The organism is Paramicrobacterium fandaimingii (assembly GCF_011751745.2).
GTDB lineage: Bacteria > Actinomycetota > Actinomycetes > Actinomycetales > Microbacteriaceae > Paramicrobacterium > Paramicrobacterium fandaimingii.
The window spans coordinates 223177-335521 of sequence record NZ_CP061170.1 but is presented as its reverse complement, the minus strand read 5'-3'; the positions used below and the strand labels follow the sequence as shown (position 1 = coordinate 335521).

The following is a 112345-nucleotide window of genomic DNA, read 5'->3' as shown; positions in this document are numbered from 1 at the left end:
CACGTGCGCGACTGGGTGTTGGGAATGGTGCCCGGAGCATGGACATCGGCAGGCATCGTCTCAGACGGGTCGTACGGTGTTCCCGAGGGACTCGTTTCGTCGTTCCCCGTCATCTCGCGCGGCGGCGAGTGGGAGATCGTGCCGAACATCGACGTCGATGCATTCTCGCGGGAGCGCATCGACGCCTCGGTCGCAGAGCTCGCCTCGGAGCGCGACGCTGTGCGTGCGCTGGGCCTCCTCCGCGACTGAGTATCGGGCTCCCGCCTCGCTCATTCTGACATGTGCGGTCGTACTGTCATGCCGCGGCGGCTCACGGCCACCCCTGTGCAGAAACGCTGTGCTACATATCGTAGAGATCGAAGCGCACGTGCCGCTCGACAGCATCCGGCCCGCCCGTGACGCCGAGAACCTGGCGGGTCGCTTGATCGAGAATCGGATCGTCGCTGAGCGCCGCAAGGTACTGCTTGTGCTCGGCGAGCGACGCGATCGCGGCATCCACTCCGTCGGCCACCTCGACCATGTGAGTGCCGGTTGGACTGTTTACGGCGACGTGACGAACGCCGGCCCACGGTGCGAACCCGTCGTCTGCGAGATCGGGGAAGATCCATTCGTTGGCAGCATCCGAGACGGCATCCATGACAGCGAGACCGAATGCACGGTGATCGGCGCTGTTCCACGCGCCGGGAAACCACGTCTCATGAAAATTCATGGTGACGACGAGCTCCGGCTGGTGCTGCCGGATTGCGGCGGCGATATCGCGGCGCAGAATCGGCCCATACTCGACGGTGCCGTCACGATGTTCGAGAAACTCGAGCTGACTGACGCCCACGTGGGCGATGGCGCGGCGCTGTTCTTCTTCGCGGACGCGCGCGGATTCGCCCGGCGGCATGCCTGCGATGCCCGCTTCGCCGCGCGTGCCGAGAACGTAGCGCACGTCTTTTCCCGCGGAAGTCCAGGTTGCGACGGCCGCCCCGACACCGTATTCGGGGTCGTCGGGGTGGGCCATGACCACGAGCGCGCACTGCCAGTCGTCGGGCAGTGGAGTGAGATCGGAATCGCCATCCATGTCTTCACGGTAGACGGCGAAGACGGCGATTGTCGAGGCCAAAACGAGAGCTTTCCCGCGGCCTACGACGGATGCGCGATGTCGGTGGGCTGACGCATACTTGTGACGTGCCCGAGTTGCCCGAGGTTCACGCGCTTGCCGGCGATCTGAAGCGGAGGATCGGCGGCCACACGATCGAGCGGCTTGATGTGTCCGCCATCTCAGCCTTGAAGACCGTCAGCATTCCGCTGTCCACGTTTGACGGCCACACAGTCGACGACGTCACGCGGCACGGCAAATTTCTCGATCTGCAGATCGGCGGCGATCACCTGGTCATCCACCTCGCACGCGCAGGATGGATCAAGTGGCGCGAGAAGCCGCCGACGCCGAGGAGGCCCGGCAAAGGTCCACTTGCCGCGCGGCTCATTCTCTCGGGAGGCGAGGGTGTGCCGTCTGGATCGGGGCTCGACATCACTGAGGCGGGAACAAAGAAGAGCCTCGCGATCTACGCCGTATCTGATCCAGCCGATGTTCCCGGCATCGCGCGGCTCGGCCCCGATCCGCTCGACGATGCGTTCACGCTCGACGTGTTCCAGGAGATTCTTGCGGGAGCCGGGCGGTCGCAGATCAAAGGCGTGCTTCGGAATCAATCGCTGATCGCAGGAATCGGAAACGCGTACTCCGATGAGATTCTGCACGCTGCGCGCATGTCGCCGTTCAAACCAGCAGACATGGATGCCGACGACGCAGCGCGGCTCTACGGCGCGCTTCGGCTGACGCTCGACGAGGCCGTTGCCCGAGCCGATGGCCTCGCGGCCGCAGACCTCAAACGCGAGAAGAAGGCGCACTTGCGGGTGCATGGCCGGTTCGGCGAGACCTGCCCTGTCTGCGGAGACACCGTGCGGCAGGTGATCTTCTCTGACTCCACATTCCAGTACTGCCCCACGTGTCAGACCGGCGGAAAAATCCTCGCGGACCGTGTACTCTCACGACTCCTGAGATAACCAGAGCGAGTGGCTACTACGGTGGGCCCCGCCTGCCGCCCGCGGAACGCGGCGGGCGGCAGGCGGGGTGCGTTCAGCCGAGAACGTTGACGGCGAAAGCGATGTTGAAGTTCCCCACGCCGTGACGGGCGAGGCCCATCAGCAGCGGTCCGGCTCCTTCGAGCCAGCGGGCCATCTCCAGGCCGCCCACATTGAGCGGACGCAGTCCGAGGCTCTCTATGAACGCCGACACACTCGCCACGGCGTGTGCATCGTCTCCGGCGAAGAACACGTCCAACGGGATCCCTTGCGCCAGCACATGGCCGAAGACGGTATTGAACGCCTTCACCACGTGCGCGCTCGCCGGGGCCGCCGCCGCGATCTCTTGTGCACCCGACGTGCCATCAGGGATCACGAGCCCAGTGGCGTCCGCGTTGAAAGTGTTGGTGATATCAATGATGACCTTGTCGGCCAACGCATCCCCGTACTGGGCGACAACCTGCACCGCGCTCGTGTACGGCACGGCGAGGACGACGATATCGCCAGCTGGGACACCACCAAAGGTTCCAGCCGTTGCCCCTCCGCCGAGCTCGGCGGCCAGACCTTCAGCGTTGGCCGCGTTGCGGCCGATGAGTTCGACGGTGTTGCCGCCCGTGACGGCGCGAGTGGCTATGGCTCGGGCCATGCCCCCCAGGCCGATAACACTGATGCTGCTCATGATTGCGTTCTCTCTTTCTCTCGTGTGAATCGCGTATTCCTCCGTCGAAGCACAGTTGTAGAGCGGAATCGCCGGCAGAATCGCCAGCAGAAGGGCATCCGCATCGATCAGTTCGTCTGCGAGTTCCGCGGCGTGTGCATGAGCATCACGCTGAGCCGGAGTGCGGTCAGCCTCAGCAACAAAGTCGCTGGACACGACGTCACGCCAGGGCGCGGCTCAGGGATGTGGCGGGGACGATGCTTGCATCGAGGCGGAACAATGACATTGCCTACTCCAAACGGATATTCACTACGTAAACCTTAGTGACTTGGAAAACAGTAGCACAGATGCGATTGGTGTTATGCGGAACTGGAAACCGAGACGCGCAGACGTGATGCCGCAATCACTCTTGCCCTCTCGGTGCTGGGAACGCGAGGAGACGGCATGATTCTCGCACTCCTCGGTTCGGGGGATGCATCGTTTGTAGGGATGGCGTGCTCGGTGATCACGCGATCATCTGCTCGACCTCGGCCAGGTCAACCTCCGCAATCGTCGCCGGGTTCCAGCGCGGAGCGTTGTCTTTGTCGACGACGCGCGCACGAATGCCCTCCACGAGGTCTGGGCGGTCAAGCAGCCACGACGACGTGCGGTACTCCTGGTCGAGCACGTCGCGCAGGTGGTCGCGCTGTCGAGATCGCCGCACCCCGGCGAGCGTCGCAACGAGACTCGTCGGGCACAGCTCGGCGAGCTCCGCTGACGCTGCGCGAGCAGCATCCGTGCCAAGAGCATCAAGCCGATCGATGACCTCCGGCACCGTCGCGGCGCTGTAGCAGGAGTCAACCCAGTCGCGGTTGGCCTCGAGCGGTGCCGGGCCGGGGTCGGCCTCGAAGCGCGCCACTGCCGCCGCCGGGTCATCACCTGCAAGCAGAGCATCGCGCAGCTCGGGCAGGTTGGTGCTCGGCACAAGGTGATCCGCAAAACCGCACCACACAGCATCCGCCCCGGTCATGGTCGCGGCGTTGAGACCGAGATACGTGCCAATCTCGCCCGGTGCGCGCGACAGAAGCCACGTGCCGCCGATATCCGGCGCGAGCCCGATGCGCGTCTCGGGCATCGCCACCGTCGACCGCTCGGTGACGACACGGATGCTGCCGTGCGATGCCACGCCGACTCCACCGCCCATCGTCACGCCGTCCATCAGCGCAACGTACGGCTTGGGGTAGTTTGCGATCACCGCGCAGAGCGTGTACTCGTCGCGCCAGAAGTCGCGCGTGTCATTCGGGCGACTGGCGAGCACGTTCTCGCGCAGCCCGCGGATGTCGCCGCCCGCGCACAGCCCACGGTCGCCCGCACCATCGAGCAGCACCGAATGCACGCGTGCGTCGCTGCGCCACTGGCCGAGTGCATCCCGGATGCTGATGATCATGCGATGCGTCAGCGCATTGATCGCGCGCGGTCGATTGAGAGTGAGATGCCCGACGCCGTTCTCGACACGGGCGAGCACCTGCGGTTCGTCGCTCATGTTCTCACGCTACCGCGCACACGATGTGCTGGTTTGGGTTCATGTGTCAATGGTGGCGGTTATTCGGCAGCTGACGTGCCAACTTTGACATCTGAACGGCGTGTGCACACTTACTCACGGCGCCTGATGCGAAACGCATCGAACACGACGCGCAGAGTCAGCAACCCGGCAAGCACAACGAGCAGATAGCCGAAGATCTGAAACAGGGTGAGCGTCTCGGTGATGCGCGGTCCCGCTTCGGTGACGAGCAGAATGACCGCCATCAAGCCGAGCGCTCCCGCGAGGAAGGTGACGGCGGCGAGATTGACGAGGTTGGTGACGAGACGGCGTTCGCGCTTGTCGGCGAAGAGCCGGATGTTGACGGTGAGCCGCCCGTCGGCGAGGTCGCCACTCACCTTGTCCACACGCGCTGGCAGCCGTCGCAGCATCGGGAGGATCGACTCGAGTTCGCTCTTGATGTTTGTGAACGCTGCCTGCGGAGTGAAGCCCTCGTCGATGCGTTCGCGCGCATAGTCACTCGCCTCAGTGAGCAGATCGAACGATGGTGTGAGCACACGAAGCGTTCCCTCGAGGGTGGCGACAGCGCGAAATGCCGACGCCAACTCCAAGGGAACGGCGATGCGGCTCGCCGTCAGCAGTTGAACCATCTCGTTAAACACGCCCACGTCGAGCGTCGCGCCCGGGCCCAAGCGCGTCGCGACGAAGGCGCCGATCTTGCGGCGAAGCGCGGGCTCGTCGATGTCGTCTGGCATATCGACGAAGCCGAGAAGCGCGTCGGTGAATGCCTGCGAATCGCCGCGGTAGAACGCGAAGAGCACGGCGCCGATCTGCGAGCGCATGTACGAGTCGAGCCGCCCGACAAGCCCATAGTCGAGCAACACGATGTCGTCGCTCGGAGTGAGCACGATGTTGCCGGGGTGAAGATCGGAGTGGAACACGCCGTCGTCGATGATCTGCACGAGCGTCGACCGCAGCAGTCGGCTGGCGAGTCGCTGACGCCGAACGTCAGACCGGGCGTCGCGTGCCTGCGGAGTGCTGAGGGTGTCACCGTTGATCAGCTCCATCACGATCACTTTGCCCGTGCAGAGTTCGAGCATGTGCTCGGGCACGCCAACCCGTTCGCCGAGGGGATGCTTCTGCTGGGTGATGTGCATCGCCGACATGTTGCTCGCCTCGATGCGGTAGTCCAGCTCGCTCTGCAGGCTGGCCGAGAAGTCCTGCGCAACAGACAGCATCCCCATGTCGCGCGCCCAGACCGCCGTGCGCTCGAGCCTGGTGGCCAGCCTGATGGCAATGTCGATGTCGCGCTCGATGAGCGGCATGACGCCGGGCCGCTGCACCTTCACAGCCACGTCACGCCCGTCTCTCAGCCGAGCACGATGAACCTGACCAATGGATGCCGAGGCAAGCGGCTCCACCTCGAACGACTCGACGACCTGCTCCAGAGGTGCGCCCCACTCTGCCTCGAGAAGCTGCCGAATCTCGCCCCACTCTGCGGGCGGAACCGCCTGCTGCAGGGCGCTGAGCTCATCGAGAAACTCGGGCGGAAGCAGGTCGCCACGTGTGGAGAGCATCTGGCCGAACTTCACAAAGGCACCGCCCGCGCTCTCGAGGGCGACGCGCAGGGCGGCGGCCTGCCGCATCCGCTCGGTGTGTCCTGTCAGTGACGTTTCGAGGTTGGGCTTGAACGGCAGAAGTCCGCTGCGCAGAGCTATGCGCGAGATTTCGGTGTAGCGCCTGCTTCGTTGAGCGCCCCCGACGATGGCGGGCCACCATTGGTCGGGGCGCGGAACCGTGCCGGCGGGGACGATCAGCTCGGCGATCACCAGAAAGGCGATCGCGACGAAGAACACGATGCCGATCTGCAGCGGGATGAGCGCTGGCGTGTAATTCGCGTTGCCCCAGACGAACTGCGACTCGAACCCGATCTGCGCGCCGAGCCCAAGAACGCCGGCGATGACCAGCCTGATGATGCCGATGCGCACGTCGAGAATGCGGGTGGCGAATGCCGAGAGCACGAACATGAAAACGACGGTGATCGCGCCGAGAACGACGACATCTACAACAACAGTGCCCATGTGCTGCCTCCAGGCACCACGCTATCTCAGCGGTGCCGAGTGGATCAGATTATGCAGGGGTTTCGGTGTGGGTCGCGCCAGTCCTCCGCGTACCATTCGATGAAGCCATCGAGAACTCGCGAGCGCTGCGAGCGCGGCATCCGCAATTCTGCACCTGCATGACGCGCGCCGTTCGGCACACGTGCTCCCACGTCATGTGCCAGAAGTTGCGGCTATCCGACGAAACATAGCCGCACTAAGTGGCACACGCTGCGAGAAGAGGTGAGGAGAAGAACTCAGAGGAAGATGTCGGGGAACAGCTCTGATTCGTCGACGCCGGGAGAATACTGCGACAGGTCGGTGACGCCGGCTTCGGCCAGCACGTCTTCGACGATCAGTGACTGCGCCGTGTACTCGCGCGCCGGCTTCAGCAGCACCTCGTGTGCGGCATCCGCGTAGATCTCAGGAGTGCGGCTGCGGGCGAGCATCTTCTCGCCGCCGAGAATGTTGCCAACGGCTGCCGTCTTGATTGTGGTGCGCGGCCAAAGCGTGTTGGCGGCGACGCCGTCGCGCGCGAACTCGGCAGCCATGCCGAGCGTCGCCATGCTCATGCCGTACTTCGCCATGGTGTAGCCGGTGTGCCCTCCGAGCCACTTCGGGTCGAGGTTGATGGGCGGGCTGAGCGAGAGAATGTGCGGATTCGCGGCCTCCTTCAAGTGCGGCAGCGCAGCGCGCGAGAGCATGAACGTACCGCGCACGTTGACGTCTTGCATGAGGTCGTAGTGCTTGGGCTGCAGGTCGAGAGTGCGCGAGAGGTTGAGCACGCTCGCGTTGTTGACGACGATGTCGACGCCACCAAACTCGCCCACCGTCTCGGTGACCGCGCGCACGATGTCGTCGTCATCGCGCACATCACCGACAACCGCGATCGCTTGCCCTCCGGCATCCCGAATCTGCTCGGCGGCCGTATGCACCGTACCCTCGAGCTTCGGGTGCGGCGTGTCGGTCTTCGCGAGCAGCGCGATGTTCGCACCGTCGCGGGCAGCTCGCAGGGCGATGGCGAGGCCGATGCCGCGGCTTCCGCCCGACATCAGGATGGTCTTTCCGGCAAGGGTGTCTGTCATCGTGCCTCCTGGGCAGCAGAGTTCTCGTGAGATTCAGGGGAAGTGGATGCGGTCGCTCGACGCGACGAGCGGGCGGCGAACGCCGCGATGCACGCTGCTGCGTCCGGTGTGTCGAACGCGGCGCCGATGGTGCGAGCCTCGTCGTCGAGCGCCGTCGCATAGTCGGACTCTGCACGCACAAGCCGCTTCGCCTGCCCGAACGCTGCAGCCGCACCCGCTGCCCACGACTCGGCGACCTCGCGGGAGCGCTTTGCGAGCGCGGCATCCGGAATCACCTCGTTCACGAGGCCCCAGTCGAGCGCTTCATCTGCCGAGAGTCGGCGAGACGTGAGCGTCAGCTCGAGGGCACGGCGCGTGCCGATGGCCTCCGGCAGCAACGTGCTCACTCCGCAGTCGGGAGTGAGGCCGATGTCTGCGTACTTCGAGGCGAAGCTCGCTGCCTCACCGGCGACAATGTAGTCGGCTGTGAGCATGAATCCGAGACCGCCACCTGCGACAGCGCCCTGCACGGCGGCGACGATCGGCTTCGGCATTGCGGCGAACGTCTGATGCCCGGCGTGAATCGCATGGGCAAGTGTCTCGATCATGCTGCCGCCCTCGGCGAAGCCGGCCATCTCGGCGACGTCTCCACCCGCGCAGAACGCTGGGCCCGAGGCGTCGAACAGCACGGCGACGATGTCATCGCGCTCGGCGATCTCGGCTGCCAGGTCACGCCAGCGATACGCCGCTTCATCATTGATCGCGTTGAGGCGCGTCGGTCGGTTGAGGGTCACGTGGGCGATGCCACCCTCGACCTCGAACAGGATGCTGTCAGACATCGGTCTCCTTTACTTGGGGGCCATGCGAATGGCGCCGTCGAGGCGGATGGTCTCGCCGTTGAGGTAGCCGTTGTCGACGATGTGCTCGACGAGCCGGGCGTACTCAATGGGCCGGCCGAGCCGCGAGGGGAACGGCACCTGCTCGCCAAGCGAGTCCTGCGCGGGCTGCGGCAGACCGGCGAGCATCGGCGTCTCCATGATTCCGGGGGCGATGGTCATGACCCGGATGCCGTAACGGGCGAGCTCCCGGGCAATCGGCAGCGTCATCGAATGCACGCCGCCCTTCGATGCTGCGTACGCCGGCTGGCCGATCTGGCCGTCGAACGCGGCAACGGATGCTGTGCTCACGATCACGCCGCGCGAGCCGTCGTCGTCGGCATCCGTCTCGGCCATCGCGGCAGCCGCCAGCCGGATCACGTTAAACGTTCCGATCAGGTTGACGTTCACGACCTTCGCGAAGGCGTCGAGTTCGAGCGGCCCGTTCTTGCCGAGCACCTTGGCTGGCGGGGCGATGCCTGCGCAGTTGACGACGGTGCGCAGCGGGCCGTGAGCCATCGCGGCATCCACTGCCTTCTGAATCTGCTCGGGGTTCGTGACGTCGGCAGCGACGAATTCGCCGCCGATCGCTTCTGCCGCCTCAGCGCCCGTCGACGATTCGAGGTCGACGATCACCACGTGAATGCCCCGCGCGGACAGTCGCCGCGCCGTCGCATTACCCAGGCCGGATGCTCCTCCCGTTACGAGTGCCGAAGTACCGTCAAGCGTCATTGCCATGCTCCCAAGCGTCGCGGTCGGTTACGGTGCGAGCCTATGCCGCACGGCTGTGCGGTTCCACCTCTTGTGGCCGGGGCGACGGATGCCGCCGCTGCCGAGTCGCTCCCGTTGTCGACGCCCTACAAGTCGCCCCGCGTAGGCTGGGCATTGTGGCCGAGTCACCGTCGAAGCCCCGTCGAGGGCGCCCGCGCAAAACGCAGCGCGGCGACACCCGTGCGAAGATCGCGGATGCTGCCGCCACAGAGTTCGCCGAGAATGGCTACGAGGCGACGTCCATCCGCGCGATTGCCCGTCGTGCCGAGGTTGATTCCGCGCTTGTGCACCACTACTTCGACACGAAGGCTGCGCTCTTCGCCGATATTGTGAAGCTGCCTGTTCGCCCGGATCGCATCGTGCAGCAGGCACTTGACGCTCCGCTCGAACGCCTGGGCGAGTCTCTGGTGAGCACAGTGCTCTCAGCGTGGGAGGATCCGAAGGTGAAGCCAATTGGCATCACCGTGCTGCGCTCGGCGATCGGCGGTTCTGCGGCGGGAGGCCTGATCAGGCAGTTTCTGCTGCGCGAACTGATGAGCGCCATTGCGTCGAAACTCGAGGGCTCCGGAGTCCCCGCGCCCGAAGCCACTGTGCGTGCCGAACTGGTGCTCACACAGATCGCCGGGGTCCTCATCCTGCGACATGTCGTTGGCGCCGATCCTCTCGCGTCGCTGCCCGTCGACGACGTTATCGCGCGCGTGGCCCCCGCCGTGCAGCTGCACATTGACGGCATCGCGTAAACCGCCCCGGCCCAGACCACCACACGTGGGCTCCAGAGCGTCCGGAGGACGCCGCAACCGGTCATCCATTCGGAGTTACCCCGCCCGTAACGGCGTGTCCCGGCCCGACACGCGAAACAGATTCACCATCTCCGAATGTTTGAACGGTGTCTGCTTGACCTGAGCCGCCATCAGGCGTTTAATTCATCATGTGATGAATAATGCGTTCGAGATACGCGGACTGACCGTCCGCCGCGGCCGCACCACCGTCATCGACGGGCTCGACCTCACGGTGCCGAGCGGCGCGATCGTCGGGCTGCTCGGTCCGAGCGGCAGCGGCAAGACGACGCTCATGCGCGTGATCGTCGGCGTGCAGATCGTTGGCAGCGGCACCGTCACCGTGCTCGGCGAAGCCGCGGGCACCGCGCCTCTGAGGCATCGCGTCGGCTACATGACGCAGCAGCCAAGCATTTACGATGACCTCACCGTTCGTCAGAACCTGAGGTATTTCGCGCGGGTACAGGGCGCACCAGCATCCGATATCGATCGCGTCATCGACCGCACAGACCTCGGTGACCAGAGAGACCAACTCGCCCGCACCCTCTCCGGCGGCCAGGCCAATCGGGTCTCGCTCGCCGTCGCGATGCTCGGTTCGCCCGACCTGCTCGTGCTCGACGAGCCGACAGTCGGCCTCGACCCCGTGTTGCGCGCCGACCTCTGGGAAATCTTCCGCCGCATCGCCGACGACGGCGCGACGCTGCTCGTGTCGAGCCACGTCATGGACGAGGCGACCCGCTGCGACCGTCTGCTGCTCATGCGGGAAGGCGCCATCATCGGCGACACGACGCCACACGAGCTGCTCGAGAGCACAGGGGCTGACACGGCAGAAGACGCGTTTCTGCGCATCATCGAGGCGAGCCAGATGGGGGCGGATGCTGCGGCGCAGCGTGCCCCGGCATCCGATCAGTCGCCTCGCCAGCACGGCCGCCACGCGGGAGGTGCACAATGAACCCGATGCGCACCCTTGCCACAACCGGCCGCGTGCTGACGCAGATTCGCCACGACCCGCGCACGATCGGGTTGCTGCTGATCGTACCGAGCCTGCTCATCGGCCTTGTCGCGTGGATCTTCGACGAGACTCCCGTCTTCGCCGACATCGGGCCGGCCATACTGGCGCTGTTCCCGTTCATCGTGATGTTCCTCGTCACGAGCATCGGCACACTCCGCGAACGGCGAAGCGGAACTCTCGAGCGTCTGCTGTCGATGCCGCTTGGCCGCGGCGACTTCATCCTCGGGTACACGCTCGCGTTCGGCCTTCTCGCGGTGCTGCAGACCGCCGTCGCCGTCGCGTATGCCACGTGGGTGTGCGGGCTCGAGATCGATGGGTCGATCGGGATGCTGTTCGCCGTGGCCATCGCCGACGCACTGCTCGGCACGGCGCTGGGTCTGCTCGCGAGCGCCTTCGCCCGCACGGAATTTCAGGTCGTGCAGTTCATGCCGGTATTCGTCTTTCCGCAGATCCTGCTCGGCGGCATCTTCCTCCCCCGCAACCAGCTGCCCGACGTTCTCGAGGTGATCGGCGACTGGTTGCCGCTTTCGCACGCGATCGACGCGCTCACGGCGGTGTCAACGGGCAACGAAGACGCGCAGTTCGTCTGGTTGCGCGTGCTATTCATCGGATGCTGGATCGTCGCGTCGATCGTCATCGGCTCGCTGACGCTGCGGCGCCGCACCCCATAGCGTGCACGTTTTCGGAGATCCCACAGCGACCCTGCTGCAATCGGGGCAAAACCCCTGGTCACGGCTACCGTGACGCACGCGGCCCCAGCAATTCTCCGAATGAAGCGCACGCGAAGCGAACGCCCACACGCGAGTGGTACTCTGACCGAGTTCATCAGTGAGAGGTCACAGTGCTGCAGTACATCGAATTCATCGCGAGGTTCTTCGCCACGGCATTCGAGCTGTCTGCAACGGACCACACGCTGTGGGAGCTCGCACTCATCGCCGCCATCGGTCTTGCGGGCACGGCCGTCGTCGTCACCGCACGCACGAGCTTCGCCGTCGCGGTCACCGCGGGAACGCCGGTCGCAGGCCGCATCCTTCCCCCACGCGATACGTCTCGCATGCTCTCGCAGAGCGCTCCGGATGCCGCGGGAAAACCGCGACCGCGAGCACCGGGTCTGGTCACCGCGACCGTCGCCTGACACGCGTCGCTGCTCCGCCACCCCGCGCATTCTCGCGCTCGCCCTGGCTGCTCGACAGCATCCGCGGACGGTCACACGACACCCACCAGACTCGTCGAAAGTGACCCCATGAATATCTACGAATTCGCGCCCATCGCGTGGCTCATCAACATTGCCCACACCGTTCTCACGTTCTTGAGCGACATGCTCGCACCCATTGCCGGCGGCGCCAGCGCTGCCCTCGCCGTCATGCTGCTCACCGTGATCGTGCGCGCCTGCCTCATTCCGGTCGGCCGTTCGCAGGTCAAGGCGCAGATCGACAGGCAGCGCATCGCCCCGCAGCTGCAGGAGCTGCAGAAGAAGTACAAGAAGAAGCCAGAGGTGCTGCAGCGCAAGACCATGGAGCTGTACCAGAAAGAGAAGGTCTCGCCCATGGCGGGCTGCCTGCCGATGCTCGCGCAGATGCCCGTGCTGATGGCGGTGTACGGGTTGTTTCTCGTGCCGACGATCGGCGGGGAGCCCAACAATCTGCTGACGAATTCCTTCTTCGGCACCGAGCTCGGCGACAGCCTCGTGCTGCAGATTCAGTCGGGCTCCGTGACCGTGACCTCGGGAATTATGTACGCCATCATCGTCGTGATCATCGCGGTCGTCGCCCAGGCGTCGCGCAAGATTCTCATGCCGCCGACGCCGGCTCCGACTCCGCGCCCCGAGCCCGCACCCGGAATGCCGCAGATGCCCGACATGACCAACATCACGAAGGTGCTGAGCTTCATGCCGTTCATGACGGCGATCATCGCCACATTCGTTCCGCTCGCGGCGGCCCTTTACCTGCTCGTCACTGTGTCGTGGACGCTCGGCGAGCGCGTCGTGCTGCGCAAGCTCATGGGTGCAGACAAGCCGGCAGACGGAACGGATGCCGCGGGGGCGACGCCGAAGACCGCGTAGCCGCCCGCCGAGGTGCACGCCTGCGGACATTGTGCAGCCGCACACGCAGGCACAATGTCCGCAGATCTGCACCTGGCATCTCTCAAGCGCGGCGATGGCGCTCAACGCCGATGACCCACCGACGGAGCATCGCGGTGAAGGCGTCGGGCTGACACAGATTCGACGGGTCGAACGAGTCCGCGATGACGTGAAACTCAGAGCCGGCGATGGCGTCGTGAACGCGGTGCATCATGGCGATCGCCTGCGGCGCGTGGTCGCCCACCATGCACAGGGCCGGACACGACGCCTCTCGCAGCTCATCTTCGTAGCGGATTGCGTTAATGGCCCGGCGCTGCGCGATGAGGTCGTCTCGACGCGCCGTGCTGACGGCATCCGCCATCGCCTTTCCGGCGGCAGGCCATCGCCGATAGCTGCGGCGAACAAGGGCGGCAAGCCAGCCGCGGGGCATCCTGTACAGAAACGGCTGCGTCTTGGCGCCCCACATCAGCAGCCGCTCCGGCATCGTGCGGGGTCGCGTGTCGCACAGACTGTCGCAGATAGCCACGGAGCGAACGCGATCCGGATGCCGCAGAAGAAGCTCCTGGGCTACAGCGCCGCCATACGAGACACCGACGATATGTGCGCTCTCAATGCTGCGCTCATCAAGCGCTTCGACAACCTCTGCGGCCTGCCGCGTAATGATGTCAACGATCGCGATACCCTCGAGCGTTCCCGACCTTCCGGTGCCGCGAAGGTCGACAGCGAGGCAGCGAAACGCGTCGAGCTCGGCGTATTGCGGCTGGTACATCGTGTGGTCGCAGCCGAGGCCGGGAATCAGAACGAGGGGTGCTCCCCCACCGTCACCGCTTTCGCGAACGAACATCGCGCCTCCTCACTACAACTGTAGTTTATACTACGATTGTAGTGTGTATTCTCGGCGCCAGAAAGTCCTCGAGGCAGCGACCCGATTGCTCGCTGCCTCAGGCATGCGCGGGCTGACACATCGCTCCGTCGACCGTGAGGCCGCACTGCCCCAGGGGTCGACGAGCAATCTCTACCGGACGCGCACCTCCCTCGTCGAAGCACTCGCCGCCCACATCGCCGATCACCGCTTGACACACGGCGCCGACACCGCACCCGATACCTCCGCTGCCTGGTTCGAGCTTCTCCTCGAGGCTCAGCGAAACACCGAGGTCGCCGAAGCGCTGCGCCCGCTGCGCACCGCCATGATCACTCGGCTCGGAAGCGCGCGCTCGGACTCACTCCCGCTGACTGACGGGCAGCTGGCCGCCGTGCTCACGGGTCTCGAGTTCGCCGAATCGGTGACCGGTCAGCACGTGGCAGAGCAGGTCGTCGAACTGCTCCGCACGACGTGCGCCACCTCGTCGCTGCCGACACAGGGCGATTGAGCACGACGCCGCTCGCTGACCGATGGGCGTGAGCGCGACGCGACAGCGGTCAGGTCGCCAGCACCTGCCGGATCTCGTCCCAGAAGCCCGTCACGTGGGCGCGCGCAGTCTGCTCCGCCGCGTCCGCGTTTCCCTCCAGAACGGTAATGAGAAGCTCCCGATGCTCGTCGACGGCGTCGTCGAGCCGCTGCACCTGCTCCAGTCCCAGGAACCAGAGCCGAAGGCTCAGGGTGAGATACTCGGCCAGCGTCGATTGAAGGTAGCGGTTGTGGGTGGCACGATACACCTGCTGATGTACGCGCTGGTCAAGCCGGATCAGGTCACGCTGACTCGTGGCGCCCGTCTCGAGGCTCGAGAGCAGCGAGACCATGGCGTCACGGTCGGAGGCATCGGCTCGGTCTACGGCCAGCCGCGCCGCCAACGCTTCGAGCGGGACGCGCACTTCTGAAACGCGAGCCAGGTCGCGCACCTGCACCGGAGCGACGACGGTTCCGCGCCTCGCGAAGATCTCAACAAGCCCTTCGCCGGCGAGGCGCCTGACGGCCTCTCGCACAGGGGTGCGTCCGAGCGCCAGCTGTACCATCAATTCCCGTTCGTCCAGCGCTGCGCCCGGCTCCAGCTGCAGCGTGACGATCAAGTCGCGGACGCGGTAGTAGGCGATGTCAGAGAGCGATGGTGTACGCGTGTCAGGCGGCGGCAGCACTGTCAGGTCGGCAAGGGGTGCGTCCGCCATCCGTTGCCCGGCGGTCTCACCCCTCGATCGCGTACGCACCATGGCCAATTCCTCCACACTGATATATCTTGAGAGTATCAGGCGCAGGTCAGGAGGACGCCATGGCACAGCTGCCAGATCGAGCGGACGTCGTCGTCATCGGAGCAGGCGTGGTTGGCAGCTTCGTCGTCCACCACCTCGCCGATCTGGGCTGGCGCAATATCGTCCAGGTCGATAAGGGGCCGTTGCCTGATCCGGGTGGGTCCACGGGACACGCCTCGAACTTCGTGTTCCCTGTGGATCATTCAAAGGAGATCACGGATCTCACGGTGGACTCCATGCGTCAGTACTCCGAGCTCGGTGTGCTCACGCGCTGCGGGGGCATCGAGGTCGCTCGCACCGAGGAACGAGCCCAGGAACTGCGCCGCCGGATGACGTCGGCCCGCTCCTGGGGCATCGAAGCCGAGCTGCTCACTCCAGAACAAATCGGTGATCTGGTGCCCCACTGCAATACCGACCTGCTGATCTCCGGATTCCACACTCCCACGGGAGCGATCGTGGACCCGGTGCGGGCCGGGGCACTGGTGCGCCACGATGCCGAGCAGCGTGGAGCGCTCACCGTCTGCTCTGAAACCGAAGTGCTCGATATCGACGTTTCCGACGGGCACGTGAACGGCGTTGTCACGGATCACGGGCGCATTGAAGCCGAGATCGTTGTCGTGGCATGCGGGGTGTGGAGCCCGAAGGTTGCCGCGCTCGCCGGTGCGCGCATTCCGCTCAGCCCAGCTGTGCACCAGATGATCGACGTCGGCCCGATCCCAGAGCTGGCGCAGAGCGGGGATTGGATCGGCTTTCCCCTTGTCAGGGACATGGACTGCATGATGTACGAACGTCAGCGCGGGTCGAGCTTGGAGATCGGCTCCTACGCTCACCGCCCGATACTCCACAGCCCGGCGGAGATCCCTCCGATCGGGGCGCCCGGTCAGGAAAGCCCCACCAGCTTCCCGTTCACATCGGACGACTTCGCTCTGCAGCTGCAACAGGCGCAGGAGCTCTTCCCCGGGCTGCTGGGCGGGCCAACGCCGAAGCCGCGCAAGGCGCTGAACGGCCTGCTCTCCCTTACCCCCGATGGCGGGCCGCTCCTCGGAGAGACTCCCGAGGTTGCCGGGCTGTGGTCGGCGGCAGCCGTCTGGATCAAGGAGGCGCCGAGCGTGGGTCGCATGATTGCGCAATGGCTCACAGACGGCACGACCGAGATCGACCTGCACAGTGCAGACATCTCCCGGTTCTCCCCGTACGCCCGCACAGAGACCCACGTGAAAGCACGCACCGCGGAGGGATTCCCGAAGATTTACGGCATTACCCACCCGCGGGAGCAATGGCTGAGCAACCGGCCCGCGCGCACGAGCCCGTTTTATCCCCGCACCACCCGTCTCGACGCCGTCTACTTCGAGGCCGCGGGATGGGAGCGCCCACAGTGGTACGAGTCGAACGCCAGCCTGGTCGACGAATATTCGGAACGAATCCCGCCGCGCAGCGCAGAGTGGGACGCACGGTGGTGGTCACCGATCATCGAGGCGGAGCACCTGGCCATGCGAGACCGCGTGGCCATGATCGACGTGAGCGCCTTCGCCGTCTTCGACGTGACCGGGCCCAGTGCGCTCGACTACCTTCAAGGGATGGCGATGGCGCAGCTGGATCGCCCCGTCGGCCGCACCATTTACACCCCTCTGCTCGACCCGAACGGCGGCTTTCGCGCGGACCTGACGATCGTGCGCCGCGGCGAGGATGACTTCCGGGTGATCACAGGCGGATCGGACGGCGGCCGCGACTGGGCATGGCTCCGGGCACATCTGCCGTCCGACGGCTCAGTGCACCTCGCCGATATGACCTCGGCGCTCTGCACAGTAGGGGTCTGGGGGCCGCGGGCGCGCGACCTGATCGCGGCACTCGCAGACGACGATGTCAGCGATGCTGCCTTCCCATTCGGCACAGCACGAGAGATGAACCTGGGGGGCCTGCCGGTCGAGATGCTCCGCATCTCGTATGTCGGCGACCTGGGCTGGGAGATCCATGCCCCGGCCGAGCACGGATTGCCGCTGTGGGATCTGCTCTGGGAAGCGGGTGAGCCGTTGGGGGTGATTGCAGCCGGAATCGGCGTTTACGGAACCACAGGACGGCTCGAGAAAGCGCATCGCCTCATGGGCGCAGAGTTGACCGGTGAATACGACCCGGTGGAAGCCGGCCTGGCGCTGCCGCGCGTGAAGAGCCCTGATTTCATTGGCAAGGCGGCCTACCTCGCGGCTCGTGAGGGTGAGCCGGCGGCGACGCTGTGCACGCTGGCGGTCGCGGACGGCGCTGACCGTTTCATGGCCGGGAACGAGCCCATCCTCACCCGAAGCGGAGAACCGATCGTCGATGCCAGAGGCCGCCGTTCGTTCGTCACCTCTGCCGGCCCGGCTCCCTCGCTTGGCAGGTATCTTCTGCTCGCATACCTGCCGCCCGAGCGAGCAATCGAGGGCGAGGAGCTTCTGGTGGAATACCTCCGTGACAGGTATCCGGTGACGGTGCTGGCCGTGGGGCGCACAGCACCGTTCGATCCCGAGATGACCCGGGTGAAGGCCTAGCGTGAGAGACATGGACGATTCAATTCGGATGCTGCTGACGCAGATGGCCTCCGGAGACCCTGGTCCCTCCGGCGGGTCCGCCGCGGCCCTCGCCGCCGCGCTGGGTGCGGCACTGGCCGCGAAGTGCGCCCGGCTCTCCGGTCGGCAGCTCGATGACGCCGGAGAACACGCGGACACGGCGGACGCCCTGAGGGAGCGGGCGCTGGCGCTGGCCGACGAAGACGCCCGCGGGGTTCGCGCGATGCTCAGCTCGGCCGCGGATGCCCCCGCGGACCCGAGCGCGACGCCGCGGAAGATCGCCGCGGTGGCCAGCGCCCTCGGGAGCCTGGCCGGCACGCTCGCTGCACACGGCAACCCGCGACTTCACGCCGACGCTGCTGCGGCCGAGAGCCTGGCTTCCGCCGCCGGAGCGATGATCGACGGCATCCTTCGGAGCAATGCTGGCGAGACCGGTTCACGCGAGAACGCATGAAAAGCCCCGGCCAGCACCACGGCGGAGCTGTGCTCACAGTTCGTCGGCAGGTCCTCGGTACCCCATCCGACGAGAGATGGACTCCGCCGCGCGCACCACGGCGACGGCGACGTCGGGCAGGCGGTCTGGGCTGAGCCGATACGTCGGACCGGCAACGCTGATCGCGGCGATCACAGAACCGTCGTGGCTTCTGATCGGAGCAGCGACGGCATTCAGCCCGGTTTCCAACTCCTCGATGGCGCACGCCCACCCGTTCTCCCGCACCGTCACCAATTCCCCGAGCAAATCGGTCACCGAGGTGAGGGTGCGTTCCGTGAAGCGATCCAGCGGAAACGCGAGTCGGGTCTCACGCTCGTCATCGTCGAGGTACGCGAGCAGGACCTTCCCGCTGGATGTCGCGTGCAGCACGGTGCGCTGGCCCACCCAGTTTTGTGTAGCCACTGCGCTCGTCCCCTGCGCCTGGCAGACATTGATGGCTTCGTCCCCTGTGAGCACGGCGACGTTCACGGTCTCGCCAAGTTCGTCAGAGAGGGTGTCGCATACCGGCTGCGCCTGCGTGGTGACATCGAGGCGGAACGCCGTCGCCCCGGCAAGACGGAGCAAGCCGACGCCGAGCCGGACGCGCCGGGTGTCGGCCAGCCTCTCGACGAGCTCGTGTCCCGACAACGCGGTGATCAGCCGGGACGCCGTGGAATTATGCACACCGAGCTCGCGCGCGACCTCGGCAACTCCAGCCTCACCATCGCGCGCCAGCATCTCCAAGATCTGAATCGCACGGTCAACCGACTGCACCGAGCCCGTATCTCGCATCCCTCGGGCCTCGCTCTCTCTGCCAGCCGTGACGATCTGTCTGTTGCGCTATACGCAAGTATTGCGTAATGCGATGACCAGGGGCGACACTGGAGTACGCAGGCCACTTGGTGGCCGTGGCTTAATTCGGAGGCAAAGATGTCTGTGAACACCAACCCACAAATGCTCCTTTACCCGCGCATTCGGAAATCTCCGTTCTTTTACGCCTCACGGCGTCACGGGGTCGCGATGTACAGCGTTTACAATCGCACCTACCATCCGCGTCATTACGGCGACCCGGTCGCTGAATACTGGGCGCTCCTGAACGGCGTCACCCTGTGGGACGTCGGTGTCGAGCGGCAGGTGGAAATCACCGGCCCGGATGCTTTTGAGTTCACGAATCTGCTGATCACAAGGGACCTCTCAACCTGCAAGGTTGGCCAGTGCAAGTATGTATTCCTCACCGACGAATCCGGCGGCATCCTGAATGACCCGGTTCTTCTGCGATTGGGCGAGAATCACTTCTGGCTCTCTCTGGCCGACAGCGACATCGTGCTCTGGGCCCGCGGCGTGGCCTATCGTTCCGGATACGACGTGCAGATCCGCGAAGCGGACGTCGCGCCGGTTCAGGTGCAGGGGCCGCGTTCAGCCGACGTGATGCGAGAGCTCTTCGGCGACGCCGTGCTCGACATCGGGTACTACTACCTGCACGAGTTCTCCCTCGATGGCATCGACGTGATCGTCTCCCGCACCGGCTACACGGCCGAGGTCGGGTATGAGATATATGTTCGCGACGCGAGCCTCAACGCAGAACGGGCATGGGACCTGATCTGGCAGGCGGGACAGCCGCATGGACTCCAGGTCATCGGGCCGTGTCACATCCGCCGGATCGAAGGCGGCATCCTCGCCCATGGCGCCGACATCACCTTCGATACGAATCCATTCGAGGTCGGCATGGGGTACGACTGGATGGTCAGCTTGGACAAGGAAGGCGATTTCATCGGCAAGGAGGCACTGACTCGGATCCGCGCTGAGGGCCCCACGCGCAAGCTGGCTGGCGTCGAGATCGGCGGCGCGCCGCTCGGCAGCTTCAACGATGGTTCGATGATCGACGTATTCAGCGTCCGCCACGACGGCCAGCAAGTCGGGGAGGTCACCTCCGCCTGCTACTCGCCGCGGCTCGAGAAGAACATCGGTTATGCAATGCTCCCGATTGAACTTACCGAACTCGGTACACACGTCCAGGTCGACACGGGGAACGAGGTGGCGGATGCCGTCGTCGTGCCCAAGCCATTCATCGATCCGACAAAGGAGCGTCCGAAGCAGAACGTCTATACACTCGCCGAGGCAGGCGCGCCGACCGAGGCATCCGCGCACGGATTAGTCTGACATGACACCGGGAAACCTGCAGATCGCACGCGAGGCAGAACTGAAGCCGATTGAAGACATCGCCGCCGGAATGGGTCTTGGCCCTCATCTGATCGAACATTACGGTCGCGGTGTCGCAAAGATCGACCTCGCAGCGATCGAGGAGCTGTCGCGCCGCCCCGCGGCGAAGTACGTCGTCGTCAGTGCGGTTACGCCGACACCATTGGGCGAGGGAAAGACGACAACCACGGTCGGACTCGGGCAGGGGCTTACCCGCATCGGCCGCCCTGCCACGATCTCGGTCCGCCAGGCCTCGATGGGACCCACGTTGGGAATCAAGGGCGGTGCAGCAGGTGGGGGTTACAGTCAGGTGGTCCCGATGGAACGGCTGAATGTTCACCTCACCGGGGATCTGCATGCGGTAACAGCCGCGCACAATCAGCTCGCCGCGATGATCGACAACGAGCTGTTCCGTGAGAACCCGCTCGACATCGACCCGGATGCGGTGACCTGGCGGCGCGTTGTGGACATCAACGATCGCGCCCTGCGCGACATCGTCACCGGACTCGGACCGCGCACGAACGGCCAGCCCCGGCAGACAGGTTTCGACATCACCGCGGCGTCTGAGCTGATGGCGACGCTGGCCATGGCCACCTCGTTGCGCGACTTGCGCGAGCGTCTCGGCAGGATCGTGATCGGCTATACGCGGGGCTCCGGCGAACCGGTGACCGCTGAGCACATTCACGGCGCCGGAGCGATGACCGTGCTTCTGCGTGACGCCCTGAAACCAAACCTTCTGCAGACGATCGAGAACACCCCCGCACTCGTCCACACGGGTCCGTTCGGCAACATCGCAACCGGCAATTCCTCCGTTGTCGCCGATCTGATCGGAATCCATTCCGGCGACTACCTCGTCACCGAGGCCGGGTTCGGTGCGGACATGGGCGCCGAACGCTTCTTCAACATCAAGTGCCGGGTCTCCGGACTCACCCCTGACGTCGCGGTCGTTGTTGCCACAGTCCGAGCGCTGAAGCTCCACTCCGGTCGGCACACCGTTGTCGCCGGGAGGCCGCTGCCCCGCGAGATGCTGGCCGAGAACCCGGAGGATGTTCTCGCCGGCGCCGACAACCTGCGCAAGCAGATCTCCAATATTCGCCGGCACGGAGTCACTCCGGTTGTCGCGATCAATGCCTTCAGCGACGACTACCCGTCTGAGCATGAGGCGATCAAGCAGGTGGCGGCCGAAGCCGGTGTGCGATGCGCCGTGTCTACGCACTTCTTCACCGGCGGCGCCGGTGCCGTCGAGCTCGCCGAAGCGGTCGCCGAAGCGGCAGAGGAGCCGAACGAGTTCCGGTATCTCTACCCGATCGACGCGGGTCTGCGAGAGAAGATCGAGACCATCGCCACGCAGATCTACGGCGCCGACGGCGTTGAGTACTCACCCGCAGCGTCTCGATCCCTGGATCAGTACGAGCGCAATGGGTGGGGCAACCTGCCGATCTGCATGGCGAAGACTCACCTGTCGCTGTCCGCCGACCCGACTCTGCGTGGCGCGCCCGGCGGATGGACGCTGCCGGTCCGGGAGGTACGCGCCTCGGTCGGCGCCGGCTTCATCTATCCCATCTGCGGGCAGATGCAGACGATGCCCGGACTCGGGTCGGACCCGGCAGCCGCGCACATCGACATCAACGACGACGGCGAGACCGTCGGCCTGTTCTAATCCGGGGCGATGGGCGTCGCCGTCGTCCCCCGAGAGATCGGCCTCTGGGCGCAGCGGCAGCGTCTCGATGCCCGGCGTCTGCACGAGTTTCGCGAAACCCGCCGAGCTCGCGAGGCCACCCCAGCTGCCCTCCGCTCAAACTGGTTGCCCCTGTCGACAGTCTGCCCGACACGGGGCAGGCGCACCGACGTGCATACCTGCGGACATTGTGCTGCCGCACACGGATGCACAATGTCCGCAGCTCTGCACAAAGCCGGCGTCAGGGTTACGCAGCGCCTCCGAACTCGCCCACGCCCTTGAGGATGCCGCGTGCAAGCGTATGGAAGTGCAGGTTGAAGCCGAGCACCGCCGGGGTTGACTGCGCGTCGATGTCGAGCGACGGCACGTCGACAGCGTGCACGACGAAGTAATAGCGGTGCACGTCAGTGCCCTCGGGTGGTGCCGCCCCCGTGAACGACGGTTCACGCAGTTCGTTCGGCAGCGTGACGGCGCCCGCGGGCAGCATCCTCGAATCAGGCGAACCTGCCCCAGAAGGCAGGGACGTCACATCGGCCGGAATGTTGAACACCGCCCAGTGCCAGAAGCCGGAGCCTGTCGGGGCATCCGGGTCGAATGCCGTGACCGCGAAGCTCTTCGTCTCGGGCGGAAACTCAGACCACGAGAGGTGCGGCGACGTGTCGGAGCCACCGGCATCCGAGGCGTATTGGGGCGCCTTCAGCGGAAGATCGGGGTCGAGATCGTCGCTTTCGACGGTGAACTCGGGCACCTCGTCTAGCTGCGCGTAGGGATCGTAATCAAACATGAACCTCTCCGTTCTGTCGGACACCCCCAGCCTAACGACGTGCCTCAGCGAAAGAGTTTCGCCAACTCGGCAATTCGTTCCTCACGCTGCCCGACCGGCAGGCGGCCGTCGCGCTCGAGCGTCGCGATGCCGTGCAGCGCACTCCAGAACAACTCGGTGCGCACGCGGGCGTCGCTGCTGTCGCGCAGAAGCTCCGCGAGCGCGTTGAAGGCGAACTGGAGCTCGTGCGGAGTCTCGTCACTCGCGAATGTCGTGTGCGAACGCATCTCGAACATTGCCTCGTACAGCGCCGGATGCTCGCAGGCGAACTCGACGTAGGTGCGAGCCGCGGTGACCAGCGCTTCCAGCCCCGAGCGCCCAGACTGCGCACCGAGTGCATCGCGGAGGTCGGCGAACCCGGTGCGGGACACCGCCGCGACGATCGCGCTGCGCCCCTCGGGAAAGTGCTGGTAGAGAACGGGTTGGCTGTAGCCGATCGCGGCGGCAAGCCGCCGCACCGTGACAGCGCTCCAACCTTCGTCTTCGGCGATGGTTCGGGCGCGGTCGACAATCACACGCTCGCGTTCGCCCGGCGCCGGGCGCGCTGCGCGGTCTGTGCTCTTCACACGAGAATTCTAGCAGTGCTAGAGTGTGGCGTATTGATTTCTAGCAGTGCTAGATGATTGGAGTTCTCATGTCGGATTACGCTCTCGGCGCCGCGATCGTTCTGTCAGGAAGTCTCGTCGGCATCGAATTCTGCGTCGCCGTCTTCATCAACCCCATCCTCGACAGGCTTCCGGGAGTTGGCGGCCTGTCGGCACGCGCCGACGCGGCGAGGGTGCTCGGCAGAATCATGCCGTTCTGGTACATCGCCACCGTGCTCACCGGCGGTGTCTCCACCGCGCTGCTGTGGGCGAGCGCATCCGGAACCCTCGCCGCGATCGCAACCGTTCTCTTCGCGTCGACGATCGTTCTCGCCGTCACGGTGCTCGTGCCGATCAACAACCGCGTCGGCCGCTGGTCACACGGCGATCACCCCGAGGATTGGCGCGAGCAGGTAGGCAAATGGGACCGCTGGCATTACCTGCGCGTCGTGATCGTGATTGCCGGCTTCGTGTTGCTGATTGCGGCGGCTCTCATACCCACGGCCTAGTCGAATCATCCTTTGGCGTGATGTGCGGATGCTGCCGACACGATGGACTGAGATCGTGAACGAAAACACGAAGGCATCAAGGCCCCTGGTCATCATCGCAACGCTGACGGGGGTGATCGCGCTCACGTGCGGTGCGGCCGCTGTGTGGCTCGTGACTGTGGGGATCTGACCACACACCGTAAAATCAAGCAGTGGCCATTCCGAAGATCCTGCTCTATTACGTCTTCACCCCACTCGCCGATCCCGACGCGATCCGGCTGTGGCAACGAGACCTCTGCGAGTCGCTGAACCTGCGCGGGCGCATCCTCGTTTCGAAAGACGGCATCAACGGAACCGTCGGCGGCGAGCTGAACAACGTCAAGCGGTACCTGCGCAAGACACGTGAGTACCCAGCATTCGCGACAATGGACGCCAAGTGGTCGGAGGGCACCTCTCTCGACGACACGGGCGCAAGCCTCGACTTCCCCAAGCTCAGCGTCAGAGTGCGCGACGAGATCGTCTCGTTCGGTGCGCCAGACGAACTCGAGGTGAACGAATCGGGCGTTGTCGGCGGCGGCTCGCATCTGAGCCCCGAGCAGGTGAACAAACTCGTCGCCGAGCGCGGCGACGACGTTGTGTTCTTTGACGGACGCAATGCATTCGAGGCGGAGATCGGGCGGTTCAAGGACGCTGTGATTCCCAACGTCGACAACACGCGTGAGTTCGTCGACGTTCTCGACTCCGGGGCGTACGACCATCTCAAGGGCAAGCCCGTCGTCACGTATTGCACGGGCGGCATTCGCTGCGAAGTGCTCTCAAGCCTCATGCGCTCCCGCGGGTTCGACGAGGTCTACCAGCTCGACGGCGGCATCGTTCGCTACGGCGAGCAGTTCGGCGACGACGGGCTGTGGGAGGGCTCCCTCTACGTCTTTGACAAGCGCATGAAGCTCGAGTTCTCAGACCATGCTGCCGTCATCGGCACGTGCGCCGTGTGCGGAACGTCAACGAGCAGCATGCAGAATTGCGCGGATGCTTCGTGCAGAACGCAGCTTGTCGTGTGCCGCGATCACGCGGCATCAAACCCCCTGTGCGAGGTGCACGCGCTTCACTCGTCGTCGTCGCTCTCGGTCAGGTCTTCGCCATCATTCGGGGCGAAATCTGCGTCGCTCCCCGACTCATAGTCGTTCGCGTCGTCGAACTCCGTGGCTGCATCGTCGCCGTAGCCGCGCTGCGTTCCGCCGTCGTCGACATCTTCGGGCGTCTGACTGAGATCGACTCGATTTTGTTCGATGACATCTGCCTCATTCGCGTCGACGTCAGTGAGCGCGGGCTCATCGTCAAAGTTGGGGGTGAAGTCTGGGTCGCTCATCATCCACTCCTCTCGTGTGGTTCGACCGTACGACTGCGACATCGAGACAGCAAGGTTTCACAGCGAGGGATCAGGGAATTCGGATGCCGGTTCGCGCCGACATCGCGCGATAATCTCCGCCCTTCGGAGGATGCGCGCTCGTACAGCATCCGCCACACTGAAGGCAGTCCAGCGAAAAGGAGAACGCGTGAGCGATGCCGAAGTGACCATCGAGTTTGCCGGCCTCACAAAGACCTTCGGCGGGTTCACTGCCGTGGGCGACGTGTCATTCGCCGTAAAGCCGGGGCGCGTGACGGGGTTTCTCGGCCCAAACGGCGCAGGAAAGACCACGAGTCTTCGCACGCTGCTCGGTCTTGTTAATCCGACGAGCGGATCGGCAACATTTGGTGGCAGACGGTACCGCGAACTGTCATCTCCCCTCACCACCGTCGGCGCCGCTCTTGAAGCGGCGAGCTTTCACCCGGGGCGCTCCGCGCGCCACCATCTTGAGATCTACGCGCGGGCGGCAGGGCTGCCTCTGAAGCGCGCCCGCGAAGTGCTCACCCTCGTTGGCCTCGACTCCTTCGTCGACAAGCGCGTTGGCGGCTATTCGCTGGGAATGCGGCAGCGCCTCGGCCTGGCGTACGCGATGCTCGGTGACCCCCGCGTTCTCGTGCTCGACGAACCTGTCAACGGCCTCGACCCCGAGGGTATCAAGTGGATGCGCGAGCTGCTGCGCAATCTCGCGTCGGAGGGGCGCACCGTGCTCATCTCGTCACACCTCCTGAGCGAGGTTCAGCAGACGGTCGACGACGTCGTGATCATCTCCAAGGGACAGATCGTGCACGAGGGAACCCTCGCCGACCTCGACACGGGCGACCAACTTCGCGTTCACGTCGACTCCCCCGACCGCGCCGCGCTCGGAGCGGCTCTCGAATCGGCGGGTTTCGCCTTCGAGACGAGCCGCTCCGGTTTCATCGTGAGCGATGTCGAGCCGGGTGCCGTCGGGCACGCGGCGTTCGTCTCCGGAGTCGAGCTCGACACTCTGCAGCGCAAGGCATCGGGCCTCGAAGACAGATTCCTGTCGATCGTCGGAGGGGGTGATGTGTCATGAGCACGCTCATCGCCGCAACGCGTGCCGAATTCGCGAAGGTGTTCACAACGCGCATCTGGTGGATTCTGCTCATCATTCTCGCCGCATACGTCGCCCTGCTCTCGGGCGGCCTCGGACTGATCTTCGGCGCAACCTCCGAGGGGCTGCTCGGAGCCTCAGCCGGCGCCGAGCAGATGCCGACAGACGGGCTCGCGCCAACGATCTACAGCACGGCGACGAGCATCGGGTATGTTTTCCCATTCCTGCTCGGCGCTCTTGCAACGACGGGCGAATTTCGCCATCAGACGCTGACACCGACCTTTCTCGCCACGCCGAAACGCGGCATCGTGCTGTCTGCGAAAGCCATCGCTCTCTTCTTCCTCGGCGCTGGGTTCGGCGTCGTCGCCATCGCCTGCGCCGTCGGTGCCGGGTCGGCGGCTCTTGCCGGATTCGACATCGACACCGCACTCGACTCGTCAGACACCTGGGCGATGATCGCTCGGTCTGTTCTCGCAATGGCCCTCTGGGCCGCTCTCGGTGTCGGACTCGGATCGATCATTCCAAACCAGGTTGCAACGATCGTCATCGTGCTCGCGTTCACGCAGTTCGTCGAGCCGATCCTTCGATCGATCGGCGCTCTCGCCGATTGGATCGGCCAGGTCACCAAGTGGCTGCCCGGCGCCGCGAGCGACGCACTCGTGGGCTCGAGCTTCTATGCGGTCATGGGAACGGACGGCACGGCGCTGGAGTGGTGGGCTGGCGGTGCGGTTCTTCTCGGAATCGCCCTCGTCGTCACCGTTCTCGGGTGGCTCATCACCTGGCGACACGATGTCACCTGATCTCGTGTGATCGCCGCACACAGCAGCGACGTGGCGCAACCCCGGTGCCGCTCTCAGGCGATGCCTGTCCACCACTCATAGAATTCACTCATGGAAATCGTCGTCATACTCGCTGTGCTGCTGATTGGCGGCGCTGTCGCGTACGTCATACTCTCGACCCGTCGCAAGAGGCGCGAGGTTGCTTCGCAGCAGCAGGCCTTTGCCGAAGTCGACGCGCTCGAGGTGAACGCAGGGCAGGCGCTCGTGCGTGCCGATGAGCGCATTCGGCTCGCCGCAGACGAGCTCAGCTTCATCACTGCAGAGTTCGGCGACGAGGTGATCTCTCGGTTCAGAGCGGCCATCGCCGATGCTCGGGGGTCGCTCACGGAGGCGTTCCGGCTCAATCAGCTGCTGCACGATGAAAAGCCAGACACCCCAGACGAGCGCCGAAGCATGTCGCAGGGCATCATTCAGCACTGCTCCGACATCGAGTCGACTCTGGGCGAACAGGCCGATTCGGTGTCGACACTGCGCGACACAATGCGAGGGCTCCCGGATGCTGTCGCTGCAGCGCGCGCCGACATTGCGACGGTGCGCGAGCACGTCGAGCCCGCGCGCCGCGCTCTCGCCTCGGCATCCGACCGCTATGCGGAATCGGCGCTGCGATCCGTCGCTCCCAACGTGGATCAGGCGGAGCGACTTCTCGAGTTCTGCGAGCGCAGTCTGCAGATCGCCGAGCAGAAGCATGAAGAGCATCTCGCGATCCCGGCGGGCAAGGCGCTCACCGTGGCGCGAGAGAGCGTGTCGCGCGCTGGCGGTCTGCTGCGGGCCGTCACCGATTTCGAGATGGAGGCGCTGTCTGCCGAGTCGACGCTTGCCGCGGTGATCGAGGACTCTCGCGGCGACATCATCGTCGCTCGCGACGTCGCCGACCCCCCGAGCGACCTCCGTCCCGCAATCGAGCGGCTGCGAAGCGAGACCGAGTCCGTCGCGCAGCAGACGGTCAGGCGCGACCCGTTCGAGACGCTGTCACGACTGCGCGAGGCGAACACCGCTCTCGACGTGATCATGGACCGCATCACACAGCGCACACGCGACGCCGAGAAGCTGAAGGCACAGCTTCCCCACGCCATAGACGACGCCGAGCGACAGATTGCCGCGGCGACGAACATCGTCGACAATTACCAGGCGCCCGTCGGCCCCGATGCGCGCACCCGTCTTGCCGAGGCTCGGCGCGTGCTCGATTCGGCTCGCACCGACCACGACAATGCCACAGCAGTGGCGAGTGCCCGCCGTGCGGCAGACCTCGCTTCGGAGGCCGCACGCATTGCCCACAGCGAGATTCAGCAGGGCGGCATGTATGGCATGCCCGGCGGTGGTTACGGCCCCCAGCAGGGGTATGCGCGCGGCGGTTACCGGCGCGGCGGCATGATGGGCGGCGGCATGGGAGGCATGGGCGGGGGCAGAATGCTCACCGGCATCCTTGGTGGAATGGTCGTCGGCGGCCTGCTCGACGACATGGGCGACATGTTCGACTGAGCAGCATTGGGCAGAAGCGCTGTGCCGCCGATGCGCCCGCGCACCCTATGCCCGCGCGACAAACGCCCGTAGGCTGACGCCATGACATTTCGCGGATGGTGGATTGAGAAGTCCGAGGATTCCGAGGGAAACGCTCGGCAGAGCGCTCGGCTGACCGACCTCGAGCTCGACATGCTGGGTGAGGGAGACACGGTGGTGAACGTCGCGGCCTCGAGCATCAACTACAAAGACGCGCTCGCTCTGACCGGCGGTTCGGGCATCGTGCACACCTGGCCGCTCGTGCCCGGCATTGACGTCGTGGGAACGGTTCGCTCATCAGACTCGGGCAGGTGGATGCCGGGAGATCACGTGCTGCAGAACGGAGCGGGCCTCGGCGAGAACAAACACGGCGGGCTCGCCGAAGTCGCCCGGGTCGACGGCGATCAGCTTGTCGGCGTTCCTCAACGCTTCACTCCAACACAGGCCGCGGCAATCGGAACCGCTGGTTTCACCGCGATGCTCGCCGTTCTCGCGATCGAGAAGCATGGCGTCACTCCAAGCGATGGTCCGGTTCTGGTCACCGGCGCGGCGGGCGGCGTTGGGTCTGTGACGATCGCACTGCTGGGGCATCTCGGGTACGAGGTTGTCGCATCGACCAGTCGAGGTGACACCGAGGGAGAGTACCTGCGTCACCTCGGCGCCTCGCGCATTCTCGACCGCCACGAGCTCAGCGAACAGGCTGGCAAACCGCTGCAGTCGCAGAGCTGGTCGGCCGTTGCGGATGCCGTCGGCAGCACCACTCTCGCGAATGCGTTGGCTCAGACCCGCTACGGCGGCATCGTCACGGCGTGCGGCCTCGCGCAGGGAGCCGATCTGCCCGCCACCGTCGTGCCGTTCATACTGCGTGGCATCACCCTCGCCGGGATCAACTCGGTGGATGCCCCGCATGAGCTGCGAGAAGAGGCCTGGACGCGACTGGCGCAGAACCTCGATACGGACCTGCTTGACGAGATGACCGAGGTCTATGCGCTCGCTGATGCGCGTTCGGTTGCCGACCAGGTGCTCGCCAGCACCATTCGCGGCCGTGCCGTCATTGACGTGACCCAATAGCCTATCGGCTGAGCGATCAACGGTCAGGAGTCGACGTCTGGCTTCTTCGGCGCTGGTTTTTTCTGTGCTGGCTTCTTCTGAGCGGGTTTCTTCGGCGACGGCTTCTTCGGTGCTGGCTTCTTCTGGGCCGGCTTCTTCTGGGCCTTGCCCTGCTCGACCTCTGCGCTCGTCATGCTGGCAACGGCCTTCGTGCGCGGCTTGGCGTGATGCACGCGGATCTTATGCGGCTTGCGCTCCTCGAGACGCAGCGCGGCGATCAGCTCGATGCCCTTGCGCGTTGTCACAAGCACTCGGCGAAACTCTTCGTCGACAAGGTCGATTACGACGGCGGGCCGCGACCCTTTGAGCACGAGAAAGTCTTTGCCCCCATGAAACTTCCACTGCCCGACGGCGAGTGTCAGCGGAACCGCCGAGCCTGGCGCGCGCACGCCGCGAACCCAGATCCACGGGTCGTCTGTCAGGGCAACTGACCGAATACTGTCACGCGGGATCACCAGGGAGTCCTTGCGGCGAGCAAGCATCTTCTCTGCGGCGGTCAGCTTGATCTCAAGTCGATCGGTATGCAGAAGAATTGACGCCATGCTTCTAGTCTGCCGCTTATATTCCAGTAACGGGATGGTGAAACCTCACAAAGAGGTAACACCCAGTTTGGTCTCAGGATGACGAGGTGGTGCTGGCAAGCAGCCGCACGGCGACGGGTTCTTCGACGGCGTCGTCGCCGACGCGCATCACGCGGTAGACGGGGTGCTCGGTTTTCTCGCTGATCGCCTCGACGACCTCGCCATCGCGAAACACCACTGCTGCGTAATCATCGACGGCGTACCCGCCCGGCAGCTCCCCTGAAGCTACCCAGCGCTGATACTTCTCACGCCGTCCCAGTTCACCGAGGTAGTGCGGGCACGCGCTGCCCGTGACGAAGCCGAGTCCGTCGCGCAGCGGGGCGAGCGGACCATAGGAATCCGTCGACGAGGCATCGAACCAGCAGTTCATTCCGGCGCTGATGCCTGCAAGCACCGTGCCGTTCGCCGCCGCTTCACCGAGCAGGTCATCAAGACCGTGCAGACGCCAGACGGCGAGCAGGTTAACGGTTGATCCGCCTCCGACATAGACCACGTCCTGCTCGAGAAGCATGCTGGGGTCGGTGTAGCCCCACGGGTCGTGGCAGAACAGCGACAGCACGCTCGTCTCGGCTCGGCCGGCAAACGCCGACTCGAAGCGCTGGCTGTAGCCGTCGGCATCGCCGCTCGCGGTCGGAACAAAGCACACACGCGGCTTCGTCGTGCCGGTGAGATCGAGAATGTGATCGTCGATCAACGACGACCCGTCGCTCTCTGACATCGAGAACCCGCCGCCGCCCACAGCGACAACTGTGCCTTTCATCAGGAAGCCGAAGCGGATGCTGCCGCTCGCGCTGCCGCGGGGAGGGCGTCGACGATGCGGTTCACCGCTGCATCGTCGTGTGCCGCGGTGACGAACCACGCCTCGAAAACGCTCGGCGGCAGTGCCACTCCGGCGGCGAGCATCGCGTGGAAGAACGGCGGGTACCGCCAGGCATCCTGTGCCTGAACGTCCGCATAGTCGACCGGTGCCTCGTCGGTGAACGCGAAGCTGAACAGGTTGCCCGCCCGCTGCACGGTGTGCGCAACGCCCTCGTGCTCGAGCGAGCTCGACACTTCAGCGGCGAGCACGTCTGCCGTGCGGTCGAGGTGCGCATACACGGCGGGTGTCGCGCCCTGAAGTGTCGCGATTCCCGCGGCCATGGCGACGGGGTTTCCCGAGAGGGTTCCTGCCTGGTAGACCGGACCGGTTGGCGCCAGATGCTCCATCACGTCTGCGCGCCCGCCGAGCGCGGCGACGGGCATGCCTCCGCCGATCACCTTTCCGAATGTGAAGAGGTCGGGCTGATACGCCGGGCCCTGCTTGTTCGAGAGCGTCCAATAGCCGCCGGACGAGACGCGGAACCCTGTGAGCACCTCGTCGAGAATGAGCAGCGCCCCGTGCTCATGAGCGATGCTCGCGAGCGCGGCGTTGTAGCCCGGCTTCGGCGCGAGCACACCCATGTTCGCCGCCGCTGCCTCGACGATGATGCCGGCAATGCGATTGCCATGCTCGGCGAAGGCGGCGCGCACGGCGTCGATGTCGTTGTAGGGAAGCACGAGCGTCTGCGCCGCGATCGGCGACGGCACCCCGGCGGAGCCAGGAAGCGCCATCGTCGCGACGCCGGAGCCCGCCGCGGCGAGGAGCCCATCTGAGTGACCGTGGTAGTGCCCAGCGAACTTGATCAGAAGGTCTCGGCCGGTAAATCCGCGCGCGAGGCGGATCGCGGTCATCGTTGCCTCGGTTCCCGTCGAGACGAGTCGCAGCTTTTCGACGGCCGAGACACGCTGTTCGACAAGCTCGGCGAGGTCGGTTTCGCCAGGAGTCGAGGCGCCGAATGACAGGCCGAGTGCCGCGGCATCCTGAACCGCTTTCACGACGGTGGGCTCGGCATGGCCGAGAATCGCCGGACCCCAGGATGCCACGAGGTCGACGTACTCGGTGCCGTCGGCGTCGTACACGTACGCACCCTCGGCGCGCACGAGAAAGCGCGGGGTTCCGCCAACGGACCCGTACGCGCGCACGGGAGAGTTCACGCCGCCGGGGATCGCCTGCTTCGCCTTCGCGAAGAGCTCGTCGTTCACATGCTGCGTTGCTGTCACTTGATCCACCCCGCGATCTCGGTTGCCCAATAGGTGAGCACTGAATCTGCGCCGGCGCGTCGGATGCCGAGCACCGACTCGAGCACTGCCGCTTTTCTGTCGATCCAGCCCTGCGCCGCTGCCGCCTCGATCATCGCGTACTCACCGGAGATCTGGTATGCCCACACGGGAATGTCCGAGATCTCCGCGACATCGCTCAGCACGTCGAGGTAACTCATCGCCGGCTTCACCATGACGATGTCGGCTCCCTCGGCGATGTCGAGCGTCGCCTCACGCAGCCCCTCGCGGCGGTTTGCCGGGTCTTGCTGATAGGTGCGCCTGTCGCCCGTCAGCTGGGAGTCGACGGCCTCGCGGAAGGGGCCGTAGAACGCAGACGAGTACTTTGCGGCGTACGCGAGCACGGCGGTGTCGATGTACCCCGCAGCGTCGAGAGCGTCGCGCACCACAGCCACCTGGCCATCCATCATGCCGCTCAGTCCAAGGATGCTCGAGCCGGCGTTAGCCTGTGCAAGCGCCATCTCGGCATACCGCTCGAGAGTGGCGTCGTTGTCAACGTGGCCAGACGCGTCGAGAACGCCGCAGTGCCCGTGGTCGGTGAACTCGTCGAGGCACAGATCTGTCTGCACGACGAGGGCATCGCCGACCTCCCGAGCGAGAAGCTCGGTCGCCCGGTTCAGGATGCCGTCTGGCGCCGTCGCCTGAGTTCCCGTCGCATCGCGCACTGTGGGGATTCCGAAGAGCATGACGCCCCCGATGCCGGCTTCGGCCGCGGTTTCAGCCGCGCGAGCAAGGGAGTCCATCGAGTGCTGCGAGACGCCGGGCATCGAGCTGATGGGCACGGGCTGTGCGGCGTCTTCGCGCACGAACATGGGCAGAACGAGGTCGGCGGGGTGAAGCCGGGTCTCGGCAACAAGCCGCCGCATCGCCGACGTCGTGCGCAATCGACGCGGACGAATGCTGGGAGGTGTCATTCTTCTTCAGTGTCCAACCGTTGTGGGCAAGTCCGCAGGCTATTCTACGTCGAAGGTTCGGACACGGGCTGTGTGTGAAAAATCTTGACCGGTCGGTCAATCAACCGTGTATGATGAAAATTGCCCCCGTCAGGGAGCGAACCAAACAGAGGGAAGAAGGCGAGTTCAATGACACGCTGGACACGCTGGCAGGACTGGGTAGCAGTCGCTGCTGGGCTATACGCAGCACTGGCAAGCATCTGGACGACACCGCGTACGGGTGCATCCATGTCGCTGATGATCATCTTCGGCGTACTGATGATCGCCGCGGGAATCTGGAGCTTGGCCGCTCCGGGGTCACGCACGATGGAATGGCTCGTCGCCATCTTCGGTGCGCTGATGTTCATTTCGCCGTGGGCTGGCATGTTCGCGAGCACGGCAGGCCCCGCCTGGACGTCGTGGATCTGCGGCGGTATCGGTGTCATCACCGGTCTCTGGGCACTGGCACCCGCGCAGCGAGCGCACCATATGACGCACAGTGGGCTGAATGCTGCACACGCATAATGAATAACCGTGACGACGGGCAGGCTCGGGCACGCATCGTCGATGCCGCCGTCTCCCTGTTCGCCGCTCACGGGTTCGACGGCACTTCTACTGCACGCATCGCGCGAACAGCAGATGTGCCGAAGGGTCTGTTGTTCTATTATTTCCCGGCAAAGGCCGATGTTCTTTCGGCAGTGCTGGCAGAACGGCTCGGGACAGCGAACATCGATCCCATCCCGCTCGCGGTGCCGGGCAACCCCGCGCGCGCCTTGATGAATGTCGGCGATCGCATTCTGCGCAATCACGAGGCATCCGACGTGCTGCGCGAAATTCTCTGGCACGAATCACACACACGACCAGACGTGCATGCAGCACTCACACGGTATCGGCGCACTCTTCACGCAACGATCGAGAGCGTGCTTGTCGCGAGTCTCCCTCATGGAGCTGAATCGTCGGCCTTGCACGCGGCAGCCGATGCCTGGGGAGCCATCGTCACAGCGCGCCCACTCGAGGGTCTCGAATCAGGGGCATTGCACGAGGCTCGGACGCTGCGATCGATCGCCGCGCTCCTGTGCGCTGGACTCACCGCGTCGCCGACGAGCACTGCGTCAGTGTGACCCGCTCGCCTGAGACTCGTTGCGCTCGTCGACGATGCGAATCGCCGACGTAATCACTTCGCTCTGCTTCGAGGAGCGGACAGCCTCGTCGAGCCCGCCCGAGACGACGACGCGCACAACAGTGTCGAGAAGCGCCTCGACCGTCTGCCGCGGCGAGACGATGTGCACAGTCAGGCCTGCCTTCTCGGCATCCTTCGCTGTTCTCGGCCCGATCGCGGCGATGAGCGTCGTCGGCGGCAGCGTCGTGAACTGCTCGACGACCTGCTCGGCAACGGAGCCGCTCGTCACGAGGATCGCATTTGTGCGGCCCGTGGCGACGTCGTCGAGCACCTTCGGCGTCACGGGCTCGCCGACGGTGCGATACGCGATGACGGATCGCACATCGTGCCCTGCCTCGGTGAGGCCTTTCGAGAGCACGGGCTTAGCGATCTCGGAGCGCAGGGAGAGAAACTTCTTTGGGTCTGGTTCGAGAGCGGTGAGCTGCGCCACCATTCCCTTTGCCGAGTTGTCTTTCTCTGGCAGAAGATCAACCTGGTAGCCGACGGCCTGCAGCGCCGCGGCCGTGGTCTCGCCGACTGCGGCGATCTTTGTGGAGGACGGCACCTTGACGTGTTGGCTGTAGAGCACGTCGACAGCCGTCGCGCTCGTCACTGTGAGCCAATCGAACGCCCCGGCGGCAAGATCCTCCAGCGCTGTGCTCAGCGTTTCGGGGTCGGACGTTGCCGCGAAGTTGATCATCGGGGCGATGACCGGCGTCGCCCCGCGTTCCCGGAGTTCCGCTGCGACGTCGTCTCCCCAGGGGCCGCCACGCGGCACCAGGACACGCCAGCCCTTCAGTGGTTTGTTCGGTGGAGTCATCATGATTCCCTCAACGGTGCAATATCAGCGGCTCCTGCGGAGAGGAGCGCGTCAGCCAGGTCTGCTCCCGCACTCATCGCACGCTCGGTGAGCGCACGATCATCGTGAGAGGAAGCGGCTGTGCCAGGGGTGTGCGCACTCGGTCGGACATCACCGATTGCGATGTTCACAGTGTGCGTGCGCATTTCGGATCCGTCAAGCGCGTATACGCGCGCAGTGACGGTGAGTGTGTCGCCCGAGATCTCGGCGTGCGCACCGATGGGTGCCGCGCAGCCGGCCTCGAGACGAGCGAGAATTCCGCGCTCCGCGCTGGCGACGGCAGACGCCTCGACGTCGTGAACGGCGGCCAAGGCTCGGCGAAGCGGTGCGTCGGCACCGAGAGCATCGAGATCGGCTGAACGCACTTCGACGGCAAGCACGCCTTGGGCCGGCGCCGTCGGCCAGTCAGCCAGATCGAAGTACTCCGTGACCCGGTCGCTGAGCTCCAGCCTGGCAAGCCCAGCGGCAGCGAGCACAACGGCGTCGAGCTCTCCTGAGTCGACGAAGCCGAGCCGTGTTCCCACGTTCCCGCGAATATCGACGACGTCGAGGTCGGGGCGGCGATGCTTCAGCTGCGCCATTCGGCGCGGCGAGCCCGTTCCGACGCGCGCGCCCTCCGGGAGCTGCGCCAGGGTGAGCCCGTCACGAGCGTACAACGCGTCGCGTGCGTCTTCACGTTCGGGAACCGCGCCGACCGCGAGTCCGGGGAACGATGGCGTCGGGAGGTCTTTCATCGAGTGCACGACGACGTCGCATTCGCCCGCGAGAAGCGATTCACGCAGCGCGGCGGCGAACACACCCGTGCCGCCGAGACTCGAGAGCGACGCACGTGACACGTCGCCGTGCGTCGTCACGCGCACGAGCTCCGCTTCGCCGTCGATCGCCGCGGCGAGGCGCCGCGCGACGCCGCCGGCCTGAGCCGTCGCCAGCGCGCTTCCGCGAGTGCCGACAAGCAGTGCCGTCATTGTGTCTTCGTCATTGCCGACTCGAGCGCGGCCCCCTGCGATGGGTGGTCGGGCCACGGGCCGAGCGGCGACTCGTGCGGGCGCTCGGAAGCGGGAACATCGTTGATGCGCTCGAGAAGCAGATCGACGAGCCCAGAGACATAGGCCGGATGGATGCCGGGGGTCGGCACGCGCACGGCACGCATTCCGTTCGTCGTCGCTGACTCCATCGCCTCGTTGTCGAGATCCCAGAGAACTTCCATATGGTCGCTCACGAAGCCGATCGGCACGATCACGAGACTGTCAACGCCGGTGAGCTCGGAGATCGCATCGTTGATGTCGGGCTCGAGCCACGGTGTTGCCGGGCTGCCCGAGCGAGACTGGTAGACGAGGCTGTGCGGCACGTCTGTGCCGACGGCATCGAGGATCGCTCCGGCGACGGCACGGTGCTGCGCCTCGTAGGCGCCGCCCTCGCCGAATTCCGGCCCCGATTCGGTTGCGGCCGCCGTCGGGATCGAGTGCGTCACGAACATGACGTGCGTGTTTGCGGCATCCGCCACCTCGTCAAGCGCCGAGCGCACACCCTCGACGAACGGCGTGACGAAACCCGGATGATCAAAGTATTCACGGATGCGGCTGATGCGCACCTCGTCACGCAACCCGGTGTCGTCAAGCGCGCGCTCAAAATCTTCGCGATACTGCCCGACGCCCGAGTACGAGGTGTACGCACTCGTCACGATGGCGAGCACGTCACGCTTGCCTTCGGCGTGCAGCTCGCGCAGCGCGTCGGTGAAGTACGGGTTCCAGTTGCGGTTTCCCCAGTACACCGGCAGGTCGATGCCCTGCCGCGCAAGCTCCGCCTCGAGTGCGACCTTGAGCTCACGGTTCTGCTCGTTGATAGGAGAGACTCCACCGTGATGGCGATAATGCACGGCAACCTCTTCGAGACGCTCCTCGGGGATGCCTTTGCCGCGCGTGACGTTCTTGAGAAAAGGAATGACGTCGTCTTGGCCTTCGGGCCCGCCGAAGCTGGCGAGCAGAATGGCGTCGTAGCTCACGAAAGAACCTCCGCGATCTCGGATGTCTGAATGCGGCGCCCCGTGTAGAAAGGCACCTCTTCGCGCACGTGAAGCCGTGCGTCGGTGTACCGCAGGTCGCGCATCATGTCGACGAGCTCGTAGAGGTCGTCTGATTCGATGGGCAGCACCCACTCGTAATCGCCCAGCGCGAACGCCGCGACTGTATTGGCGATGGCACCGCGGAACGAGGCTCCCTTACGCCCATGATCGGCGAGCATCCGCGAGCGCTCGTCGTCTGGCAGCAGGTACCAGTCGTAGCTGCGCACGAACGGATACACGACGATCCAGTCCTTGGGGGCGAGGCCCTTCAAGAATCCGGGAACGTGCCGTTTATTGAACTCTGCGTCGCGGTGGCAGGCCATCGCGTTCCACGTGGGCAGCAGCGGGGAGATGAGCCCGGTGCGCCGCAGAATGCGCAGCGCCGCCTGAATGTCGTGGGCGCGATCGCCGTGGAGCCAGACCATGAGGTCGGCGTCGGCCTTGAACCCCGAGACATCGTAGAAGCCACGGATGGTGACCCCGAGTTCGGCCGCCGCGAGAACGGCGTCATCGAGTTCGGAACCCGATCGTTCGGTGGCGACCACCGGCGATTCGGGGTTTCGGCGGAAGACGGCCCAGAGGGTGAAACCGCTGAGAGGGAGGTCTTCCTGCGCTGAAGGGGAGGCGTCGTTGGGGTTCGACAGAGCCTCAGCAGAGGCAGGTGCAGTCATGCTCTCCATAATCTCTCACGACACAGCGGAGAGCAAAACGACGGTGTGCGATCATGCGCCAGGCGCAATGGCACGGGTGAACGTCGTGGGCGCGATGATCGCGCCGAACGACGACACCATACGACCCTTACTTGACGACCGCGCGAACGGCCGCCCAGACGCCCAGCCCGAGGGCTGCTGCGATTCCGGCCGCGCCCGCGACGAGCGCTGTGGGGTTCTGTGCGCGCAGCCGTGTGAAGGCCGCTTTGGCCTGTTTAGGCACATTGAGCTTGTCTTCGAGCGCGTCGAGGGTCGACGCGAGCTCTGCACGAGCTTCGGCCGCCGTTGGCAGCTTCTCATCGGTCATAGGAGCCGACCCCCTTCAGCGCGTCGATGTCTTGCTTGACGCTCTCGACAGGGTCTGGATCTTGACCGATCTTCTTGAAGAACGACACCCCGATGAGCGCAAGGATGATGGCGATCAGCAGAAACGCCGCGAAGACGATCAGCGCAGAGAGCCAGGCAGGGAGCACGAGCGCGAGCGCGAGGATTCCCACGGCGACGAGAACGCCGATCGCAAAGTAGAGGAAGATGAGTGCACCCACGAAGAGGCCAGCGCCGATTCCGGCGTACTTGCCCATGTGAATTGCCTTGGTCTTCGCCTGGTCAATCTCGGCCTTGATGAGGTCGGTGATGAGCCCGGGCAGAGAGCGCACAAGGGAAATGAGAGATTCATTGCTGCGATCAGGCATCGTCGACCCCCGTCTACTTGCTTTGCTTCTTCGACCCAGACGACCGAGACGAACCCGCCGCACCGCGCTCGCTCACCTCGTCGAGATCGTCAGCCGTCTTCTTCGCCGTTGAGATCGTCGAATCGAGCTTCTCGCCAGGAGTCCCATCGGACACGAGAGTTGAGACGACCTTCTTGGCCCCGGAAGCGAGAACCTGCGGAACTTCAGAGATGCGCGCTTTGGCGAACCCCTCGACCTTTGCCACCTGCTTCTGCACCGGCTCGGTGTTCCAGATCGCCTCCCACCCAGATTTGATCTGCTCATAACGCTTGCGTCCGGCTCGGGTTCCCAGCACATAACCGGTAGCCAAACCGGCTACAAACAGCACTTTCCCCTTCATGTCGCCTCCCTGTCGTCGCGTCAGAATGTTTCCAGCGTAACGCGCTCGGAGCAGTTGCACGAAGTGCACCGTCAATTCTTATTCCGAAAACGGCATAGACGGATGCCGTCACTCGCCGCCGAGCACCTCGGAGACAATGCGCTTTCGCACTCGCCCTGCCGCTGCCACGGCATCCGGAATCACCGAGGCAAGGCCGGTTCCGCTGAGCCAGGCGCCCGTGACGTCGAGGCCGGGGTGGCTCGTCATGGTGTCGCGGATGCTGCTGGCGCGCTCGGTCTGCCCGACGAACGCGCGCGGGAGCGTCGACGTCCAGCGTGTGCGCAGGGTCTCGACGACGTCGCCCGGGGCAATGTCGACACCGAGAAGCGCCGAGCCTTCAGTGCGCGCGAGATCCGCGATCTGCGCGTCGTCGAGTCCATCGAGCGGGTTCTTCTCTCCAGCACGCCCGAACGACACCCGCACGATGTGCCGGTGAGGCGTGTCGAGCGCCGCTTCCACCCACGGCCACTTGGCGCTGCTGTGCGTGAGGGCTTTCGCCGTGCGCCGCGCGGATGCAGCGGTGAGCACTCCCGTGCCGCGGGGGTGCTCGTCGAGCAGCGCATTGTCGACGGCGAGCGTGACGATGTCGACGGTGGGAGGCTCGACATCTGCCTCAACGAATGCTGTCGGCACGAGGTCGCCGAGCAGCCGCGCGGCCGCCTTCTCGGGCGTCGCGACGATCACCGCGTCGGACTCGAACGTCAGCGTCTCGGGCACGTCGCTCTCGCCCTGTGAAGACGTCTCGGCATGCACACGCCACTGTTCGTCGCCCACATTCTCGATTGCCGTCACGGGTGTCGAGGTGAGCACTCTCACCTCGTAGTTGGCGAGGGTGTCGAGCAGGGCGTCGACGAGCACCCGCATCCCTCCCGCGAAGCCGCCGACGGCGGCCCCCGCAGGAGAGGTGTCTCGCAGAGAGGCGACGGCGCCCGAGAGGGAACCGGCGATGGTGAGCGCATTGTTGAGCCCTGGCGATGCGCGCGACACGTCGAGCTGAGAGGGGTCGGCAGAGTAGACGCCATTCGTCACGGGGGCGACAAGGTTCTCGAGCACGGCGACGCCCATGCGCTTCTCGACGAGCTCACCGAGATTGCGCTCGGTTCCGATGGTGAGCACCGGTTTGACGCGATCGGCATAGGCACGGATCGCACCCTTCCAACCGATGATGCGCCGCACGTCGTCGGCGAGAGGGTTCGAGGGAATGCCGAGTATGCCGGCCTTCGGCAGAGGCGCCGCCGTGTCGTCGAACGCCAGCCACGCGCCGGCGGTCGAGGGCTCCACCACGCTCTCCGTGAGGCCGAGTTCGTCGATGAGCCCGCGCACGGCGCCGCCGCGCGTTGCAAAGCTCTCGGCTCCCGTGTCGACGTCGACGCCGGCGATGCGCTCGGTGCGCACGCAGCCTCCGACGCGGTCGTCTGCCTCGAGCACCGTCACGCGCACGCCGATGCGAGCGCACTCGTATGCCGCGACGAGACCCGCGATGCCGCCACCGACCACAATGACGTGGCGCTCGCTCGGCACGCCGCCTTTCATCGGGCGTGCACCAGCTCGACGACCCGGGTGAGAACCTCTGGGTCGGCATCCGGTGGCACGCCGTGGCCAAGGTTGAGCACGTGCGACGGTGCCGATTCACCGCGGCGAAGCACCTCGCGCACGTGTTCTTCGAGCACGTTCCACGGGGCGAAGAGCATGGCCGGGTCGACGTTGCCCTGCAGAGGAACCACGCCTCCGAGCCGCCGAGACGCGACATCGAGCGGAGTGCGGTAGTCGACGCCGACGGTGTCTGCGCCCACCTCGTGCATCACCGTCAGCAGCTCCCCCGTTCCGACGCCGAAATGAACGATCGGCACGCTGTGCGTGACGCCGTCGCGCGCGTATTCGAGGTCGTGCACGTACTCGAGGGTTCGAGCGGATGCCGGCGCGACGCTCTCGCTGTAGTCGGTGAGCGAGAGGCTGCCCGCCCACGAGTCGAACAGCTGCGCAGCGGATGCCCCGGCAAGAACCTGCGCCCGAAGAAAACGTCCGGTGACATCGGCGCACCACGCCATGAGACGCGACCAGGCGAGGGGGTCGCTGTGCATCAGGGCACGAGCCCGCATGTGGTCTTTCGACGGGCCGCCCTCGATCAGGTAGGCGGCAAGAGTGAAGGGCGCCCCGGCGAAGCCGACAAGCGGCGTCGGGCCCGGCGTTCCGGCAATGTTCTCAAGCTCGGCGACGGTGCGGCGCACAGCCTCGATCACCGGGGCGAGAGCGTCGTCGAGCACCGCGGGGTCGAGCGAGACGAGCGCATCGAGCTCGTCATTCGTTCGCACGGGCGACCCCATGACGGGTCCCTTGCCCGGCACGATCTCCACATCGACGCCGACGAGCTTCAGCGGAACGACGATGTCAGAGAAGAACACGGCGGCATCGACGCCGTGCCTGCGCACGGGCTGCAGAGTGATCTCGCTCGCCATCGCGGGAGTGAGGCACGCGTCGAGCATCGCCGTGCCCACGCGCAGCTCACGGTACTCGGGAAGCGATCGCCCGGCCTGGCGCATAAACCAGACGGGCGTCGTCTGCGGTCGATCGCCGCGGTAGGCGCGAATCAGTCGGGAATCGTGGGTGAGGCCCGCCGCGAGGGGGTGGCCGGAATCAAGGTGCACGCCCCCATTGTCTCAAAGGCGCGCAGAGTTGCCTGAGGAACTCATGCTCTTCTACACGGCATAGAACAATTGCACAGCTTTCGCGGGCTACCATGGAACACGTGCTCATGAGTCTGACGGCGAGTCACAAAAACGCGTCCTTCGATCTGCTGGAGCAGCTCTCTTCGCAGGTCGACGCGACGTCGGTGCTCGCACGCGTCACCGAGGCGACTCCTGCCGTCAAGGGCAGCATTCTCGTCTCTACCTGCAACCGCTTCGAGCTGTATGTCGACGTCGACGACCAGCATCCGGATGCTCTCGCGCGCGCCCTCGGCTCGGCGACCGACGCGATCGCCGAGCACTGCGACGTTTCAGCCGAGTCGCTCTCGTCAACGTGGCACGTGACGACGGAGCAAGACACCGCAGAGCATCTCTTCTCTGTCGCATCCGGCCTTGAGTCGGTCGTCGTCGGAGAAGGCGAGATCGCGGGGCAGGTGCGCCGTTCGCTTGAGCGCGCCCGGGGAGCGGGAACGACGACGTCAGATCTCGAGCGCCTTTTTCAGCATGCCTCGAAGACGTCGCGCGGAGTGAAGAATCGCACGCCGCTCGGGCAAGCGGGGCGCTCAATCGTTCGCCTCGCGCTCGAACTTGCCGCGAGTCGCATCACCACCTGGTCGACGGCGCGGGTTCTGCTCGTCGGCACGGGAGCGTATGCGGGTGCGAGCCTTGCCGCGCTTCGCGATCGCGGCGTCACCGATGTGAGCGTCTACTCGGCATCGGGCAGAGGCGCCAAGTTCGCGGCGAGCCACGGCATCCCCCATATCGAACCCGACGGGCTTCACACCGCCATCGCCTCGAGCGATGTGATCATCACCTGCACCGTCTCAGAAGATTACGTTCTCGACGCCGAGCTGCTGCAGCGCGCCCGCATCGAGTTTGCGCTCGCTCACTCGAAGGCTCACGTTCACGAGGCGCTCCACCGCGACGAGACGCCCGGCTGCCCTGTCAACCACGATGCGTACCAGCTCGTCATCGACCTCGGGCTTCCGCGCAACGTCGACCCCGACGTCGGCGGCGTCTACGGCGTCGAGCTGCTTGACCTCGAGACCATCCGCATCCACGCGCCTCTCGACGAGCTGCAGGCGACAGACACCGCGCGTGCCATTGTGCGAACCGCCGCCCGCAACTTCACACGCGCCGGGGCTGAAGAGTCACTCGCGCCCGCTGTCGTCGCGTTACGGCGCCGGGCTCACGCGCTCCTCGACGAGGAGATCGCCCGCGTTCAGCCGGGCGATCCCGACGGAACTGCCGCCGCGGCGTTGCGTCACATGATGGGACGGCTGCTGCATAAGCCCACCTCCCGTGCACGCGCGTTCGCGAGCACGGGCGAGCACGACCGCTATCTCGATGCGCTCAGCGTTCTCTTCGATCTCGACGTCGCCATCGATGTGGATGCCGCGGGCGACGACCCCGCAGCGCAGACCTCTGCCTAAGAACTTCCGTCCTTAACACGTTCGGGCCCCGCCGAAGCGGAGCCCGAACTGCAGGTATTGAGTATCAGTACGTCGAGTACTCGATCGTGCTGGCTGCACCGATCGCCGTGATGGCCACGATGATGACGATGATCTGAATCACGACAGCGATGAGGCCGATGATCACTGCGGCGAGCGCCAGACCGCGACCCTTCTCGCCCGTCTTCTTGATCTGCGACAGCGAGACGAAGCCGAGTACCGCGGCGATGATCGAGAAGCCGATCAGCGAACCGACGAACGACACGATCGAGAGCACGTTCCACTTGTCTTGTGGCGCGGGCGCTCCCTGGTACGGATTCGGTGCAGGAGGCGGAGGAGTCTGAGACATTCGTGAGTTCCTTTCTCGCGCGCATGCTGCTGCACCGCCGACGGCGTTGCGCACGCATGCACGTTTTGTAGTTCAAGCGTGGCGTAAAGGCCGCGTGTGCGTCAACAGGGAGAACTACCCATGTCGAACTGTGACTACGCGCCTTTCAGCCGTTCTGCGAGGTACCCATACAGACGATCAAGCGAAACACGCTCCTGCTGCATCGTGTCGCGGTCTCGCACCGTCACTGCTTTGTCATCGAGCGAGTCGAAGTCGACGGTGATGCAGAACGGCGTTCCGATCTCGTCTTGCCTGCGGTACCGGCGACCGATCGCGCCCGCGTCATCGAAGTCGACGTTCCACTGCTGACGCAGCGAATCGCCCACCTCACGGGCCAGCGGAGAGAGCTTCTCGTTGCGGCTGAGCGGCAGAACAGCAGCCTTCACAGGCGCGAGGCGCGGGTCGAGCTTAAGCACCGTGCGCTTGTCGACGCCGCCCTTCGTGTTGGGAGCCTCGTCTTCGGTGTAAGCATCGACGAGAAACGCCATCATCGACCGGGTGAGGCCGAACGACGGCTCGATCACGTAGGGGATGAACCGCTCACCTGATGCCTGGTTGAAGTAGCTGAGCTCTGTGCCCGACGCTTCGGAATGCGCCTTCAGGTCGAAGTCAGTGCGGTTGGCAACACCCATGAGCTCGCCCCACTCGTTGCCCGTGAAGCCAAAGCGGTATTCGAAGTCGATCGTGCCCGCCGAGTAGTGGGCGCGCTCGTCTTCGGGCACGTCGAACTGGCGCATGTTCTCTGGGTCGATTCCGAGGTCGATGAACCAGTTCCAGCACGTATCGATCCACGTCTGGTACCAGTCACCCGCGTCTTCCGGTGCCGTGAAGAACTCGATCTCCATCTGCTCAAATTCGCGCGTGCGAAAAATGAAGTTGCCCGGGGTGATCTCGTTGCGGAACGCCTTGCCGATCTGCCCGATTCCGAATGGCGGCTTCTTGCGCGCCGCCGTGATCACGTTGTTGAAGTTGACGAAGATGCCCTGCGCCGTCTCCGGACGCAGGTAGGTGAGGCCGGCTTCAGAATCGACGGGCCCGAGAAAGGTCTTGACGAGCCCAGAGAACATCTGCGGCTCGGTCCAGCGACCCTTTGTGCCGCAGTCGGGGCAGGGAATCTCGCTCATCCCGTCTTTGGGAGCACGGCCCTTCTTCTCTTCGAACGTCTCGATGAGGTGGTCTTGGCGGTGGCGCTTGTGGCACTGCTGACATTCGACGAGCGGATCGGTGAACGTCTCAACGTGACCGGAGGCCTCCCACACCGCCTTCGGCAGAATCACCGATGAGTCGAGGCCGACCATGTCTTGGCGGCCGCGAACGAAGTACTGCCACCACTGGCGCTTGATGTTCTCTTTCAGTTCAACGCCGAGGGGCCCATAGTCCCAGGCAGATCGTGATCCGCCGTAGATCTCACCCGCTTGAAAAACAAACCCGCGATGGCGGGCGAGGGCGATGACGGCGTCGAGTCTGCTGGAAGCGGCCACGATGGCTCCTGAATGGGTTGTAAATCGAGAACTGCCGGATTGCGCGGCAGATGCCAGTCTATCGATTGGCACGTGGGTGTTCACATCAGGGCCTGGTGCAGACTGGACGAGTGAGTCTCGACGCCGCATCCCCTCAAACACATCCAGACATCGTCGTTGCCGCCGTCGCGATCATTCGCGACCGCCACGTGCTCATGGTGACGGCGCGTGGACGCGACGTCGTGTTCATGCCGGGAGGAAAGGTCGACGACGGCGAATCGCTTGTCGAGGCTGCCCAGCGCGAGTCCCGTGAAGAGATCTCCGTCGGCCTTCTGCCGCACACCGTTCGCGAAGCGTTCACAGTCGTGACACAGGCTCACGGTGAGCCCGAGGGCCGGATGGTTCGCATGACGATGTTCACGGGGATTCCGGATGCTGAGCCTCAGCCAGCCGCGGAGGTCAGCGCCCTGCACTGGATCAGCTCCGCGGAGCTGCACCGCTGCCCACCGGCCGGCGCGGAGGTGGTGCGTCGCCTCGCGGCATCCGGGCTCATCGACTGAGAGAGTCCAGGTGAGTTTCGAGCACTCGACGACTCACGTCGCCGGTGTCCGGCACCAGAACGCCATGGAGAACCAGTCCGTCAACGAGCGCGTGCAGCCGGGCAACCTCGACATCGGCGTCGATCCCCGCGCGAAGGCGCCCCGACTGCACACCGGCAGTGATGATGCGCGTGACGAGCGCGCGAAGGCCGTCGTGAAGCATGCCGATCGGATGCGCGAACTCGGTGGAGAGGCGAGCGGCCACCGCGAATTCCAGCCACACCGCGGCTTCGACCTCGCGCACTCCATCGAGCGGCAGAACTTCGCAGAGCATGTCGACGGCAGACAGACGGCGTGCGGCTGCCGACCCCGCTGCGGTGAGTACGACGAGATGCGACTCGAGTCGCGCCGTCGTTCGATCGACGAGAGCCTCCGCGGCAAACGTCAGAAGCTCGCTGTGCCCGACGAAGTAGTGGCGCACCGAGCCCACGGCGAGACCCGACTCCGCGGCGATCGTGGAGAGCGTCGCTGCGCGGAGGCCTTCGCGGGCAATGACCGCGAGCACAGCATCGGCGATGGCTTCACGCCGGGCCTCGGCATCCACGATCTTGGGCATGTATCTTTTTTAGCACACCCATGCTATTTTATTTAGCATGATGCTGCCAGCAAACGATCACCACACGATCGAGACGATCATGAACATTCTGCTTATCCGCTTCGGAATCATCGCCGCTGTCGTTGTTGTGATCGCGATCGCGCTGTTTGCGCTCGCCCTGTGGCTGCGCAGACGTGGCATGCTGAGCAATGCTTCCCGCCGTGTCGCCCCGCTGGCACGCAAGGCCGCCGAGTATCGCTCGCGCAGCAGAAGCGGCCGCAGCGACCTCGTGTCGTCGGGGCTCGCGACGCTGGCGACCGCACTTGAGAGCACGAACACGCGGCACACCGACGACAAGAACGGCTCCCGATGATCGTTCACGCCGACCTGCTCGAGCATTTTTTCATCGACATGCTGATCAAGTCGACGATCATCGGCGTCGGAGTCATCGTCGTCGCCATCGCCATTGTCGTTCTCTGGCGCATACTGGGCCGACCTAGGCCCCCGCAGCAGCATCACCCAGACGACGAGCGACGCACCCTCCACGCTCCGCGCCACACTTCGAGCGCTGCGCCACGAAAAACCTGTGGCGGTGACCCGAACACATAGCGCGGGAGCGGGGGCCGCGAGAAGCCTCGACGGCGTCAGTCGTGCAGGGTGTTCAGGATGCTGTTGAGTGTCGCAGACGGGCGCATCACGGCATCCGCTTTGGCCTCATCTGGCCGGTAATAGCCTCCGAGCTCGACGGGTGAGCCCTGCACCTCGAGAAGCTCCTTCTCGATCTGGTCGGACTGCACCTCGAACTTCTCGGCGATCGGCTTCAGCGCGGCCGCGAGCGGGGCGTCGTCACTCTGCTCCGCGAGCTCCTCGGCCCAGTAGCGCGCGAGCCAGTAGTGGCTTCCACGGTTGTCACGCTCGCCTGCCTTGCGCGAGGGCGACTTGTTCTCGTCAAGGAACGTTGCTGTCGCGGCATCCAGAGTCTCGCCAAGCACCGCGGCACGCTTGTTGTCTTCGACGCGCGCCAGGTGCCGGAACGACTCGGCGAGCGCCATGAACTCGCCGAGGGAGTCCCACCGCAGGTGATTCTGCTCGACAAGCTGCTGCACGTGCTTCGGGGCAGAGCCGCCTGCGCCAGTTTCAAACAGCCCGCCGCCCGCGAGAAGCGGAACGACAGAGAGCATCTTGGCGCTCGTGCCGAGCTCGAGAATCGGAAACAGGTCGGTGTTGTAGTCGCGCAGCACGTTGCCCGTCACCGAGATGGTGTCGAGGCCTTCGCGGATGCGGTCGATGGAGACCTTCGTCGCATCGACGGGGCTCAGAATGCGAATGTCGAGCCCGTCGGTGTCGTGCTTCGGCAGCTCGTCGTTCACCGTGGCGATGAGCTCAGCGTCGTGCGCGCGGGCCTCGTCGAGCCAGAAGACGGCAGGAGTGTTCGACAGGCGGGCCCGCTCGACGGCGAGGCGCACCCAGTCGCGCACCGGAATGTCTTTCGTCTGGCAAGCGCGCCAGATGTCGCCCGGCTCGACGTCGTGCTGAATGAGCACGTCGCCTGCCTTGTTGACAACCTCAACGGAGCCGGCGGCGGCAATCACGAACGTCTTGTCGTGGCTGCCGTACTCCTCGGCCTTCTGCGCCATCAGCCCGACGTTCGGCACGGAGCCCATCGTCGTGGGGTCGAAGGCGCCGTTCACCTTGCAGTCGTCAACGACTGCCTTGTACACACCGGCGTATGAGCTGTCGGGGATCACGGCGAGCGTCTCAGCCGCATTGCCCTCGGCATCCCACATGATGCCACCGCCGCGAATCATCGCCGGCATCGAGGCATCAACGATCACGTCAGAGGGTACGTGCAGGTTGGTGATTCCCTTGTCGGAGTCGACCATGGCGATCTGAGGCGCGGCCTCGAAGCCCGCGATGACTGCCGCGCGAACGCCGTCGGCAACATCTGCCGGCAGAGTGTCGAGGCCCGAGAGGATGCTGCCGAGTCCGTTGTCTGGCGTCAGTCCGGCCGCAGCGAGCTGCTCACCGTAGGTCGAGAAGACCTCGGGAAGAACGGCGCGCACGACGTGGCCGAAGATGATCGGGTCAGAGACCTTCATCATCGTCGCCTTCAGATGCGCGGAGAACAGCACGCCCTCGTGCTTTGCCCGAGCCACCTGATCGGCGAGGAAAGCATCAAGGGCCTTCGCGCTCATGAACGTTCCATCGACGATCTCGCCCGCCAGCACGGGCAGGCTGTCTTTCAGCACGGTGACGCCCTCGTTCGTGACGAGGCGAATCTGCAGAACGTCGTCTGCGGGCAGCGTGACGGACTTCTCGTTGTGAAAGAAATCGCCTGCGCTCATCGTGGCGACGTCTGTCTTGCTGTCTGACTTCCATGCACCCATGGAGTGCGGGTGCTTGCGTGCGTACTCTTTGACCGAGCGGGGTGCACGGCGGTCGGAGTTGCCCTCGCGCAGCACAGGGTTGACGGCGCTGCCCTTCACTGTGTCGTAGCGTGCGCGCGCGTCGCGCTCGTCGTCGGTTGACGGTTCGTCTGGAAAGTCCGGAAGCGCAAAGCCCTGCGCCTGAAGCTCGGCGACGACCGCCTTCAGCTGTGGAACGGATGCCGAGATGTTCGGCAGCTTGATGATGTTCGCTTCGGGGGTCTGCGCGAGCGCACCGAGCTCGGCGAGGGCATCTGCCTCGCGCTGCTCCTCGGGCAGAAGGTCGGAGAACGCAGCGATGATGCGCCCCGCGAGCGAGATGTCGCGGGTCTCAACCTCAACGCCTGCCTTGCTCGCGAACGCCTGCACGACGGGCAGGAAGGAATGTGTCGCGAGCATGGGAGCTTCGTCGGTGTGCGTGTAGATGATGGTCGCCATAGATGTACGCTTCCTCAATCTCTGGGATGACAGTTCCGCTGCGGGGTCTGCGCGGGCACCACTACAAAGTTACCTGACGTTCACGGCTCGTGATGCGTCGGCGTCAGGCGGCCGTTCCGAGGCTGCTCAACGCGACCGGGTGCGCGAGATACTCCCCCGCGGCGAAACGCCTCAGCTCGGCAAGCTGCACGTCGATCATCCTGTCGACCTCGCTTCCGACCGAGCCCGCGATGTGCGGAGTCAAGACGACGTTGGGATGCTCGTAGAACGGATGCTCCGAGGCGAGAACCCACGGGGTCGTCACGTCAAGCACGACGTGCAGATCGCCGCGCAAAACGCGGTCGACGAGAGCATCCTGATCGATGACCGACCCACGAGCCGTGTTGATAAGCGTTGCGCCTGGCGCCATCGCGTCGATGAGAGGGCGCGAGATCATTCCCTCGGTCGATGGAAGCGCCGGGGCATGCACGGAGACGACGTCGCACGTTGCGCAGAGCGCCTCGAGGCTCGAGGGCGCCGCACCGAGCGCGCGGATCTGGGCATCCGTCAGCGTCGGATCGTAGAGCACGACATCGAGGTCGAAGGGGGCGAGAAGCGCAACGACGCGACGGCCGATGCGCGACGCCCCGACGATGCCGACGCGTCGGCGGTAGTTGCCGATGGTGCCCAGCTCCGCTTGATCGATGAATGTGCGTTCGGTCCGGTATCGACGGGCGATGGGCAGAATGCGCTTGTTCGCCATCAGAATCATGGCGAGCGTGTATTCGGCGACGGGCAGCGCATTGGCATCAACGGCGGACGACACAGCGATTCCCCGTCTCCACACTTCCGGTGCCAAGAGATCTTTCACAGTGCCGCCCACGTGCAGAATGCAGCTCAGCTCGGGCGCACGATCGAGCACCGCCGCGTCAATGCGCTGCGTGCCCCACCCCGTGACCATGACCTGCGCCTCGGCGACATCGGTCACGACGTTGCCGACCTCGGCGAGCGAGCGAGCGAGGTACTGTTCAGAAGACGCTGTCAGGGTGCCGGGAAGCACAGCGTTGATCACGCGAAGCCGCCCGCTCATGCGGCGGCACCCTGTGATGCGGGAGCCGTCACCTGCTGCAGGGCAAAGCGCGACCCTGCCCACACGATGTACAGGCACGCTGCAGACGTGATGCCGATGCCGAGCGCGGGCGCCGCCACGACGATTGCCGCCTGAAAGCCGATCACGGCGAGGGATGCCACCGAGAGGTACCAACGCCGAACGCTCACCACCGCGGCGACGCGCACAACGTCGCGCAGACGAGCATCCGGTGTCTCACTGATCGCCACGAGCGACACAGCACCCGTGGCGAGGGCGACAACGGCAACGACAGCGAGCACGGGGGCGACGAGCATTCCAAACTCGGTAGGCGCGAGCATCATCACGTCGACAACCGCGACAACCACGGCAGCTGCCACGAGAAACCCGACGGCGAGCGCCGGTTTCCATGTTGCCCGCAGAGCGTCGATGAAGGGCTTCACCACTCGGTTCTCGCCTGCCTTGTGCTGGCGAAACACAGAGAAGGATGCCGCGAGGCCCGGCGCGCACGCGGCACCCGTCACCGCGAGCAGCGGCCACGAGAGCGACGGGTCGGTCGTCATAAGCAGCGTGAGAAACGGCACGCACGCGACGATGAGCAGAACATTGACGCCCATCGCAAGAAACGCGGTACCGAAGACCGTCGCATAGAAACCGTGTGGAATCCGTTTCAGCATCCGTTCAGCCCTTCAATCCACTTGTCGCCACGCCTTCAACGAAGTAGCGCTGGCCGAGAAGGAAGACGATCGCGATGGGAACAACCGAGATCACAAGCCCGGCGAACAGCACGCCGTAGTCAACGTCGTAGAGGCTCGACACAAAGTTGTTGAGTCCCAACTGCATGGTCCAGAGACTCGGGTCCCGCAGATAGATGAGTGGTCCGAGAAAGTCGTTCCAGGTGTTCACGAAGGTGAGCAGAGACAACGTCGCGATCGCGGGAACCGAGAGCGGCAGCATGATGCGCGCCCAGATGCCGTACTCGCTGAGGCCGTCAAGCCGCGCGGCCTCGCTCAGCTCTTCGGGGACACTCTCGTAGAACTGCTTCATGAGGAAGACGCCGAAGGCACCGAACGCCTGCAGCAGCAGAATGGACCAGAGTGTGTTCGCGAGGCCCGCGTTCGACAGCATGATGAACTGCGGAATCATGTACGACTGCCACGGCACCGCGATTGTCGCGATGTAGAGCAGAAACAGAGCGTCGCGGCCGGGGAACCTGATGCGCGAGAACCCGTAGGCGGCGAACGAGCCGGTGGTCACCTGAAGCAGCGTCACGCCGACCGAGAGAATGAGCGTGTTCTTAATCCACGTGAGAATTCCCGATTCCTGCCAGATCTCCACGTAGTTCTGCCAGACGAACACGTCGGGCCACCAGCGGACAGGAACAGAGAACACCGAGTTTGCATCCTTCAGCGAGCTCATCACCATCCAGAAGAACGGAATGAGCATGGCGACGGCCGCGGCAATCAGCATGACGTACAAGACGGCTCGGCCGATCCGGTGACGGGGCGTCCGCGATGGCGCGAGGGGACGCTTGCGTGCCCGAATCTCGTCAGCGCCGGGGGGAGTGATCAGTGCTTTCGTCTCGCTCACGGTCAGTTCTCCTTCCGCTTGTTCCAGAGGAACTGAATGATTGTGACGACGAGACACAAAGCGAAAAGCACAACGGATGCCGCCGAGGCGTACCCGAACTGGTTCTCCTCAAAGCCCTTCGTCCAGATGAATTGCGCAATCACCGTCGTCGACTGCCCGGGCCCGCCGTCAGTGAGCACGATGATGAGGTCGAGAATCTTGAGCGACTCGATGGTGAGCATGACGGTGACGAAGAACATCGTGGGGCGCAAAGCCGGAAGTGTCACATTGAAAAAGCGTTGAACGACGTTCGCGCCGTCTACGCGCGCAGCCTCGTGCAGCTCACGAGGCACCGTCTGCAAGCCGGCGAGGAAGAGCACCATGTAGTAGCCCATGCGTCGCCACGTCTCAACGACGACAACGGCGGGCATCGACCAGTCTGAGCTCGTCAGCCAGCCAGGAGGGTTCTGGATGCCGAGAAAGCCGAGCACCTGGTTGATTGGGCCGTACTCGGGGCTGAAGAGCAGGTTCCAGACAAGCGCGATCGCGACGATGGACGTGATGTAGGGGAAGAAGGCGGCTGTGCGAAAGAACGCGACGCCGCGCAGCTTTGAATTCAACAGCAGTGCAAGGCCGAGTGAGACGACGATGGTCAGCGGAATGTGAAGCACCGCGAAGTACAGCGTGTTCAGAAACGCCGTGTGAAAGCTCTTGTCGCCCGCGAGCTTGATGAAGTTGTCGAACCCGAGAAACTGCGATGAGCCGAAGATATTCCAGTCGGTCAGCGACATGTAGAACACGGTGATGACGGGAATGAGCGTCAGCAACACGAACCCAATGAAGTTCGGCAAGATGAAGCTCCACCCGAGCAGGGTATTGCGCAGCCGCAGACGCGACCGCCGTCGTCGGGGTGGGGCGGAGGCGGCTGATGCCGACCGCTCGGCTGTTGAAGTCATGTGAGCTCCCGGGTGAAGTGTTGTGCCGGCCGGAGAGGTTCGCCTCTCCGGCCGGTGGCCGAGCAGTGTCAGCCGATCTCGTTGGCGAAGCGGTCTTCAGCGTCGGTGATGGCGCTGTCGATGTCTTGCGACCCCGAGAGCACTGCCGTGTGCAGATCATTCAGAATGTTCTGAATTGTCGCGGTATCCGGACTCGTCGGGTTCTCTGGCAGTGTCTCGTGCGTCGAGAACGCGAACTTCGACAGGTCATCCTGCGGGGTTCCCTCAACGGCGAAGTACGCCTCGGTGACAGCATCCGTCAGCAGCGCCGGCGTAATGCCGATGCCGGCGAGCGCCGTCGCGGCATCCTCGCTCGCTGCATACTCGAGGAACTGCTTGGCCAGCTCTGCCTTCTCGTCGCTCACATTTGCGTTGATTCCGAACCCTGTGGGGTCGCCGAATGTGACGGGTGTGGCATCGGTTCCCGTTGTCGAGGAATCTGCCTGAGGAATCGGCGCGATTCCCCACTCGAAGTCGTCTGCCTCACCCGATGCCTGCTGCGCAACGAGCGTTGCCGTGAACCAGGTACCCATGGGCATGAGCGCCGCGCTCTGCTTGCCGAACTCGCCCTGGTAGGTGAGCTTGTTCGCCGTGACGGTGTTGAACGGAACCTGGTCGCCGTTCGACTGCAGGTCGAGCACCCGCTGGTAGTACTCCTTGAGGTAGCCGAAGTCGCCATCCAGGATGCTGCTGCCCGTCTGTGCAGTGGCGAAACCCTGAACCGTTGACTGCCAGCTGTGCTGATAAATCGGCGTGGCGTCCACACCGGCATCCGCGAAGCCTGCCTTCAGAGCATCGGCGGCGGCGACGTAGTCATCCCACGTCCACGAGCCATCTGGCTCATCGACGCCCGCCTGCTCGAACAGTGCCTTGTTGTAATAGAGCACCCAGGAATCTTGGCGATACGGCGTCGCATAGGCTGTGCCGTCAATAATGTACGAGTCGGCTCCGCTGATGCCGTCTGGCAGTTTCACGTCAGAGACATCGAGCAGCTGACCGCCCTCTTGGAACGTCGTGAGGTACTTGACCTCCTTCTGCGTAATGACGTCTGGCCCCTTGCCCGCGGCGAGGTCTGCCGTCAAGAGCGTGTTGTAGTCGTCGGGGTTATATTCGACGAGGTCGACGGTCACGCCGTCGTGCTGAGCTTCAAACCCATCGGCGAGAAGCTGAAACTCGGGTGTCGAGCTGAGACTCCAGCCCGAGACCGTGAGCGTATCTTCGTCGCCGCCCGACGCTGTGCCACTGTTGCCCGAGCACCCGGTGAGTGCGAGGGCCGCGACGGCGACGCCGGCTATGGCAAGTGTTGTGCGTTTCATGCGTGCTGCTCCTTTGCTGCAGGAAAGGTGATTCCGGGGCGGATCACCGAGGTGTCCCGTAATGAAGGGACTGGTTGGGGTCGGACAGAATGGGGCCGGATGCTGCGCTCGGCAGCCGAAGAACCGTCGACGTGTTGTCGGGCCACGAGATGCTCGCGAGGTCGGCATCGATCGTGATGCTCGCGTCGCCTGTGTCTGTTGTGCCCGCCAGGGCGAGCAGGGCAGCCTGCCACGATCCGGTGGCGAGAGGCGTTGTGAGCGTTGGCACCGTCGTCACAGCGGTAAGAGGGCTCGCGTCGGTTTGGGTGATCGCAGAGGCATCAGCATCCCTCCCGAGCGAGTGGATGCTGCTGACGAGGGTTCCGTCCGCGGGCACGGGCCAGCCGCCCCACCGCAGAGACCAGGAGTCGGCGGCGGCGATGTCGTCGACACGCGCAAGGCGAACTTCCCACGCGCCGCGCAAAACCGAAACGGCAGTGATGGTCGCAATGCTCGTCGCCTCGCCCGTCATTCCCGAGCCGTGCCCCTGCTGGTGAGCGTCGAAGCTCATGAGGTGAGCGCGCCACCGCGATGCCGCGGCGACGGCGATCGTTGCGTCGTCTGTGTGCACCTCGAGTGATTCGAGTGCCGAACGATGTGTAGCTCGCCCGTCGGAGTCGACGAGAGAGAGGGATTGCTCGAGCGGTTGCTCCCACGCTCGGTCATCGAGAAGCGAGCTCGTTGCCGTCGAATAGCCGAGCCGCGTATACAGAGGCGAGCCCCCAACGAGCGCGTCGTCATCGTCGCGCGACGTGCCGTGGTTAGCAACGCGCACGATGCCGTCGTCTGCCGTTCCCGATACCGCCCACTGTGGAGCGCTGATGAAGCGGGTGAAGTCTCGCTCCTCGGCCGGCAGAGGCTCGGCCGGGGACTGCCACACCGGGTGGTCTGCGGGAAGCGAGATTCCCAAGAGCCCCTTTGCCGCCCAGTAGGGCGATCCTGGGCCCGAGTAGCTCTGCGCGAGCTGGCGCCATTCGTTGTGCCAGCCCATCGTCAGCACGCCCTCGCTGTTCGGTGCTCCCCTGTCGTCGAAGTGACGCACGATCTTCTCTGCTGCATGCCGCAGGGCACCTGGCGATGTGGAAGGCACTTCTGCGATGACGCCCGCCCAGAACGGCGCGGCCGCGGCGAAGCGGTAGATCAGGCTTCGACCCTGAATCAGCGGAGAACCGTCAGCGCCGACGAGGTGCCGAGCATCCTGGATGTACTCGTCGAGCGCGCGCACGTCAGTCGCCGCCTCGACACCACCGATCTCCGACGCGCCAGCCATCCGCGCCCACAGCACCGGATACAGGTGCATTGCCCAGCCGGCGTAATGGTCGAAGGCACGACCGTCGCCGTCAGAGAACCAGCCTCCCTGCCGTCGGTATGAGTCATGACGGGCGAGGTCGTCGTCGACGTCGCGCTGCGACCATGGGCCGCCGACGGAGCGCAAGAACGTCTGCACAACGATGCGAAACCACAGCCAGTTGTTGCGCGGGTACGTATCGTCGCCGACAACGGGGGCCAGGTAGTCGATGACGCGCTGCTGAGTGACCGCATCAAGCGTGTTCCACAGCCAGGGCCGCGTGAGGTCGAGAACAAGTGCGAGCGACGCCGCCTCGACCTTTGCCTGAGGATGCTCGTCGAGGCGAACCCAGCGATCGGATGCCTCCGGGTCAACGCCCGTCGCGATTCCCCGTGCACAGAATTCGATCAGGTCGTCGACGCCGACGCCTCGAGCACCGGCAATGCGAAATCCCGCGATCAGGAATGTGCGGGCAAAGCCTTCGAGCCCATCGACGGCGCGGCCGTAACCGCCCTCGGGCCCGGGGAACGTCACACGCGCGCAGCCCGGCGACGCATAACGACGAACGGGAGCCAGCAGCCGATCGGCGAACGACACCCAGTCGTCGCGCGTCCACTCGCCACTGCTTCGTGGCGTCCCATCGTTGGTCACAAATTCTCCTGTGAATAGTGGTTGCTTTTCCAAACACAGGCGACATTAGCAATCAGATGCACAGGTTTCAATACTTTTATGATCACTGTGTTCGGTTATGATCGTTTCATTGCGAGAATCACACTGACGACAGGAGCAATGATGCTGCGCCGAACGGATCCAGGCCCTCTGCTGAGCCACGTTGTTTCTCAGCTGGGGTGCACCGCCAGCACACTGTCGACCGCACTGCAAACCCACCTGCTGCCTCCTGAAGCGTCATTGCCCGCGCCACCCGCGCACGACCGTGATGCCTGGCAGAGCGCCAGTGCACCGGAGCTGATTCGGCATGCGCTTGCCGACAAGGGCACGCCCTGGCCTCAACCGCTTGCGCACGACGCCGCGCGAGTCTTCAGCGATGGAGACCGCAATACGTGGGAGCAGAATGCGTTCGCGCGCGTGCAGCGCAGCAGCCGTTCAGTCATCGCGGCCGCCCTCACGGGCGACGAGATCTGGCGTGCTGAGATTCTCGACGGCGTGATCTTGCTGTGCGAGCAGAGCAGCTGGTGCTGGCCCGCCCACGACGAGGCACACGCAAAGCGTGGGTGGGTGCTTCCGGATGTCGCGGCGCCGGTGCTCGACCTCGGGGCCGGAGAGATCGCTGCGCATCTCGCGTGGCTTGATCACCTTCTCGGTGCAGAGCTCGAAGCGACGTATCCGGGTGTGCAATCGCGCATTCGCCACGAGGTGCGCTCGCGGGTGCTCGACCCCTTCGTCACCCGTGACGATTGGTGGTGGATGGGCGACGAACGCACGACGATCAATTGGACGCCGTGGATTCTCGGCAACGTTCTGACGGCCGCGCTTCGCCTTCTCGATTCTCCGGACGATGCGGCACTGCGCGCACAGATCGTCTGCCGCGTCATCGTCGGCCTCGACCGCTACGTCGCCGATCTGCCCGACGATGGGGCCGTCGACGAGGGCTACCAGTACTGGTGGGCCGGTGCGGCTCGCCTGCTCGAGGCCCTGGATCTGCTGGGGTTCGCCACGCACGATGCGATCGACCCGCTGGGCGATATCTCCACCCTGCGCGAAACCATCGCGTTTCCCTATCGAATGCACCTCGGTGACCACTGGTTCGTGTCTGTCTCCGACGCCCGCGCGCGGGCGCTGGAGCCGCAGCCATGGCATGTGCTCGCACGCGCAGGCCGCAGAGTCGGCGACAGTCATGCACTCGACTTTGCCCGCTCCCAGCATCCTGTTCTCGACGCAAGCGAGACGATGGGCCTCGGTCGCCTTGCCCTCGCTCTGACAGACGAGCACGCAGACCACAGCGGCCGGGCACCGCTGCCCGAGCGCGTATGGCTGCCGTCGACGCAGCTTCTCATCGTGAGAGAGGCGGCGGGCGAGCGGCACGGGCTTGCCGTCGCCGCGAAGGGTGGCCACAATGACGAGAGCCATAATCACAATGACGTCGGGTCGGTGATCGTCACAAGCGACGGGGTGCCCGTCATCGTCGATGCGGGGCGTCCGACATACACAGCGCAGACGTTCAGCGATGATCGATACGCCCTGTGGATGATGCAGAGCGCCTGGCACAACGTCCCGGTGATTGCCGGGCACACGCAGCCGACGGGCTCCGACTTCGCCGCGCACGCGGTGTCTGCTGAGAATGACGCGCTTTCGCTCGACCTCGCATCTGCCTATGGGCTGGGCGGCCGTGTGAGATGGAATCGGACGACGCGGCTTGACCGATCCGCGCTCTGCGTGACCGTGCACGACAGCTGGACGTGGCTCGATGACACCCTCCGCCACGCCGGTTCGAGTCAGGTTCGCGTGCTGCTTGCCGGTCGAGTCGCCCTCGCCCCCGGCGCGGCACACGTCGTTCCGCTCGGCGGCGCAACGCCTGTCGACGTCACCTGGAACTCGTCTGCACCGGCAGCGTTGACGACACAGCACCTCGACGATCCGCTGCTGACGGACGTCTGGGGCGAGACGCTCACGCGACTCGACATCGATGTGTCTGCGCTGTCAGAGCTGATCGTGACAATACGGCAAGATTGCTCAGGAGGAGAACGATGAATGAGCCACATGCGCCTCTCGCCGCATCCAGGCGAAAGGCAATTCTGCGTGCCCTCGCGAACGCCGGCTCCGTGCGCATCACTGCGCTCACCGCCGAGCTCGGGGTCACTGCCGTCACCCTTCGCAGAGACCTCAAGCTCATGGAAGAAGAGGGCCTACTGCTTCGCGTTCACGGCGGCGCCGTACCGCCAGAGGGGGGCGTCGTCGCTGACTCCGGGGAGCGACGAACAACGATTCACTCTGTCGGAGTGCTTGTGCCCTCGCTCAGCTACTACTGGCCCGGAGTCGTTCGGGGAATCGAGAAGCGGGCGAACGACAACGGAGCGCGGGTTCTGCTGCGTGGAACGTCATATGAGCTTCAAGACGAGCGCCCGGTTCTGCAGCGCATGGTTGAACGCGAAGGTGCAGATGCGTTCATCGTCGCGCCGAACACCGACACGCCGCACGCGGGGGATGTCGTTGAGTGGCTGCACAACACCGGACTGCCGTTCGTGCTTGCCGAGCGCGATGCAACGATGCCGGGGGACAGCGCGCCAGCCGAGTCTGTGACGACGGATCACGCTTTGGGCGCGGCAATGGCCGCGCACCACCTGGCGGAGCTTGGTCATCGGCATCTCAGCCTCATCACGACGCAGGACTCTCCGACATCGCGCAAGGTGATCAGCGGGTGGCGGCCCGGGTGCGCGTCGGCGAACGTGACGGCGACGGAGCACGTCGTTGCCGACCACCGGAGCCCCGAATTCGGCGAATCGGCGGCGCACATCCTTGATCAGCTCAAAGATGAGGGCGTGACTGCCGTGCTCATTCACCCGGATGCTGTGGCTCTCGCCATCGTGGATCTCGCCCTTGCCCGCGGTCTGTCGGTTCCGGGAGACCTCTCGGTGATCGCGTACGACGACGAGATTGCTCGGCTCGGAAGCCCTGCGCTCACAGCGGTGCATCCGCCTCGTTTTGAGCTCGGCCGCACCGCCTACGATCTGCTGCTTGGCCGCCTTGCCGACCCAGACAGGGCTGCGCATCGAGTGCTTCTCAGCCCTTCCCTCAACCTGCGGGCGTCGACGGCAGCGCCGGGACGAGCGTCGTGATCAGCCGCTTCGAGCACTCCCCGTGGTCATTCTGGGCCGAGGGATCCGCAGACGAGCATCGGGCACAGCGCGAGCACGTCGCGCAGCTCACGAGCGCCCACCCAACCTGGCGCATCGGCGCCGAGTGCTTCGTCTCGGAACTTGCCTCCGTGAATGCAGACGAGCTCGCTCTCGGAGACCGCAGCTACATCGCGGCATCCGCCTATCTCACCGATCGAATCGTGATCGGCGCCGACTGCTCCGTCAACCCATTCTGCGTCGTGCGCGGCACCGTCTCGATGGGTGACGCGGTTCGCATCGGAGCGCACACGTCGATTCTCGGGTTCAACCATTCGATGGAACCGGGCACCGACGTCTTTCGGCAGCCACTTGTCTCGGCCGGCATCAGCATCGGCAGGGACGTCTGGATCGGCTCCCACGTTGTCATTCTCGATGGCGTCACCGTCGGCGACAATGCAGTCATCGGCGCGGGAGCCGTCGTGACGAAAGACGTTGCGGCCGGTGCCATCGTGGTCGGCAATCCGGCCCGCCGCGTGCGCTGGCGCATTCCACCGACGACAGCGCACGAGACTCCTCCTCCGCTCGCTGACTCGCTCGCCGTCGAGGCAGCGGCTTTCGCCGACCGCGCCCGTTCCCAGGTGCACGACGTGCTCGGGCGGTCGTGGGATGCCGCTCGGCAGCTTTTCGCGGATCGGCCTGGAGAGCCCGCGAGCGTGCGCGCCCAGTGCGACGCGATCGAACTGTCGATGCTGCTCACGGGCGAGCCACCGCAGCAGACCTCCGCACACCAGCAGCAGGAACTGCTGCGCAGTTGGCAAGACCCTCAGACCGGCCTCATTGCGCCAATCGACGCCACGGGCAACCAGCTGAATCCCGCACCGTTCGAGAACGACGCCGCCTACCACGTCGAGTGCGTCGGCTACGCGCTCGACCTTCTCGGTTCTGCGTTTCCCCACCCGCTGACCCCCGTGACGCGGGGCTCCGCAGAAGAGCTCACACGCCGCCTGAACGATCTGCCGTGGCAGCACAACGCGTGGGGCGCTGGGCACATCGTCGATGCCATCGGCACGGCAGTCCACTGGAGTCGACAGCGCGGCGATGTCGTGCCTGAGGGGTATGTCGAGGCCCTGTTCGGGTGGCTCACCACCCGCGCGGACTCGCGCACGGGCATGTGGGGCGAGCCGACTCTCGCTGAGGGGCTGCTTCAGCCGGTGAATGGCTTCTACCGGGCTACGCGCGGAACGTTCGCTCAGTTCGGCGTGCCGATCCAGCATCCGGATGCCGTGATCGACACCGTTCTCCGGCACGCGCGCGACACGCGGTTCTTCAGTTCTGACGCCCAGAACGCGTGCAATGTTCTCGACGTGGCGCATCCACTGTGGCTCACGAGGAAAACGGGATATCGGTCAGAAGAAGTGCGGGAGCTCGCCACCCGGTTGCTCCGCGACGCACTGGGGCGGTGGACTGACGGTTCAGGGATCGGCTTCCGTGCCGCACCGGGTGCGAGCAATGGACAGCCCGACGAGAACCCAGGCCTGCAGGGGACGGAGATGTGGCTTTCGACAATCTGGTACCTCGGTGACCTGATCGACGTATCCCCCGCGCTCGGCTATCGGCCACGGGGCATCCACCGCCCGGAACCCGCGGCGCAACTTTCACCGCGTGCAGGTGCCTACTCTCGGCGAACGACGTAGCGCGACCCCGACGGGGAGATCCATTCAAGAGCCCCATCTGAGAGACGAGAAACCTGCCAGTTCGTCGCGTGCTTCAACACGTGGTGTCGACGGCAGAGGGAGTTGAGGTTGGCTGGTGTTGACTTTCCGCCATCATCCCACGCGACAATATGGTCGATATCGCAACGCCAGGCCGGCGCATCGCAATTGACGAAACCACAGGTCGCGTCTCGAAGGCGAATATCTCGCTTCAGCTGTTCGCTCAGTCGATATTTGTCGGGATCAACGATGCGCTGAGCACCGGTAATCGGGTCGGTGAGCACTCGAGTGAAGCTTGTCGCCGAGCCGATGATGTTGGCGGCAGTTTCGGGATCGATGGGACCGTAACCGGCAAGATCAGCCGGCTCGCTGCTCTGCCCCAGAAGGCTCAGGATGGGAACGGTGACGACAACGCCGGGGCGCAGGGCGGCAAGCTGTGCCCGCGTCAGGGTTACGGTATCAGTGCCAGAATCACGAGCTACGCCGGTACCAACATCGCCCTCAGTGCTTTCATCGCAGCCAGTGCCTTCATCGCCGTCAGTGACAGCCTCGAAATCTGCGCCTGTCTCAGTACTCGCGCCCATCTCAGCGCCTGTGCTGGATCCGCCCGATTCTTCTTCCGCTGTTGTGGCGGCTGTCGCACTGGCCGAGGCTCGGTGGCCGGCCAGCCCCGCGGCGACGGTCTCGACGACGGAATCTGCCTCAATCTGCTGCAGAGTGCGGCCGTCGCCCGCCTTCCTCACACGCAGAGCGTGTGCGCGCGCTTCGCTCTTGATGGAGAGCGCAACATCGGCAGAATGATAGACGTTCATCCACGCCATGCCGTCTTCATCGGGAACCACTTCAACGTGGCGGTCTTCAAAGGCTGTGGTTTTGCGCTTTTGGATCGATTCGGGATGCAGCTTCTCGCGAAGCTTGCGAGCAGACTGCTTGAATCGAGTCGGTGACTGGGTGCGCGCCATGCCCACGATCTGCTCGTCGAATTCTGCACGCGCCTTCGGCGGAACCGACCACGCCTGCTGCGCCGCAGTACGCGCGTGCAAGTAGGAGGTGAACCCGAGCCGCAAGGCGTCCATCGTCTGCGGAAGGTCGTTCACGAGCGTCTCTGCCTCGTGCACCATCGCCTCGGCAGCACGATCGGTGATTCCCATGCGAGCAGCTGCCTCAGAGATGAAGGAACGCTCCATCGCCTCATCATCGGAAATGCGGGCTGAGGGAGTACTCGAGGTGCTGTGCGCCACAATCGCGTCGCGCGACCTTCTGTAGTTGTCGTGCGCGCGCTGCAGGCTGTCGATGACATTTGCCTGAGCACGCTGTGCCGATTCATAGGCAAGACCCAGCTCGTCGAAGTCGGCGCCGAGCATGTCTTCGTACCCCGCGACCGGAGATTCGCACTCATCGTCGAGCTCGACCATATCGCGGATCATCCAGTACCGATCGGCGAGCCGGGCGTTCTCGTCGCTCATGGGCAACGGCCGCCCGAGCATCGAGCACAACTCCCGCGAATTCATGTCTCAAGACTACCGTAAATAGAACATATTTACTAGTGTTTGCGGGAATAGATTCGAATCTCTATTCTCGTACGGGGTGCGTACTTGCCGCGATCACGTGTGCCGCTTCAAGTGTTGTAAGCCCGGCCGCATCCGCGTAAATCCCGTCTGCCAATAGCGCCCGGATCCCCAACCGTTCCGCGCCCTCCACATCGGCGATCGGATTGTCCCCGACCATCCACACGTCGTCCGCGGGAGAAACATCGGCACGGGACATCGCGCTTTCAAAGATGAGTGGATGTGGCTTCTCAGCTCCGATCTTCGCGCTCGTGACGGTGAAATCGATGAGGCAGGAAAGCCCGAGCGAGTCAACGAGCCGTGGGAGTTCTGGACCGTGGTTACTGACGATCACATTGCGATACCCGGCAGCACGGGTCATTGTGAGTGCATCGATGGCACCTTCGATCAGTTCCCACGCATTGACCCGGTAGAACTCTGCTCCCACTCGGTTGGATGCTTCCTTGGCCAGTTCCTCATGAACGCCGGCAGCTGTGAACGCTCTGACGAATGTCGGCCGTAAACATCGCCACCACTCGTCAGCACTCAAAGGACCGACGGCCGTCTCAGGCGTGTGCCATGGGAATCCCATCGCCAACCCCGCGCGAAGCCGGGAGTTGTCGACGCTGGCAGCGGGATCGACCGATGCGAGCGCATCAATCAGCGCACTCGCCCATAGCCCGTCCCGTTGCGCTAGCGTGCCATCGAAATCCCAGAAGACAACGGACGATTGCGTTGATGGCAATGACATGGCTTCACCCTATTGCTGGGCGTCAATGTGCCCGTCGTCGAGGACCATGCCAACGGATGTGGCACAAGTGTCGCCCTTCCACGCCTCGATTCCCTCACGGAACGCGAAGACGGCAATGACGAGGCCAGCAACAGCGTCGACCCACGTCCAACCGAACAGGCTGTTGAGCACGAGCCCCGCGAGAACCGCCGCCGACAGGTACGCGCAGATGAGCGTCTGCTTCGAGTCGGCAACTGCTGTCGCAGATCCGAGCTCTCGGCCCGCACGGCGTTCTGCATACGACAGGAACGGCATGACAATGACACTCACGGCCGTGAGTACGATGCCGACCGTGCTGTGCTCGACCTCCACGCGTCCGACGAGCGCGAGAACAGACGTAGCAGTCACGTAGACAGCGAGCGCAAAGAATGCGACAGCGATGACCCGAAGCGTTGGCTTCTCCCAGCGCTCCGGTTCGCGACGGGTGAACTGCCACGCAACGGCTCCGGCCGAAAGCACCTCGATAGAGGAGTCGAGCCCGAACCCGACAAGCGCTGCTGACGATGCCACAGCACCCGCAGAGATCGCGACAATGGCTTCGACGACGTTGTAGACGATCGTCGCCGCGACGATGAGCTTTATTCGACGATGAAGCACGTGCCGCCGGGATTTTGGTGCAGTCGACATGCTCATGAGCACGCGCATCCGTCTCCGTCGCAACAGTCCGGCTCGATGTACAGCACAACCTGCAGAAGCTCGTTGAGTGCCGGGGCGAGGTGTGGGTCGGCGAGACGATACCAGGCCCGGCGACCATCGGGAATCGACTCGACAAGGCCGCAGCCGCGCAGGCACGCTAGCTGATTCGACATGACTTGGCGCGAGACACCCAGCGCGTCGGCCAGGTCCGACGGGTACGCAGGTGACTCACGAAGCGCAAGGAGGATGCCGGTACGAGTCGTGTCGGACAGCGCGTGCCCCAAACGGGCAAGCGCTGCGGTGTGAGTGAGTGTCGCCGTCGTCGCCATACGCAAAACAATACAGCATTTCCTGAATTAAGCCGAGCCTGTATCGTTGGCTAACCGGCTCACCCGAGGGAGCTATGCATCAGATCCGCCGGGCGAAACGCACATCAGTTTCAGAGAAGTCCGCTCCCGTGAAAAGAAGAGCCTCGCCCGTGGTAACCGCCAACGCGTACGCGAAGCAGTCTCCGTAGTTCAGCCGAGCGGGATACCCAGATCCCCGTCCATATCGGCGGTAGGCATCACGAGCCACACGTCCCTGTTCCGCAGTAACGGGCTCAATCGTGGTCTCGGTGAGCATCAGCAACTCGTCAAGCTCGCGCTGCGTGTCGATTGACCTATTGTCAACGACGATGCCGGCCTCCACCCAGTTAGCGACAGACATGCGGCATGCCTCAGCGAGCATGAGCTCAGCACACTCGCGGGCCTCTGGCTCACCCTGAATCACGGCGAGCAACGCCGAGCTGTCGACGATCACCGCGGCAGCCCTGTGGTCGCGTCGTAGAGCTCGTCGACGCTCGAGACGCCACGCACAGAGCGGCGCTCCTCCCGTCGAAAGCGATCGCCCATCATGAGCATCCGTTCTAACCGATTTATTCGCTCAAAGCTTGTCGCGTCAACACCGTGCTCGCGCAGGAGCAACTCAAGCGCCTGCTCGATGGCGCTCGTCTGCGATCCACCGGTCATCCGTGCGGCCTCTCTGGCAAGCGCATGCACTCGCTCGTTCTTAATGTTTAACGCCATGGTTCCATGGTACCTCCGATCAACGGTAGAGTCTACCATCGGCACATAAACGAGCACGCAACCAGACTCTCGCGCGCCCCGCCCGAGGTTGCGCACAGACACCGGTTCGTAGACTCGAGCATATGAGCCAGCAACGCGAGTTCGTCAGCGCCGGGCGCACCACAATCATCAGCGTCTCGGGCATCGACACCGGAATCGACTACGTTCTCGTTCACGGCATCGGCATGGGGCACCGGTATTGGTCAGACTTCGCCGAGGCGCTCGGGCGCACCGGGCGCGTTTTCGCCCTCGACCTGCCCGGGTTCGGAGACGCGCCAGAGCCCGAAGAGCCGCTCGACATGGCGGCATCCGGTGATCTCATCGCCGAGATCGTCGAGAGCGAAGGGCTGCGCAAACCCGTGCTCGTTGGCCACTCGATGGGCACCGAGATCGTCGTCGAGGCCGCCGCAAGGCACCCCGAGAGCGCCTACCGCGTCGTGCTCATCGCACCGACGGTCAACCCGCGTGAGCGCACAGCGGCAAAGCAAGCAGTGCGGATGCTGCAGGATGTGTCGATGTCGAAGCCCAAGGTGATGGTGCTCGGCATCATGTACTACGTCAAGGCCGGGCCGCGGTGGTACATCAAGAAGCTCGGCACGATGCTGGAGCACCACGTCGAAGATTCACTGCCGAAGGTCACGGCGCCCGTGCTCGTGCTGCGCGGCCGCACCGACACCATCGTGCCCGAATACTGGGCACGTGAGGTCACCGGGCTCGTGCCAGACGGTCGCTACATCGAGCTTGACGGGCACGGCCACGAGGCGATGATCACCGGCGGGCTGCGCGTTGCGAAGCTCGTCGCGGAGCATGCCGGTGCCGAGCTTCCCGACGACGACAAGATTGCCGCCGCTCCCCCGCTGACGGCGCTTGGGCGTGCGCGCATCTGGGCTGCCGACTACCTCTACGCGGGCTCCCGCCAGGCCCTGTCGCTTCTGCGGCGCAGGCCGCCAGCGCGCTACCTCAAGGGTGATCGTCGCAAGCCCATCATCGTGCTGCTGCCCGGCGTCTACGAAACGTGGGTGTTTATGGCGCCGATCGCCGACCGACTCTCGATGGCCGGATACCGTGTGAACGTCGTGTACGGCATGAAGCACAATCGCCGACCCATCGTCGACACGTCACGGATGCTGCAGCGCGCCCTTGAGCGCGTGCACGTTCCGTCGGCTGGGCGCATCATCGTCGCCCACAGCAAGGGCGGACTGATCGGCAAGCACCTCATGAGCGAGGCGGATCTCGGTGTGCGGGGAATGGTGACGCTGTGCACGCCGTTCGCTGGGTCGAAGCTCGCGACGTTCGCCGTGGGCAAGACGCTGCGTGAGTTCGGTCCGGCGAACGGCACCATCACAGCGCTTGCGGGCGAGACGTCAGTGAACGAGCGAATCACGTCACTCTCACCCTCTTTCGACCCTCACATTCCGGACGGCAGTGCCCTCGAGGGTGCGCGCAACATTCCGATGCTGGGAGCAGGGCACTTTCTGACGCTGGCTTCAGAAGAGGCTGAAGACTCTGTGCTCGCCGAGGTTGAACGGTTCGCGGCCGTATCCTCATAAGGATGTCCCTCGGTCGCGCCTTCACCGTTCTGTGGGGTGCGAATGCCGCGTCGAACCTCGCTGACGGACTGGCGTTCGTATCAATGCCACTCCTCGCGGCATCCCTCACAGACGATCCACGCCTTGTTGCCGGGGTCGCTACCGTGTATGCGCTCGTTCGCCTTCTCGTCGCACTGCCCGTCGGGGTCTTGGTTGACCGCGCCGATCGGCGCACCCTCCTGCTCACAGCAAACCTGCTGCGAGGCGCGAGCGTCCTCGCCCTCGCCCTGTGCGTTCATGTCGGTGTTGGTGGGCTGGTATTGCTGTACATCGCAATCGCCGTGATCGGCACTCTCGAAACCGCAGCCGACAATGCTGCCGTCTCGATTGTGCCGAGCATCATCCGAGACCACGACCTGGATCGGGCAAACGGGCGCATCTCGGCTGCGCAGCTCATCGCCGATGAGTTCGTGGGGCCGCCACTCGGAGGAGTGCTCTTCGCCCTCGCGGCGTCAGCGCCCATCTTCGCCATGGGCGGGCTGTGGGCGGGTGCCGGGCTGCTCGCACTGGCGCTTCCGATGCGCACGACGAGGAAGAGCGAGAACGGCAACCCGACGAGCGACCTAACGACGGTGTCGCGAGAGGCAGCGGCCGGCATTCGGTGGCTTGCCCGGCACCGCACGGTCGGAAGCCTGGCCCTGATCAGTGCCGTCACCAGTGTCGGTTACATGATGCCGTTCTCGATTCTCGTGCTCTTTGCGCAGCAGCGACTCGGCCTCGACGATGCCGGCTATGGCGTGATTCTCGCCGTCTCTGCGCTTGGAGGGCTCGTCGGCTCCGTGGCGACGCCCCGCATTCGCTCTCGCCTCGGTTACCGCTGGACTATCGTCGCAAGTCTCGTCACGGGTTCCGCATCACTGAGCGCACTCTCGGCCACCACGAGCAGCGTGCTCGCCGCCGTGCTGCTCGCCGTCTATATTCTGCATGCAGTCGTGTGGGGAATCTGCGCGACGTCGCTGCGCCAGCGTCTGGTTCCCGATGAGCTTCGTGGCCGCGTGAATGCGGCAACGCGAGTCATGAGTCTCGCCGGTCTCGCTCTCGGCTCCGGCCTCGGCGGAGTCCTCGCGCTCACGCACATTGCGCTGCCCGTGCTCGTGGGCGGATTCGTCTTTCTGGTGTGCTCGGCCGCCGCCGTCGTGCTGCTGCGACACGTCGATCGCGAGTGACGCAGCGGAGTCAGGGAAGGCGAGGGATCGCAGACACCAGTTGGCGTGCGTATGCAGTTGTCGGTGAGGTGAGGATGCCGCCGGTGTCGCCTTCTTCGACGACACTGCCGTCTTTCAGCACGATGGTGCGCTCGCACAGTGCCGCGACGCTCGTGAGGTCGTGCGACACCATCAGCAGCGCAAGGCCTGTTTCGTCGCGCAGCCGCCGCAGCACGTCGATCACCTGAATGCGCGTCGTCACATCGAGCGCGCTCACGGGCTCGTCTGCAAGCAACACCTTCGGGCGGCAGACGATCGCCCGCGCGATGGCGATGCGCTGCCGCTGGCCGCCCGAGAACTCGTGCGGGAAGCGCCGCAGCACATCCCGGTCGAGACCGACGGATGCCACAGCCTCAGCGACGCGCTCACGGGCATCGTCACCCGAGGCGATGCCAAGCGAGCGCAGCGGCTCGGCCACGATGCGGTCGATGCGCTGCCGCGGGTCGAGCGACGAGTACGGATCTTGAAAGACAGTCTGCACGGCCGACCGGAATCGGCGCATGAGCGCGCGATCGCGGCGGTCGAGCGGCACGCCGTCAAACAGCACAGTGCCGTTTGTCGGCGCGACGAGCCCGAGCAGCAGCGACAGGATCGTCGACTTGCCCGCACCGGACTCCCCCACGAGGCCGATGCTCGCGCCCGCCTCGAGCGAGAATGAGACGTCGTGAACCACTGCGCCGCCACGCCGGTAAGCGAAGCTGGCATCGCGAAGCTCAAGGAGGCTCATGCGTCACCCCCGTCGAGCGTGCTGTCGAGCGCTCGGGCGCTGGCGACAAGCTTCTGCGTGTACTCGTGCTGCGGCGCCGTGATGACGTCGTTCACGGGGCCCGACTCCACGGCGACGCCGTCTTGAAGAACCACGACGCGCTGAACCATGCGCGACACCACAGCGAGGTCGTGGCTGATGAACAGCAGTGCCATGTCGTGTTCGGCAACGAGCCGGTCAAGCAGGTCGAGAATCTCGTTCTGCACGGTCACGTCGAGCGCCGTCGTCGGCTCGTCTGCAATCAGCAGCCGCGGCTGCGCGGCGAGCGCGATCGCGATCGCGACGCGCTGCCGCTGTCCACCAGACAGTTCGTGGGGGAACGCCCGCGCAAATCGCTCGTCTGGCAGTGCCACGTCAACGAGCGCGTCGTGCACGGCGCCCCTCAGTTCAGCGCCACGCAGCTTTCGGTGCCGGGCAATGGGCTCGGCAACCTGCTTTCCAACGCGCATGAGCGGGTCAAGCGCCGTGAGTGGCTCCTGAAACACAATGGATGCGGCCGGGCCGCGCAGCGGGCGCAGCATCCGATCTGATGCACCGACGACCTGCTGGCCGTCGAGCAGCACAGATCCGCTGGCGATGAGCCCCGCGTCGAGCAGTCCGGTCACCGCGAGCGACGTCACAGATTTGCCCGAACCCGACTCCCCGATGAGGCCGACGCGCTCACCGGCATCCACCGAGAACGAGACGTCGTCGACGAGAGCATCGCCATCGGCCGAACGCACGGTCAGATGCGAAACCTCAAGAAAGCTCATCTGCGCTTTCTTCATCGTCGCCTCCTCGTGGGATCAGCGACGTCGCGCAGTCCGTCGGCGATGAAGTTGACGCCGAGCACCAGAATGACGAGGGCGATACCGGGCGCAATCGCCCCGACGGGCGCCGTCAGCACAGTTCCCTGCGCCTCCTGAAGCATGCGCCCCCACGAGGCGTTTGGCGGCGGCGCGCCGAGCCCCAGGTACGACAGGCTTGCTTCGGCTAGCACGGCAATGCCGAACTGCAGTGCCAGGTTGACGCCCAGCATCGGCGCGATGTTGGGCAGAACGTGCGCGCCCACGACGCCGGGCCAGCGCGTTCCGCTCGTGCGCGACGCGGTGATGTACTGCTCGCCAAGCACACGCCGCGCGAGAATGCGCACGAGCCGCGCGACGACGGCCGACTGCGCGAGGCCGATCGCGAGAATCGCCGACCACAGCGATGCCCCCTGCACGGCGACAACGAGCATCGCGAGCAGCAGCACGGGGAAGGCGATCACAACGTCGAGAGCCGCCGACAGCGTGTCGTCGAGCCACGGCCAGGCGAACGCGGCGACGAGCCCGAGCACGAGGCCGAGCACCGCGGCGATCGCCACCGAACCCGCTCCCACGGCGAGGGCGATGCGCGCGCCCACCATGAGCTGGGTCATGAGGTCACGCCCGAGCTTGTCTGTGCCAAGCCAGTGCGCGCCGTTCGGCGACTCGAGGCGCGTGCCGCTCGTGTCTGCCTGCGGGTACGGCAGCCAGAACAGCGAGACAAGAGCAAGAAGAATAATGGATGCTGCCAGCACGCAGCCGAGCACGAGCACGGCGCGGTGCCCACGGCGGTCCCGAGTGCGATGCCGATGGCGACGCGCTGGCCCGCCGGCATCCTCAATCTCCGTGTCCTGCACGGGCGCTGTGTCGCTCATCGGTTTCCCGAGACAGTCTGGCGCAGACGCGGATCGACGAGGCGCTGGGCGATGTCGGCGGCGAAGCCGACGAGCAGCACGAAGAGTGTGCTGACAACGAGAATGCCCTGAATGTTGGGGTAGTCGTGCTGGGCGATGGCGTCGAGCAGCATGTTGCCGAGCCCGGGCAGGGTGAAAACGCTCTCGATGACGACGGCTCCGAGCAGCGTTGTCGAGAGCTCGATGCCCAGAATGGCGATCACCGGGACGGAACCGTTGCGCAGCCCGTGCCGCCACAGCGCCTGTGCCATGCTCGCGCCGCCGGCCCGCGCGGTGCGCAGGTAGCCGCTGCCAACGACGTCGAGCGTTGCCGCTCGCACATAACGGGTGAGCGACGCGCTCATCACGATCGCGATCGTGATGATGGGCAGCGCGAGGGAGGTGAGCGCCTCGCCGGGGTTCTCCCAGTCGTCGCGGGGAAATCCGCCCGCGGGCAGCACCCCGAGCGAAAGGGCGAAGATCCAGACGAGGATGATGCCGACCCAGAACACCGGAATCGCGATGCCGAGCTGCGCGAAGCCCGACAGCAGTGTACCGTACCAGCGGTCGGAGCCGACGGCGGCGCCAACGCCGGCGAGGAGCGCAATCGCGAGCCCGAGCGCAAACGCGAGAAGCGTGAGCGGCAGCGTCACCTGCAGGCGGGCCGTCACTTCGGGCAGCACCGGAAGGCCGCTGATGTACGACTCGCCCAGATCGAAGCGCAGCATCTGCCCCGCCCACGTGGCGAACTGCTCGGCGAGCGGCCTATCGCTTCCCACCTGCGCGCGGGCTGCGGCGATCTGCTCGGGTGTCGCGTTCACCGAGAGCAGCGCATTCGCCGGGTCCCCAGGCAGCAGCCTGAGCAGCACGAAGATCACGACCAGGGCGACGACGAGCGACAGCACAAGGAACGCGAACCGACGGATCAGGTAAGAGGGCATTCCCTGCGAACTTACTCCTTGACGATGTCGTACGCGTAGAACTGCGAGTTGAGTCCGTTGATGGGGTAGCCCGTGACGTCGCTTGCCGCCACGACGATCTGCGGGTAGAGGTACAGCCACACGCTTGCGGCATCCTCGGCGATCTTCTCATTCACCTTCTTCAGCAGCTCGGTCTGCTCGTCTGTGGTCTTCGCCTGCTCGGCGTCTGCAACCCACTTCTGCACGTCGGCATTGTCGTAGCCCCAGTAGAAATCGGGGTTGCCGTACCAGACGACGTCACGGTCATTCACGTGCTCCTGAAGCGTCGCCTCGAAGTCGCGGTCTTGGAACACCTTCGTGTACCACTCGTCTGCGGTGATCGTGTTGATCTCGACGGTGATGCCCACCTTCGCCAGCTCTGACTTGAGAAACTCGGCGACGGCCGGATGCGGGTCGTAGCTGGGAGTGTCGAGCGTGAACGAGAAGCCGTCGGCGTAGCCGGCTTGGGCCAGCAAATCCTTCGCCAGGTCCGGGTCGTACGGGTTCACGTCGGTGAGGTCTTCGTACCACGGGTCGGTCGGCGGCACCATCGAGCCGATGAGCTGACCGTAGCCGCCCCAGATCGAGTTCAGCAGCTTCTCGCGGTCGATCGCCGAGTACACGGCCTTGCGCACGAGACGGTCATCGAACGGCGCGACCCGGTCGTTGAACGCGAGCAGCTCCTTTGTCGTCGACGCGCCGTCGTTCACAACGTAGTCGTCGTTGTCGTCGAACTGGCTCAGCGCATCGGGGCTCTGCATGCTTGTAATGATGTCGATCTGCCCGCTGATGAGCGCGTTGTTCTGCGACGTCGCGTCCGTGTAGTAGTGGAAAACAACCTCGGCGTTCTTGGCAGGGTCGCCCCAATAGTCGTCCCAGCGCGTCAGGCTCAGCGTGCTGCCGCGCTTCCATTCGTCGAGCGTGTAGGGTCCTGTGCCGTCTTCGCTGGTCTTGAGGTCTGTTGCCTCGTCATTGACGATCGACACGTAGCTGAGGTTGTAGGTGAACGAGATGGAGCGCTGGCTCAGCGTGAAGACGACTGTGCTCTCGTCTGGGGTCTCGATCGACTCGATGACGTCAAAACTCGACTTGCGCGCCGATTGCGAGTCTTCGGCGGTGACAGCCTCGACGCTCGACTTAACGTCAGCCGAGGTGAGAGGGTCGCCCGAGTGGAACGTGACGCCATCGCGCAACGTGAACGTGTACGTCAGGCCGTCGTCGCTCACCTCTTCGCTCTCCGCCAGAAGCGGCTCCACGTCGCCGTCGTCTGTGAGCTTGTACAGGCCTTCGTAGACGTTGCCGCTGAGTGCCTCGGTGACACCCTGCCCGCCTCCGCCCGTGTTGCTCAGGTTCTGCGGCTCGTACAGCGAACCGATGTTGATCGTCGCGTCTTCACCGCCAGCATCATCTGTTCCGCCAGCCGAGCACCCGGTCAACACGAGAGCCGCTGCGGTAATCGTTGCGGCGAGGGCAAGCTGACGTTTCACTAATTTCTCCAGATGATGTTCTTTTCGCCCGCGGTCACGGGCACGGCGAAGCGGTTCTGCGGGGGCGGCATCGGGCAGTTGTACGCGTGAGAAAAGCCGCACGGCGGCACGAACGCGCGATTGAAGTCAAGCGTCACAGGCCCGGCGTCGCCAAAACCGTGGCTCGTCGAGGCGCGCTGCACAAACATAAAGCGCCCGGCGCCGTATGTTCCGGCCTCATCTTCGCGGCCGTTCGTCGGGTCGCCGAAAACGAGAAGAAGCCTGCCTCCGTCGTCGAACGCGGCAAAGGTGTAGCGCGTGCCGTCGCGCGAGAATGTGATGTCGCCCGGAACAACGAGGTCGCGCGTGCCGCCGTTGTCGCGAATGTGTTCGAACGGCACGGTGCGGTCGGCCGCGACCGGCGTGAACTGCGCCTCGATGACCCACTCCGGGTCGTACTCAAAAGTGTCGATCTCGTCGAACGCGCGGACCGCCGGTGCGTCGGCGTCCCAGAAGCGCAGGCCGTGCTGCGTCTCGCCCGTGTCGATGTCGCTGCGCGTCAGCTCGGTAACGGTGACGGATGCCGGGGCGCCGGCGTATTCCGCGGCAACGTCAGGCTGCTCGCCGTGGGGCAGCCATCGCGTCTCGACGAGGGCGAGGTTTCCTGTCGGCGCTGTGACGGATCGGCGACGTTCCTCACGCCAGGCGGCATGGTCATCGCGAGCAGAAACAGGGCGGGGTTCGGGCATAGCACTTCCGATTATCGGGCGTGGTGGAGGGTGCCGCGAATCGCGGCGTCATGAAGCGCAACGAGTTCGGGGCACGGTGTATTCCGCCAACCACATGGCGCGCACTCGCCCAGCATCGACCACCGACGCGCATCGCCGGGATGACCACAGCAGTTCAGAAGTCACAGATGGCGCTTATGCAGGCCGAATAATCACCGATTTCGACACATGAACTCGCGGCCGAAAAGTTACACGAGGTCGAAGGGCCCGTCGCGCCAGGTGGGATGCTCAGGAACCCAGCCGAGTTCAGCGGCGCGGGCGTTCGTGCTCGCACGGCCCGTCGCGCGCACCGCCAGCCGCGTCTCGTCGCCTCCCGCCGCCCAGACGAGCTCTGGCGCCCACTCCTCGGCGTCCACCGGGTCGTCGTCCACGATATTGACGATCCCTGATGGCCAGTCGAGTGCCTTGACGACGGCGAGCGCTGCGTCGTCGACGTGCACGAACGACGTGTGCCGCACCGTGGCGACGACGGTTCCCTCCTCGGCTCGATCGTGAATGCGGCCGCCGCGCCCGAACCAGGTGCCTCGACCGTAGAGCATCCCCATGCGCAGCACGACGCCGTTCTCGAGGCTGAGCACCGCATTCTCGAGCGACTCGACAGCGGGAAACAAGCTTTCGTCCGTGTCGGGGTCGCGAGCGAACGTGACGCTCTCGTCGCCCGGCTCAGCATCCGGTTCCCCCACCCAGGCGATACTCTCGGCCACCATGCGCGTCACACCGGCTCGCTCAGCGGCAGCGACAAGGTTGCGTGTGCCGACGATGCGCAGGTGCGAGTTGCCCACGAAATCCTCGGTCGCCAGATCAGTGAGCAGGTGAATGATGGCATCGGGCCGCGCACTGTCGACGGCAGAATCGACGGATGCCGCGTCCCGCGCGTCCATGACGGCACGTTCTGCTCCCGCGGCCAGCGCCGGCAGCAGCCTGTCTGCGCTGCGACTCGTCGCGATGACGTCGTGTCCCGCTGCGGTCAGGAGCGGAACCACCCGCGACCCGATCACTCCGGTTCCCCCAGCCACCAAGATCCTCATGCCGCCATTCTCCCCGTCTGCGCGGCGAACGTCTAGAGCGGCGAACTCACGCCCTCGGCTCGGCGCAGCGCCCGCGTTAGTGTGGACGCATGCGTCATCGTCGACACACGTGCTTCCGTCGATCAGCAGCCGCGTTCGGCGTGGCACTCGCCATCGCTGCCGCACCCGCCGTCGCAGCGCCGGCCGTCGCCTCGGGCACGGCGCCACTCGCCGATGACTCCCTCTCGCTCCGTTCGTTTCACGCCGACATGACCCTCGATCGCGATGACAGCGGGCATTCGACGCTGTCTGTGACCGAGACGATCGTCGCCGACTTTCCCGACGCCGACAAGAATCACGGCGTGACCCGCAGCATCCCACTCACCGTCGACGGCGTCGATCTGCACACCGATGTGACGAGCGTGACGGATGCCTCGGGATCCGAGGTTCCGTATACGTCCGCAGACGAAGGCGAGGGGCTCTTTCTCGTCATCGGCGACGAAAACACGTATCTGCACGGCGAGCAGACATTCACGATCTCCTACCTGCAGCGCGACGTCGTTCGCGCCTACGGAAACACCGACAGCCAAGAGCTGTATCGCGACATCAACGGAACGCGTTGGGGCCTGCCTTTCGACACGGTAACCGTCGATGTGACGCTCGGCGACTCGCTTTCAGGCGCGCTCACGGGCAACCTCGCCTGCTACACGGGCGCCGAGGGATCCACAGACTCGGAGTGCAGCATCACCCGAGAAGCCGGGGTCGTGAGCTCGAGCACCGGCCATCTCGACCCCCGAGAGAACCTCACAATCGCCGTCGGCTTCGAGAACGGCACGTTCGTCGCCCCCGAGGGCGCGACGCCATCCTTCCTGCAGATCGTGACGGCGTCGTTGCCGTGGATTCTGCTCGGCGTCGTCGTCGTGCTCGCGGGCTGGGTGCTGTGGTGGCGAAGCACGAGGTGGCGCGACGCACCCGGCCGCGGAACGATCGTGCCGCAGTACACGCCGCCCGAGGGAATCTGCGCGCTTGAGGCAGCCGAGATTCTGCGGCGCCGCAAGAAAGGCTTTGCCGCTCAGCTCGTCGCATTCGCGGTGTCGGGCGTTGCCACGTTGAGCGAGAATCGCGGGGCTCCGCGAACGAGACGATACTCTCTCACCGTCACCGATCCGGATGCTGTCGAGAAGCTCGAGCCCATGGAGCGCAACCTCCTGCTCGCCATCGTCGGAACCATCGAGAAGGACCGCACCGTGGTTCTTGATACGAGGAGCAGGACCATCGGCAACAGGCTTGCGCTGCGCAGGCGCGACGCCAAGCGCTCGCTCGTGACGGAGCGCCTGTTCGAGGCTGCGCCGCAGACGCCGCAGACCGTCACGCGAATTCCCCTCATTGTCGCGAGCATCGCCAGCATTCTGCTCACCCCGTTCTCCGCCGTCGCGATCGGACTCACGCTGACGGTGCTGACCGTGCTGGCGACGATTGCGCTGAGCTTTTTCGTGTATCGCCGTCTCGCCGAACCGCGTCCCCGTCTGACGCCTGAAGGCGCGCTCGTGCGCGAGCAGCTCGACGGGCTGCGAATGTACATGCGGCTCGCCGAGGCCGACCGCATCCGGTATCTGCAGGCGCCAGACACGGCTCAGCGCATCGACGTCACCGACGAGCACGCTGTGGTGAAACTGCACGAGAAGCTGCTGCCCTACGCCATCGTGTGGGGCCTCGAAGAGAAGTGGATCTCGGCCCTTGAGACTGAGTCCGCCACAACCGACGTTCCGCAGTGGTTCACCGGATCGGAGCTGGTCAGAGTGTCGGCGCTCTCGTCGGCATTCGCGACGGGCGGGTTTGCAACGGCGGCAGCGGCATCTGCCACGGCGGGTGCTCCGTTGGCCGGTGGGGCGGGCGTGAGCTCAGTCGGCGGCTCGATGGGTGGCGGCTTCTCTGGCGGCGGTGGCGGCGGAGGTGGAGGCGGCGGCTGGTAGGCGCGAGCGTCAGTGCAGTCTGTCTCGGTGCAGTCTCAGTGCACGTATTCGAGCAGGTCGCTTCCCACCCGGCGCAGTCCGTCGATGACCGAGAGCCTCGTCACGAGATCGGTATCGGCGAACGATGTTGCAACGGCATAGGCGACTCCGGCGCGCGGCCCCCGCAAGACGCCGGCCTCGGCACGCACTCCCGGCTCTGACCCTGTCTTGTTGAACAGCGTGAGGCCGTGCGTTCCGCTGCGGTGCGACAGCGGGTCGAGACCGAAGGCCGACGCGACGAGCGACAGATCCATGTTGAGAGAGAGCCAGTCAACAACGCGTTGGCTCGCCGTTGGGCTCATCGCCTCGCCCCGTGCGAACTCGGCGAACAGCCACGTGAGCTCCTTCATGGAGCCAACTGAGAGGTGGGGTGCGTCGTCTGGGCCACGGTGATCTCGGGCGACGTCGAGCAGGGCCGTTCGCCTGAGCCCGAGGTTCTCGGCGCGCAGCCGCACGGCGTCGAGCCCGATCTGCTTCAGCAGCACGTTCATCGCGAGGTGGTCGTTTGACGAGCCGATGAACGCGGCGAGGTCGGCGATCGGAAACGACGGAGCTTGAAGATGCTGCCACAGGCCAGCATCCGCCGCCTGATCTTGCGACTCGCGATCAAGAATCATCAGCGATTCGAACGCGGGATCGTCAAGGCGAGCAGCGACATCGGCGAGCAGCAGGGCTGTGCCGATGCCCGCCGTGGGCATCACAATGTAGTCGTCGATCGAGAACAGCTCCCGACCGCTCGCAAGATCGATGGCGCGAGCGGAGACTTGAACGCCGTTGCGGGCAAGAAGCGCGAGCGCTCGAAAGCCAGACGCGAACGTATCGGCCGTCTCCTCTGAGCGATGGCGGGCTCGGCGAGCGCTCTGACGCACCCGGCGACCGGGTTCACGCGTGGGGGATGCCACAGACTACGTCCTCCTTCGGACCGGAATTTCTTACCCGGCACTCCGACGGCACGTTCCCCCACGTTCTCGCATCGTCGGCACAGACGGTATTACCAGATGGTGACGCGCTCTTCCGGGTCAAGCCAGAGTGCGTCACCGTCTTCGACTCCAAAGGTAGTGTAAAACTCGTCGAGATTCCTCACAATCTGGTTGCACCGGAATTCGTTTGGTGAATGCGGGTCGATGGCGAGAAGACGGATCGCCTCGGCATCGCGCCCCTTCTGCCGCCACGCTTGCGCCCACGAAAGAAAGAAGCGCTCAGAGCCGTTCAGGCCGTCGATCTCGGGCGACTCATCGCCGCCGAGCGAAAGCAGGTAGGCCTTCCAGGCGATTCCGAGTCCGCCAAGGTCTCCGATGTTCTCGCCGATCGTGAGCGCACCGTTCACGTGATTGTCGGGAACCTGCTCCGGCGCGAGCGCGTTGTACTGCTCGATGAGCGAGCTTGTGCGCTTCTCGAACGCCTCCCTGTCGGCATCCGTCCACCAGTCGATCAGCCGTCCGTCGCCATCGAAGCGCGACCCCTGGTCGTCGAAGCCATGCCCGATCTCGTGGCCGATGACCGCCCCGATCGCCCCGTAGTTCGCCGCAGCATCGCGTGAGGCGTCGAAGAACGGAAACTGGAGGATCGCCGCGGGAAACACAATCTCGTTGAAGCCGGGGTTGTAGTACGCGTTGACGGTCTGAGGAGTCATGAACCATTCGTCGCGGTCGAGGGGCTTGCCGATCTTTTCCACCTCGCGGTAGAGCTCAAAGCGGTTTGCCCGACGCACATTGCCGACAAGGTCGTCTGCGTCGATCGTGAGCTTCGTGTAGTCGCGCCATTTCACGGGGAACCCGATCTTCGGCGTGAATTTGTCGAGTTTCTCGAGTGCCCGCTCGCGCGTGGCAGGGCTCATCCAGTCGAGTGTCGTGATCGACTGCCTGTATGCCTCGACGAGGTTGCCGACGAGTTCATCCATGGCGATCTTCGCCTCGGGCGGGAAGTGCCGTTCGACGTAGACGCGACCAACTGCCTCGCCCATCGCCCCCTCCACAAGCGAGACGCCGCGCTTCCAACGCTCGCGCTGCTCGGGCGTCCCGGTGATGGTGTGCCCGTAGAAATCGAAGTTCTCGGCGACGATCTCGTCTGTGAGGTAGGGGGCAGCGCCGTGCAGCACCTTCCACGCGAGCCAGTCCTTCCACGCGTCGAGCTTCTCGTCGACGAGCAGCTCAGCGAGCCCCTCAAGGTATGACGGCTGCATGACGACAATCTCGGCAAGCGCGCTCTCGGGCATGTCGAGGGCGTTCTTCCACGGCGTCAGGTCGACGCCGGCCACAAGGCCGAGAGCGTCGGCGCCCGAGTAGAGGTTGTAGGTCTTCTGAGCATCACGAGTGGCGACGTTGTCCCAGTGGTGCGACGCCATGGCTGTCTCGAGGTCGAACACGCGCCGGGCGCGTGCCGCGGCGTCGTCGAGCCCACCGAGCTCGAACATGCGCTGCACATGGGCGAGGTATGCCTCACGAATCTCGGCAAATGTCTCTTCGCGATAGTAGTTCTCGTCTGGCAGGCTGATGCCGCCCTGCACCATGAACATGACATACCGTTCGGGGTTGCCCGGGTCGTTGTCGACGCCCATGCCGACAAATCCCCCGAGGCCGTCGTTCTCGAGTGTGCCGATCGTCTCGAGCAGCTCGGCGATCGATGAGACAGCGGATGCCGCGCGCAGCTGCTCGGCGATCGGCTCGATGCCCAGGGCGGCAATGCGCTCTGTGTTCATGAAGCTTGCGTACAGCTCGCCGACCTTGCGGGCTTCCGCCTCGGCATCCGTTCCGTCGAAGACGCCCTTCTGCGCGTCGAGGATGATCTGCTGAACGTTCTTCTCTGCCGCTTCGGCGAGTTGGTGGAAAGTGCCCCACCGCGCCTTGTCGCCGGGGATCTCTGTGGCGTCGAGCCACCTGCCGTTGACGTGCTTGAACAGATCGTCTTGGGGGCGTACGTCGGGGTTGAGCCCGTCGATTTCGATACCGGAGTTGAGAACACCATCAGTCATGCACTCAGCCTAATCGAGCGACGCTATGACCCGCCCGGGTTGCCCAGGATCGGGCGGTGCACCGCCTCCAAGCGCAACGTTGAGAGCGCTCAGCGTCTCGATCGTCGTTCTCAGGGCGTCAGCCGAAAGATCAGGCATGAGCTCCACGAGGTTCTGATCGAGCAGTGCATCACCCGCCCGCACCACCTTCGTGCCTTCCGGCGTCAGGGCGAGAACCTTCTCGCGCCGGGAATGCGGTGCCTCCGTCGCCGTCATCAATCCCGCGTGAACTGCTTTGTCAATCTGTCTGCTCACTGTGCCCTTGGTCAGGCCGAGGCGCACTCCTGCGGCTTGCTGATTGATCTGACCCGGGTGGGCGTCAACGACGCTCAGCACGAGAAACTGCGCGAGCGAGACGCCGACACCCGAGCGAAAGAGCTCATCGCCCGAGCGGTCGAAGCGCGCGGCGACCTGTCGCACCAGATACCAGAGGTTCGCCGTCTCGTCCCACTGTGCGCTCATGCTGAGAGAATACCATATCGTTTGACAAGCAACCGTTTCGTATGCAACCGTTGCTTATCAAACCTTTGGAGTCCCCATGAGAATCCTGTTCGTCGTCGACCATCCCTACACGCTCGCCTCGGCTGAAAACGTCCCACATCGCCGCAGTTTCACCGCCGCCGTTGCCGCGGCCGCAATTCGCGGTGCTCGTCGCGCCGGCCACGACGCCGACGTCATCGACCTCACGGCAGACGAGTTCAGTCCCGTCATGTCGCGTGCCGACCTCGTCGCCTGGCGAATGGCCGAGGTCGTCGATCCCCTCGTGGCTGACTACCAGCGCCGATTGCGCGAGGCAGACCATGTCGTTTTCGCCTTCCCCATCTGGTGGGAGGCCATGCCGGCAGCGACAAAGGGATTTCTTGACCGTGTGCTGACGAAGGGGATCGTCTTCGACGAAATTCCGGATGCCGCAGGCATTCCGTTTCGCAACAAGCTCACCGGCCTGCGTGGCGTGACCCTCCTCACGATTATGACCACCCCGCACGCTGTCTATCGCTGGTGGTTCGGCTCTCCTGCCACCAAGATCATCTTCAAGGGAACGTTCGGCAAGATCGGCGTCAAGAACCTCTCCTGGCGCAATTACGCGAGCGTGACAGAAAAGACCCCGCAGCAACGGCAGAACATGATCACGCAGACAGAGCAGCACTTCGCCGCACTTCGCGACGTGCGCTCCCTTCAGTCTCGCTGAGACGAGTCTGCGAGCAGCTGCTCGCTCATGCTCCAGAGTCGCCGGGCGGATTCCGGGTCGATGGAGTGAGAGACGACGTCGGCGGGAATCTCGTCTGCCGTCACCGGTGGCTGATCATCGTTCAGCTGCGACACGTCGCTGTTGTTGAGGTAGACGCCACCGAGCCCTTCAAGCATCGGGCTTGTGGCGCCGAACACGATTGTGGCAGCGCCCTGCTCCGGAGTTTTCTTACCGTGCTCCGGGTCGATGATCGCGTTCCCGTCTTCGTCGATCAGCCCCATCTGGCGCTGCACATCCGTTCCGACTGCGCCGTTGAACGCCGTACTGGCGATGACGCCCGGGTGCGCAGCGAAGGCGCGAATGTCATCGTCGCGCGACCGGCGGTCCAGCTCCACGGCGAACAGCACGTTTGCCGTCTTCGACTGCGCGTATGCGAGGCCCGTGTCGTAGGTGCGCTCGTGGAAGTGCGGGTCGTCCCAGAGGATGTCCGACATTCTCTGGGCGCCAGACGTTGTGCTGACGACGCGCGCTCCTCCCGCAGCTTTCAGCGCAGGGTAGAGGCTCCTGGTCAGCTGAAAGTGGCCGAGGTGGTTCGTCGCAAACTGTGCTTCGCACCCGCGCGCGTCTCGCTCGATCTCGGCGGAAGCGGGGTACCCGGCGTTATTGATCAGAATGTGGAGTGGGCGCCCGGAGTCGAGCCAGCGCTGCGAGAATGCCTCGATCGACTCCGGATCGAGCAGGTCAAGCTGGCTGACCTCGACGCGCTCGAGCCCGGCGACGGCTGCCTCGGCTCGCTCGGTGTTTCGCGATCCGACGGTCACTGACGCTCCGGCGGCCGACAGTGCTCGCGTCATCACGAGGCCGAGGCCGGAGTGCCCGCCTGTGATCACCACGTTTCTGCCGGAGAGATCGACTCCCTCTAGTACCTCGTCGACCGTCGATGATGCGGAAAATCCGCTTTCCACTGGATGCTGCAGATGTGCCATGATGCTTCTTTCCTTTCGCCTGTGCTGCTTGTGGCCGCCTGTCACGTCACGCCGCGGCTCGCGTGTCGGCGGGCAGCCGCCGAAGTGTCGCCTGCTGCAATGCAGGCGGAACGTATGACGCCTGGTCGGGAGCGCCGACGTCGGTGCCAGGAGGCACGATCTCGTCGAGGCGATCGAGAACGTCGTCGGTCAGCGTCACGTCGGCCGCGACCAGCAGATCGTCGAGCTGCTCCATCGTTCGGGGACCGATGAGCGCCGAGCTCACGCCGGGGTGCGACGTCGCGAACGCCATCGCCATGTGCGGCATGGGCAGACCGGCTTCGTCGGCGAGCGCAGCAATCTTCTCGACGGCATCCAGCCGTGCGGTATCGCTGAAACTCGAGAAGACGGCGGCACGGCGAAGATCCGTTGCTCCGTCACGCCGGATGCGCCCCGTGAGCATTCCTTTGGCCATGGGGCTCCATGTGAGCACGCCCATGCCGTAGCGCTCGGCCACGGGAAGCACCTCAGCTTCGATGCCACGATTGAGTATCGAGTACGGCGGTTGCTCGGTGCGGAAGGGCTCGAGTCCTCGTCGCTGCGCTGCCCACTGGGCCTCGACGATCTGCGAAGCGGGAACCGTCGACGCGCCGATGGTGCGCACTTTTCCGCTGCGAACGAGGTCGGTCAGCGCCGACAGCGTCTCGTCGATGTCGGTGTCGGGGTCGAGCCGGTGCATCTGATAGATGTCGATGTGGTCGGTCTGCAGTCGGCGCAGCGAGTTCTCGACGGCGGTCATGATCCAACGTCGTGAGGCGCCCCGCTGGTTCTGGTCGTCACTCATCGGGAGTCCGAACTTCGTCGCGAGCACGACGTCGTCACGGCGCCCCTTGAGTGCCTTTCCGACGACGACCTCAGAGTCTCCGAGCGAGTAGGCGTCTGCGGTGTCGACAAGGTTGATCCCCGAGTCGAGAGCCTTGTGGATGATGCGTGCAGAATCGTCGTGATCCGGGTTTCCGAGTCCTTCGGCGCCGAGCACCATCGTGCCAAGGGCAAATGAACTGACACGGATGCCTGTGCGGCCAAGTGTGCGATATTTCATGATCTCTGCTTTCGTTTCTGGGTGTAGCGGACAGGTGTCGACATGACGTACGATCGTCTAAGCGGAACACCATTCCGCTACTATACGGAACATCGTTCCGTTTATGCAAGGGAGAATTTTCATGAGCGAACGCCGGCCGCAGCGCGCCGACGCGAAACGCAATCTTGACGCCCTTGTCGAGGCGGCGAAGGCGCACTTCGCCGAGTCGGGCGTCGACGCCCCCACGCGCACCATCGCCAAGACCGCCGGCGTCGGCGTCGGAACCCTGTACCGGCATTTTCCGCAGCGCTCCGACCTCGTGACCGCCGTCTTTCGCCACGAAGTCGATGCCTGCGCCGACGCCGCCCCGGTGCTGGCCGAGGAGTTCGAGCCCGAGGAAGCGCTCGTACAGTGGCTCAGGCGGTACACCGACTTTCTCGGCACGAAGAAGGGGATCGCCAAAGCGCTGCACTCGGGCGACCCGGCATTCGACGCACTCCCCGACTACTTTCTCGAACGCCTCGTCCCCGCGCTCACGTCTTTGCTCACGGCCGCCGAAGCCTCCGGCGCGATCAGGCACGGGGTGAACGCGACAGAATTGCTCTACGCCATTGCCAGCCTCTCGGCACCCTTCACCCCCGAGAGCCCGACACCGGGCACCGATATGGCAGGGCTGCTCATCGATGGACTGCGCTACGAGCCACAGCACTGAGCACGCAGCGCTGTCGGAGGGTCGTGACAGAGTCTTCGCCATGGAGGATGAACGCACCCCGACGATCGAAGAACTCCTTGTGCCCTTCTTCATCGAACAGACGGCTGGCAAGACAGGCAAGCGCTTGAGACGTGTGCAGGAGGTCGAGCGGCACCTGCGCGAGTACCTGCAGACCGCAGGTCATCGCATTCTCACGACGTGGAGCCTCGGCATCCTGAATCTGGAGCGTCAGTTCCACCCAGACGACGCGTTCATTCGCTGCATGCACGCAGATGATCTTCTGTATACGCTCGCCACATTCATCGAACCGGCGTGGCTGTCTGACGATCGAATTCAAGCGCGCGTGCAGGTCGGCATCGCCGAGAAGCTGATGCTGTGGCTGCGTGAGAACGGTCTCGTCACCTACGCTGACGTCTCGTGCGAGCTGCAGCGACTCGTCGTGGCAATCTATCGCGTGAAACGGGCTCAGCGCACCGAGGAGGCACTGCGCCGTCTCGGTGAGATTCGCCGTTAGAGTCAATGGCGTGAAATCTGTCGACCGCGAGATCATGCGCCTCGCGATACCCGCTCTCGGTGCGCTCATCGCGGAGCCGATGTTTCTTCTCGCGGACTCGGCGATGGTCGGACACCTGGGCGTCGAGCCGCTCGCCGGGCTCGGCATCGCGAGCGCCGTGCTGCAGACGATCATCGGTCTCATGGTGTTTCTCGCCTACGCGACGACACCAGCCGTCGCACGACGGCTCGGCGCGGGCGACGAGCGGGGCGGCGTCTCCGTCGGCATCGACGGCATCTGGCTCGCGCTCGGCCTCGGTGTCGTGCTCGCCGTTGCGGGCTGGTTCGCCACACCGCTCATGGTTGCGCCGTTCGGGGCAACCGAAGACGTTACCGAGCAGGCATCCATCTACCTGGGCATCTCGATGGCCGGCATCCCCGCGATGCTCATCGTCTACGCTGCGACCGGGTTGCTGCGCGGACTGCAAGACACGAAGACGCCGCTCGTTGTCGCCGTCGCCGGTTTCGGCGCGAACATCATTCTCAACTACGTATTCATGTACGTTCTCGACTTCGGCATCGCCGGGTCGGCCACGGGCACGGTCATTGCGCAGTGGGGCATGGTGGCGGCGTACCTCGTGGTCATTCTGCGCCACGCACGACGGACGCACGCGACAATCAGACCATCGCGGGCAGGGCTGCGCGGCTCAGCGCTCTCGGGCGGGTGGCTGTTCATCCGCACCGCAAGCCTGCGCGCAGCAATGCTGCTGTCGATCTTCGTCGCCACATCACTCGGCACGAGCGAGCTCGCCGGTTTTCAGATCATGATGACCATCTTCGGCACGACGGCGTTCGCGCTCGATGCACTGGCGATCGCCGCCCAGGCGCTCATCGGCAAGGGACTCGGAGCCGGCAATGTCGACGAGGTGCGCGCCGTTCTCGTCCGCTGTCTCGTGTGGGGGCTCGGCTCTGGCGTCGTCATCGGCGCCATCGTCGCTGGGTTGAGCGGCGTGCTCGGCTATGCCTTCACCGGCGACGCCGAGCTGGCGCAGATGATGACGCCCGCGATGATCATTCTCGGCTGCAGCGTTCCCCTCGGCGGATTCGTGTTCGTTCTCGACGGCGTGCTGATCGGCGCGGGCGACGCGCGCTACCTCGCGCTCACCGGCATCCTGAACGTGCTCTGCTACCTGCCGCTTGCCCTCTGGGTGTACGTTGCATCGCCGTCAGGAACCGCCGGGCTTGCCTGGCTGACTGCCGCGTTCAGCTTTGGCTACATTGCGGCGCGAGCGCTCACTCTCGGCCTGCGTTCGCGGTCGACGGCGTGGATGCGCACGGGCGCATGAGTTGGCCAGCCTCAAAGCTCAGCGCCGCAACCGCTCGTCCATTCGATTCCACGTGCCGATGGGCATTTCGACGAGCCCCGGAACATCCACAGTCTTGTCACTGATGATGCCGCGTTTCAAAAGTTCCTCGAGCACGACTGCACGGTTCCACTTTTGAGCGAGGTGCTCTGGTGTCACATTTCTCCACTTCTCACGAAGCCGCGGTGTGGGCTTCGAAGCGAAGATCGTGACACCCAATACGACAACACCGAGAATCGCTGAAACGAATGCGATCAGCGCCGTCCACGATGCACCGGGCTCGGGCCGGACCAGCAGGTATGCGGCCAGAGAGACGATCGTCACCGGGATTGTCGTGCCGATCGACATCATCGATCGATCGCGGGTGCTTACCCACAGCACACCCTGCACGACGATGAGCACGAGGCCGATGATGAAGCAGATCTGCACGAAGCCCATCAGGCTCTCTCGCTCACCCTGATTGTTCGTGCCCAGCGCGATAATCACGAGCACGAGGCCCACGATCGGGGCGAGAAGGTACGGCACCCACAGCACAATATAGGCCAGCACGACTGCCGCCGCGCCGGGCCCACGCGGCGCCGTCGCAGCCGCTGCGATGTCTTCGTCAGAGATGTGAAACTCCAAGATTTTCTCTTCGAGTTCCCCCCACTTGAGGGGCTCGGAGAGCTCGACCGTTCTCGCCCACTGTCTGACGCTCTGTTGATGCTCCATCGCAGCTTCGCCCCCTACGAGTTTTCGACAATGCTACTCACCCTCCGTATCCACCGATCGGTGGAGGGCACGATCAGCTAGCCGGATGCTGTTGCACAGCCCCCCGAACTGCCAGTCTTGGGCTATGGCAACCACAGACAACATCGTCGAGGTGCGCAATCTGCGCAAGACATACGGATCGTTCACGGCGCTCGACGGCGTGAACTTCGACATTCATCGAGGCGAGACGTTCGCCTTGCTCGGGCCAAACGGCGCCGGCAAGTCGACGACGATCGAGATTCTCGAGGGATACCGCCGGCGCACATCGGGCGAGGTCGCCGTGCTGGGCAGCGACCCAGAACGCGGCGGCCTTCCGTGGAAGTCGCAGCTAGGCATCGTGCTGCAGTCGACGGGCGAGTCGGGCAATGTGACAGTGCGCGAGCAGCTCATCGAATTTGCCGGCTACTACCCGTCACCACGCGATGTTGACGAGGTGCTCGCCGCGGTCGGCCTCGTCGACAAGCAGAAGACCCGCATCGGTAAGCTCTCTGGCGGTCAACGTCGCCGGGTCGACGTTGCACTCGGCATTATCGGCAACCCGCAGCTGCTCTTCCTCGACGAGCCGACAACGGGTTTTGACCCCGAGGCACGGCGACAGTTCTGGGGGCTCATCCGCTCGCTGAAAGCAGCGGGAACCAGCATCCTGCTCACCACCCACTACCTCGACGAGGCTGCGCAGCTGGGCGACCGTGCCGCCGTGATCGCCGGCGGACGCCTCGTCGACATCGGTGAGATCGACGAGATTGGCGGAAGCGAGGCTCGCGTTCCGCTCGTCAGGTGGACGGATGCCGCTGGGCAGCGCCACGAAGAACGCACACACGAGCCGGCTCGCGCCGTGGCAGCGCTCGTCGACGCAGCCTCGGGAGAGCCACGCGACGTGGAGATCGTGCGCCCAACCTTGGAAGACGTATATCTCGAGCTCATCAGAGAAGACGGTATAGATCAGGAGAACGCAGCATGAGCACCACACAGGCCTCAACAGTCGCCTCGACTCGCGTCGGCGCGCTTCCGAGCTTCTCGCCCCTGCGCACGATCAGCCTCGGTCTTCGCCGCATCCCGCTCGAACTCAAGATGTACTTCCGAGCGGGAGATCAGGTGTTCTTCACCTTCCTCTTCCCTACTCTCATCTACTCGTTGTTCGCCACTGTCTTCAGCGAGCAGGATCTGCCAGGCGAACTGACTATGGCAACGTACTACCTGCCCGGATTGATCGCCGGCGCGATCTTGCTCTCTGGTGTGCAGAATCTCGCCACCGACATCGCTGTCGAGAAGAGCGACGGCACGCTCAAACGGCTGGGAGGATCTCCGCTGTCTCCCGTCTCGTACTTCGTCGGAAAACTCGGTCAGGTCATCGTAACGAGCCTGCTGCAGATTGGGCTTCTCGTTGCGGTCGCCGTGCTCGCGTTCGGAGCGCAGCTGCCCACAACGGCTGAAGCGTGGGGAATCATCGTGTGGGTCTATGTGCTCGGCATCGCCGCGTGCGCATTCGCTGGCATCGCTCTCTCGGCCGTGCCGCGCTCAGGCAAGACAGCGTCGGCCGTTGTCATTCCGATCGTGCTTGTACTGCAGTTCGTCTCGGGGGTCTACCTGCAGTTCTCCATGCTTCCAGAATGGCTGCAGACGGCATCGGGGCTCTTCCCCGTGCGCTGGATGGCGCAGGGTCTGCGCGCGGCATTCCTTCCCGATACCTGGGCTGCTCAGGAGCCGAACGGCAGCTGGGATCTGTGGCTTGTCGCTCTCAACCTCGTTGCGTGGATCGTCGCGGCGCTTGTGCTGTCGCGCCTGACGTTCCGGTGGATCCACAAGGACCGCTGATGCTTGGTCACCTCGTGAGAACCTAGAGCCGTGAACACACGTCGTTGGTGGGACGTCGCCGTCGGGCTGGTGATCGTCGCGCTCTGCGTCGTCTCGGTCATGGATGCTGGGAGCAGCACCGCCGAGCGCTGGGCGCTGGTCGGCCTGCTGCTCGGGCTTGGCGTGCTGTACTTCGCGGTGCTGCGCCGGTATATGGACGTGCAGATCGGGCAGGAACGGGAAGAACTTCCTGTCGCCTTATTGACCGTCGGCCAGTTCGCCATGATCGGTTTCGCCGCTGCAACGGTGGCTCTCAGCGCCGACATGATGAACACAATGGTCATCGTGCTGCCTCTGATCTGGCTCACCTCGCCCGGCACTCGTCAGGCGATCCCGATGAACATCGTGGCAACCACGGTACTCGGCGCCGCTTTCGCGTTCAACCAGGGCTGGACCGAATCCGGCAACCTCACAGCGTTCGCTATCGCGGGCATTTCTACGGCGTTCAGCATCGCGCTCGGTCTGTGGATCTCACGCATCGCCAACTGGGGAGTCGATCGCGCACGTCTGCTGGACGAGTTGACGCACGCTCAAAGTGCCCTTGAGTCTGCCCACAGGGAATCTGGAGCGGCGGAGGAACGCGAGCGCATCGCCCGAGACATTCACGACACCATCGCGCAGAGCCTCACGAGCATCGTCATGCTCGCACAGCGTGCCTCCCGCGAGCCGGATCCCGCGCAAACGATCGCCCTCGTCGAAGATACGGCGCGCGATGCCCTGAGCGATGCGCGCGGGCTCGTCGCCGCGAACGCCGCGGTCTCGGCCGCGGCATCCGCCCCTCTCGAAGCCAGCCTCACACGGCTCGGAACGCGCTTCACCCGCGAAACCGGTGTGCGGGTAACGACGAGCGTCGAGCTGTCACAGCAGCTGCCGCGCGAACTCGAAGTGATGCTGCTTCGCTGCGTGCAAGAAGGGCTCGCGAACGTGCGCAAGCATGCCAACGCGACGGTCGTCTCGATTGGGCTGCGCTGCACCGATGCCGCTGTCTCGCTCACCGTCGCAGACAACGGGCGCGGTCTCTGTGGCATTTCGATCGACGACGAACACGGGTTCGGACTCACGGGCATGCGTGAGCGCGTCGCGCTTGTTGGAGGAACCTTGTCGATTTCGGATGCCGCTGGCGGCGGCGTCACGCTCGCCGTCACTGTGCCGAGCCCAACCTCGCTCACACAGGAGTCCCTCTCGTGATTCGCGTTCTCGTCGCAGACGACCACCCGATCGTACGCTCCGGCATCGTGGGGCTTCTCACTGATGCCGAGGGCATCGAGGTGGTAGGGGAAGCAGCGACGGGTACCGAGGCCGTCGACCGCGCTCTGGGGCTTCGGCCCGACCTTGTGCTCATGGATCTGCGCATGCCCGGTCTCGATGGAACAGAAGCCACGCTCGCCATCACGGCCGAGCTCCCCGAGACCCGAGTGCTGGTTCTCACGACGTACGAGAGCGATGACCATATTCTCGGCGCCATCGAGGCCGGAGCATCCGGGTATCTGCTCAAAGCCGCCCCATCAGACGAGATCATCGCGGGCGTGCGGGCCGTCGTCGAGGGCGACACCGTGCTTGCGCCGTCGATTGCGGCGACGCTGGTGAAGCGGATGCGGCAGCCAGGCGAGCCGGCGGCAATCTCGCTGAGCCCGCGCGAGACAGATGTGCTGCGGCTCGTCGCCGCGGGCAAGAGCAACCCGCAGATCGGCCGCGAGCTCTACATCGGCGAGGCGACGGTGAAGACGCACCTGCTGCACGCGTTCGAGAAGCTCGGCGTCTCTGACCGCACTCAAGCGGTGCTGCGGGCGCTCGACCTCGGCATCATCGAGCGCGGAGGAAGCAAACCGTGACGGTTGCGGACATTGTGCCTGGTAATGCGCATGCACAATGTCCGCAGCGTACTACTCGGGGTCGCTGCAGACCTGCCTATCGCTGCTCGGCTGGCACGAGCGAGACGCGGGTGCTCAGCCAGTCGTTCTCGTCCGCCTCGGCCTCGGCTGTGGTCATCGGCTCGAAGCCTGCCCGCTCGGCCACCGAGCGCGACTTGGGGTTCTCGGGGTTCACGCGCGTGATCGCCTCAGAGATGCCGGGAATCTGGTCGAGGAACGACACGACGAGCATGACGGCCCGCGTGGCGATCCCGCGCCCGCGTGTGGCCGGGTACAGACCGTAGACGATGTCTGCCTGGTTGCTCTCGAGACCCTCGCGCCCCACCTCTGCGGTGATCGTTCCGGCGAGCGCGCCATCGACAACGATCGCAAACGAATAGAACGGCCCGCCGGCCTCCCACGCCTTCTCCACGTCGGCGATGTGACGGCGCACGCTCTCTTCTGAGCTTTCGGCATCGTCGAGCCAGGTGACGTACTCGTCATCTTGCCCTGCGTGGTGCTCCTCGGCATCCTGCATGGTCAACGGTCGCAGCATGACGACGCCATCGTCGGAGTACAGCACCTTGATCATCGTTCCCCCTTGTGTGCATCAGCCGCGCCGAGCCATTCGCGCGCGGCGGTGGTGAGTGCCGCGATGCCAACGCGAAGCGTCGGATCGAGCACCGGTGCGAAAAACGGTGAGTGGTTCGACGGCACGTTCGCCGGAAGCGAGGTGAGGTGCTCATCGGGCGGGAACAGCGCGGGGTCGGCGCCGCCAAGCAGCCAGTAGACGATCGGCGCTCCGACCGGCGCGGCGAGGTTGCCGATGTCTTCGCTTCCCATGACCGGCTGCACCTCGCGCACGTCCACGCCGGCGAGCGACTCGCGCATCGCTGCGAGAGTGCGCGCTGTTGAGGCGGGGTCGTTCATGAGCACGGGGAACGAATCACGCCCGGTGATCTCGGGGGCGCGAGTGGCACCGGATGCCGAGGCTTCGGCGTTCACGATGCGGTGTGCTGCCTCGATGAGGCGGTCGCGCACGCCCGGGTCGTAACTGCGAATGTTGAGGCCGAGATGCGCCTCGTCTGCAATCACGTTGCTCTTCGTGCCCGCCTGCATCGTGCCGACGGTGAGCACGGCGGTGTCGCCTCCGGCGATTTCGCGTGACACGATCGTCTGCAGCCGCATCACCGTTGCCGCTGCCATCACAACAGGGTCGATCGTCGACTCGGGCTGCGAGCCGTGGCCGCCCTTGCCGAACAGTCGCACCTCGAGCTCGTCTGTCGCGGCGAAGGCAGGCCCGGATGCTGCGCCGATGACGCCCGCCGGGTATGGCATTACGTGCTGGCCGAGAACGATGTCGGGAACGGGAATGATGTCGAAAAGGCCGTCGTCGACCATCACCTCTGCGCCGCCGCCATTCTCTTCGGCGGGCTGAAAGCAGGCGACGAGAGTTCCGGTCCAGGCAGCGTGGCTCGTTGTGAGAAGCTCGGCGGCCCCGAGCAGCGCGGTCACATGCACATCGTGTCCGCACGCGTGCATGACGGGCACGTCGTTGCCGTCGGGGTCGATTCCACGCGCCGTCGACGCGTAGGGCAGATCGGTCTGCTCGAGAACGGGCAGACCGTCCATATCGGCGCGAAGCATGACGACGGGGCCGTCCCCCGACCGCAGAACTCCGACGACTCCGGTGCGGCCGATCCCCTCGTGCACATCGAACCCCAGCTCGGCGAGGCGCTCCGCGACGATGCCAGCGGTGCGGGTCTCCTGAAACGACAGCTCAGGATGCTGGTGCAGGTCTCGGTAGACCGGCAGCAGCCGCTCGGCGACCACAGCGGCCGCCTGCAGCGTGTCTGAGCTCACCTTCGTCACGTCGTGGCCTTTCAAATCGTGTACCTCAAGCGTATCCCGGGAGGATGCCGTTGGCATCTGCGAAAGTGCTCAGGGGTGTGGCGGAGGGGCGGTGGTCTCACCCGCGACGTACTCGACAGAGAACGCCGTTGACTGCGCCTCGCGACCCTCGAGCAGCGCGAGCACGGCGCGGCCAGCGGCGGCACCTTTCTCGTGCGTCGGTTGTCGCACTGTCGTCAGCTGCAGTCCCAGGTTGTCGACTCGGATGCCGTCGAATCCGACGACACTGAGATCGCGCGGCACCTCAAGTCCGAGTTCGCGGGCAGCCGCAATCGCACCGGCCGCAATCAGATCACTCTGCGCGATGATCGCGGTCGGGCGCGTGGCTGGGTCGACGTCGAGCAACGCGCGAGCGGCGACCCTGCCCGCCTCGACGCGGCTCGCACCGGCGACCCAGCCGCCGATGCTGGGGAACACGTCGCGCGCTCCCTGCATTCGCTCCCGTGCCGGAAGCACACTTTCGCGCTCGCACTCCGGCGTCAGCTCCCGAGGTTCGGTCGGTCGTTCAAGGCCCAACGTGATGAGACTCACGCGCTCGTGCCCGAGGTCGCGCAGATGCTCGGCAAGCACGCGCGTTCCGCCGCGGTTGTCCACGCTGATCACGGGGCTCGTGCCGGTTGGCTCCGCCTCAATTGCCACCATGGGGATGCCGCGGCGCGTCAGCACATCGAGCGACAGACCTGGGTCGAAGTTGCAGCCGAGCAGCACAACGGCATCCACCGGTGCGTTGGCGACGGTGACCTGGCTCGTGCCGTCCGCCGATTCGCTCATGAGCAGAAGCCCGGCGCCAAGCGAGCTGAGCTCGTCTGCGAGCCCGTCAAGTGTCTGAATCAGCACGGGGTCGCGAAACGACACTCCGATGCGCGCGGCGAGCACAGCTCCGACGATTCCGCTTCGCCCGCGCCTCAGGCCGGCCGCGCGGGGATCGGGGCCGACGTAGCCAAGTTCGGATGCCGCGGCAAGCACCTTCTGCTTCGTCGACTCAGACACGGGGCCCTGACCGCTGAACGCGATGGATGCTGTCGAGGGCGACACGCCAGCGCGAGCGGCGACGTCGGCAAGCGTCGGGTTCGATCCCCCGCGTGAGGCTGCCGCCATCTCCCGCTCCTTTCCGCTGCCCATCGGCGGCTTGACCACCGACTCGTGTCTCGGCTAGCTTAGGCGGGTGCCGCACTCGAATCGATTCGAGAGGCTCCCCAGACTTTCCTTCGACGTTTCGAGAGACCATCGTGACTGTGACAACCTCGCGCACCGAACTGGTGGCGTGGCGCAACGCCATCTTCGTCATCTTCACGATGTCTGGGCTCAGCATGGCGACGTGGGCCGCTCGCGTGCCGACGATCAAGGCGAACCTCGACATCACGACGGGCTCGATCGGCCTTCTCGTTCTCTGCATGTCAGCGTGTTCGGTCGTCGGCCTCATCGTCGCTCCGATGATGTTCGCGCGTCTCGGCCCCCGCCGAAGCATGCTCATCTCGCTTCTGCTCGTCGCCATCGGGCTCATCGTCATCGGCCTCGGCGCTTCGGTGTTCTACACGCCTGCCCTTGTCGGCGTCGGCCTTGGTCTCTTCGGCTTCGGCAACGGCAGCTGCGATGTCGTCATGAACGTCGAGGCTGCCGACGTTGAAAAGCACCTGAAGCGCACGGTGATGCCGCTCATGCACGCCTGCTTCAGCGGCGGCACCGTGATCGGCGCGGGCATCGCTGCCCTCACGGAGCTGCTGAACATCTCGATGATCGCCCACACGCTGGTCCTGGCGATCCTCATTGCGGGCACCACTTTCGTCGCCGTGCGCTTCGTGCCGTCACGCGTGACAACGGACACCCAGGAGTTCGCGCGCAAGAACACGACGCTGCGGCAGAAGGTACGCGCGAGCCTCGCCGTGTGGGCAGACCTGCGGCTTCTCGCGATCGGCGTCATCATTCTGGGCATGGCCTTTGCCGAGGGCAGCGCAAACGACTGGGTCGCGCTTGCCGTCGTCGACGGGCACGGGATGCTCGAATCTGCCGGCGCCGGAATTCTCGCTGTCTTCCTCACCGCGATGACAGCCGGCCGCATCATCGGTGGGCCGATTCTCGATCGCTTCGGGCGCGTCAAGGTTCTCATCGGATGCTCGGTCTCGGCGGTTCTCGGACTCACACTCTTCATCGTTGCGCCAAGCCTTCCGCTGCTCGTGATCGGTGCCATCCTCTGGGGCCTCGGCGCCTCGCTCGGCTTTCCCGTCGGCATGTCTGCGGCAGCCGATTCGCCGAAGGATGCCGCGGCACGCGTGAGCGCCGTCGCGATCATCGGCTACTGCGCGTTCCTTGTCGGCCCACCCCTCATCGGCCTTCTCGCCGATCACATCGGCCTGCTCAATGCGCTGTTTGTCGTGCTCGGCCTCATCGTCTTCGCCGGGGTGGCCTCACCGGCCGCGCGCGAGCGTTCGGTGCGTATCACCCCAGCCGACTGACGCCATCACCCTCACTGACTGACGTCGGGGCGCAACGGCTGGCTGGAGTCGCGGTCGGCTGTGCGCTTCGGCGCTGTCGCAAGAGCATCCGCCCCTCGCCCATAATCGGGGACCACCCATAATCGGGGATCACCTTTTGCTATGGAGCGATCTGCCTCATCGTCAAAGTTGGTCCCCAATTGCTGTGTACACTCGCAGGGTGCGTTTGGTGATTGCGAAGTGCTCGGTTGACTATGCGGGACGGCTGACCTCCCACCTTCCCGAGGCGACGCGCCTGCTCATGCTCAAGAGCGACGGCAGCCTGCTCGTGCACTCAGACGGCGGCAGCTACAAGCCGCTCAACTGGATGAGCCCGCCGTGCGTCTTCGAGACCGAAGACCCGAGCGACGAGCAACGCGAAGCGGGCATCGTCGAGCTCTGGAAGGTGACGCATAAGAAGACGAGCGACCAGATCATCGTGTCGATCTTCGAGGTGCTGCATGACAGCCAGCACGAGCTCGGCATCGATCCGGGCCTGCAGAAAGACGGCGTCGAGGCGCACCTGCAGAAGCTTCTCGCCGAGCAGATCGACCTGCTGGGCGACGGCCATTCGCTTGTGCGGCGGGAGTACATGACGGCAATCGGTCCCGTCGACATTCTGGCGAGGGATGCCGGCGGAGCCTCCGTCGCTGTCGAGCTGAAGCGCCGCGGCGACATCGACGGCGTCGAGCAGCTCACGCGCTACCTCGAGTTGATGAACCGCGACCCGTTGCTCGCACCCGTCACGGGCGTCTTTGCGGCACAGGAGATCAAGCCGCAGGCCCGAACGCTCGCTGAAGACCGCGGCATCCGGTGTCTTGTTCTCGACTACGACGCGATGCGGGGCATGGACATCGCCGACGGCCGGTTGTTCTAAACCATGCGCCTGATCTCGTCTGCTGATCCCGAACTGTGGATTCCCATCACGGGATCACTGGGCTGGCGTGGGCGCCGCCACCGCAAGGCAGCGATCCGCATGCTGATGTCGCGCTCGGTCGGTGCTCCGGACGGCACGGGGCGCCGCGGTTCGGGAGTCGGCGCGTGGCTCGCCAGCCAGGCCGCTCCCTTCGCGATGCGCAAGGCAGACGGGCGCGTGCTCGCGTGGACGTGGAAGGCAGACCCCGAGCTCGTCGTTGCGATCGCCACGACACAGAAGCTGACGCCGCAGGTGCGCATGGCGCGCGCCTCGATGCCCATGGAATACGACGACACGAAAGAATTTCCCACGGCGCTGGGCGTTGGCGAGAAACTCGTGATGGCGGTGCCGCCGAACCCCGGGGCGTCGCCGTTCGCCACATACACGTGGGACACCGGAACGCACCTGATCACGCTCACAGCGGTCTGCCCCGACCGCGAGCGCTTCGGCACGCTGGAGCAGCCGCTCGATGATCTCGCGCGTAGCATCCGCATCGCTGGCGACGAGCTGCACGGAGACTCAGACGTGCTGCGCCTGCCTCCCGCCTGATCGAGCGGATTGTCGGCCTTCCTCGCCTACGATAGAGGCACAATGACTACTTCTTCCAGCCCCTGGTCGTGCATTCTCTTCGACCTCGATGGCACGCTCACCGATTCGGCCCCCGGCATCGTCGACCGCATCGGCAGAGCGCTCGCCCAGCTGGGCCGCCCCATTGCCAATAAGGACGACTTGTTCAGCTGGGTTGGACCGCCCATGCTCGAGTCGTTCGAGCAATACGGCTTCACACCAAACGAGGCAATTGAGGCACTCGATGTCTATCGGGGAATCTCCGAAGCGGAGGGTCCGTGGACGGGTTCCCGCGTCTATGACGGTCTGCCCGAGCTGCTCGCACGCATTAAGGAGGCGGGCGTTCCGCTCGCCGTCGCGAGCAGCAAGCCCGAGTACCAGGTAGCTCAGGTGATCGAGCACTTCGATCTGAAGCAGTACTTCGACATCGTCTGCGGAGCCTCCGCAGACGAGACCGTCAGTTCGAAGGCCGACGTCATCGCCGAGGCGCTGCGCCGACTGCACCACCGCGGCGTCGACCTGTCGCGCACGCTCTACGTCGGCGACCGCATCCACGACGTCGAGGGGGCCACAGCGCACGGGCTTCCCGTGATCATCGTCGACTGGGGCTACGGAACCGAGGCCGAGGCTCAGGGCTCGATCGCACACGTCGGCTCCGCCACAGAACTCGAATCGCACGTGCTCGGGTCGCACGTGCTCGGCTGAGCGACACCTGCGAGACGGGTGCCCTCACAGCATCCGTTTTTAGACTCGTCAGTATGTCTTCGCTCTGGTGGGTGCCGTCTCTCGTCGTTTTCGGCACGACGGCGCTGATCGTCGTTGGCATCGTGGTGGCCGTCAGGGCACGTCGACGCACAGCGATCGCATCGGGACGCATCGCCGACCCACGACCCGAATCGATCGAGCAGCTCGAAGTGCGCGCGGGGCAGGCGCTCGTGCAGGCGGACGAGGCGGTAAGACGTGGTGCCGAAGAGCACGCGTTCGCGCTCGCGCAGTTTGGCCCGGCGACCACGGCGGCCTTCACGGCGGCACTCGAAAGCGCTCGCGCGCGGCTGAGCGACGCGTTCGAGCTGCGGCAGCGGCTGAGCGACGTGACCCCAGACACCGATGCCGACCGGCGATCGTGGTCCGAGCGCATCCTTGAGGCGTGCACCGAGATCGAGACGCAGCTCGAGCAACAGACGACGGCGTTCATCAACAAGCGCTCACAGGAGCGCAACGCCCCCGACCGCCTCGCCGCCCTGCGAACGATGCGCGCGCAGATCGACGAGCGAATTCCGGATGCCGAAGCACGGCTCGCCCGCCTGACGAAACTGTACGCCGCGCGGGCATTTGCCGATCAGCGCGATGCCGTCTCGACGGTGCGCGCGCAGCTTACCGTCGCGGCCGACGAGATCGAACGAGCGGATGCCGCAGCCCGAACGGCCGAACCCGCAGTACCGTCGCTGGAGAAGGCGGAGAGTGCCTGCACGGAAGCAGCGGCCGCCCTCGACGCACTGACGCGCACCGAAGAGCGCCTCGCCGCTGCTGATGCGGAGCAGCGATCAGCGATCGCCGAGGCAGAGAGTGCGCTGGGTCATGCCGCCGAGTTGCGCGATGCAAGCGACTTGCCCGAGGCGGCCGAGCGCATTTCTGCCGGTATCACCGAGCTGCGCGCCGTACTCGATGCCGTAGCAGCGGCGACCGGACCGCAGGCGCCGCTGCGCACCATCGACACCGTTCGCTCGGCGCAGGCGAGCCTCGATGACGCGCTCGCGTCCGCCCGCAGCGCTCAGCAGCGCATCGACAACGCGCGCGAGGCCCTGGGCGGGGCTCTCTTCTCGGCAGGCAGCCACCTCGACACGGCGCGCGAGTTCATCTCGGCGAATCGCGGTCGCGTCGGTGCCGATGCCCGCACACGCCTGGCCGAAGCCGAGCGGCAGCTGGCACTGGCCGACGCAGCGGCAGACCCGGTCGAGGCCGTCGACATCGCCAGGCGAGCAGCCCGCTTGGCGCAGGACGCCGGCGATCTCGCGCACTACGACGCGGGCCCGCGCACGGCTCCGGTGAAGCGCGCCTGAGCGACCGCATCCTCGTTCAATGTGCCGCAGCCCAGTGCGGGCTCTGAATCAGACCGATCAGGTTGCCGAACGGGTCGACGACCGAGGCCGTCCACCACTCTTCGCTTCTCTGCATGACGGGGTCGAACTCGCGGGCACCGACAGCGATGAGCTCATTGAATGATGCCTGAACGTCGTCGACGTGAAGGTAGACGAGCGTTCCGCCCGGCTGCGAGGAAACGGGGCGAAAAACGGCATCCATGACGGCGAATTCGTCATCGTCGTCGCCAAAGCGCCATTCGGCGTACTGCGGCTTCCCCGTCTCCGGCCGCACGAAGTACGGTGCCTCGTCGAAGACACCGGAGTACCACTTGATCGCTCCAGCCACATCGGTGGAGACGACGTTCACATTGGCAATTCCTCGAAACATGATCCATTTCCCTTCTGTCCGGCGACGTTCCCGGCATCTGTTTCCATCATTTCGGCTAAAGTGCTCACCTTTTGAGCACTTTAAATGTCATTCTTGAGAACATGAGAGCAGACAGACTGATCCGCGTTCTCTTCGTGCTGCAATCGCGCGAATCGGTGACCGCCGCTCAACTTGCCGCCGAACTCGAGACCTCCGTCGCAACGGCGAGGCGTGACCTCGAGGCGCTCTCGATGTCGGGCGTTCCCGTCTATCCGCAACCAGGACGCGGTGGAGGCTGGCGGCTGCTCGGGGGCGCCCGCACAAATCTCACCGGGCTCACGGAACCGGAGTCGACAGCGCTCTTTGCGCTCCTCGGCGGGGCACGTGGCGCAGCGACCGAGGCGGCATCGGCGGTTCAGAAGCTTCTCGCGGCACTACCCGCACCGTTCAGACACAGCGCCGAGAGAGCAATCGGTTCCACGCTCGCCGACGGCGCCGCGTGGGGCGATGCCCCGCGATCCGCGCCGCGGGAGCTGCACACGCTTCAGCAGGCCATCTCGCACGGTAGGGCGATCCAGCTCTCATACCGAACGCACTCTGGTATCGCCGTGACGCCGCTGGGCGTCGCAGCGCGCGGCGGGCACTGGTACCTGCTCGCCGACCCAGGCGACGGTCCGCGCATGTACCGCGTCGACCGCATCCGCGGTGTGTCGATTCTCGACAAGGAGGCATCACCGCCCTCGGATTTCGATCTGAGCAGCGCGTGGGCCGATGCCGTCGCTGAAGTCGAGTCTCTGCGCGGCTCTACCGCAGCAGAGGTGATCGTCGAGAAGTACGCTGTCTCGGCGTTCGTCAGCCGGTTCGGCAGGCAGGCGAGTATTCAGGATGCTGTCGGCGACGGCCGCATGCGCATCGAAGCACGTGCCCAGAGTGCCGAAGCACTCGCGGAGCAGCTTGCTGGGTGGTCAGCAGCGATTGACGTAGTCGGCCCGCCCGAGGTGCACAGCGCCCTCGCCGAACTAGGACGCAAGCTCGTCGAACGCTATGAATAGGCATCACGTTTATGCTCGAATCTGAGTTGCGGGCCTCAACCGGCTACACTTCCTGCGGAGACTTCCGCCACGACAAGGACGACGCAGCCGCATGACGATCGACAAGAAGCAACTCGCCTCTCTCACGAAGAAGGAGCGGCGCGAGCTGCAGCGAGAGATGGCCCGCATCAAGCGCGAGGCCGATCGCAAGCGGCGCAAACGGCGCAAGGCGCTGGGCATCTCAGGCCTCGTGCTGCTTGTCGTCGCGATCATCGCTGCCGTCGGGCTTGTGGTCTGGACGCAACTGCGCCTGGCAAACGAGGGCCCGCAGAATATGGCGAGCGACGGCATCGTGTTTACGGGTGACGGAAAGGCGATTACCGCCGCTCCGACCGAAGCGCACGCGTGGCTTGAGCCCGCGGCATCCGCTCCCACGCCCGAAAAGGGCATCGTTCCCATCACGATTTACGTCGACTACGGAAGCAAAGATGCCGCTGCGTTCTTCGCGACGAACGGTGAGCAGATTCAGCAGTGGGTGACCTACGGTTTCGTGCAGCTTGAGGTGAAGCCGATCGCCCTCGATCAGTACGACAATGCAACAGAGAACTACTCAACCCTCGCGGCCAACGCAGCGGCCTGCGTCGCAAACTTCGCGCCGACGAACTTCCTCGCCGTCAACACCGCGCTTCTCGATGCAAACCCGAACGTCACCGACACTCCCATCGACAAGGCGGGCGTATCGAAGGCTGTATCAACAGCGCTGGGCGGCGAGAACACCGACATCTCGACGTGCATCGAGAACGATCGCTATGCCAACTGGGTGGCGACGGTGAGCGAGACCGCTGCGAACGGACCGCTGCAGGGAACCGACGTGAAGAAGGTTGCGCACTCGCCGCTCGTGCTGGTGCAGGGCGAGAAGTTCACGGGCAAGATTGACGAGTCCACCGATCTGCTTTCGTTTATCTCGCAGGTGCTCGCTGCAGCCGAGAAGGAGGCCCAGGACTCGAAGGATTCGACGGCGACGCCGGCTCCGACGCCATCCGGAACCTCGACAGAGAAGGCGAAGTAGCCGCGGCATCCGTCTCGTCTTTCAGCGCCCACACATGTGAGGCATACCCACCTGGCGTATTGTTGCACTGACAACATCCCCGCCCCCGACCAGGATGAGCCGTGAGCAAAAAGCCCAGCAATGCCCCATCGCCCGGAGCGTCGAAGAAGCAGCGCCAGCAGCACATTCGCGAACTTGCCCGCCAAGAACGCGAACGTCACGAGAAGCGCGAACGGCGTGTGCGCTGGGCGTGGCAGGGCGGCATCGGCCTCGTCATTCTCGCGGTTGTTGCCATTGTCGTCGTGGTCATTGTCACCTCGATGAAACCGGCAACGGCGGCGGCAGGGCCGAAGAACATGATCAGCGACGGCATCCTGTTCACCTCTGAAGGCGGGCAACCCACACCGGTCGAAACGCCGGCAATGGAGGAAGGTGCCTCGCCGACGCCGACGGACTACTCACAGTACTCGGATGCCGCGAACGTTGTCGTCTACCTCGACTACATGTGCCCCTACTGCGGCCAGTTCGAACAGGCTAACGGGGAGATGCTCAACCAGCTGACGGCGTCGGGCGACATCACGCTCGAAATTCACCCAATTGCATTCCTCAACAACCTATCTCAGGGAACCGAATACTCCACTCGCTCGGCCAACGCCATGGCGGCCGTTGCCAACTACCAGCCCGAGGCGTTCCTTGACGCGAACACAGCCCTCTTCGCGAACCAGCCGGCCGAGAACTCCGAAGGCCTCACTGATGACGAGATCTGGTCGACTCTGCAGTCGGCCGGCGTGACGGACGAGAACGTCAAGAAGGCCATGGACAACGAGGAATTCTCGAAGTGGGTCGGTGAGGTCACGGACCGTGCCATGGACGAGAACCTCCCGTATCTCGACGAGCCTGCACCGTTGAGCGGAACGCCCACGGTCATCATCAACGGAGCTCTCTATGAGGGCAGCATCACCGACACCGGCGCGCTGGCACAGGCGATTCAGCAGGCCGCGAGCGGCACGGGCAGCGACTCCGGCGGCGACGCTCCGGCAACAGAGGAGCCCTCGACCGAGAAGTAGGCTGCACCCCGTCACGAACCCGGGGAGACTCCGCTTTGGCGGCGTAAACTCGAATTATGGCTGTGCGGATCAAGCGTGTGTACGACGATGCCGAGAAGGCGGATGGTTTTCGCGTGCTTGTCGACCGCCTGTGGCCCCGCGGCGTCAAGAAAGAGGCAGCCGAGCTCGACGAGTGGCTGAAGAACGTCGCGCCGAGCCCCGACTTGCGCACGTGGTGGAATCACGACCCGGAGCGCATGGGTGAGTTCGCGAAGCGCTACCGCAGCGAGCTCGACGACAACGATGAGATCGACGAGCTACGCGAAATCGTGTCGAAGAACTCGACTGTGACATTGGTCTATGCGGCGAAAGATCCGAAGATCAACCACGCGCGCATCCTGCGCGACTATCTCGACGACTGAGAGCTCGCGACGCGGGTCTCGCTCTGGCGTCAGCATATATTCCTGCTATTAGTCTCCCAGTATGTATATACTCGTGCATACCGAGTACGCATTACGGGAGATCACATGAGTGTGAAGCACAGCCTGCTGGCCATCCTCGACCAAGGGCCCGCCTACGGATACCAGTTGAAGGCCGAGTTCGATCGACGAACAGGCTCGACGTGGCCGCTCAACGTCGGCCAGACGTACTCCACGCTCGAGCGCCTCGAGCGCGACGGCTTCGTGGTCAAGGGCGAAACGGATGCCGAGGGGCACCAGTTCTACGAGATCACGGATGCCGGCCACGCCGAGGTCACGGGGTGGCTCAGCTCTCCCGTCGAGCGCGGCCGCGTCACGCGCGACGAGCTCGCCATCAAGCTGGCGCTGGCGGCAACGCTGCCCGGCGTGAACATCGCCGAGGTCGTGCAGGTGCAGCGTCACGCGTCGCTCGCGAACCTGCAGGCGCTCACTCGCACCAAGTACGCGGGCAGCGACCCGTCCGGGCCCGAAGAGCTCGCGTGGCAGCTCGTCGTCGACAACCTGATCTTCCAGGCCGAGGCGGAGGTGCGCTGGCTCGATCACGTGGAGTCACGTCTGCGTCGCTTCGGCGATCGTGTGTTGCCGGTTCAGGATGCCGCTGACCTGCCGCGCCGCGGTCGGCCGACAGCATCCACCGACGCTGTCGACGCCGCCCTGGCAAACGGAGCCACGCGATGAGCGCCGAACTGCTGCGACTCGATGGTGTCTCGCAGCATTACGGAAAGGGCGCAACGTCAGTGACGGCGCTGTCGGGCATCGACCTCACCGTGCACGCGGGCGAACTCGTCGCCGTCATGGGAGCTTCCGGCTCAGGAAAGTCGACGCTCCTCGCGGCTGCGGGCGGGCTCACGACTCCCACGAGTGGCGAGGTGATCGTCGAGGGGATCTACCTCAGCGAGGCGAAGCCGACAGAAGTCGCGCGCCTGCGCCGACGCACACTCGGGTTCGTGTTTCAGGACTTCAATCTCATTCCCACGCTGTCTGCGCGCGAGAACGTCTCGCTGCCGCTCGAACTCGACGGGTGGAAAACCCGCAGAGCACGCGCTGCAGCGAACGATGCGCTCGCGAGCGTCGAGCTGACCGACCGTGCCGATCACTTTCCCGACGACCTGTCGGGCGGCCAGCAGCAGCGCGTCGCGATCGCTCGCGCTGTCGTCGGGCCACGCTCGCTGATCCTCGCGGACGAGCCGACGGGCGCGCTCGACTCCGAGACCGGCGACGTGGTGCTGCGAATGCTGCGCAACCGCGTTGACGCGGGAGCCGGCGGCATCCTCGTCACGCACGATGCTCGCCACGCCGCGTGGGCCGATCGCATCGTGTTTCTGCGTGATGGCCGGGTCGTGGATGAATCGAGCGTCGCGCCCATCGAATCCCTGCTCTCTGGCACCGCTGAGCGATGAACCGGCACGGCAACCGAGCGGGAGGCACCACGAAGCCGCGCTACCAGCGTGGTGCGCCCGATCGCGAAGAGTCCCGCTGGCGGCGATCGCTGGCCGAATGGCGTCTGGCGCTGCGCATCGCCCGCCGTTCGGTGTGGCGCTCGCGGGGCACGAGCATCATCGTCGCGCTCATGGTGCTGTTGCCGGTCGCTGGATTCTCTGCAGCGGCGATCATCGGGCAAAGCACATTCCCCACTCCAGACGAAAAGATCGCGGCCGCGCTCGGCCAGAACGAAGCGAAGCTCCTCGCGAGTATCGGCACGCACTCCGGGATGGTGCAAGACCCTTACGATCCGACCCACCTCCAGACTCCCGACAACGCTGCGCCCGCCGCAGACGGGGGAGAGCGCCTCGACGAAGCTGGCGTTCGTGCGCTTTTCCCCGGCGCCGATATGACAGTGCTGTCTTCCGCTATCGTCACGACGACGACTGCAGAGGGCATCGGCCAGCTCCAGGTAACTGTTGGGAACCTGTGGGGAGAGGACTTCGCCGGTCGCACGAGCATTCTCGCCGGCAGTGCTCCATCCGAGCCGGGCGACGTGCTCGTCAGCGCTGCTGCGCTCAAACGCCTCGGGGCGAGCATCGGCGACGCCATCACCGTCACAAAGCCCGCGACGACGCTGACGATCACGGGAGTGCTGAGTGACGCCATGAGCGCGGATTCCGAGGAGTGGATCTACGCCCCCGAAGGCTCGTTTGGAGACGACCTGCAGGTCTGGAACCGCACGTATTACCTTCCCGACACCGTCATCACCCTCGACGAGTTCGCCGACCTCAATGACGCTGGCGTCACTGTGCTGTCCCGCACAGTACTCGAGAATGCCAGCGTCATCAACCTGGCACTGAGCGGCGGATTCTGGTCGACGTACGGCATCCTGCTCATGCTTGCCGCGGCGTTTGCGGCCTTCGAGATCGTGCTGCTCGCAGGAGCGGCATTCGCGGTGGGTGCCCGCAAGCAGCAGCGCGCACTCGCGACGCTGGCGAGTGTCGGCGGCGAACGACGAATGCTGTACCGCGTTGTGACCAGCCAGGGCCTCGTTCTAGGGCTCCTTGGCGGAATCGTCGGTGTCGCGATCGGCATCCCCATCGCCGCCATATACATGCGTGCAACGGCAGATGGAAGTGCGACACAGTACTGGGGCTTCCATGCCGAGCCGCTCACGCTCGCGGCCATCGCACTGATCGCCATGCTCGTTGGGCTCGCCTCCGCGGTCGTCCCGGCGCGGGCCGCAGTGAAGTTCGATGTTCTCGCTGCTCTGCGCGGCAGCCGCGCGCCCGCAGAACCATCAGCACGGTCAACTCGGTGGGGCATCGGCTATCTCGTCGTCGGGACGGCGCTGACCCTGGTCGGCGCCTTCTCGCTGCGTGCACTCGCCTGGAGTAACACCGGGCAGCAGAGCGTTCCGGGGATGCTCGCGGTGGCAGCGCTCATCGTCGGACCGATCGTCCTTCAGGTCGGCATGATTATGTGTGGCGGTGTCATACTGCGCGCTATGGCCCATGTCTTCTCTCGCTTCGGGCTGGGGGCGCGTCTTGCCGCTCGCGACAGTGCGGCGCACCGCGCCCGATCTGTTCCGGCCTTTGCGGCGATCATGGTGACGGCGTTCATCGCGGTAATCGTCATCAACGTCTCCGTAACGTCGAGCGCTGCGAGTGACAAGCATTACTGGTATCAAACAGCACCGGGCCAAGCGCAGGTCTTGATGCCCAAGGACGACGCAGGTGCCCCCGCGGCAACTGTCGATGAAATCACGGGCATCGTTGAGGAGGAGCTCGACACCGTCGCCGTGGGAACCATCTACGCTCCCCTGTCGCGATGGGACAGCGAGACGGGCACTCAAACAGACGGCGCCGTTGTCGTCGCAGAGGCGTTGCCCGAGAATCTCTGCCCGCTGCTACCAGCCTCCGCCGACTACGACCAGAGCATCGCCAACCTCACAGGAGCTAAATATCAAGAAGCTGTTCGCACGCTGCGCGATACTGATTGGCGATGCGACGAGGCACAGACCTCTCGCGTGACCAGCGCCCAGAAGGTTGTCGTGACGGATTCTGCCGGCCTCTCTCTCGTGCTCGGTCATACTGCGCCGGGCGATGTGCTGAGCTCCTTCGAAAGCGGATCCGCCGTTGCTCTCTCGCCCGTCTACGTGAATGACGGTCAATCCGTGTTGCAGTGGTGGGCGCCAGATTCCGACTGGGACAACCCCGACTCCGGCGACGAACCAGTGACCACACAGACGATCAGCGCAGTGAAAGCAGAGCCCGAGGTCGATTTGCCGAGCACTCCCCTGGTTATCTCGGGGACAACGGCCGAGCAACTCGGCATCGATGTCGAGCCGAGCTATTTCATCGCCAACCCTGCCGAGCAATTCGCACAGGGCGAGATCGACGCGCTGAACGCACGACTCGAGCCCATCATGGGCAGCGCCCGTGTTGAGCAGGGCCCCGAGCCCACCTGGCTCTACGTCATTCTCGCCACGCTGCTCGTGGCTGGCGTCCTGTTCGTGGGAGCCAGTGCCGTGGCAATCGGACTCTCCCGCGCCGATGGCCGTGATGACGACGCGACGCTCGCTGCCGTTGGGGCAACACGCTCGCTGCGTCGCACGTTCGCGTTCTGGCAAGCGATCGTCCTCGTCGGGCTCGGCACAGTCACAGGCACCCTAGCGGGTCTCATCACGACATATGGCATTTCGCTCGCCGACACCACAGGCAACGTCGGGTTTGATCCGCCCTGGGTCGCCATCGCCGCACTGGTGATTGGTATTCCCCTTCTCATTGCGATCGGCAGCTGGCTCGTCGCATCGAAACCCGTGACCCTCGTGCGCCGCGCGGCGATCGGCTGAGATCGGCCAATCTCGTGGGCAGTCGACGGCGTTCCTGACGGGAGCAAGCGGCGGCGCGCGATTACCACGATGCAATGCGTCAGGCTACGATTCGAAGTACCCGAATCGTCAAGGATGTCGATGCCCAGCCCGTCTCGCGCCACCCCGCGCACTCCCCCAGCCCGTTCGAAGCCTCCCGCGCTCGGCGGCCGCACGTGGTTTGCGCTCGTCATCGCGATGCTTGTGGCGTTGAGCGCCATCACGGCGACGCTTGCAACGATGCTCATCGGAGCAGCATCCGATCGCGCCCGCCGCAGGCGCCCCTTCATCGCGTTCGGCTACGTGCTCTGGGGACTCTCGACAGCGGCCTTCGGATTCGTGCAGCCGGATGCCGCGCCGGGCGCCCAGCCCGCGGCGAACGCGGTCGTTCTCGCCATCATCGCGATCGTTGTGCTCGACTGCATCATGTCCTTCTTCGGCTCGGGCGCCAACGATGCAGCGTTCAACGCGTGGGTCACCGAGGCTACGGTTCCCACGAACCGGGGCCGCGTCGACGGCGTGCTGGCGATCATGCCGCTCATGGCCATGCTGCTAATCTTCGGCGCGCTCGACCCGCTCACGCAGGCCGGCGAATGGAAGCTGTTCTTCGGCATCATCGGGCTGCTCACCGCTGCGATCGGCATCGTCTCCTGGTTTCTCGTGCGCGACTCCGACAGCATCCAGACCACGACCGACGGCTATTTCGCCGCGACGCTGCACGGGCTGCGCCCCAGCACCGTTCGAGCAAACCCGGGCCTCTATCTCACACTCATCGCGTGGGCGATCATCGGCACGTCGACGCAGGTCTTCATTCCGTACCTCATCATCTATCTGCAGCGCTTCCTGCACATCGACGGCTACGCGCTCATTCTCGGCAGCGTCCTGACGCTCGCCGCGGTGATCAGCGTACTCGGCGGCCGCGTGATCGACCGCGTCGGCAAGCGACGGGCGATCGTTCCGGGCACGGCACTCATGATCGTGGGGCTCGTCGGCATGTTCGTCGTGCGCGACATGGTGCCCATCATCGTGTTCGGCACCTTCATGATGGGCGGTTTCATGGTAACCGTCGCGGCGATTTCGGCGACGGTGCGCGACCACACGCCCGCCGACCGCGTCGGCATGATTCAGGGACTGCGCATGATCTCGGCGATCCTCATCCCCATGGTCGCCGGCCCGTTCATCGGCGCCGCCGTCATCACCGGCGCCAACGAGACATACCTCGACCTCGGCGTCGTCAAGCAGGTGCCGACGCCGTGGATCTTCGTCGCCGCGGCTATCGTTGCCGTCTTCGTCGTGATTCCGGTTGCTCTGCTGAAGCACCGGGAGCCGAATTCAGATGCCCGCGATTCAGAAACGGCAGATGCATGAGCCTTCTCACCCCCTGGGGCGAAGCCCTCGACGCAGACAGCCCGTTGCCCGAGTACCCGCGGCCGCAGCTGGTTCGCAACAGCTACGTGAATCTCAACGGCCGGTGGCAGCACGCGTTCACGTGTGCGCAGACGACGACGCAATCGGCGGGTCAGGATGCTGCAGCGGCAACCGGCCCGCTCACCGTCGCCGACCCGGCACACCCGCCCGCGACGTGGGACGGCGAGATCATCGTGCCGTTCTCCCCCGAGACGCCGCTGTCTGGGGTCGAGCGGATGCTGCAGCCAGACGAGCTGCTCTGGTATCGCCGCACCGTCACGCTGCCCAAGGGCTTCGTCGGCGAGCGCGTGCTGCTGCATTTCGGCGCCGTCGACCAGTCGTGCGAGGTGGCCGTGAACGGTGTGCGGGTCGGCGGGCACACGGGCGGATTTCTGCCGTTCGCGCTCGACATCACCGAGGCGCTGGCTGCCCGCGAGGCGGATGCGGGCGACAGCGCAGTCGAGCACGAGATCGTCGTGGCGGTGCGTGACGTCACTGATTCATCGTGGCTCTCGCGCGGCAAGCAGGCGCGCAAGCGCGGTGGCATCTGGTATTCGCCCCAGTCGGGAATCTGGCAGACGGTGTGGCTCGAGTCACTGCCGAACCTCGCCGTCGACGGCCTCGAACTGACGCCTCGCCTCGACGAACGCGCTGTCGACGTGCGCGTCCGCTGCGATGGCGTTGCGCAGTCGGGCGGGCCCGGGGCCGCGAACACCGCCGCCGTGACCGTCCGTTCAGGCGGCGACGTCGTCGCGGCAGCATCCATCACCCCCAATGAGACAACCCGCATCGCGTTCGCAGACGACCACGAGGTGCAGCCCTGGTCGCCCGAGCACCCGTTTCTCTATGACGTGGAGGTGACGCTCGGCGACGACCGCGTCACCAGCTACGTGGGAATGCGCTCCTTCGGTGTGGGGCCAGACGCCCACGGCACACCGCGGATGCTGCTGAACGGCAGACCGTACTTTCACGCCGGGCTGCTCGACCAGGGCTACTGGTCTGACGGTTGGCTCACTGCGCCGAGCGACGCCGCCCTTGAATACGACGTGCAGCTGGCCAGAGACCTCGGCTTCACCATGCTGCGCAAGCACATCAAGATCGAGCCGCTGCGCTGGTACTACCACTGCGACCGCCTCGGAATGCTCGTGTGGCAAGACATGGTGAACGGCGGCACAACGTACAACCCGCTCATTATCACCGTGCCGGCGGTGGGCACAGGGCCCGTCAGCGATCATCGTTACAAAGCATTTGGGCGAGCGGATGCTGCTGGGCGCGCGAGCTACCGTGACGAGCTTCGCGCCACCGTCGAGCACCTGCGCAGCGTCGTGAGCCTTGCGCTCTGGGTGCCGTTCAACGAGGCGTGGGGGCAGTTCGATGCCCTGCAGATCGAGAAGGAGCTGCGCGCGCTCGACGACACGCGACCGATCGATCATGCGAGCGGCTGGCACGACCAGGGCGGCGGAGACCTCAAGAGCCTTCACGTGTACTTCCGCGCCTTCCGCGTGAAGAACGCCTGGCGCGACGACGGCCGTGTTCTCGCGCTCACCGAGTACGGCGGGTACAGTCATCGCGTCGAGGGACACTGCGTCACCAACCGCGAGTTCGGCTACCGAAAATACACCACGGATGCCGAGCTCGACGCGGCGTTCGCGGCGTTGCACGACGAGCAGATCGTCCCCGCCGTCGCGCGCGGCCTCGCAGCATCCGTGTATACCCAGCTGAGCGACGTCGAAGACGAGGTGAACGGCATGGTGACCTACGACCGCCGCGTCGTGAAGATCGCGGCCGACACCGTGCGGCGAGCCAACCTGCAGCTCACCGCGGGCAACTCCACTGCGACGAAGGGCGAAACCTCGTGACCCACAAACCCCAGAGCACCGAACGCGAGATCACGCAGCGCACAGCACTGACCGATGCCCGCGGCCGTCTCAACCCCGACGCCGTCGGATGGATGCGCCGGCCCTTTGTCGACACCAGCGGCATCGACGGCAGACGTGTCTGGGGTCGCAACAAGCGCTGGGAGTACTGGTGCGTCATGACGCCGACGCACATCATGGCGGCAACGGTGTCGTCAATCGACTACGCCGGCGTGCACGAGGTGTGGGTGTTCGACCGCGAAACCGAGGAGTCAATCGGCCACGGCGCAACAGTTCCTCTCGCGCGCGGCGCAGTGTTGCCCGCGAGCCTCGGCGACGGGCCGGCAAGCGCAAGCACCCGCGACATGAGCATCGAGATCGCTGACGTGGATGCTGGCGCCACACGGCTGCGCGCCCGGGCACCGCGCGTGCGGTTCGACGTCGCCGCCGAGACTCCTCCTGGGCACGAGAGCCTCGGCGTCGTTGTGCCCTGGAGCGAGTCGCGCTTTCAGTACACGGTGAAAGACATCGCCAGACCGGCATCCGGCACCCTCTGGATTGACGACGTGGAATACGCCGTTCCTGCAGACCGCTCGTGGGCGGTGCTCGACCATGGCCGCGGACGCTGGCCCTATAACGTGCGCTGGAACTGGGGCGCAGGCTCGGGCACGAGCGGTGACCACGTCATCGGCATTCAGCTCGGCGGGCAATGGACCGTTGGCACGGGATCGACAGAGAACGCCTTCGTGCTCGACGGACGGCTGCACAAGATCGGCGAGGAGTTGCGCTGGCAGTACGACACCGCGAACTACCTTGAGCCGTGGCGCATCACGGGCGACGACATCGACCTCACGTTCGAGCCCTTCTACGACAAGGTGACGCGCACCAACCTCGGCGTTCTGCAGTCGCACACCGACCAGTGTTTCGGCGCCTACTCGGGCTGGTTTCGCGACGCCGATGGCGTCGCGACAGAGTTCACCGGCATCGAGGGCTGGGCCGAAGACGTGCACAACCGCTGGTGACCGGGGTTCCGGTGATCTGACAGCGAGTGGTCATGTGCGCGTGCCGATGACCACCGTTGTTTCGCGCTCGTCGTCGTACACGGTGCGCCCACGCAGGTTCGCCGCGGCGAGCGCTGCGAGCGCAGCATCCGCCTGCTCGTCGCTGATTTCACTGAGGATGCTGCCGCCCGCTGCGAGCCAAGCGGGCGCCGCAGCGACAAGGCGACGAAAGACGTTGAGGCCATCTGCTCCGCCATCGTGCGTGACTGCCGGTTCGCGCTCGCGCGCCTCGGCGGGCATCAGCCGCAGTTCAGCGCTCGGCACATACGGCACGTTGGCGACAATCACGTCGATGCGGCCACGCAGGTCGGCCGGCAACGCGTCGACGAGGTCGCCCTCGTGCACGGCACCGAACCCCGCCAGGTTCTCGCGAGCGCAGGTCACGGCGACATGCTCGCTGTCTGCGGCGTGGAGTTCGATTCCCGGATGCCGCTCGGCGATCACGCTGCCCAGCGCGCCCGAGCCACAGCACATGTCCACGACGATACTGCCCTGCGCGCACAGCCGCGCGGCCTGGTCGACGAGCGCTGCGGTGCGCTGACGCGGAATGAACACGTTGGGCGCCACAGCGATGCGCAAGCCGCAGAACTCCGCCCAGCCGACGATGTGCTCGGGTGCCTCGCCGTCGAGACGCCGCCGCACCATCAACTCCAGATCGCGCGCATCGCGTGCTGCCTCGAAAAACAGCGCTGCCTCTTCCTCGGCAAAGACGCTTCCCGACTCTCGCAGACGCACCGCGAGCTTCTCGACGTCGCTCACCGCAGCATCATCCCCATGATCATTCCGCCGACGAGCACGACGAACGTGCCGATCAGCCACGGCATCACGTTCACCTTCTGCATGCGCACGCCCTGCGGGGCGACGCTGCCATCGAGCGTGCGGTCATCGCTGTAGCGGCCCGCCCGGCGCGCCATGTCGGCTGCGACGCGCTGCAGAAGCCGGTTGATCACTGCCCACTCCTGCTCGCTGCCAAGGGCGAGACCGAGCGGCTTGTAGAAGAGCATGCGGTCGTCGATGATCTCCACATCGAATGCCGAACCCGAGTCGATGAGATCGACCATGAGATCGGGCGTCAGCAGGTAGCGGATGTCTGCGTTGTACCCAACGGGGCAGAGGAGCCTGAAGTGCTTCGGAAAGTCGCCCTCGAGTTGAATCGCGCCACTCTTGTAGGGGTTGGGAAACACCTGCCCGTTGAGGCCGTTGTTCGTTCGCGAATCGAGGATGGTGTGTGGAAATCGACGCTCGAGCTGCACCGAGATGAAGCCCCAGCGGTGATCGATCGCACCACCGCGACTCGTGTCCTGCTTGTAGGCCAGATTGCCGATGACGATCTGAGGCCCGGCACGTGTGGCGATCACATCGTAGATGCGATCGCTCATGCCGAGGAGAAGCCCCGCAGCTCCAGGGCGCGTGTCAGCCATCTCCGTGTACGCGCTGTCGTTTGCATCGGCGAGCCTCGAGAGCAGCAACCGCTCGCGCCAGAGTCGTCGTCCCCACCGCGGAAAGCGCACCCGTCCGACAATGAGCACAGTACCGAGCGCCATAAAGAGTGCGAAGACGGCAAGGCCGATCGTGACGCCCGTCACCCCGTCAAAGCTAAATCCCACGATCGAGAACAGCACAGTTGCGAGAGTGAACGGCACAATCAGCAGCGAGGTGCAGCCACCGCGAAAACTCGGGGCTGCCGCGTCGGTGCGGGACACACCGCGGGCGATCGCCTCACGACGGAACGCGCCGAGCTCGGCGCGGCTCGGCCGGTACCTGAGCCATGATGTGTCGAAACGGCGCATCAATGCTGCTCTGCCGTCACCCGGTCGAGAAAGTCGAGGGTCTTGTCGAAGGCGATTCTGGCATCTTTCAGGTC

114 protein-coding genes and 1 pseudogene (2 of these 115 running past the window's edge) are annotated in these 112345 nt (G+C 64.9%); 53 read left to right on the top strand and 62 right to left on the bottom strand.

Annotated features, from left to right (window positions below; all coding sequences use genetic code 11):
- Positions 1 to 249 carry the end of a malate dehydrogenase gene (locus tag HCR84_RS01680; RefSeq protein WP_166982688.1) on the top strand. It extends 744 nt beyond the left edge of the window, so only the last 249 of its 993 coding nucleotides appear in the window; its start codon lies off the left edge, out of view; the stop codon is at positions 247 to 249.
- A gap of 91 nt (positions 250 to 340) precedes the next feature.
- Here HCR84_RS01680 and HCR84_RS01675 read toward each other — a convergent pair whose 3' ends face one another.
- Positions 341 to 1108 (bottom strand): PIG-L deacetylase family protein, encoded by a 768-nt coding sequence (locus HCR84_RS01675; protein ID WP_244972546.1) that lies wholly within the window; start codon positions 1106 to 1108, stop codon positions 341 to 343.
- Positions 1109 to 1173: 65 nt separating this feature from the next.
- On the opposite strand from HCR84_RS01675, the gene HCR84_RS01670 reads away from it, so the two are divergent.
- Positions 1174 to 2049 (top strand): Fpg/Nei family DNA glycosylase, encoded by an 876-nt coding sequence (locus tag HCR84_RS01670; RefSeq protein ID WP_166982690.1) that lies wholly within the window; start codon positions 1174 to 1176, stop codon positions 2047 to 2049.
- 73 nt (positions 2050 to 2122) lie between these two features.
- On the opposite strand, the gene HCR84_RS01665 is transcribed toward HCR84_RS01670, so the two are convergent.
- From HCR84_RS01665 to HCR84_RS01640, 6 genes are all read right to left on the bottom strand, one after another.
- On the bottom strand, positions 2123 to 2746 hold the full coding sequence (locus HCR84_RS01665) for an NADPH-dependent F420 reductase (protein WP_166982692.1): 624 nt from the start codon (positions 2744 to 2746) through the stop codon (positions 2123 to 2125).
- Positions 2747 to 3230: 484 nt separating this feature from the next.
- On the bottom strand, positions 3231 to 4247 hold the full coding sequence (locus tag HCR84_RS01660) for an enoyl-CoA hydratase/isomerase family protein (protein WP_166982694.1): 1017 nt from the start codon (positions 4245 to 4247) through the stop codon (positions 3231 to 3233).
- 110 nt (positions 4248 to 4357) lie between these two features.
- On the bottom strand, positions 4358 to 6325 hold the full coding sequence (locus HCR84_RS01655) for an ABC1 kinase family protein (RefSeq protein WP_166982696.1): 1968 nt from the start codon (positions 6323 to 6325) through the stop codon (positions 4358 to 4360).
- 275 nt (positions 6326 to 6600) lie between these two features.
- Positions 6601 to 7428, bottom strand: coding sequence for an SDR family oxidoreductase (locus HCR84_RS01650; protein ID WP_166982698.1), 828 nt, complete (start codon positions 7426 to 7428; stop codon positions 6601 to 6603).
- Positions 7425 to 8246 (bottom strand): enoyl-CoA hydratase/isomerase family protein, encoded by an 822-nt coding sequence (locus HCR84_RS01645; protein ID WP_166982700.1) that lies wholly within the window; start codon positions 8244 to 8246, stop codon positions 7425 to 7427. Before HCR84_RS01645 ends, HCR84_RS01650 begins: the two co-directional genes overlap by 4 nt.
- Before the next feature lie 9 nt (positions 8247 to 8255).
- Positions 8256 to 9014: an SDR family NAD(P)-dependent oxidoreductase gene (locus HCR84_RS01640; RefSeq protein ID WP_166983253.1), complete on the bottom strand. Its 759-nt coding sequence runs from the start codon at positions 9012 to 9014 to the stop codon at positions 8256 to 8258.
- Positions 9015 to 9169: 155 nt separating this feature from the next.
- Between HCR84_RS01640 and HCR84_RS01635 the strand changes: the two genes are divergently transcribed.
- The 5 genes from HCR84_RS01635 to HCR84_RS01615 all read left to right on the top strand — a co-directional run bounded on the left by HCR84_RS01635 (position 9170) and on the right by HCR84_RS01615 (position 12903).
- Positions 9170 to 9793, top strand: a complete 624-nt coding sequence (locus HCR84_RS01635; RefSeq protein ID WP_166982702.1) for a TetR/AcrR family transcriptional regulator — start codon at positions 9170 to 9172, stop codon at positions 9791 to 9793.
- A gap of 193 nt (positions 9794 to 9986) precedes the next feature.
- Entirely contained in the window at positions 9987 to 10781 is a 795-nt protein-coding gene (locus HCR84_RS01630; RefSeq protein WP_166983254.1) for an ABC transporter ATP-binding protein, read from the top strand.
- On the top strand, positions 10778 to 11512 hold the full coding sequence (locus tag HCR84_RS01625; RefSeq protein WP_166982704.1) for an ABC transporter permease: 735 nt from the start codon (positions 10778 to 10780) through the stop codon (positions 11510 to 11512). Before HCR84_RS01630 ends, HCR84_RS01625 begins: the two co-directional genes overlap by 4 nt.
- 170 nt (positions 11513 to 11682) lie before the next feature.
- Positions 11683 to 11976, top strand: a complete 294-nt coding sequence (locus tag HCR84_RS01620; RefSeq protein WP_166982706.1) for a DUF6412 domain-containing protein — start codon at positions 11683 to 11685, stop codon at positions 11974 to 11976.
- Between the two features lie 108 nt (positions 11977 to 12084).
- On the top strand, positions 12085 to 12903 hold the full coding sequence (locus HCR84_RS01615) for a YidC/Oxa1 family membrane protein insertase (RefSeq protein ID WP_166982708.1): 819 nt from the start codon (positions 12085 to 12087) through the stop codon (positions 12901 to 12903).
- 82 nt (positions 12904 to 12985) lie between these two features.
- On the opposite strand, the gene HCR84_RS01610 is transcribed toward HCR84_RS01615, so the two are convergent.
- The gene (locus HCR84_RS01610; protein WP_166982710.1) at positions 12986 to 13765 is read right to left on the bottom strand and encodes an alpha/beta fold hydrolase; all 780 of its coding nucleotides are present in this window, start codon (positions 13763 to 13765) and stop codon (positions 12986 to 12988) included.
- Between the two features lie 43 nt (positions 13766 to 13808).
- Here HCR84_RS01610 and HCR84_RS01605 point away from each other — a divergent pair, with 43 nt between their 5' ends.
- A complete protein-coding gene (locus tag HCR84_RS01605; RefSeq protein ID WP_195706677.1) occupies positions 13809 to 14291 on the top strand; it encodes a TetR/AcrR family transcriptional regulator in 483 nt (160 codons plus the stop codon).
- A gap of 49 nt (positions 14292 to 14340) precedes the next feature.
- On the opposite strand, the gene HCR84_RS01600 is transcribed toward HCR84_RS01605, so the two are convergent.
- A complete protein-coding gene (locus HCR84_RS01600; protein WP_166982712.1) occupies positions 14341 to 15066 on the bottom strand; it encodes a GntR family transcriptional regulator in 726 nt (241 codons plus the stop codon).
- A gap of 59 nt (positions 15067 to 15125) precedes the next feature.
- On the opposite strand from HCR84_RS01600, the gene HCR84_RS01595 reads away from it, so the two are divergent.
- Complete coding sequence (locus HCR84_RS01595; protein ID WP_166982714.1) at positions 15126 to 17630, top strand: GcvT family protein; 2505 nt, start codon at positions 15126 to 15128, stop codon at positions 17628 to 17630.
- A gap of 10 nt (positions 17631 to 17640) precedes the next feature.
- Positions 17641 to 18102 (top strand): cyclodeaminase/cyclohydrolase family protein, encoded by a 462-nt coding sequence (locus tag HCR84_RS01590; protein ID WP_166982716.1) that lies wholly within the window; start codon positions 17641 to 17643, stop codon positions 18100 to 18102.
- 33 nt (positions 18103 to 18135) lie between these two features.
- Here the strand turns inward: HCR84_RS01590 and HCR84_RS01585 are convergent, their stop codons facing one another.
- Positions 18136 to 18912 carry an IclR family transcriptional regulator gene (locus HCR84_RS01585; protein WP_166982718.1) on the bottom strand — a complete coding sequence of 259 codons (777 nt, stop codon included), beginning with the start codon at positions 18910 to 18912 and terminating at the stop codon, positions 18136 to 18138.
- Between the two features lie 138 nt (positions 18913 to 19050).
- Here HCR84_RS01585 and HCR84_RS01580 point away from each other — a divergent pair, with 138 nt between their 5' ends.
- Positions 19051 to 20280 (top strand): glycine cleavage T C-terminal barrel domain-containing protein, encoded by a 1230-nt coding sequence (locus tag HCR84_RS01580; RefSeq protein ID WP_166982720.1) that lies wholly within the window; start codon positions 19051 to 19053, stop codon positions 20278 to 20280.
- A gap of 1 nt (position 20281) precedes the next feature.
- Entirely contained in the window at positions 20282 to 21979 is a 1698-nt protein-coding gene (locus HCR84_RS01575; RefSeq protein ID WP_166982722.1) for a formate--tetrahydrofolate ligase, read from the top strand.
- Between the two features lie 265 nt (positions 21980 to 22244).
- Here the strand turns inward: HCR84_RS01575 and HCR84_RS01570 are convergent, their stop codons facing one another.
- Positions 22245 to 22781 (bottom strand): YbhB/YbcL family Raf kinase inhibitor-like protein, encoded by a 537-nt coding sequence (locus tag HCR84_RS01570; RefSeq protein WP_166982724.1) that lies wholly within the window; start codon positions 22779 to 22781, stop codon positions 22245 to 22247.
- A gap of 44 nt (positions 22782 to 22825) precedes the next feature.
- Entirely contained in the window at positions 22826 to 23386 is a 561-nt protein-coding gene (locus HCR84_RS01565; protein WP_166982726.1) for a TetR/AcrR family transcriptional regulator, read from the bottom strand.
- A gap of 68 nt (positions 23387 to 23454) precedes the next feature.
- On the opposite strand from HCR84_RS01565, the gene HCR84_RS01560 reads away from it, so the two are divergent.
- Together HCR84_RS01560 and trhO are read left to right on the top strand one after the other, a co-directional pair.
- The gene (locus tag HCR84_RS01560; protein ID WP_166982728.1) at positions 23455 to 23913 is read left to right on the top strand and encodes an anthrone oxygenase family protein; all 459 of its coding nucleotides are present in this window, start codon (positions 23455 to 23457) and stop codon (positions 23911 to 23913) included.
- Between the two features lie 191 nt (positions 23914 to 24104).
- Positions 24105 to 25073: an oxygen-dependent tRNA uridine(34) hydroxylase TrhO gene (trhO, locus tag HCR84_RS01555; RefSeq protein ID WP_166982730.1), complete on the top strand. Its 969-nt coding sequence runs from the start codon at positions 24105 to 24107 to the stop codon at positions 25071 to 25073.
- On the opposite strand, the gene HCR84_RS01550 is transcribed toward trhO, so the two are convergent.
- Entirely contained in the window at positions 24998 to 25264 is a 267-nt protein-coding gene (locus HCR84_RS01550) for a hypothetical protein (protein ID WP_166998808.1), read from the bottom strand. The genes trhO and HCR84_RS01550 overlap by 76 nt on opposite strands.
- Before the next feature lie 184 nt (positions 25265 to 25448).
- Here HCR84_RS01550 and HCR84_RS01545 point away from each other — a divergent pair, with 184 nt between their 5' ends.
- From HCR84_RS01545 to HCR84_RS01530, 4 genes are all read left to right on the top strand, one after another.
- The gene (locus tag HCR84_RS01545; protein WP_244972544.1) at positions 25449 to 26354 is read left to right on the top strand and encodes an ABC transporter ATP-binding protein; all 906 of its coding nucleotides are present in this window, start codon (positions 25449 to 25451) and stop codon (positions 26352 to 26354) included.
- On the top strand, positions 26351 to 27172 hold the full coding sequence (locus HCR84_RS01540) for an ABC transporter permease (protein WP_166982735.1): 822 nt from the start codon (positions 26351 to 26353) through the stop codon (positions 27170 to 27172). The genes HCR84_RS01545 and HCR84_RS01540 overlap by 4 nt, the downstream gene beginning before the upstream one ends.
- 90 nt (positions 27173 to 27262) lie before the next feature.
- Positions 27263 to 28690 (top strand): hypothetical protein, encoded by a 1428-nt coding sequence (locus tag HCR84_RS01535; RefSeq protein WP_166982737.1) that lies wholly within the window; start codon positions 27263 to 27265, stop codon positions 28688 to 28690.
- Positions 28691 to 28771: 81 nt separating this feature from the next.
- On the top strand, positions 28772 to 29779 hold the full coding sequence (locus tag HCR84_RS01530; RefSeq protein ID WP_166982739.1) for an MDR family oxidoreductase: 1008 nt from the start codon (positions 28772 to 28774) through the stop codon (positions 29777 to 29779).
- A gap of 23 nt (positions 29780 to 29802) precedes the next feature.
- Here HCR84_RS01530 and HCR84_RS01525 read toward each other — a convergent pair whose 3' ends face one another.
- The 4 genes from HCR84_RS01525 to hemB form a co-directional block, all read right to left on the bottom strand.
- Complete coding sequence (locus HCR84_RS01525) at positions 29803 to 30360, bottom strand: hypothetical protein (RefSeq protein ID WP_195706676.1); 558 nt, start codon at positions 30358 to 30360, stop codon at positions 29803 to 29805.
- 73 nt (positions 30361 to 30433) lie between these two features.
- Positions 30434 to 31159, bottom strand: a complete 726-nt coding sequence (locus HCR84_RS01520; RefSeq protein WP_166982741.1) for a Type 1 glutamine amidotransferase-like domain-containing protein — start codon at positions 31157 to 31159, stop codon at positions 30434 to 30436.
- Positions 31159 to 32478 carry a glutamate-1-semialdehyde 2,1-aminomutase gene (gene hemL / locus HCR84_RS01515; protein ID WP_166982742.1) on the bottom strand — a complete coding sequence of 440 codons (1320 nt, stop codon included), beginning with the start codon at positions 32476 to 32478 and terminating at the stop codon, positions 31159 to 31161. Before hemL ends, HCR84_RS01520 begins: the two co-directional genes overlap by 1 nt.
- The gene (gene hemB / locus HCR84_RS01510; RefSeq protein WP_166982744.1) at positions 32475 to 33449 is read right to left on the bottom strand and encodes a porphobilinogen synthase; all 975 of its coding nucleotides are present in this window, start codon (positions 33447 to 33449) and stop codon (positions 32475 to 32477) included. The genes hemL and hemB overlap by 4 nt, the downstream gene beginning before the upstream one ends.
- Positions 33450 to 33617: 168 nt before the next feature.
- Between hemB and HCR84_RS01505 the strand changes: the two genes are divergently transcribed.
- Positions 33618 to 33992 (top strand): SPW repeat protein, encoded by a 375-nt coding sequence (locus HCR84_RS01505; RefSeq protein WP_166982746.1) that lies wholly within the window; start codon positions 33618 to 33620, stop codon positions 33990 to 33992.
- Positions 33992 to 34588, top strand: coding sequence for a TetR/AcrR family transcriptional regulator (locus tag HCR84_RS01500; RefSeq protein WP_166982748.1), 597 nt, complete (start codon positions 33992 to 33994; stop codon positions 34586 to 34588). Before HCR84_RS01505 ends, HCR84_RS01500 begins: the two co-directional genes overlap by 1 nt.
- Here HCR84_RS01500 and HCR84_RS01495 read toward each other — a convergent pair.
- From HCR84_RS01495 to hemE, 9 genes are all read right to left on the bottom strand, one after another.
- Positions 34580 to 35449, bottom strand: coding sequence for a uroporphyrinogen-III synthase (locus tag HCR84_RS01495; RefSeq protein WP_166982750.1), 870 nt, complete (start codon positions 35447 to 35449; stop codon positions 34580 to 34582). The genes HCR84_RS01500 and HCR84_RS01495 overlap by 9 nt on opposite strands.
- On the bottom strand, positions 35446 to 36450 hold the full coding sequence (hemC, locus tag HCR84_RS01490; RefSeq protein ID WP_166982752.1) for a hydroxymethylbilane synthase: 1005 nt from the start codon (positions 36448 to 36450) through the stop codon (positions 35446 to 35448). Before hemC ends, HCR84_RS01495 begins: the two co-directional genes overlap by 4 nt.
- Positions 36447 to 37487 carry a ferrochelatase gene (locus HCR84_RS01485; protein ID WP_235940891.1) on the bottom strand — a complete coding sequence of 347 codons (1041 nt, stop codon included), beginning with the start codon at positions 37485 to 37487 and terminating at the stop codon, positions 36447 to 36449. The genes hemC and HCR84_RS01485 overlap by 4 nt, the downstream gene beginning before the upstream one ends.
- Complete coding sequence (gene hemQ, locus HCR84_RS01480) at positions 37484 to 38218, bottom strand: hydrogen peroxide-dependent heme synthase (RefSeq protein WP_166982754.1); 735 nt, start codon at positions 38216 to 38218, stop codon at positions 37484 to 37486. The genes HCR84_RS01485 and hemQ overlap by 4 nt, the downstream gene beginning before the upstream one ends.
- Positions 38219 to 38345: 127 nt before the next feature.
- Positions 38346 to 38564 (bottom strand): DUF3618 domain-containing protein, encoded by a 219-nt coding sequence (locus HCR84_RS01475; protein ID WP_166982756.1) that lies wholly within the window; start codon positions 38562 to 38564, stop codon positions 38346 to 38348.
- Positions 38554 to 38949, bottom strand: a complete 396-nt coding sequence (locus tag HCR84_RS01470) for a phage holin family protein (RefSeq protein WP_166982758.1) — start codon at positions 38947 to 38949, stop codon at positions 38554 to 38556. Before HCR84_RS01470 ends, HCR84_RS01475 begins: the two co-directional genes overlap by 11 nt.
- Before the next feature lie 13 nt (positions 38950 to 38962).
- Positions 38963 to 39328, bottom strand: coding sequence for a hypothetical protein (locus tag HCR84_RS01465; protein ID WP_166982760.1), 366 nt, complete (start codon positions 39326 to 39328; stop codon positions 38963 to 38965).
- A gap of 108 nt (positions 39329 to 39436) precedes the next feature.
- Positions 39437 to 40888, bottom strand: coding sequence for a protoporphyrinogen oxidase (gene hemG / locus HCR84_RS01460; protein WP_235940890.1), 1452 nt, complete (start codon positions 40886 to 40888; stop codon positions 39437 to 39439).
- Positions 40889 to 40896: 8 nt separating this feature from the next.
- Complete coding sequence (gene hemE, locus HCR84_RS01455; protein ID WP_166982764.1) at positions 40897 to 42012, bottom strand: uroporphyrinogen decarboxylase; 1116 nt, start codon at positions 42010 to 42012, stop codon at positions 40897 to 40899.
- A 107-nt stretch (positions 42013 to 42119) separates the two neighbouring features.
- Between hemE and HCR84_RS01450 the strand changes: the two genes are divergently transcribed.
- Positions 42120 to 43484, top strand: coding sequence for a glutamyl-tRNA reductase (locus HCR84_RS01450; protein WP_235940929.1), 1365 nt, complete (start codon positions 42120 to 42122; stop codon positions 43482 to 43484).
- Between the two features lie 64 nt (positions 43485 to 43548).
- Here the strand turns inward: HCR84_RS01450 and HCR84_RS01445 are convergent, their stop codons facing one another.
- Both HCR84_RS01445 and HCR84_RS01440 read right to left on the bottom strand, forming a co-directional pair.
- Entirely contained in the window at positions 43549 to 43851 is a 303-nt protein-coding gene (locus tag HCR84_RS01445; RefSeq protein WP_166982768.1) for a DUF4190 domain-containing protein, read from the bottom strand.
- A 134-nt stretch (positions 43852 to 43985) separates the two neighbouring features.
- Entirely contained in the window at positions 43986 to 45371 is a 1386-nt protein-coding gene (locus HCR84_RS01440) for a glycine--tRNA ligase (protein ID WP_166982770.1), read from the bottom strand.
- Between the two features lie 110 nt (positions 45372 to 45481).
- Between HCR84_RS01440 and HCR84_RS01435 the strand changes: the two genes are divergently transcribed.
- The gene (locus HCR84_RS01435) at positions 45482 to 45910 is read left to right on the top strand and encodes an NUDIX hydrolase (RefSeq protein WP_235940889.1); all 429 of its coding nucleotides are present in this window, start codon (positions 45482 to 45484) and stop codon (positions 45908 to 45910) included.
- On the opposite strand, the gene HCR84_RS01430 is transcribed toward HCR84_RS01435, so the two are convergent.
- Positions 45900 to 46505, bottom strand: a complete 606-nt coding sequence (locus HCR84_RS01430) for a TetR/AcrR family transcriptional regulator (protein WP_166982775.1) — start codon at positions 46503 to 46505, stop codon at positions 45900 to 45902. The genes HCR84_RS01435 and HCR84_RS01430 overlap by 11 nt on opposite strands.
- A gap of 37 nt (positions 46506 to 46542) precedes the next feature.
- Between HCR84_RS01430 and HCR84_RS01425 the strand changes: the two genes are divergently transcribed.
- Both HCR84_RS01425 and HCR84_RS01420 read left to right on the top strand, forming a co-directional pair.
- On the top strand, positions 46543 to 46857 hold the full coding sequence (locus HCR84_RS01425; protein WP_166982156.1) for a hypothetical protein: 315 nt from the start codon (positions 46543 to 46545) through the stop codon (positions 46855 to 46857).
- A complete protein-coding gene (locus HCR84_RS01420; RefSeq protein ID WP_166982777.1) occupies positions 46854 to 47093 on the top strand; it encodes a hypothetical protein in 240 nt (79 codons plus the stop codon). Before HCR84_RS01425 ends, HCR84_RS01420 begins: the two co-directional genes overlap by 4 nt.
- Before the next feature lie 35 nt (positions 47094 to 47128).
- On the opposite strand, the gene HCR84_RS01415 is transcribed toward HCR84_RS01420, so the two are convergent.
- From HCR84_RS01415 to HCR84_RS01385, 7 genes are all read right to left on the bottom strand, one after another.
- A complete protein-coding gene (locus HCR84_RS01415) occupies positions 47129 to 49348 on the bottom strand; it encodes an NADP-dependent isocitrate dehydrogenase (RefSeq protein WP_166982779.1) in 2220 nt (739 codons plus the stop codon).
- A 103-nt stretch (positions 49349 to 49451) separates the two neighbouring features.
- Positions 49452 to 50417, bottom strand: coding sequence for a hydroxyacid dehydrogenase (locus HCR84_RS01410; RefSeq protein WP_166982781.1), 966 nt, complete (start codon positions 50415 to 50417; stop codon positions 49452 to 49454).
- On the bottom strand, positions 50414 to 51091 hold the full coding sequence (locus tag HCR84_RS01405) for a ferredoxin-NADPH reductase (RefSeq protein ID WP_166982783.1): 678 nt from the start codon (positions 51089 to 51091) through the stop codon (positions 50414 to 50416). Before HCR84_RS01405 ends, HCR84_RS01410 begins: the two co-directional genes overlap by 4 nt.
- A gap of 4 nt (positions 51092 to 51095) precedes the next feature.
- Positions 51096 to 52004, bottom strand: a complete 909-nt coding sequence (locus tag HCR84_RS01400) for a carbohydrate ABC transporter permease (RefSeq protein WP_235940888.1) — start codon at positions 52002 to 52004, stop codon at positions 51096 to 51098.
- A gap of 2 nt (positions 52005 to 52006) precedes the next feature.
- Complete coding sequence (locus HCR84_RS01395; RefSeq protein WP_166982785.1) at positions 52007 to 52939, bottom strand: carbohydrate ABC transporter permease; 933 nt, start codon at positions 52937 to 52939, stop codon at positions 52007 to 52009.
- A 68-nt stretch (positions 52940 to 53007) separates the two neighbouring features.
- Positions 53008 to 54294 (bottom strand): ABC transporter substrate-binding protein, encoded by a 1287-nt coding sequence (locus HCR84_RS01390; protein WP_166982787.1) that lies wholly within the window; start codon positions 54292 to 54294, stop codon positions 53008 to 53010.
- Between the two features lie 43 nt (positions 54295 to 54337).
- Positions 54338 to 56272 carry a DUF2264 domain-containing protein gene (locus HCR84_RS01385; RefSeq protein ID WP_166982789.1) on the bottom strand — a complete coding sequence of 645 codons (1935 nt, stop codon included), beginning with the start codon at positions 56270 to 56272 and terminating at the stop codon, positions 54338 to 54340.
- A gap of 78 nt (positions 56273 to 56350) precedes the next feature.
- On the opposite strand from HCR84_RS01385, the gene HCR84_RS01380 reads away from it, so the two are divergent.
- From HCR84_RS01380 to HCR84_RS17855, 3 genes and pseudogenes are all read left to right on the top strand, one after another.
- On the top strand, positions 56351 to 58330 hold the full coding sequence (locus HCR84_RS01380; protein ID WP_166982791.1) for a heparinase II/III domain-containing protein: 1980 nt from the start codon (positions 56351 to 56353) through the stop codon (positions 58328 to 58330).
- Positions 58327 to 59415, top strand: coding sequence for a substrate-binding domain-containing protein (locus HCR84_RS01375; protein ID WP_166982792.1), 1089 nt, complete (start codon positions 58327 to 58329; stop codon positions 59413 to 59415). The genes HCR84_RS01380 and HCR84_RS01375 overlap by 4 nt, the downstream gene beginning before the upstream one ends.
- A gap of 377 nt (positions 59416 to 59792) precedes the next feature.
- Positions 59793 to 59960, top strand: a pseudogene (locus HCR84_RS17855) (DapH/DapD/GlmU-related protein); the annotation flags it as partial.
- Positions 59961 to 61087: 1127 nt separating this feature from the next.
- Here HCR84_RS17855 and HCR84_RS01365 read toward each other — a convergent pair.
- From HCR84_RS01365 to HCR84_RS01340, 6 genes are all read right to left on the bottom strand, one after another.
- Entirely contained in the window at positions 61088 to 62638 is a 1551-nt protein-coding gene (locus HCR84_RS01365) for an HNH endonuclease signature motif containing protein (protein WP_166982796.1), read from the bottom strand.
- A gap of 61 nt (positions 62639 to 62699) precedes the next feature.
- Positions 62700 to 63425 (bottom strand): HAD family hydrolase, encoded by a 726-nt coding sequence (locus tag HCR84_RS01360; RefSeq protein WP_166982798.1) that lies wholly within the window; start codon positions 63423 to 63425, stop codon positions 62700 to 62702.
- Between the two features lie 9 nt (positions 63426 to 63434).
- Positions 63435 to 64091, bottom strand: coding sequence for a cation efflux transmembrane domain-containing protein (locus HCR84_RS01355; protein ID WP_166983257.1), 657 nt, complete (start codon positions 64089 to 64091; stop codon positions 63435 to 63437).
- Positions 64092 to 64093: 2 nt separating this feature from the next.
- Entirely contained in the window at positions 64094 to 64429 is a 336-nt protein-coding gene (locus HCR84_RS01350; protein WP_166982800.1) for an ArsR/SmtB family transcription factor, read from the bottom strand.
- 79 nt (positions 64430 to 64508) lie between these two features.
- A complete protein-coding gene (locus HCR84_RS01345; RefSeq protein WP_166982802.1) occupies positions 64509 to 64901 on the bottom strand; it encodes a type II toxin-antitoxin system VapC family toxin in 393 nt (130 codons plus the stop codon).
- A complete protein-coding gene (locus HCR84_RS01340; protein WP_166982804.1) occupies positions 64898 to 65167 on the bottom strand; it encodes a type II toxin-antitoxin system VapB family antitoxin in 270 nt (89 codons plus the stop codon). Before HCR84_RS01340 ends, HCR84_RS01345 begins: the two co-directional genes overlap by 4 nt.
- 122 nt (positions 65168 to 65289) lie before the next feature.
- Here HCR84_RS01340 and HCR84_RS01335 point away from each other — a divergent pair, with 122 nt between their 5' ends.
- Positions 65290 to 66756, top strand: coding sequence for an alpha/beta hydrolase (locus HCR84_RS01335; protein ID WP_166982806.1), 1467 nt, complete (start codon positions 65290 to 65292; stop codon positions 66754 to 66756).
- A 2-nt stretch (positions 66757 to 66758) separates the two neighbouring features.
- A complete protein-coding gene (locus HCR84_RS01330; RefSeq protein ID WP_166982808.1) occupies positions 66759 to 67961 on the top strand; it encodes an MFS transporter in 1203 nt (400 codons plus the stop codon).
- A 10-nt stretch (positions 67962 to 67971) separates the two neighbouring features.
- On the opposite strand, the gene HCR84_RS01325 is transcribed toward HCR84_RS01330, so the two are convergent.
- From HCR84_RS01325 to HCR84_RS01295, 7 genes are all read right to left on the bottom strand, one after another.
- The gene (locus HCR84_RS01325; RefSeq protein WP_166982810.1) at positions 67972 to 68727 is read right to left on the bottom strand and encodes an ABC transporter ATP-binding protein; all 756 of its coding nucleotides are present in this window, start codon (positions 68725 to 68727) and stop codon (positions 67972 to 67974) included.
- Positions 68724 to 69533 carry an ATP-binding cassette domain-containing protein gene (locus HCR84_RS01320; protein ID WP_244972543.1) on the bottom strand — a complete coding sequence of 270 codons (810 nt, stop codon included), beginning with the start codon at positions 69531 to 69533 and terminating at the stop codon, positions 68724 to 68726. The genes HCR84_RS01325 and HCR84_RS01320 overlap by 4 nt, the downstream gene beginning before the upstream one ends.
- Positions 69530 to 70426: an ABC transporter permease gene (locus HCR84_RS01315; RefSeq protein ID WP_166982812.1), complete on the bottom strand. Its 897-nt coding sequence runs from the start codon at positions 70424 to 70426 to the stop codon at positions 69530 to 69532. Before HCR84_RS01315 ends, HCR84_RS01320 begins: the two co-directional genes overlap by 4 nt.
- Positions 70423 to 71385 carry an ABC transporter permease gene (locus tag HCR84_RS01310; RefSeq protein WP_166982814.1) on the bottom strand — a complete coding sequence of 321 codons (963 nt, stop codon included), beginning with the start codon at positions 71383 to 71385 and terminating at the stop codon, positions 70423 to 70425. The genes HCR84_RS01315 and HCR84_RS01310 overlap by 4 nt, the downstream gene beginning before the upstream one ends.
- Before the next feature lie 11 nt (positions 71386 to 71396).
- Positions 71397 to 72890 (bottom strand): ABC transporter substrate-binding protein, encoded by a 1494-nt coding sequence (locus HCR84_RS01305; RefSeq protein ID WP_208322157.1) that lies wholly within the window; start codon positions 72888 to 72890, stop codon positions 71397 to 71399.
- Positions 72890 to 73618: a DUF1684 domain-containing protein gene (locus HCR84_RS01300; RefSeq protein ID WP_166982816.1), complete on the bottom strand. Its 729-nt coding sequence runs from the start codon at positions 73616 to 73618 to the stop codon at positions 72890 to 72892. Before HCR84_RS01300 ends, HCR84_RS01305 begins: the two co-directional genes overlap by 1 nt.
- Positions 73619 to 73845: 227 nt before the next feature.
- Positions 73846 to 74685 (bottom strand): NAD-dependent epimerase/dehydratase family protein, encoded by an 840-nt coding sequence (locus HCR84_RS01295; RefSeq protein ID WP_166982818.1) that lies wholly within the window; start codon positions 74683 to 74685, stop codon positions 73846 to 73848.
- 89 nt (positions 74686 to 74774) lie between these two features.
- On the opposite strand from HCR84_RS01295, the gene HCR84_RS01290 reads away from it, so the two are divergent.
- On the top strand, positions 74775 to 76637 hold the full coding sequence (locus tag HCR84_RS01290) for a DUF2207 domain-containing protein (protein WP_195706674.1): 1863 nt from the start codon (positions 74775 to 74777) through the stop codon (positions 76635 to 76637).
- 35 nt (positions 76638 to 76672) lie between these two features.
- Here HCR84_RS01290 and HCR84_RS01285 read toward each other — a convergent pair whose 3' ends face one another.
- The 3 genes from HCR84_RS01285 to HCR84_RS01275 form a co-directional block, all read right to left on the bottom strand.
- Positions 76673 to 77578, bottom strand: a complete 906-nt coding sequence (locus HCR84_RS01285; protein ID WP_166982820.1) for a serine hydrolase — start codon at positions 77576 to 77578, stop codon at positions 76673 to 76675.
- 89 nt (positions 77579 to 77667) lie between these two features.
- Positions 77668 to 79647 carry a M13 family metallopeptidase gene (locus HCR84_RS01280; protein ID WP_166982822.1) on the bottom strand — a complete coding sequence of 660 codons (1980 nt, stop codon included), beginning with the start codon at positions 79645 to 79647 and terminating at the stop codon, positions 77668 to 77670.
- Positions 79648 to 79656: 9 nt separating this feature from the next.
- Entirely contained in the window at positions 79657 to 80148 is a 492-nt protein-coding gene (locus HCR84_RS01275) for a MarR family winged helix-turn-helix transcriptional regulator (protein ID WP_166982824.1), read from the bottom strand.
- 76 nt (positions 80149 to 80224) lie between these two features.
- On the opposite strand from HCR84_RS01275, the gene HCR84_RS01270 reads away from it, so the two are divergent.
- Entirely contained in the window at positions 80225 to 80875 is a 651-nt protein-coding gene (locus HCR84_RS01270) for an NAD(P)H-dependent oxidoreductase (RefSeq protein ID WP_166982826.1), read from the top strand.
- Here HCR84_RS01270 and HCR84_RS01265 read toward each other — a convergent pair.
- Both HCR84_RS01265 and HCR84_RS01260 read right to left on the bottom strand, forming a co-directional pair.
- The gene (locus HCR84_RS01265) at positions 80863 to 81861 is read right to left on the bottom strand and encodes an SDR family NAD(P)-dependent oxidoreductase (protein ID WP_166982828.1); all 999 of its coding nucleotides are present in this window, start codon (positions 81859 to 81861) and stop codon (positions 80863 to 80865) included. The two genes, HCR84_RS01270 and HCR84_RS01265, sit on opposite strands and share 13 nt — an antisense overlap.
- Before the next feature lie 46 nt (positions 81862 to 81907).
- Positions 81908 to 82942 (bottom strand): aldo/keto reductase, encoded by a 1035-nt coding sequence (locus tag HCR84_RS01260; protein WP_166982830.1) that lies wholly within the window; start codon positions 82940 to 82942, stop codon positions 81908 to 81910.
- 121 nt (positions 82943 to 83063) lie between these two features.
- Here HCR84_RS01260 and HCR84_RS01255 point away from each other — a divergent pair, with 121 nt between their 5' ends.
- Genes HCR84_RS01255 through HCR84_RS01245 form a run of 3 tightly spaced genes read left to right on the top strand, consistent with a single transcriptional unit; the run spans position 83064 to position 85471 of the window.
- Positions 83064 to 83633 (top strand): TetR/AcrR family transcriptional regulator, encoded by a 570-nt coding sequence (locus HCR84_RS01255; protein WP_166982832.1) that lies wholly within the window; start codon positions 83064 to 83066, stop codon positions 83631 to 83633.
- A gap of 40 nt (positions 83634 to 83673) precedes the next feature.
- Positions 83674 to 84147, top strand: coding sequence for a hypothetical protein (locus HCR84_RS01250; RefSeq protein WP_166982834.1), 474 nt, complete (start codon positions 83674 to 83676; stop codon positions 84145 to 84147).
- Between the two features lie 34 nt (positions 84148 to 84181).
- Positions 84182 to 85471, top strand: a complete 1290-nt coding sequence (locus HCR84_RS01245; protein ID WP_166983260.1) for an MATE family efflux transporter — start codon at positions 84182 to 84184, stop codon at positions 85469 to 85471.
- Positions 85472 to 85489: 18 nt separating this feature from the next.
- Here HCR84_RS01245 and HCR84_RS01240 read toward each other — a convergent pair whose 3' ends face one another.
- Positions 85490 to 86200, bottom strand: a complete 711-nt coding sequence (locus tag HCR84_RS01240; protein ID WP_195706673.1) for a hypothetical protein — start codon at positions 86198 to 86200, stop codon at positions 85490 to 85492.
- A 124-nt stretch (positions 86201 to 86324) separates the two neighbouring features.
- Between HCR84_RS01240 and HCR84_RS01235 the strand changes: the two genes are divergently transcribed.
- Genes HCR84_RS01235 through HCR84_RS01220 form a run of 4 tightly spaced genes read left to right on the top strand, consistent with a single transcriptional unit; the run spans position 86325 to position 89925 of the window.
- Positions 86325 to 87200, top strand: coding sequence for an ABC transporter ATP-binding protein (locus HCR84_RS01235; protein WP_166982838.1), 876 nt, complete (start codon positions 86325 to 86327; stop codon positions 87198 to 87200).
- On the top strand, positions 87197 to 88054 hold the full coding sequence (locus HCR84_RS01230; protein WP_208322155.1) for an ABC transporter permease: 858 nt from the start codon (positions 87197 to 87199) through the stop codon (positions 88052 to 88054). The genes HCR84_RS01235 and HCR84_RS01230 overlap by 4 nt, the downstream gene beginning before the upstream one ends.
- A gap of 30 nt (positions 88055 to 88084) precedes the next feature.
- The gene (locus HCR84_RS01225; RefSeq protein ID WP_166982840.1) at positions 88085 to 89281 is read left to right on the top strand and encodes a sensor histidine kinase; all 1197 of its coding nucleotides are present in this window, start codon (positions 88085 to 88087) and stop codon (positions 89279 to 89281) included.
- Positions 89278 to 89925, top strand: coding sequence for a response regulator (locus tag HCR84_RS01220; RefSeq protein WP_166982842.1), 648 nt, complete (start codon positions 89278 to 89280; stop codon positions 89923 to 89925). Before HCR84_RS01225 ends, HCR84_RS01220 begins: the two co-directional genes overlap by 4 nt.
- A gap of 76 nt (positions 89926 to 90001) precedes the next feature.
- On the opposite strand, the gene HCR84_RS01215 is transcribed toward HCR84_RS01220, so the two are convergent.
- From HCR84_RS01215 to HCR84_RS01205, 3 genes are all read right to left on the bottom strand, one after another.
- Positions 90002 to 90535 (bottom strand): GNAT family N-acetyltransferase, encoded by a 534-nt coding sequence (locus HCR84_RS01215; protein WP_166982843.1) that lies wholly within the window; start codon positions 90533 to 90535, stop codon positions 90002 to 90004.
- Positions 90532 to 91806, bottom strand: coding sequence for an amidohydrolase (locus HCR84_RS01210; protein ID WP_235940928.1), 1275 nt, complete (start codon positions 91804 to 91806; stop codon positions 90532 to 90534). Before HCR84_RS01210 ends, HCR84_RS01215 begins: the two co-directional genes overlap by 4 nt.
- Positions 91807 to 91884: 78 nt before the next feature.
- Positions 91885 to 92952 carry a LacI family DNA-binding transcriptional regulator gene (locus HCR84_RS01205; protein WP_235940886.1) on the bottom strand — a complete coding sequence of 356 codons (1068 nt, stop codon included), beginning with the start codon at positions 92950 to 92952 and terminating at the stop codon, positions 91885 to 91887.
- Between the two features lie 137 nt (positions 92953 to 93089).
- Here HCR84_RS01205 and HCR84_RS01200 point away from each other — a divergent pair, with 137 nt between their 5' ends.
- The 5 genes from HCR84_RS01200 (at position 93090) to HCR84_RS01180 (ending at position 97868) form a co-directional block, all read left to right on the top strand.
- Positions 93090 to 94307, top strand: a complete 1218-nt coding sequence (locus HCR84_RS01200) for an MFS transporter (RefSeq protein WP_276511791.1) — start codon at positions 93090 to 93092, stop codon at positions 94305 to 94307.
- Positions 94308 to 94506: 199 nt separating this feature from the next.
- A complete protein-coding gene (gene nucS, locus HCR84_RS01195) occupies positions 94507 to 95202 on the top strand; it encodes an endonuclease NucS (RefSeq protein ID WP_166982847.1) in 696 nt (231 codons plus the stop codon).
- 3 nt (positions 95203 to 95205) lie between these two features.
- A complete protein-coding gene (locus tag HCR84_RS01190; RefSeq protein WP_166982849.1) occupies positions 95206 to 95790 on the top strand; it encodes a hypothetical protein in 585 nt (194 codons plus the stop codon).
- 42 nt (positions 95791 to 95832) lie between these two features.
- Positions 95833 to 96513: an HAD hydrolase-like protein gene (locus HCR84_RS01185; protein ID WP_166982851.1), complete on the top strand. Its 681-nt coding sequence runs from the start codon at positions 95833 to 95835 to the stop codon at positions 96511 to 96513.
- Positions 96514 to 96566: 53 nt separating this feature from the next.
- Positions 96567 to 97868 carry a hypothetical protein gene (locus HCR84_RS01180; protein WP_166982853.1) on the top strand — a complete coding sequence of 434 codons (1302 nt, stop codon included), beginning with the start codon at positions 96567 to 96569 and terminating at the stop codon, positions 97866 to 97868.
- A gap of 16 nt (positions 97869 to 97884) precedes the next feature.
- Here the strand turns inward: HCR84_RS01180 and HCR84_RS01175 are convergent, their stop codons facing one another.
- The gene (locus HCR84_RS01175; RefSeq protein ID WP_166982855.1) at positions 97885 to 98277 is read right to left on the bottom strand and encodes a VOC family protein; all 393 of its coding nucleotides are present in this window, start codon (positions 98275 to 98277) and stop codon (positions 97885 to 97887) included.
- Positions 98278 to 98378: 101 nt separating this feature from the next.
- Between HCR84_RS01175 and HCR84_RS01170 the strand changes: the two genes are divergently transcribed.
- From HCR84_RS01170 to HCR84_RS01125, 10 genes are all read left to right on the top strand, one after another.
- The gene (locus tag HCR84_RS01170) at positions 98379 to 99308 is read left to right on the top strand and encodes a helix-turn-helix transcriptional regulator (RefSeq protein WP_166982857.1); all 930 of its coding nucleotides are present in this window, start codon (positions 98379 to 98381) and stop codon (positions 99306 to 99308) included.
- A 91-nt stretch (positions 99309 to 99399) separates the two neighbouring features.
- Positions 99400 to 100356, top strand: a complete 957-nt coding sequence (locus tag HCR84_RS01165) for a thioredoxin domain-containing protein (protein ID WP_166982859.1) — start codon at positions 99400 to 99402, stop codon at positions 100354 to 100356.
- A 101-nt stretch (positions 100357 to 100457) separates the two neighbouring features.
- Positions 100458 to 101402 carry a DsbA family protein gene (locus HCR84_RS01160; protein ID WP_166982861.1) on the top strand — a complete coding sequence of 315 codons (945 nt, stop codon included), beginning with the start codon at positions 100458 to 100460 and terminating at the stop codon, positions 101400 to 101402.
- A gap of 56 nt (positions 101403 to 101458) precedes the next feature.
- On the top strand, positions 101459 to 101803 hold the full coding sequence (locus HCR84_RS01155) for a DUF488 domain-containing protein (protein WP_166982863.1): 345 nt from the start codon (positions 101459 to 101461) through the stop codon (positions 101801 to 101803).
- A gap of 105 nt (positions 101804 to 101908) precedes the next feature.
- Positions 101909 to 102538: a PadR family transcriptional regulator gene (locus tag HCR84_RS01150; protein ID WP_166982865.1), complete on the top strand. Its 630-nt coding sequence runs from the start codon at positions 101909 to 101911 to the stop codon at positions 102536 to 102538.
- Entirely contained in the window at positions 102535 to 103260 is a 726-nt protein-coding gene (locus HCR84_RS01145; protein ID WP_166982867.1) for an ABC transporter ATP-binding protein, read from the top strand. The genes HCR84_RS01150 and HCR84_RS01145 overlap by 4 nt, the downstream gene beginning before the upstream one ends.
- On the top strand, positions 103257 to 106139 hold the full coding sequence (locus HCR84_RS01140) for an FtsX-like permease family protein (protein WP_166982869.1): 2883 nt from the start codon (positions 103257 to 103259) through the stop codon (positions 106137 to 106139). The genes HCR84_RS01145 and HCR84_RS01140 overlap by 4 nt, the downstream gene beginning before the upstream one ends.
- Before the next feature lie 120 nt (positions 106140 to 106259).
- Entirely contained in the window at positions 106260 to 107525 is a 1266-nt protein-coding gene (locus tag HCR84_RS01135) for an MFS transporter (protein WP_166982871.1), read from the top strand.
- A complete protein-coding gene (locus HCR84_RS01130) occupies positions 107522 to 109423 on the top strand; it encodes a glycoside hydrolase family 2 protein (protein ID WP_166982873.1) in 1902 nt (633 codons plus the stop codon). Before HCR84_RS01135 ends, HCR84_RS01130 begins: the two co-directional genes overlap by 4 nt.
- On the top strand, positions 109420 to 110442 hold the full coding sequence (locus HCR84_RS01125; RefSeq protein WP_166982874.1) for a DUF2804 domain-containing protein: 1023 nt from the start codon (positions 109420 to 109422) through the stop codon (positions 110440 to 110442). Before HCR84_RS01130 ends, HCR84_RS01125 begins: the two co-directional genes overlap by 4 nt.
- A gap of 30 nt (positions 110443 to 110472) precedes the next feature.
- Here HCR84_RS01125 and HCR84_RS01120 read toward each other — a convergent pair whose 3' ends face one another.
- The 3 genes in view from HCR84_RS01120 to HCR84_RS01110 are tightly spaced (each overlapping or abutting the next) and all read right to left on the bottom strand, a layout consistent with a single transcriptional unit that may run on beyond the window.
- Positions 110473 to 111240, bottom strand: coding sequence for a putative protein N(5)-glutamine methyltransferase (locus tag HCR84_RS01120; protein WP_166982876.1), 768 nt, complete (start codon positions 111238 to 111240; stop codon positions 110473 to 110475).
- Complete coding sequence (locus HCR84_RS01115) at positions 111237 to 112271, bottom strand: hypothetical protein (RefSeq protein WP_166982878.1); 1035 nt, start codon at positions 112269 to 112271, stop codon at positions 111237 to 111239. The genes HCR84_RS01120 and HCR84_RS01115 overlap by 4 nt, the downstream gene beginning before the upstream one ends.
- On the bottom strand, positions 112271 to 112345 hold the final stretch of the coding sequence (locus HCR84_RS01110) for an alpha/beta hydrolase (RefSeq protein ID WP_235940963.1). It continues 960 nt past the right edge of the window; the window shows 75 of its 1035 coding nt (coding positions 961–1035); its start codon lies beyond the right edge, outside the window; the stop codon is at positions 112271 to 112273. Before HCR84_RS01110 ends, HCR84_RS01115 begins: the two co-directional genes overlap by 1 nt.

Excerpts from the sequence above, each read along its gene's own strand:
- HCR84_RS01665 (WP_166982692.1), bottom strand. The coding sequence starts at position 2,746 with ATGAGCAGCATCAGTGTTATCGGCCTGGGGGGCATGGCCCGAGCCATA.
- HCR84_RS01660 (WP_166982694.1), bottom strand. The coding sequence starts at position 4,247 with ATGAGCGACGAACCGCAGGTGCTCGCCCGTGTCGAGAACGGCGTCGGG.
- HCR84_RS01655 (WP_166982696.1), bottom strand. The coding sequence starts at position 6,325 with ATGGGCACTGTTGTTGTAGATGTCGTCGTTCTCGGCGCGATCACCGTC.
- HCR84_RS01650 (WP_166982698.1), bottom strand. The coding sequence starts at position 7,428 with ATGACAGACACCCTTGCCGGAAAGACCATCCTGATGTCGGGCGGAAGC.
- HCR84_RS01645 (WP_166982700.1), bottom strand. The coding sequence starts at position 8,246 with ATGTCTGACAGCATCCTGTTCGAGGTCGAGGGTGGCATCGCCCACGTG.
- HCR84_RS01640 (WP_166983253.1), bottom strand. The coding sequence starts at position 9,014 with ATGACGCTTGACGGTACTTCGGCACTCGTAACGGGAGGAGCATCCGGC.
- HCR84_RS01630 (WP_166983254.1), top strand. The coding sequence starts at position 9,987 with ATGAATAATGCGTTCGAGATACGCGGACTGACCGTCCGCCGCGGCCGC.
- HCR84_RS01625 (WP_166982704.1), top strand. The coding sequence starts at position 10,778 with ATGAACCCGATGCGCACCCTTGCCACAACCGGCCGCGTGCTGACGCAG.
- HCR84_RS01615 (WP_166982708.1), top strand. The coding sequence starts at position 12,085 with ATGAATATCTACGAATTCGCGCCCATCGCGTGGCTCATCAACATTGCC.
- HCR84_RS01610 (WP_166982710.1), bottom strand. The coding sequence starts at position 13,765 with ATGTTCGTTCGCGAAAGCGGTGACGGTGGGGGAGCACCCCTCGTTCTG.
- HCR84_RS01600 (WP_166982712.1), bottom strand. The coding sequence starts at position 15,066 with ATGGTGCGTACGCGATCGAGGGGTGAGACCGCCGGGCAACGGATGGCG.
- HCR84_RS01595 (WP_166982714.1), top strand. The coding sequence starts at position 15,126 with ATGGCACAGCTGCCAGATCGAGCGGACGTCGTCGTCATCGGAGCAGGC.
- HCR84_RS01590 (WP_166982716.1), top strand. The coding sequence starts at position 17,641 with ATGGACGATTCAATTCGGATGCTGCTGACGCAGATGGCCTCCGGAGAC.
- HCR84_RS01585 (WP_166982718.1), bottom strand. The coding sequence starts at position 18,912 with ATGCGAGATACGGGCTCGGTGCAGTCGGTTGACCGTGCGATTCAGATC.
- HCR84_RS01580 (WP_166982720.1), top strand. The coding sequence starts at position 19,051 with ATGTCTGTGAACACCAACCCACAAATGCTCCTTTACCCGCGCATTCGG.
- HCR84_RS01575 (WP_166982722.1), top strand. The coding sequence starts at position 20,282 with ATGACACCGGGAAACCTGCAGATCGCACGCGAGGCAGAACTGAAGCCG.
- HCR84_RS01570 (WP_166982724.1), bottom strand. The coding sequence starts at position 22,781 with ATGTTTGATTACGATCCCTACGCGCAGCTAGACGAGGTGCCCGAGTTC.
- HCR84_RS01560 (WP_166982728.1), top strand. The coding sequence starts at position 23,455 with ATGTCGGATTACGCTCTCGGCGCCGCGATCGTTCTGTCAGGAAGTCTC.
- HCR84_RS01550 (WP_166998808.1), bottom strand. The coding sequence starts at position 25,264 with ATGATGAGCGACCCAGACTTCACCCCCAACTTTGACGATGAGCCCGCG.
- HCR84_RS01540 (WP_166982735.1), top strand. The coding sequence starts at position 26,351 with ATGAGCACGCTCATCGCCGCAACGCGTGCCGAATTCGCGAAGGTGTTC.
- HCR84_RS01535 (WP_166982737.1), top strand. The coding sequence starts at position 27,263 with ATGGAAATCGTCGTCATACTCGCTGTGCTGCTGATTGGCGGCGCTGTC.
- HCR84_RS01530 (WP_166982739.1), top strand. The coding sequence starts at position 28,772 with ATGACATTTCGCGGATGGTGGATTGAGAAGTCCGAGGATTCCGAGGGA.
- HCR84_RS01525 (WP_195706676.1), bottom strand. The coding sequence starts at position 30,360 with ATGGCGTCAATTCTTCTGCATACCGATCGACTTGAGATCAAGCTGACC.
- HCR84_RS01520 (WP_166982741.1), bottom strand. The coding sequence starts at position 31,159 with ATGAAAGGCACAGTTGTCGCTGTGGGCGGCGGCGGGTTCTCGATGTCA.
- hemB (WP_166982744.1), bottom strand. The coding sequence starts at position 33,449 with ATGACACCTCCCAGCATTCGTCCGCGTCGATTGCGCACGACGTCGGCG.
- HCR84_RS01505 (WP_166982746.1), top strand. The coding sequence starts at position 33,618 with ATGACACGCTGGACACGCTGGCAGGACTGGGTAGCAGTCGCTGCTGGG.
- HCR84_RS01500 (WP_166982748.1), top strand. The coding sequence starts at position 33,992 with ATGAATAACCGTGACGACGGGCAGGCTCGGGCACGCATCGTCGATGCC.
- HCR84_RS01495 (WP_166982750.1), bottom strand. The coding sequence starts at position 35,449 with ATGATGACTCCACCGAACAAACCACTGAAGGGCTGGCGTGTCCTGGTG.
- hemC (WP_166982752.1), bottom strand. The coding sequence starts at position 36,450 with ATGACGGCACTGCTTGTCGGCACTCGCGGAAGCGCGCTGGCGACGGCT.
- hemQ (WP_166982754.1), bottom strand. The coding sequence starts at position 38,218 with ATGACTGCACCTGCCTCTGCTGAGGCTCTGTCGAACCCCAACGACGCC.
- HCR84_RS01475 (WP_166982756.1), bottom strand. The coding sequence starts at position 38,564 with ATGACCGATGAGAAGCTGCCAACGGCGGCCGAAGCTCGTGCAGAGCTC.
- HCR84_RS01470 (WP_166982758.1), bottom strand. The coding sequence starts at position 38,949 with ATGCCTGATCGCAGCAATGAATCTCTCATTTCCCTTGTGCGCTCTCTG.
- HCR84_RS01465 (WP_166982760.1), bottom strand. The coding sequence starts at position 39,328 with ATGAAGGGGAAAGTGCTGTTTGTAGCCGGTTTGGCTACCGGTTATGTG.
- HCR84_RS01450 (WP_235940929.1), top strand. The coding sequence starts at position 42,120 with ATGAGTCTGACGGCGAGTCACAAAAACGCGTCCTTCGATCTGCTGGAG.
- HCR84_RS01445 (WP_166982768.1), bottom strand. The coding sequence starts at position 43,851 with ATGTCTCAGACTCCTCCGCCTCCTGCACCGAATCCGTACCAGGGAGCG.
- HCR84_RS01430 (WP_166982775.1), bottom strand. The coding sequence starts at position 46,505 with ATGCCCAAGATCGTGGATGCCGAGGCCCGGCGTGAAGCCATCGCCGAT.
- HCR84_RS01425 (WP_166982156.1), top strand. The coding sequence starts at position 46,543 with ATGATGCTGCCAGCAAACGATCACCACACGATCGAGACGATCATGAAC.
- HCR84_RS01420 (WP_166982777.1), top strand. The coding sequence starts at position 46,854 with ATGATCGTTCACGCCGACCTGCTCGAGCATTTTTTCATCGACATGCTG.
- HCR84_RS01415 (WP_166982779.1), bottom strand. The coding sequence starts at position 49,348 with ATGGCGACCATCATCTACACGCACACCGACGAAGCTCCCATGCTCGCG.
- HCR84_RS01410 (WP_166982781.1), bottom strand. The coding sequence starts at position 50,417 with ATGAGCGGGCGGCTTCGCGTGATCAACGCTGTGCTTCCCGGCACCCTG.
- HCR84_RS01405 (WP_166982783.1), bottom strand. The coding sequence starts at position 51,091 with ATGCTGAAACGGATTCCACACGGTTTCTATGCGACGGTCTTCGGTACC.
- HCR84_RS01395 (WP_166982785.1), bottom strand. The coding sequence starts at position 52,939 with ATGACTTCAACAGCCGAGCGGTCGGCATCAGCCGCCTCCGCCCCACCC.
- HCR84_RS01390 (WP_166982787.1), bottom strand. The coding sequence starts at position 54,294 with ATGAAACGCACAACACTTGCCATAGCCGGCGTCGCCGTCGCGGCCCTC.
- HCR84_RS01380 (WP_166982791.1), top strand. The coding sequence starts at position 56,351 with ATGATCACTGTGTTCGGTTATGATCGTTTCATTGCGAGAATCACACTG.
- HCR84_RS01375 (WP_166982792.1), top strand. The coding sequence starts at position 58,327 with ATGAATGAGCCACATGCGCCTCTCGCCGCATCCAGGCGAAAGGCAATT.
- HCR84_RS01365 (WP_166982796.1), bottom strand. The coding sequence starts at position 62,638 with ATGAATTCGCGGGAGTTGTGCTCGATGCTCGGGCGGCCGTTGCCCATG.
- HCR84_RS01360 (WP_166982798.1), bottom strand. The coding sequence starts at position 63,425 with ATGTCATTGCCATCAACGCAATCGTCCGTTGTCTTCTGGGATTTCGAT.
- HCR84_RS01355 (WP_166983257.1), bottom strand. The coding sequence starts at position 64,091 with ATGTCGACTGCACCAAAATCCCGGCGGCACGTGCTTCATCGTCGAATA.
- HCR84_RS01350 (WP_166982800.1), bottom strand. The coding sequence starts at position 64,429 with ATGGCGACGACGGCGACACTCACTCACACCGCAGCGCTTGCCCGTTTG.
- HCR84_RS01340 (WP_166982804.1), bottom strand. The coding sequence starts at position 65,167 with ATGGCGTTAAACATTAAGAACGAGCGAGTGCATGCGCTTGCCAGAGAG.
- HCR84_RS01335 (WP_166982806.1), top strand. The coding sequence starts at position 65,290 with ATGAGCCAGCAACGCGAGTTCGTCAGCGCCGGGCGCACCACAATCATC.
- HCR84_RS01330 (WP_166982808.1), top strand. The coding sequence starts at position 66,759 with ATGTCCCTCGGTCGCGCCTTCACCGTTCTGTGGGGTGCGAATGCCGCG.
- HCR84_RS01325 (WP_166982810.1), bottom strand. The coding sequence starts at position 68,727 with ATGAGCCTCCTTGAGCTTCGCGATGCCAGCTTCGCTTACCGGCGTGGC.
- HCR84_RS01320 (WP_244972543.1), bottom strand. The coding sequence starts at position 69,533 with ATGAAGAAAGCGCAGATGAGCTTTCTTGAGGTTTCGCATCTGACCGTG.
- HCR84_RS01315 (WP_166982812.1), bottom strand. The coding sequence starts at position 70,426 with ATGAGCGACACAGCGCCCGTGCAGGACACGGAGATTGAGGATGCCGGC.
- HCR84_RS01310 (WP_166982814.1), bottom strand. The coding sequence starts at position 71,385 with ATGCCCTCTTACCTGATCCGTCGGTTCGCGTTCCTTGTGCTGTCGCTC.
- HCR84_RS01300 (WP_166982816.1), bottom strand. The coding sequence starts at position 73,618 with ATGCCCGAACCCCGCCCTGTTTCTGCTCGCGATGACCATGCCGCCTGG.
- HCR84_RS01295 (WP_166982818.1), bottom strand. The coding sequence starts at position 74,685 with ATGAGGATCTTGGTGGCTGGGGGAACCGGAGTGATCGGGTCGCGGGTG.
- HCR84_RS01290 (WP_195706674.1), top strand. The coding sequence starts at position 74,775 with ATGCGTCATCGTCGACACACGTGCTTCCGTCGATCAGCAGCCGCGTTC.
- HCR84_RS01280 (WP_166982822.1), bottom strand. The coding sequence starts at position 79,647 with ATGACTGATGGTGTTCTCAACTCCGGTATCGAAATCGACGGGCTCAAC.
- HCR84_RS01275 (WP_166982824.1), bottom strand. The coding sequence starts at position 80,148 with ATGAGCGCACAGTGGGACGAGACGGCGAACCTCTGGTATCTGGTGCGA.
- HCR84_RS01270 (WP_166982826.1), top strand. The coding sequence starts at position 80,225 with ATGAGAATCCTGTTCGTCGTCGACCATCCCTACACGCTCGCCTCGGCT.
- HCR84_RS01265 (WP_166982828.1), bottom strand. The coding sequence starts at position 81,861 with ATGGCACATCTGCAGCATCCAGTGGAAAGCGGATTTTCCGCATCATCG.
- HCR84_RS01260 (WP_166982830.1), bottom strand. The coding sequence starts at position 82,942 with ATGAAATATCGCACACTTGGCCGCACAGGCATCCGTGTCAGTTCATTT.
- HCR84_RS01255 (WP_166982832.1), top strand. The coding sequence starts at position 83,064 with ATGAGCGAACGCCGGCCGCAGCGCGCCGACGCGAAACGCAATCTTGAC.
- HCR84_RS01250 (WP_166982834.1), top strand. The coding sequence starts at position 83,674 with ATGGAGGATGAACGCACCCCGACGATCGAAGAACTCCTTGTGCCCTTC.
- HCR84_RS01245 (WP_166983260.1), top strand. The coding sequence starts at position 84,182 with ATGCGCCTCGCGATACCCGCTCTCGGTGCGCTCATCGCGGAGCCGATG.
- HCR84_RS01240 (WP_195706673.1), bottom strand. The coding sequence starts at position 86,200 with ATGGAGCATCAACAGAGCGTCAGACAGTGGGCGAGAACGGTCGAGCTC.
- HCR84_RS01235 (WP_166982838.1), top strand. The coding sequence starts at position 86,325 with ATGGCAACCACAGACAACATCGTCGAGGTGCGCAATCTGCGCAAGACA.
- HCR84_RS01230 (WP_208322155.1), top strand. The coding sequence starts at position 87,197 with ATGAGCACCACACAGGCCTCAACAGTCGCCTCGACTCGCGTCGGCGCG.
- HCR84_RS01215 (WP_166982843.1), bottom strand. The coding sequence starts at position 90,535 with ATGATCAAGGTGCTGTACTCCGACGATGGCGTCGTCATGCTGCGACCG.
- HCR84_RS01205 (WP_235940886.1), bottom strand. The coding sequence starts at position 92,952 with ATGGCGGCAGCCTCACGCGGGGGATCGAACCCGACGCTTGCCGACGTC.
- HCR84_RS01190 (WP_166982849.1), top strand. The coding sequence starts at position 95,206 with ATGCGCCTGATCTCGTCTGCTGATCCCGAACTGTGGATTCCCATCACG.
- HCR84_RS01185 (WP_166982851.1), top strand. The coding sequence starts at position 95,833 with ATGACTACTTCTTCCAGCCCCTGGTCGTGCATTCTCTTCGACCTCGAT.
- HCR84_RS01180 (WP_166982853.1), top strand. The coding sequence starts at position 96,567 with ATGTCTTCGCTCTGGTGGGTGCCGTCTCTCGTCGTTTTCGGCACGACG.
- HCR84_RS01175 (WP_166982855.1), bottom strand. The coding sequence starts at position 98,277 with ATGTTTCGAGGAATTGCCAATGTGAACGTCGTCTCCACCGATGTGGCT.
- HCR84_RS01170 (WP_166982857.1), top strand. The coding sequence starts at position 98,379 with ATGAGAGCAGACAGACTGATCCGCGTTCTCTTCGTGCTGCAATCGCGC.
- HCR84_RS01165 (WP_166982859.1), top strand. The coding sequence starts at position 99,400 with ATGACGATCGACAAGAAGCAACTCGCCTCTCTCACGAAGAAGGAGCGG.
- HCR84_RS01155 (WP_166982863.1), top strand. The coding sequence starts at position 101,459 with ATGGCTGTGCGGATCAAGCGTGTGTACGACGATGCCGAGAAGGCGGAT.
- HCR84_RS01150 (WP_166982865.1), top strand. The coding sequence starts at position 101,909 with ATGAGTGTGAAGCACAGCCTGCTGGCCATCCTCGACCAAGGGCCCGCC.
- HCR84_RS01145 (WP_166982867.1), top strand. The coding sequence starts at position 102,535 with ATGAGCGCCGAACTGCTGCGACTCGATGGTGTCTCGCAGCATTACGGA.
- HCR84_RS01140 (WP_166982869.1), top strand. The coding sequence starts at position 103,257 with ATGAACCGGCACGGCAACCGAGCGGGAGGCACCACGAAGCCGCGCTAC.
- HCR84_RS01135 (WP_166982871.1), top strand. The coding sequence starts at position 106,260 with ATGCCCAGCCCGTCTCGCGCCACCCCGCGCACTCCCCCAGCCCGTTCG.
- HCR84_RS01130 (WP_166982873.1), top strand. The coding sequence starts at position 107,522 with ATGAGCCTTCTCACCCCCTGGGGCGAAGCCCTCGACGCAGACAGCCCG.
- HCR84_RS01115 (WP_166982878.1), bottom strand. The coding sequence starts at position 112,271 with ATGCGCCGTTTCGACACATCATGGCTCAGGTACCGGCCGAGCCGCGCC.